This window comes from Paludifilum halophilum (assembly GCF_002245355.1).
Classification (GTDB): Bacteria; Bacillota; Bacilli; order Thermoactinomycetales; family DSM-45169; genus Paludifilum; species Paludifilum halophilum.
Genome location: NZ_NOWF01000012.1, coordinates 1 through 96,704, shown reverse-complemented (window position 1 = coordinate 96,704; position 96,704 = coordinate 1). Strand labels below are relative to the sequence as shown.

Below are 96,704 nucleotides of genomic sequence, written 5' to 3'. Positions count from 1 at the left end.
ACGGCAGTGAGGGCGTAGCCTTTCCCTTGACGGCCTACCCAGAGATGGCTACCATCCAAAATGGACGAAAGTGTGAGCATGAGTTAATATCATTCTCTATATGTCCAAAGTTCGGGGGTTAATCCGTGGTAACTGCTCGAGGTAGATTTTCTTTAGTCACTTCGTATCCGTTTCAATCCCTCATAGGTAGTTTGGTAACCCCAAAAAAGCCTACAACCAAGCCATTTCCTTCTATCCTTAAAGTACACGAAAATCCGTCTCTCCACAACTCTTTCTTCCCGCTTTTCCCCGTGGTATCAGGGAGTCCGACGAATACAAAAATGTCGTCGATCCCCGGGGGGTTTTCCCCTACCGGGCATCGACGACATGTTTCGGCTTGCGAAATGATCTTTATTTTATATAGGCGAACATATCATTTCCTTAAACCGACCGGAGCCTCGCCGATAACCGGACTCCGGTCAGTTTTAAATGGAGGCTTGTCTCTCGCAACGATCAGTTCTGAGAATGCGGAGGTCGTTTCACTACCGGGCCGGTTCATCTTAACCCTGTCTTTTATCAGCATCCCGGTGCCGAAGATGCGACCCTGCCGTTATTCAGGAGGTTTTCTGTCGGTTAGCGTCTTCCCGCAGTACATACTTCATGACCTTTCCCATGCTGTTTCTCGGAAGTTCGGAAACCAATTGCACTTCATGCAGGTTATAATCCGCAAGGCGGCTGCGCACATGAGAAAGAATCTCGTCTTCGCTGAGGGAAGCCCCCTCTTTCAATACGACGTAGGCTCGGGCCAGTTCTCCCCATACCGAGTGTTCCACCCCGACTACTGCGGATTCCTCGACTTCCTCCAATTGACCGATCACGTTTTCCACCTGGGCGGGAAAAACCTTTTCCCCACTGGTGATAATCATGTCCCGGAGCCGGTCGACTACATACAACAGGCCGTTCTCGTCCATCCAACCGACATCCTGCGTGTGATACCAACCGTTCCGGATCACCTTTTGCGTCTCTTCCTCTCGGTTCCAATATCCCGAAAACATCAGCGGCCCCCGACAAACCACTTCTCCGATTTCACCCGAGGGTAATCCCTCCCCGGTCGCCGGATCCACGATTTTCATCTCGGTCAAATACACCGCTTTGCCAGCGGAGCCGCATGTCTCGAGACCCATTTCCGGCATCCAGTAAGTGATCGCTCCGGTATACTCCGTGGCTCCGTACACCTGGACCACATCATAACCCAATTCGTTCATGCCCCGGATCAAATCCTCGGGAACCTGAGAACCTCCGCAGAGGATCATGCGCAGGGAAGGAATCTCTTTCGATTGGGATTTTGCCGCCGTGTACATGTAACTCAGCATGGAAGGGACGGACATCATCCCCGTAATCTTCTCCGCTTGCAGTAAATCCCAGATGTTCAAGGGGTGGAACTGACTATGGACCACCAGGGTGGATCCCCGAAGCAGAGAACCGATCATAAACATCATGCCGGAAATGTGAAACAACGGAGTGACAAACAGAAACCGGTCACGGTAACGCAAATCAAGAGTTGTCGTATTGGCGATGCTCCCCGCTAAAATGTTGGCATGGGTACATACCGCACCCTTCGGACGCCCGGTCGTTCCCGATGTATAAATGATGAGAGCCGGATCCTCTTCCCGGACATCCACTTCCGGTTCACCTTTGGGCTGATCTCGGATATACTCCTCAAAAGTAGCGGCATCCTCCCCGTCTCCGACCCGGAAATGACTGGGGACCAGATTTTCTTCCAGCAACGGGAGAACTTGATCAAAATCGCTGTCATAAAACAACACTTCAGGGGTGCTGTCTTCAAGTATGTAACGAATCTCTTCTTTCTTCATCCGCCAGTTCACGGCGACGGTAATGGCACCGATTTTCGCGGCCGCCAAATAAATAATAGGAAAAGGATGACTGTTTTTACAGATAACCGCCACGCGGTCCCCTTTTTTTACATGATTCTGGAGTAAAAAGTGGGCCACCTGATTAACCACCGTGTTGTACTCGGCATAATTCAGACGAACGGTGGGTGAAACAACCGCCTCCACGTCGGGGCTCAACCGGGCCCGATGACGCAACAGATCCCCGATCACATTCGACATACGACATACCTCCCTGAAGGAACTGTTACTCTTTCATTTAAAACCGAAAATTAACCATATTACCCCTTTTTTCATCCTTTCATTTTACAATACCATACCGGTATCTTTCAATTTTTCATCGGTGGATCATAAACCGGGTATGAAGATAAAACAAAATCTTTTCACTTATATCTCTTTTCTTCGATGTATCTTTCATGACGAGCTTGTAACGATCTATTTTAAAATATGATCGGTTCGAACAGGAATTTTGATTTCCTGAAGACCGGCGATGAGTGCATGACCCTGCATCCGGTGGGAAGGGTACTGTACAGAAGGAGGTGGATCATCATGGCTGATCGCCAAAGGGAATTTCGAACGGGTGAACGGGTCACCGAACCGGGTGAATATGTTTGTACAGCCGGTAACCGGAAGCGGTACGAAGGCGAGGAAACCTTCGATGCCTGCCCGGTATCCGGAGAGGAGACGACGTGGAGATTGGCCGATGATACCGAGACAGGCTGTTGCTGAATCTCCGATGAACAAAAGCCGAGATGGGTTGGAGTTAACCCGTCCCGGCTTTTTCCGTCCGAATCCCCGGCGACATGGATGGAATTTCGTCCATTGACCGTCTGTTGCCTCGCAGAAATGTTTCTGTTTTTCCGACCATCGATCTCCTGCCAAGGGTGCTTTCTCTTTCGACTCATCAATGGTACTGACTGCGGGTCGAACTCCGCATCAACTTTCTTCTTAAAAACCCCGTTTACGTCCGGTTTCGCTCACTCTGATCCACAACAGCCGCTCCGACCAAATCCCCTGTCACATTGCAGGAAGTGGCCACCATCCCCAGAAGGGCGTCCACCCCCGCTACCAGACCCACGATTTCAATCGGCAGTCCGGCCTGATTCAACACGATGGACAAGGCGACCAGACCGGCGGCGGGAACCCCGGCGGTTCCCACGGAAACCAATGTACCGGTCAAAACGACCCCCAACAAAGCCGATAAGCTCAGGTCCACTCCGACGATGTTGGCGGCAAAAACGACAGAAGCTCCCAACCGGATCGCCGCCCCGTCCATATTGGCCGTCGCTCCCAGCGGTAAACTAAAATGGGCCACCTCATCCCGGATCCCCGCTTTTTTGGAAGATTTCAGAGTCACCGGGAGCGTCCCCAAACTGCTAGAAGTGAAAAAGGCCGTTGTAGATGCTTCCCGGATGTTTTTAAAAAACGGGAGTACCGGGATTTTGAATAAGGATAAAATCAACAGATACACAAGGATCCACTGCACGCCTACACTGGCGTAAACCACTCCTACTAATTTCACCAAGGAGGCGAGGGAATCCAGACCTTGACTCCCGAAGGTGGAAGCGCTGATCGCAAAAATTCCGATGGGAGCGTACTGCAAAATCCCGTCCAGAATGCGAAAAGCCACTTCATTTCCGGCCTGAGCCAGATTCCTCAGCGACTCCCCCCCATTCCGGTGACGTTCCTCTCCGGCATGACGCATGGAAGTGACTGTCAAACCGACCACCAGCGCCAAAAATAGAACAGACAGAATATCCCCATTGACAAAGGCCGCCAAGCCGTTTTCCGGAACGATCTTTAACAAGGTGTCGATCACAGAGGGGGCTTCCGGCTGTTCCACCTCCGTTTCCGGCAATTCCAAGCCCAACCCGGGATTGACTAGCAACGCAAGGGATAAACCGATCAGGATCGCCGCTGAAGTGGTCACCAGGTAATAAAGAACCACTTTCCCTCCGATTCGCCCCATCTTTTGGGGATTCGCCTGATTCACCGCCAGAATCACGGTTAAAAAAATGATCGGAAGGACAATCATGTTTAATAGACGCAACAACAGATCTCCCAAGGGGGATAAAACCTCCGCCGAAGGTCCCAGTAACAATCCGGCAACCACGCCCAGCAAAAAGCCGACGCTGATCTTTATGATAAACGATTGATTACGGTAAAACGACCATAAAGCCTTCACGCTTCCCACCTCCTCTTTATTTTTACAAATTCCGATCGGATAAGTATATATTAAAGTTCACATCTTCTCTTTGCAAGGGGTCTTCATCCGGCAACTTGGTCCTGGGCATGGATCGTCAACCGGCCCAGACCGACCGTCAGAGGGAGGTAAGACTTGTCCGGTAGATCCAACTCGTATCCGGACCGATTCCAATCGGGCATAAAAAAAGCGCCCCATTGAATGAGGCGCTCGAGGGGTCTGATTCGAAGCATGGTGAGGGAATCCGTTCTTGATGGGGACCGATCAATCGGCCCATGAAAGCGATGCGTTAAGGCAGTTGCGTGGTTCCCATCAGATACCGATCACACTCGCGGGCCGCCTCGCGGCCTTCATGGATCGCCCAGACGATCAGACTTTGCCCTCGGCGTATATCGCCGGCGGCAAAAACCCCTTCCATATTGGTGGTGTATTGGCCGTATTCCGCTTTTACTTTGCGGTTCTCGTGTTCAAGGCCCGAGGAGTCAAGCAGAGCGTCTTCGGTTCCTTCAAAACCGATCGCGATTAAAACCAGCTGAGCGGGCCACACCCGTTCGGAACCCGGGATCTCGCGGAAGGAGTACCGGCCGTTTTCATGGAGCACCTTCTCCCCGTCGACCGTGTGCAACTCCTTTACGCGGCCCCGCTCATCTCCGACAATCTTTTTCGTCAGGATGGAATACTCCCGGGGATCCTTGCCAAACCGGGCCTTTGCTTCCTCATAGGCGTAATCCAGCGAAAAGACCCAGGGATACTCCGGCCAGGGGTTATCCTCCCGGCGCTCGTCCGGGAGTCGGGGGTGTCTGCCGAACTGGACCAAGCTCCGGCACCGCTGACGCAGGGCGGTGGCGATGCAGTCGGCTCCGGTGTCCCCGCCGCCGATGACGATCACATCCTTGTCTTCAGCCGTGATGGAAGCTTGATCCTCGGGATTCAGCAATTCCTTCGTGGACTGCGTCAGATAGTTCATCGCAAAATGAATCCCGTCCAGATTCCGTCCTTCAAGGGGGAGGTCCCGGTGTTTCTGCGCCCCCGCACAAAGGATGACAGCATCCGCTTCCTTCCGCAACTCTTCCATCGTCATATCGTTTCCGATTTCCGTATTCGTAACGAAGGTAATACCCTCCGCTTTCAACAGATTCACCCGACGGTCAACCAATTCCTTTTCCAGTTTCATATTGGGGATCCCGTACATGAGCAGACCGCCGATGCGATCATCCCGCTCATAAACGGTGACGGAATGGCCCGCCCGGTTCAACTGGTCGGCGGCGGCCAAACCCGCCGGTCCAGAACCGACGACCGCCACCTTCTTACCGGTACGCTTCTGCGGCGGCTGCGGAACAATCCATCCTTCCGCAAACCCGCGATCAATAATCTCCCGCTCGATGCTTTTGATTGCCACGGCGGGATCATGGATGGCCACGGTACAGGCCCCTTCACAGGGAGCGGGGCAGACCCTTCCGGTGAATTCGGGAAAGTTGTTGGTTTTGAGCAGGCGATCCAAGGCTTCTTTCCAGTGGCCCCGATACACCAGATCGTTCCATTCGGGAATAAGATTGTACAGTGGACATCCGGAATCCGTACCGTTGATCTGAATCCCTGTATGACAGAAGGGAGTGCCGCAATCCATGCAGCGGGCTCCCTGTTGTTTCAGTTTTTCTTCGGGAATCGGCTGTTGGTATTCTTTCCAATCCTGGAGGCGGGACAAAGGATCCCGCTCTTCCGCCGTTTCCCGTTCATATTCCATGAAACCCGTGGTTTTTCCCATCAGCCGCTCCCCTCCTTTTAAGTGAGTACGGGTGTCCGTTGATGTTGAGATGTTTTCTTGACGGGAGAGCGTTGCTCTTTCTTCCGTTCGAAAGCGGCCGCAACAGCTTCTTCACGATCCATACCGGATTGCACCAGCTGTTCGATCAACAGCAGCATCCGTTGATAATCCTTGGGAATCACTTTAACGAACTGCGCGACCGTTTTCTCCCAATGTTCCAGGACCTTCCGGGCATGCCGGCTCCCCGTATACCGGACATGGTTTTGGATGAGGCGTTTCACTTCCTCGATCTCCCGATCCTCGTCCAGTCTTTCCAACCGAACTTGTTCCCGGTTGCAGGATCCGGCGAATGCCTTCAGATCCTCCGCCAGCACGTAGGCGGTTCCTCCCGACATGCCGGCGGCGAAATTGGGACCCACTGGACCCAGGATGACGACACGCCCACCGGTCATATACTCGCATCCATGATCGCCTACGCCCTCGACGACCGCATCGACCCCGCTGTTACGGACGCAAAACCGTTCGCCGGCGATCCCGTGGATATACGCTTCTCCGGCTGTCGCTCCATAGAAAGCGACATTTCCGATCGCGATATTCTTTTCCGGAGCAAAAATCGATTGCTCCGGCGGATAAACGGCGATTTTCCCGCCGGAAAGTCCTTTTCCAACATAATCATTGGCATCCCCTTCCAGGGACAAGGTGACTCCCTTGGGAACAAAGGCGCCAAAGCTCTGTCCGGCAGACCCTTTGAAACGGAGGCGGATCGTATCCTCCGGTAATCCTTCCGCTCCGTAGCGCTTGGTGATCTCGCTTCCCAGAATCGTGCCCGCCACCCGATCCGTGTTGCGGATGGGAAGGGTCGCCTCCACCGGTCGTTTCTGTTCCAGAGCCGGTTGGCAAAGGGGCAACAGTCGGCGCCGATCCAGCGTTTCATTCAGCCGGTGATCCTGGGCGCGACGGTGGTACCGGCCCACCTCCAGCGGTACATCCGGCTGGTAAAGAAGAGACGAGAGATCCAACTCCTTAGCCTTCCAATGGGTTTGGGCCCGTTCGCTGACCGTCAGGACATCACTGCGTCCGATCATCTCTTCCAACCGGCGGAAGCCCAACTGAGCCATGATCTCCCGAACCTCCCGGGCGACAAACCGCATGTAATGGACGACGTGGTCGGGGTTGCCCCTAAACTTGTTGCGCAACTCGGGGTTTTGCGTGGCGACGCCGACCGGGCAGGTATCCAGGTGGCAGGCGCGCATCATGACACAACCCAATACCACCAGAGGCGCCGTGGAGAAGCCGAATTCCTCAGCGCCGAGGAGAGCCGCGACGACCACGTCCCGTCCGGTCATCATTTTCCCGTCGGTTTCCAATATGACGCGGTCCCGCAGGCGATTGAGCAGGAGGGTTTGATGTGTCTCCGCCACGCCCAGCTCCCAGGGCATCCCGGCGTGCTTAATGCTGGTCCGGGGGGAGGCGCCGGTTCCGCCTTCGTATCCACTGATCACAATCACATCAGCCAGCCCTTTGGCCACCCCGGCGGCAATGGTGCCCACCCCGGGTTTGGAAACCAGTTTGACGCTGATTTTGGCGTCGGGGTTGGCATTTTTCAAGTCGTGGATCAATTGGGCCAGATCTTCGATGGAATAAATATCATGGTGGGGAGGCGGGGAGATCAAGCCGACTCCCGGTGTGGACCCCCGCACTTCCGCGATCCAGGGATATACTTTGTTTCCGGGAAGCTGTCCGCCTTCACCGGGTTTCGCCCCCTGGGCCATCTTGATCTGAATCTCGTCGGCATGGTTCAGATAGTGGCTGGAAACCCCAAACCGACCCGATGCCACCTGCTTAATGGCGCTGCGGCGCAAATCACCGTTGGCGTCGGGGGTGAACCGGCTCGGATCTTCGCCGCCCTCCCCGCTGTTGCTTTTGCCCCCGAGGCGGTTCATGGCGATCGCCAGTGCTTCATGGGCCTCCTGGCTCAACGCTCCGTAGGACATGGCACCGGTTTTAAACCGGCGGACGATGGAATCGACGGATTCAACCTCGCTGAGAGGCACCGATGGACGATCCGTCTGGAAATCCAACAAACTCCGCAGAAAGGCGACCTGCTCCTCGTCCGCCATGTTCGAGTATTTTTTAAAGGTGTCGTAATCGCCTCGGCGGCAAGCTTGTTGAAGAGTGTGGATCGTGATCGGATGAAAGGCGTGATACTCCCCGTTGCGCCTCCACTGAAACTCGCTTCCGGGCTCCAGTGTGGATTCGAAGTATTCACCGGGATGATACGCCGCTTCGTGTCTCATCAGCGTCTCTTTAGCGATCACATCCAGCCCGATACCGCCGATTTGTGAAGTGGTCCGGGTGAAATAACGGTCGATTACCGCGGAATCGATCCCGATCGCCTCAAAAATCTGCGCCCCGCGATAACTTTGAACCGTGGAAATGCCCATCTTGGACATCACTTTGACGATCCCTTCCGTTGCGGTACGGATGTATTTTTCCACCGCTTCCTCCGCCGTGACACCCGGCAAAGCCTTCTCCCGAACCTCCTTCCGAAGGGTGGCGATCGCCAGATACGGATGGATCGCATCCGCCCCGTAACCCAGCAGCATCGCCAGCTGGTGCACATCCCGGGGTTCACCGGATTCCACAATGAGACTGACCCGGGTTCGGGTTCCCCGCCGGACCAAATGATGATGGAGTCCGCTGACTGCGAGCAGTGCAGGGATGGCCGCCCGGCGCGAATCGATACCCCGATCCGAAAGGATCAGCAGGGTCACCCCTTCGCCGATTGCCCGGTCGGCTGACGCAAACAGATCTTCAAGCGCTTTTTCAAGCCGGCCTTCCCCTTCGGATGGAAATAACAAGGAAAGCGTTTCGGATTTAAATTCGGGATAAGGGTTATGCCGAAGTTTCGCGCATTCCTCATCGGCAATCACCGGGGATGTCAAGCGGATTTTGCGACAGTTCTCCGGTCCCGGGTTCAAAAGATTCCCTTCCGCTCCCAAAGTGGTTTGAGTCGACGTCACACATGCTTCCCGAATCGCGTCAATCGGCGGATTGGTCACTTGAGCGAATGATTGTTTAAAATAGTTGTACAAAAGCTGCGGTCGATCAGACAGAACCGCCAGAGGCGTATCATTCCCCATCGAACCGATGGGGTCTTTACCCTCCGTCACCATCGGGACCAAATTTTTGGTCAGTTCTTCATAAGTGTAACCAAAGGCTTTTTGTAAACGGAGAAGGGTTTCTTCATCCCATTCAGAAGAAGTCGGTCCCTCCGGCAGTTTCTCCATCGCAATCATGTGATCGTCCAACCATTGGCGGTAGGGATGCTCGCGGGCGATCCGCTCCTTGATCTCCTCATCCGAAACGATCCGCTCCTCATCCAGGTCCGCGAGCAACATCCGACCGGGCTCCAATCGTCCCTTGTAGGCGATTTTTTCCTCCGGAACATCCACAACCCCGACTTCAGAGGAGAAAAGGAGCGTATCGTCGGTGGTTACATAGTAACGGGCCGGACGAAGACCGTTCCGGTCCAGGATGGCGCCGATCTGCCGACCGTCTGAAAAAGCGATCGCTGTCGGCCCGTCCCAGGGCTCCATCAGACAGCTGTGGTATTCGTAAAACGCTTTTTTCGGATCCGTCATCTGATCGTTTTGATCCCAAGGCTCGGGAACCATCATCATCGCCGCCTCGGGGAGCGAGCGGCCGCACAGGGCGAAAAATTCGAGACAATTGTCCAGGATGGCCGAGTCACTGCCCTCCAAATCGATCACCGGGAGTACTTTCTCCAGATCATCGCCGAAGGCGTCAGTTTCAAACATCCTCTCCCGGGCCAACATCCAATTGACATTGCCCCGAAGCGTATTGATTTCCCCGTTGTGCAGCAGATAGCGGTTGGGATGAGCCCGTTCCCAACTGGGAAAGGTGTTGGTGCTGAAGCGGTTGTGTACCAGGGATAAAGCGGAGGTAAAATCCGGATCATTCAAGTCCAAATAAAAATCATTCATCTGATCCGGGGTCAACATCCCTTTATATACAATCGTACGGCTGGACAGGCTGGCGATATAAACCTTTGCACCCGCCGTCTGTTCCATCCGTTTCCGGATCACATACAGTTTCCGTTCCAGCGCCACTGGATCGTCTTGTTGATCGCCGGCTCCGATAAAAACCTGACGGATCGACGGGCGGATCTCTTCGGCCATCTGTCCGAGCGTCGACGAATCGGTCGGAACGGTCCGCCAACCCAAGAATCGCTGTCCTTCCTCCCGGACGATTCTTTCCAGCTGTTCTTCATACTCCGCCCGTTCAACCGGATCCATCGGTAAAAAGAGCATGCCCACACCGTACTTGCCGGGGGCAGGCAACTCGATCCGATCCCGGCAGGTTTTTTGAAAGAACGAGTGCGGGATCTGAAGCATGATCCCGGCCCCGTCACCGGTTTTTTGATCCCGCTGTCCACCTCGGTGTTCCAATTGACAAAGAACCTTCAATCCTTGTTTCACGATCTCATGGGACGCTTTTCCTTTCAGATTGGCAATCAATCCGATACCGCAAGCGTCATGTTCATAACCAGGATCGTAAAGACCTTGCTTTTGCGGATATCCTGTGCCGGCCATGGTCTTCACTCCTTGTACCAGATTCTATCTCTCGGCTTGTAAACCGCTCTTGACTGATTTACAGTGCTGAAAAAAGCGAAAAAAATGACGGTTTCCGTTCCGTGTTTGGGTGCATACGCGCACCACTCTTATGATTGTATTTTATTTGCAACGAATCATATTAACAATATATAATTAAGATGAAAACCATCTCAAAATGAGATGGATGAGTGGTGGAGGGGTTCGGATGGAGTTTAGACAGATTCAATATTTTATCGAAGTCGCTCAACGTGAACATGTCACAGAAGCCGCCCACACTCTGCATGTGGCTCAGTCAGCGGTCAGCCGGCAAATCGCCAATCTGGAATCGGAATTGGGAGTTCAGCTGTTTATCCGTGAAGGTCGTAATGTGAGATTGACCCCGATGGGGAGAATCTTTTTGGAACACGCAGAAAAATCGGTCATGGAGATTGAAAAAGCCAAGCTGGAAATCGATGAATTTCTGGATCCGGAACGAGGAACCATCCGTCTCGGCTTCCCGAGCAGTTTGGCCACTCATATCCTGCCCACCGTGATTTCCGCCTTTCGCACCCGGTATCCGGATGTGGGATTTCAGTTGCGGCAAGGGTCCTTTCGACAACTGGTCCACTCCGTCGTCAAGGGGGAGGTGGAACTGGCGTTTATCGCTCCCGTCCCGACGGAAGAGAAAGACTTTGAAGGACATATTTTTTTCTCGGAAAAAATCGTCGCCCTTCTCCCCTCCAACCACACCCTCTCCGACCAACCCGCCCTGCGCTTGGATCAGTTACAGAATGATTCCTTCGTCCTTTTTCCCGACGGGTTCATCCTTCACCGGATTGTGGTGGATGCTTGTCATCAGATGGGATTTCAACCGGTCATCTCTTTTGAAGGGGAAGACATCGATGCTATTAAGGGATTGGTGGCTGCGGGATTGGGTGTGACCCTTCTCCCCGAGGTGACACTGATCGACAGCGTGCCGCGGGGAACCGTCAAAATCCCGGTCAGCGAACCGGAATTAACGCGAACGGTAGGTACCGTGATTCCGAATAACCGGGATCTTCCCCCCTCGGAAAAACTGTTTCACGATTTTCTGAAGGAATTCTTTGCTGCTCTGGACCGGTTCAGACAATAACCCCCTTCAAAACTTACCCCTTACAACAAACAGCGGGAGTGCTTCCACTCCCACTGTTTCCGACTCGATCCAACCCGGTTTTCCTTTCACCGGTCTCTGATTGTAATAATCGGTCAATTCCTCTCCGTTTCACCCTTCAGCAGAGGAGCCACCCGGTCGATTCGGTTGGTCCAGATCCCCCCGATAAAATCGGAGGGCAGACGCTTAAGATCCTCCGCCGTATCAAATCCACCTGAAAAACCATCGACATAACGGACGACGATCACGCGTGTTCCAGCCCGGTCCATTCGGTTGAGAAAACGATCGGGCCATCCCCAGATCCATGGAGCGATTTGGGCAGGTAAGTGCAACTGGGTCTGCTCACAGGCCTCCGGTACCGCCCCAGTCCATCCGATCGCGATATATGGAAGCAAACAACTCTTCATGGAAGCAAGGGACATGGTACGTAAGTCGGGAAGGTGCTCCTGTAAAGCCGCGATGGGTTTATCTCCCCCGTATACCGTGAGACGCTGGAGACGATCCGCCGGCAGAGAAGAAAGACGCTGGGCAAGCTTTACCCCTTCTTCCCGGTCCTCACTTTTAACATGGATGAGAAACGAACGGTGCGGAAAGGCCGACAACACTTCATCCAGCGATGGCATCCGACCGACGCCCGTTCCCCGGAAAGGAAACGTTTTTCCGCCGTCTGCCGTATAACCGTAACCGATGTCGAGTCCCTTCAGCTCTTCCATGGTATGATCCCGTATCATACCGCTACCATTCGTACGGCAATCGAGAGTCCGGTCATGAAAGACAGCAAACCGATCGTCTGCTGTCAATTGGACATCGAACTCGACCACATCGGCACCGGCCTCAAATGCCGCCCGCATCGAAGAAACTGTGTTTTCCAAGTAAGAATGCTCCGGTGGATGAATTCGTGCAGCCGTGCAGCTTTCGTTTTTTAAACCGGCGATGTCAAAGGTCTGGGCAAGCCCGCGATGGGCGAGGAGGAGAGGTTCGCCAGCACGCGGTTGAGCGAGGAGGGAACTGTTGTTGAGATAAACAAAGATCAGAAGCGCAAGAAGTATCCAGAAGATTTTCCGTTTCACCGTTTTCTGTATCCAACGTCGTACCCTATTCCGCTTTGCCATTGTACCCTCCATCGAGAATCGTATATACCAACCAAATATCAGGACTTACCGCTTTCTTCACTCCTCATGGATATGGAATAAAAACAGCCAATGAATAACAATTTATGAGCAACCAACCGATAAAGGAGAAAAACAATGACGGAAGAACCTCAAAAACAAGTGAATCGACTGATTGATGAAGCCATCCATTTGTTAAACGATCACACGGAAGTATCCCCGAACGCCCCCCTAGCTGTCGAACATTTACAGATTGCCAGGGATCAAGTGAATCAAAAATACAGAATTGAAAGCTGGGGTTGGTCGAATGACACATGATGCCCCCCGTCTCAACCAGAGATTCGGGGGGTTTCGCCCATCCATTTCTCAGATCGATTTTACCATGCCGCCGTCGACGATGATGGAACTGCCGGTAACATAGGAACTGGCATCGGAGACGAGAAAGGTAACCACTTTGGCGAACTCCTCCGGTTTCCCGTACCGCTTTAACGGAATCCCCTCCCGGGACTGTTGTTCAATCTGTTCACGAGAAACGCCTTGTTGATCCGCTTGTTTCCGGTCGAGCTCAGCCACCCGATCCGTGGCGATGCGCCCCGGCGCAACGGTGTTGATCAAAATGTGATAAGGGGCCAACTCTGCAGCCAACGTTTTGGTTAATCCGACAATGCCCAGGCGAAAAGCATTGGATAAAATCAAGCCGGGAATCGGTTCCTTGATGGACGAAGAGGCGATATTGACAATCCGTCCCCCCTTCCGCTTCATATCCGGCAACACTTCCCGAATGATCCGGATATAACTGAGCAAGTTTAATTCAAAAGCGTTTTGCCAGTCGGCATCGGTTAACTGTTCAAAAGTTCCCCCCGGCGGACCACCGGCATTGTTGATTAAGAGATCGATGGGTTTCCCGAAGGTTTCCCGCGTCACCTGAATGAGAGCTTGGATGTCTTTCGATTGTGTGATATCGGCACGATGATAGGAAACACGGCCCGTACCCAAAGGAGACAATTCTTCTTGAGCCGCACGCAGTCTCTCTTCATCACGGCTCGTCAACATGACATCCGCCCCTTCTTTCACCAGCTGAGCAGCAATGGCTTTTCCCAGCCCCTTGCTCGATGCAACCACAAGGGCGACTTTTCCATCCAAATGAAGTTCCACGGATCTATGCTCCTTTTTAAGAGGGGTTCGTGTCTATCTTACATCATACCCATCTCGGGAACATCATCAGGATCGTCCTCCAGCGCCCCGGGAAACCGCCTCTTCCTTTTCAAAAGGCCAGGCAGGCAAGTATTTGCGCAATTCCTTATCTTTTCGGTAGCCGAGTGCGTACTCCCCTTGCACCACTTGGTGGATTTCCCGAGTTCCTTCATAAATGACAGGAGCTTTGGCGTTTCTCATGTAACGTTCCACCGGAAACTCATGGGAATAGCCGTTTGCCCCGTGAATTTGGACGGCATCAACGGCGGCATTGAAGGCGGCGTCACAGGCGCACCATTTAGCGAGAGAGGTCTCCCGGGTGTTCCGGAATCCCCGGTTTTTCATCCACCCCACCCGGTAGACCAAAAGCCGGGAGGTCTCCAAACCCGCTACCATTTGGGCGATCATTTGCTGAACCAGCTGGTGTTTGCCGATGGGTTTTCCGAAGGTTTCCCGTTCGTTGGCATATTTCACACTGGCTTCAATGCAGGCGTCAATCAATCCGACCGCCCCGCCGGCAACGCTGAAACGTCCGTTATCCAGGGCGGACATGGCAATCTTGAATCCTTCTCCTTCTTCCCCGACGCGATTTTCTTTCGGAACCCGCACGTTGTCCAAGAAAACCTCCCCGGTATTACCGGCGCGAATCCCCAGTTTATGTTTGAAGCCGCGAGTGGAAACGCCGTCAAACGTCCGCTCCACGATGAAACAGGACAAGCCTTTGTGACCGTCCTCCGGAGAGGTTTTGGCGAAGACCAGGATGTGATCCGCCACATCACAAAGGGAGATCCACGTTTTGCCCCCGTTGAGGATATAATCGTCGCCATTCCGGATCGCCCGGGTTTGCATGGAAGTCACATCGGAACCGGCGTTGGGTTCCGTCAAGGCATAAGCACCCACCTTCCGTCCCTGTGCCTGCGGAACGAGATATTTTTCCTTCTGAAACTCATCCCCCCATTGCAAAAGCGTCATGCTGTTCAGGGCCGTATGAACGGAGACCGCCGTTCGAAAAGCCGTATCACCCCTTTCCAGTTCCGCACAGATGATGGCTAATGTGTTGTAGTCCATCCCCTGCCCGCCATACCTTTCGGGAATGCAGGATCCCATCAGACCCAGGTCCGCCATTTTCTCAATGATGCCGGTCTCGAAATGCTGTTCCGCATCCCATTTTTCAATATAGGGGTTGATTTCCCGGTCGACGAATTTGCGGACCATCTTTTGAACGGCCTGTTGATCTTCTGAAAGCAAAAAATCCATGATGCGGTTCCTCCTTTTGATCAGGATAGGGACCGATTTTGACGAAAAGGTAAAAGGGAGCCGGTACCGGATCGTCGGCTCCCCCTGAAACTTCTCCTGGACTCCGCTCTACCTCTGCTTCGCTCCCTCCCATTCCTTCTCTTGCAACTGGCGCCACAAAACCTTTCCGGTCGCCGTCATCGGCAGCCGATCCACAAATTCCACCCTGCGCGGATGTTTATAGGCGGCCATCCGACCCTTGGACCACTCCATGATCTCCTCTTCGCTCACATGCCCCCGATCCTTTTCATGCAGAACGACATAAGCCTTGACGGTTTCCCCCCTCCTCGGGTCGGGGGCACCGACCACGCAGGCGGATTGCACCTTTGGATGCTGATACAGGATGGACTCCACTTCCGTCGGCCACACTTTGTATCCGGAAGCGTTAATCATGCGCTTCGCTCGGTCGACGATGAAAAAATAACCGTCTTCATCATAGCGTCCGATGTCGCCCGTACGGAGAAACAGTTTTCCCTCCAGGGTGATGAACGCTTGTTCCGTTTCTTCGCGGCGATTCCAGTAACCTTTAAAGACTTGCGGTCCATGGACGACAATCTCTCCTTCTTCTCCAGCCCCCCGTTCTTCCAGGGTTTCGAGATCGACAATCCGCGCATCGACACCAAAAGAGGGAATGCCCAAACATTGCAGTTTTGGGGAATCCGGCGGATTGAAATGAGTCTGCGCCATCGTTTCCGACAATCCGTAACCCTCTACATACCGGACACCCGTCCGTTCTATCAGTTTCTCTCCGATCGCTCGGGGGACAGGGGCACCGCCCCCTCCTACATAGGTCAGAGAGCTGAGATCGTATTTCGTCACATCCGGCATCGCGAGAAAATCGACCAGCATTGTACTGATGTTGGTCCAGTGGGTGCATTGACACCGCTCGATCAGCTGCGCCGCCACCTCTCGCTTCCATCGGGTCATGACAACCATGGTGCTTCCGGAAAAGATGGGGATATGCATTCCGTGGACCATTCCGGTCACGTGAAAAAGCGGAAGCGTTGTCAGGTTGACACCGCTTGCTGTCATGTTGCCCCAAGCTGCACCCCCGACCGTGTTGGCCTGGACGGTCTTGGAAGTGTGAATGCAACCTTTCGGTCGACCGGTGGTGCCTGAAGTGTAGGGGAGTACCACAGGGGCATCCGGATCGAAAGAGACGGGATCCGGCGGCAGGTTCAAAGCCAGCGCCTCCCTCCAACGGGTCACGTGAGGATCAGCCAACGTTTTCGGGTTTTCCTTTACACTGTCCGGTAACTCCAAATCTGTCTGCCGATCCGTGTAATCGGCGTAGGCGGCAACCAACACATGTTCCAGGGATGTCTTCCGGTTAAAAGGGGCGATCCGGTCATACAGCTCCTGTCCGACAATAGCCAGTTTGGGTTCGCTGTCGTCGATGTAAAAACCGAGTTCGTCGGTCACCAGCATCGGATTGATCGGAACAACAACCGCGTTTACTCGTATGATCGCGTAATAAGCGATCATGAACTGGGGAGAGTTTTGCATGAAAAGCAACACGCGGTCGCCGGCGGTTACACCCCGCTCGTGTTGCATGAAACCGGCCAGGTGATCCACCGCCTCCAGAAACTCCCGATATCGAATGTCCGACCCGTAATAATACATAGCCGTCTTTTCAGGATACCGAAAAGCGGATACCTCCAGGTTGTGATACAGACCCGTATCCGGTACGACCAGCGATTTGGGCAGTCTGTTGGGCCAATGTCGGAAATGACGGGCAAACATGGAATCCCCTCCGCTTCTCCATAATGGTACTCGCCTTGCCCGGACTGTTCCTCAAACGAGAAACGTCAACTCTCCCACAGCGACATGCTCCTCTTTCCGGTTTTGCGCAATCACCTCAAACCAGTAAACCGTCTCAGCCCCTTTTTCCTCTTTTTCAGCCACGCTTGCACCGATCATGATAACGTCGTCGACAAACACCTTGCCGACAAAACGGGTATAAAAATCCCGCACCCAACCGTATTTCAGATACGGGGAAAATAATCGCGAGATTTTGGCCATGGTCAGCATTCCGTGAGCGATCACCCCCGGCAATCCTGCTTTTTCGGCCTCCGCGTCAATGGTGTGAATCGGGTTGAAGTCCCCCGATGCTCCGGCATATTGGATCAGCTCCAACCGGGTCACAGGCGGAAGGGTGATCGGTTCCAGCGCATCTCCGACTCTCCATTGAATCCCTGAGTCCACGGTCATGCGCTCAACTCCCTTCGGACCGCTTCTGTTACGATCAGGGTGGATTCGGCGGTAAACACGCGATCTCCTTTTTGATCCTCCCCGATCCGTTCAAAAGTGAGAAAGGTCAGCCGTCCACTCTTTCCCTCTTTTTCAAATACGTCTTTTAAAGTGAGATAACAAAAGATCTCCTCACCGATCCATAAAGGCCGTTCGTACTGAAAACGCTGACTTCCGTGTATCAGACCGCTTTTCGGCAGTTGAAGCCCCGGAATCGATCCATAGCGGAAAGTGATGGGAAAAGTGGGCGGGGCCATCCACCGTCCGTACCGAAGATGTTTGGCCCCTTCTTCACAGAGATAAAGCGGTTGAGGATCTCCGATCGCTTCAGCGAAGTTACGGACAGCTCCCTTTTCCACCCCGTTCCATTCACCGGGTGACCGGCTTCCGACCCAATGGTCCCAATTCACGTCGATTCACCCCCGAATCTTTGGTAATGTTCAATTACGCTTTGGGACCGCCTGCGACATAAAGGACTTGCCCGTTGACGAAAGAGGATTCGTCAGAAGCGAAAAACAGCGCGGCATTGGCGATGTCTTCCGGTTTTCCCGAGCGACCGACCGGAATCTGTTTTCGAGCCGCCTCGATGAAGTCTTCAAAATCCATCCCGACTCGGGCCGCCGTTTCCCGGGTCATATCGGTTTCGATAAATCCCGGAGCGACAGCATTGCAAGTGATTCCGAATTTGCCAAGTTCGATCGCCAAGGTTTTGGTAAAGCCCTGTAAACCGGCTTTGACAGCGGAATAGTTGGCTTGACCCCGGTTGCCGAGGGCCGATGTGGAAGACAGGTTAATGATCCTTCCATAATGTTGTTCTACCATATGTTTTTGAACGGCCCGACTGCACAAAAAACTTCCGGTCAAATGAACATGTAACACCCGATTCCAATCGTCGTCCGTCATTTTGAACAACAGATTGTCCCGGATGATACCTGCGTTGTTGACGAGAATGTCCAAACGTCCCCAGGATTGCAGGATCTCGTTGACGGTAGCCTCCACTTGATCCCGGTCGGTCACATCGGTGGTAACCGCTTTCACTTCCAAACCTTTCTCTTTCAATTCCCTCTCCGTTTCCTGCAGCCGTCCCCCGTTCACATCCGTCAGACACACTTTGGCCCCTTCCTGAGCAAAACGGCTGGCGATGCTTTTTCCGATGCCTCGTCCGGAACCGGTCACCCATGCGACTCTACCGTTTAATCGTCCCACTGATTTTCCCCCCAAAATGATGCATCGTCACTGGCCAGAAAAGCCGCCACATTAGCAACTTCCTCCGGTTTACCCGCCCTGCCTCTCATCCCGGGCCTGTTCGGAGGATCATGCGAAACATGATTCCCTTTACATACCAACTGGTTAGTATGTATTTACTATTCTATTTCAATTTATGTGTATATTCAAACCCTTTTGTTTCCCGGGTGGAATAAAGCGATCGTTGTGTTACAGGCGATCGAAACAACATCTTCCCTATCCATTTAAATTTTTTTCAATTCCTTATTTACTCCCGGCAACGGAGATGGTAGAATATACACAGCAAAAATGAAAATGATTATCATTATCATTTTCGGGATGAATTCAGTTTTGTCTTCGTCCCTGTGAAGGCCGGCCGCCAATGGGTTGGCGGACCGAATCAACCGAAAAGCTTCTTCCGGCTGCTCTGTCCTTCTACCTGGCGATGAAGGATCTTTATTTTCAATCGTTATTGATAACGATTATCATTATTGTTTTGTTTCACTGCCGGAGAAACGTTCCGCTCAATGGTGTATGGGAGGAAGAAGATCATGACCACTCAACCATCATCTGTTATGGACCACTTATTTCTCAATGAAACCGCAGATTCCCGCTCCTCTTATCGGCGGGCCTTGAATGCGGCACACAACGTCATATTGGACCAATTCGCCCGGTTGCCCGGTGCTTTCAGCGGAAGGGAAGCGAACTGGATCGCTTCCCGGATCGAACACCTCGACATCTGTCCGGAGGCGGGAACAGACATCGAGGCGGTGCTGGAACAAGCGGGGAAAACGGTGGTTCGCCATTCCGTGGCCGTCCATCACCCCGCTTGCGCCGCTCATCTCCATTGTCCGCCCCTCATCCCTTCCCTGGCGGCGGAAGCCCTCATCAGTTCGATGAACCAATCGATGGATTCCTGGGACCAAAGTCCAGCCGCCACCCTGCTGGAACAGCGGATGATTCGGTGGTTGTGCGGCCTGTTCCGTTACGGCGGGCAGGCGGACGGGGTTTTCACCAGCGGCGGAACCCAATCCAACTTCATGGCCCTTTTGCTCGCCCGGGACCATTTTTCGATGACCCGGCTGGATTGGAACGTGCAGAAAAACGGTCTGCCCCCGCAAGCGGACCGCCTGCGAATTCTTTGCTCCGAAGCCGCCCACTTCACCATCAGACAAGCGGCCGCCCTCTTAGGCCTGGGGCAGGAAGCCGTCGTCAGCGTGAAAACCGATGCCAACCACCGCATGTCCCTTAAAGATCTGGACCGGCAGTTGGCCGACATGGAGGGGCGGGGGCTGATCCCCTTCGCCCTCGTGGGCACCGCCGGCACAACGGATTTCGGCAGTATCGACCCTCTCCCCGAGCTGGCCGCACGGGCCGGACACCGGGGACTGTGGTTCCATGTGGACGCTGCGTACGGCGGCGCGCTTGCCTTGAGTGACCGATATAGCCACCGGCTGGCGGGCATGGATCATGCGGACTCGATCGCGGTCGATTTTCACAAGCTGTTTTACCAGCCGATCAGCTGCGGCGCCTTTTTGACCAAGGAATCGGCCCCATTCGACCGGATCAAACTGAATGCCGATTATCTCAACCCGGAAGAAGAGGAGTCCCAAGACACGCCCAACCTGGTGGACAAATCGATTCAGACCACGCGGCGCTTCGATGCCCTGAAGTTGTTTATCTCCTTGAGAACACTCGGCAGGAACGGATTCTCCCGAATGATCGAGAACACCTTGGAAACAGCTCGGGAGGCCGCTCGCCTGATGACGGAGGACCCCCGGTTGGAAGTCATCAACCCTTCCCCGGAACTAAATGCCGTCGTCTTCCGTTACCTCCCCCGATCCGCTGGAGAAGGGGTCAGCGACTCCGAGTGGCAGGATCAACTCAATCGAAGGATCCGTCACTCCCTCCTGTCGGAAGGGAAAGCGGTGATCGCCCAGACCAAGGTAGACGGAGCGACCTGCCTCAAACTGACCCTTTTGAATCCGCGCACCACACCGGAAGACATCCAGTCGATCCTGGAGGAAGTCAAACTGGCCGGATTCCGGCTGGAAAAAACGAAGGGAGAGTGTTTCGAACATGTCCCACTCTTTGGCACGGCAGGCCACCATGCAGAGTTTCTTTAATTGCTACCTGCGAGAAACCGGGAAATTTGAGGTCATCGATGACAACTCCGGCCGGAAAGATCTCTACCGGCCCGTCCTGAAGGATTCTCCTGTCGGAAAAGCGATCCGTTGTCCCCTGCCCAGGCATCGCTTGGAGATTCTCGCACCGCTTCGCTACCGGTCGGAAACCCAACGGCACCTGTTCGCTTTTCCCTTCCGCTACCGGAGTCTCTCCTCAGAGTCATGGCTGTTCCTCGACTACATCACCCTGGTGGCCCTCGTCGTCAAAGAACTGGCGATCGAGCGCGACATCGACGACATTCCCGAAGATCTGGTCGAACGGGTCATTCAAAGTTGCGGCCACATCCAGACTTACATACAGGCCCGAAAGGGAGACGAAAAGGCTCTGTACCACCCCGAGTTTCACTTTTTAGATGCGGAACAATCGCTCATCTTCGGTCATCTTCTCCATCCCACCCCGAAGAGCCGCCAGGGGTTGTCGGAGCGGGAACAGGCCGCCTATTCCCCCGAACTGAAGGGAGCCTGTCCTCTTTACTATTTCCGGGCCCATCCTTCCATCGTTCGGGAGGATTCCACATGGGATGCCACCGCCACCCGACTGGTCAAAGATGAGCTTCTGTCCGATCCGGAAATTTCCGGGGAGTTCAAAAAAACGTATTGCGGCGACGACGATGATTCCATTCTCCCTGTGCACCCCCAGCAGGCCGCTCACCTGCTCCGCCAGCCGCGGATCCGGGAATGGATCAACCGGGGGTTATTGGAGGATTTGGGGATCCAGGGGCGGGCATGGTACGCCACTTCTTCCCTGCGCACGCTGTATCATCCGGACGCCCGTTTCATGCTGAAAGGGTCGGTCAACATCAAAATCACCAACTCCCTCCGCCTCAACAAGCAAAAGGAAATGGAACGGGGGGTGGAGGTCTCGAGAATGATGAAAACCCGCATCGGTGAAGAGATGAAGCAAGCATTTCCCGACTTCCACATCATCGAGGATCCGGCGTACCTCACCCTGGAGGACCCTGAACGGGAAGAATCCGGTTTTGAAGTGGCCATCCGGGAGAATCCCTTCCGAGGGCGGGAAGGCGACTGCGTTACCTTGATCGCGGGGCTGTGTCAGGATCCCCTGCCCGGTGAACAGTCCCGTCTGGCCCGCTTGATCACGACCCTTGCGAAAAAAGAGGGGAGAACGACCCAGGAAGTCAGCCTGGACTGGTTTCACCGGTACCTCGATCGAAGCCTGGAACCCTTGATGTGGCTGTATCTCACCTATGGAGTCGCATTGGAAGCCCATCAGCAAAACAGCTTGGTGAAACTGAAGGAAGGCTACCCTCACCGGTTCTTCTACCGCGACAACCAAGGCTACTACTACTGTCAATCCACCTTTCCCCAACTGCAGAGGATTTTTCCCGGAATCGACGGAAAGGGAGAGACCCGGTGCGAAGACCATGTGGCAGACGAGCGCCTGCGTTACTATTTCTTCCTCAACCACCTCATGGGTCTGATCAACGGATTCGGCACGGCGGGATTGGCAGAGGAAGAATCCTTGCTGGAACAGCTGCGGCAGCGGCTGCAACGGCTTCTCCCGCACAACCGGGAACCTTCCCGGCTATTGGAAAGCCTCCTTAGCGACGAACAACTGCCCTGCAAAGCCAACCTGCTCACCCGACTCCACGACATGGATGAGCTGGTCGGTCCGATGGAAAGTCAATCGGTCTACGTCCGGGTGATCAACCCCATCGTGAAAGGAGTGAAGGAACGTGACCTCGAACACGCGGGAAACGGAACGCGCCGGTAAAACCTTCGGTCTGTATCACCCGACGATCCAAAAACGGATCTCCTTTCGACCAGTAGAATTCGAAGAGGATCTGGAACGGCTTCATCAGTGGCACCACGAACCCCATGTGATTCCGTTCTGGAAGCTGAACATCCCCTTGGATCGATACCGCAAGCACCTGAAATCATTTCTGGCCGATTCCCATCAGGACCTCCACATCGGCATGCTGGAGGGAATCCCGATGAGTTACTGGGAGACCTATTGGGCGAAAGACGATGTCCTGGGCAAACATTACGACTGGCATCCCGCAGACCAGGGCGTTCACCTGTTGATCGGTCCCCCCTCCTACCTGGGAAAAGGATACGCCCTGCCGCTGCTCCAGACGATCACTCGCTGGTTGTTCCGACACGACGCGACGCAAAAAGCCGTGGCGGAACCGGACATTCGAAATGAAAAAATGATCCATATCTTCGAGAAATGCGGATTCCGTTTCCAACACGAGATCGAGCTTCCGGACAAACGGGCGGCCCTGATGTTTTGTCACCGTGAACCTTTTATCGAGAACTGGACCGAAGGAGTGGGATCCATCGATGTTTGAGCAATCATCCTCCCGAAAGATTCTGGATCTCCTGGGCGTGGGGATCGGCCCCTTTAACCTGGGACTGGCCGCCATGCTGACGAAAACGCCTGAAGTGGAGGCCCTGTTCCTGGAACAGAAACCCCGCTTCGCCTGGCACCCGGGGCTGTTGATCGAAGGCACGACCCTCCAGGTTCCCTTTTTCGCGGACGTGGTGACCATGGCTGATCCCACCAGCCCCTACAGCTTTCTCAACTACCTGAAGGAACATAACCGCCTCTACCATTTCTACTTTCTGGAACGCTTCCATATCCCCCGTCGGGAATACAACCATTATTGCGAATGGGTCGCCAACCGGCTGGACAACTGCCGTTTCGGTCAAAAGGTGGTGGATGTCCAATGGGTGGCAGAAGATCCGGAAAGTCATTACCGAGTGGAAGCGATCGACCCGAACACGGGGGAGACGCAGGTATACCGCACCCGGCACCTGGCCCTGGGCGTGGGAAGCGTTCCCCATATCCACGAACGATTCAGCGGTCTTCCTCCAGAAGACGTATTCCATTCCGCCCGTTTCCTCGACCGCCTGGAACGCTGCCGCAAAGCCCGTTCCATCACGGTGATCGGTTCCGGGCAAAGTGCCGCCGAAGTGTTTTATACCTTGTTACAGGAACAGGAGGACCACGGGTACCAGTTGGATTGGTTCACCCGTTCCGCCGGCTTCTTCCCGATGGAATATTCCAAACTGGGATTGGAGCACTTCTCCCCGGACTACACCCGACACTTTCACTCCCTGCCCCAGGAAAAACGGGACGAAAAGTTGCGGAATCAAGACCTGTTGTATAAAGGAATCAGCGCCGGCACCATTGCCGATATCTATGACCTGATCTACGAGCGGACCGTCGGAGCCCGAGAACTCCCTGTCCGCCTTCTCTCCCATACCGAATTGCGGGAGATTCGCCCGACTACCAACGCAGAAGGGACTTCGACCTATCGCCTTCACTGCCTGCACCGGGATACGGGGGAAGCCTTCGACCATGAAAGCGACGTGGTCATCCTGGCCACCGGTTACCGGCACCCCATCCCTTCCTTCGTCACCGGTCTCCATTCCCTGATCCGCTGGGACGAAGCGGGAAGATACGTCGTCGGACCGGACTACCGGCTGGCCCTCACGCAGGAAGCAGGAAACGACATTTTCATTCAAAACGGCGAATTGCACACCCACGGCGTGGGAGCCCCTGATCTCGGATTGGGTGCCCACCGGAACTCCGTCATCATCAACACCCTGACCGGACGGGAGGTTTACCCCGTATCCGATCGCAACGTCTTCCAGCAATTTGGGGTAACCGAAACTCCGATCGCCCACAAAATTCCGGTGAAAGGATGAACCAAGATGAACGAACCGAAACCGATCAACGACATTCTCCACACCCGATCCTGGGAAACCGTCTCCCGTGACCTTCTCACCAAAATGATCTCGGAATTCATGTATGAAGACATCATCTCGCCCGACGTCATTCAGAGCGAAGGGAAAAAGAAAACATACTCCCTGGAATTAAAGGGCGGCATCCGATACACCTTCGAGGCGAAAAAGCGACTGTTCGACAGCTTCGACGTCCTCCCCGAATCGATTGAACGGGAGGAAGCCGGCCGAAAAATACCGGCCGCCAATCCGATTCAATTCCTTCTCGATCTGCAACCAACCATCGGCATGTCCGGGGAGACCACGGGTCACCTCATCCGCGAATACCACCACACCCTGCTCGCGGACGCCCACATCCTGGCGAAAAAGCAGAACCGGCAAAAAGAGGTCGTCGACCTGGATTACGCCGAGCTGGAAGGGGAAATGGAGGGGCATCCCTGGATTACCTACAACAAAGGACGGATCGGATTCGGCTACGAGGATTACCGTTCCTATGCACCGGAACAGCAACAACCGGTTCGCCTCGGATGGATCGCCGTCCATCGGGAGAAAACTGATTTTCACGCCGTTCGCTCCGTGGATTATGACTCCCTGATCCGGGGGGAGCTGGAAGAGGAGACCCTGGATCGTTTCCGCGGCCGATTGGAAGAGCAGGGGTTGAACCCCGATGACTACCGGTTCATCCCCGTCCACCGGTGGCAGTGGGACCGCTGCATTCTCCCTTTGTTCGCCGAAGACATTGCCAACAAAGACATCGTTTATCTGGAGGAAGGAAAGGACTCGTATCTCCCTCAGCAATCCATCCGCACCTTTGTCAACACGAGTCACAAGGAGAAGCACCACGTCAAATTGCCCATGAGCATCCTCAACACATTGGTATACCGGGGATTGCCCGGTGAACGGACCGTGCTGGCTCCCAAGATCACCGAGTACATCAAAGGGATTTGGGAAAAAGACGAGTTCCTCCGGGACGAATGCCGTGTCGTTCTGCCCGGAGAGATTGCCAGCCTCAACTACGATCATCCCTATTACACCCGCTTACCGGGCGCCCCCTATCAGTACCTGGAAATGTTGGGCTGCATTTGGAGGGAGAGTATTTACACCTATATGGAGGAAGGGGAACAACCGATCACCCTGGCGGCACTCCTTCACGTGGACGGAAACGGCAAATCCTTTATCTCCAAGTTGATCCAACGCTCCGGACTGAGTGTCGACGAATGGGTGAAGCGGCTGTCCGACGTCATTCTTCCTCCCTTGCTCCACTTCCTGTACCGTTACGGGGTGGTCTTCTCCCCCCACGGTCAGAACACCATCCTGGTGCTGAAGAACGATATTCCCCACCGGTTGGCTGTCAAGGACTTCGTCGACGACGTCAACGTCAGCGACCAACCCCTGCCGGAACTGCGGAACCTGTCCGAGGACCTCAAGCAAGTGCTGCGGAGCGAACCCCCTGAAGGTCTGTGCCAATTCATCTTCACCGGGTTGTTCATCTGCCATTTCCGCTACCTCTCAGGCCTGCTGGAAAAGGAAGAGGGATATTCCGAGATCGCTTTCTGGACCCAGGTCCGCAAAACCATTCTCCGGTATCAGGAAGAACATCCCGAACTGAGGGAACGGTTCGAACTCTTCGACCTGTTGCGCCCCCGGTTTACCAAGCTCTGCCTTAACCGGAACCGCATGCTGGATTACGGGTACGGTGACGACGACGACCGGCCCCACGCTTCCGAATACGGGAAAGTGACCAACGCCTTGGCGGAAGTCGCGGATTCAAAGGTCGCATCATCATAACGAAGGAACGCCCGTATGGAAATACGGGCGTCTCCATTACCCACCCCGGGAACGGATGAAATGCCGTCCAAAGGAGGAAATCCGATGCAGACAAATCCAGCGACGGAAGTGGATCCGGACGCGTCTTCCGAACTGTGGTCGCGGAATTTCATCCTCATCTGCCTGACCAATTTCCTTGTTTTTGTCAGTTTCCAGATCTTCGTACCTACGCTTCCCCTGTATGTCGACCGGTTAGGCGGAAGCGAAAGCGCGGTCGGAGTCATTGTTGGTGCCTTCACCCTGTCCGCCGTGGTCATCCGTCCCTGGTTGGGCCGAATGGTGGATACCCACGGCCGGCGGGGAATCTATCTGGTGGGACTGCTGTTTTTTTTCGCAACCACTCTAGCTTATTTCAGCATGACGACCGTATTCCTTCTCTTCATTCTGCGGGTGCTTCACGGTTTCTCCTGGGGAGCGGTCACTACGGCGGCAAGCACCATTGCCACCGATCTGATTCCCGATCGCAGACGGGGGGAAGGAATGGGCTACTACGGTCTTTTCACCAATCTGGCGGTCGCCTTCGGCCCCGCCTTGGGCCTCTGGGTGGTGGAACGATACTCCTTCCCCGTTCTCTTCGCCGGGGCGGCCGGTCTCGTGTTTGCCGCATGGGCCACTGCCGTAACCATCCAGTATCCGGCTCCCCGGAGGGTTCCCGCTGAAGAGGAATCACGCCGCGACCGGATGACGGCGGGAGTCCTTACCAAGGGAACGTTAGCCACTTCGGCTATGGGCCTGTGCGTCACATTCACCCTTGGCGGAATTGTCGCCTACCTCCCGTTATTCGCCCAGGAACGGGGAATTCCCCATGCCGGATGGTTTTTCACGGTGTTCGCCGTGACCATGGTCGCGATCCGCCCCTGGGCGGGAAAGCTTTTCGACCGTCAGGGACCGCGGCTGACGATCCCCTGTGGACTGATCAGTTTGACCCTTTCTCTGGCTCTCCTCTCCGTCACTGATTCGCTGTCCGCCCTGCTGACGGCTGCAGCCCTCTACGGTACGGGATTCGGGGCGGTACACCCTTCTCTCCAGGCGTGGACGATTCAACGTTCCCCTTCCAGCGCCAAAGGGAGAGCCAACGGCATTTTTTTCGCCTCCTTCGATCTCGGTCTCGGGATCGGATCGATTTTGTCGGGGTTGGTCGTGGAACAGGCCGGATTCCCCGCTATGTTCCTCACTGCCGCGACCTCCCTGGTTCCTGCTTATATTCTGTTTTTACGGATCAAGTGACCCTTACTAACCGTGTAGCGTTTGGGATCGGTCCCGTCGTCAACCCACTTAGAAGCCTTGTGATTGAGCACGTCCTTGGCGGGTCGGGGTGGGGGTCCACCCTCCCGAACAGGGGACTTTTTCACAACGCTTGTAGGCAGTCGATCTTTTCATCTCGAACAAAACAAGCCCCTTCCCGAACAGGAAGGGGTTACACCGCTTCCGATGCAAAAACCTTCGATCAATCCCGCACTTCCGCTTCAAACGGCTTTTCCCGGGCCTTGACCCACTCCAGCACGGTGAGCACCAGCATGGCATGGGACCAAGTGAGGGGGACAACCCAGGCAGGGTCGCCGGTGGATTTGTCAACCTGCTCCGGCAATAGATCCAGATCGGTCCGATGATTTGCTGCCCAGCGTAAGTATCGTTCCGCTCCGGCCCGATCACCGGCTTTTATCTTGTACAGGGCCAGCCACAATGTCGTCAGGATCCAGGGGTTTCCCCCGATATACGGATCCCCTTCATATCGCTGAATGCCTCCGACCGGACTTTGACCCAGGGCGGTTTCCACTGCTTGAGCGGTCTTTTTCACCCGTTCATCTTGGATGTCGAACATTCCGAAGGGGAGACTCACTCCCAGCAGGCTCACATCGATGACGGGATCCTCCCGCACATAATGGGTCGTGTAGCCTTTGTCATCCGTCTCGGTTTCCGTCTTAACTCCTCGGGCACAGGCCGTCTCATATGCCTCACGGGAGACCGCCAACTTAACGCCCCGGAAAAAAGACTCCCGATCGGCGTTCCAAAGCTGCTGGGCGGCGGCTTCCCGGATCCCTTCCGCCGCATGGAACCACCGTCTTGCTTCGGACATGCACCCCAACTCCCGAGCGGCACATGACGCTCCGGTCAGCCCGCCGAAGACGGCGGCAGCGGAATAGGTGTGCTCTCCACTCCGCTCTTCCCATAAATCCCGACTGGGGCGGGGGAGACCCGTCGCCGAATCGATGAATCCGACGAGAAACTCCGCTCCCTTGCGCAGGGTTGGCCACATCTCCTCCAGAAAAGGACGATCTTTCGTTTCGAGATAATGTTGCCACATCCCCCACAGGATGGAACCCGGTTCGTCGATCTGGAGTCCCCAATGAGGGGCGAGCCGCCCGTCCAGATAATGGCGTTGTTGCCAGCTGCCATCCGGACTTTGCGCCTTCACCGTCCAACGGTAAAACCGCCGAGCCCTGTCGTGGTAACCCGCCCGGTCAATCGCCGTGGTGATATAGGCGGCATCCCTTCCCCAACAATACGCATAACCGCCGCAACGGCTGAAATCCTCATCAAATTCGGGGGCGGCAATGAGACTGCCGTACTGTTCGTCGCTCATCAGTTTAAATACGATTAAGGAGCGGCGGTACAGGCAATCGATCGTCTCATCCCCTGTGCAAACCGGCTTCGCCTGAGCGAGATACTCTTTCCACCCGGCAAGGGTATTCGCACGCATCGTCTTCTCCCCTTTTTCCCGAGCCCGGGCGAGGCGGGTCAACGCGGCATGGTACCCGTCACCGAAAGCCAGATATACCGGTAACCGGACCGTTTCCCCGGGGTTCAGCTCTCCCAGATCCCGGTACAAGGCCCCGTCGGTGGTCATGGCGATCTCATTGCCATTCAGTATCCCTCCTTCCGCCGCTTCCCAGGCATCTCCCGCCTGAAACCCGTCCACCGGCCCATCGAAGCCTACAGCACAGGCGTATGGATTCCGAAAGTGGACCAGAGACTCTTCCTGACGGTCGAAGGCCACCGTATTGTACCGCCGGCTTTCCATCATGGCCAGAGAGGTATAAAGATACATTTGAACCGGAACCGGTTGTTCCGATTGATTGGTGACCCCGTAATCCCGGACGAAGATGTCCTCCCCGTCTACCGCAAAATCCTCCACTCTCACGGAAACCCCGATTTCCGCATGGTCCGCGACAGTTACCAGATGAGCGGAGTCCCCCACATATTCCTGGCGGTGAACCCAACCTTCCCCGTCAGTCCATAACACGCCCTTCGTCACTCCCGGGAGGCGGACACCCGCCGACATCCGGTCCATATGCTGCGGACCGTCCACCCGGGGCCACCAGAGTCGATACAGCCGGCTGTTCTTGCCGAAAGCAGCCAACATTTTTCCGTTTCCCGCCACTCCGTCGATTAAGAACGGTTTTTTCTCCATTCTCCATTCTCTCCTATCTCATGTTGATTGTTGGATTCAGTCGGTGTTCACGTGCAATCGGTTGCAGAAACGGCAACATTCTCCCCCGGTTCACTTTATGGCTCTCTCCGGCACCAATAAGGCTCCTTGCCCCGCGTCCAGGGTGCAGAAGACGTGTTTTTCCTCGACTGTGAACCGGCCTCCCGACAGCGGATCGAGCAGAACGGCTCCCTCTCCCCATGCAGTCCCCTCCAACCGGATCGACCGACGCCGATCTCCGTTATTGATCACCACCCCGACACTCTCTTCTTGGTATCGCCTCAAAAAAGCATAAATTCCTTTTTTCCCGTCCACCTTCCAGGTGCGGTAATCCCCCCGGCGCAAGGGGGCCAGTCGATGCCGGAGATCCAAAAGCTTCCGATGAAAATCGAAGAGTTCCCGATCCTGCTTTTCCTCCTCCCAAACCATCGGTCGGCGGCAGTCGGGGTCAGGTCCCCCCTCCATGCCGACTTCATCCCCGTAGTAGATCATCGGAATTCCCGGATAGGTCATCTGGAAGAGAACCGCCAGTTGGAACCGTTTTCGATCATGGTTGCACCGGGTGAGAAAACGTTCCGTGTCATGGGATCCGAGTAAGTTCCACATGGCAGAAGCCGCCTGTTCCGGAACTCCCATCCGAGCAGATGTCAGCCGGGCTTCAAATTCCTCCGCCGTCCACTCGCAGGTGGCGAAAAAGGAGATAACCGCCTCTCGAAAACGATAGTTCATCACAGAATCCCACTGATCGCCCCGCAACCACGGACCGGGATCGTGCCAGATCTCCCCCACGATCAGGGCATCCGGGTTGACACTACGGATCCGTTCGCGAAAAGCCCGCCAAAACGCCGCATCCACTTCATTGGCCACATCCAGCCGCCAACCGTCGATCCCCATCTCCCGGGTCCAATACTCCGCCACATTCAGAAAGTACTCCCGCACTTCCGGGAGATGGGTCATCAGCTTGGGCATATCGGGGATATGGTCTGCAAAAGTTTCGTAATGGGGTTGAGGGGACATCACCACGGGAAAGTCGCGAATCCGGAACCAGTTCTTATACGGAGAAGCCGCCCCTTTTTCCTGGACGTCCCGGAAGGCGAAAAAGCCGGAGCCGGAATGGTTGAACACTCCATCGAACAAAACGCGGATCCCGTAATGGTGTGCGGTTTCCACCATGGCTTTGCACGTCTTCCAGTCACCGAAACCAGGGTCGATTTGTTCATAATCGTCAATGTTGTACTTGTGATTGGAAGGAGAGCGGAAGATCGGGGTGAGATAAAGGGTGTTCACCCCCAACTCCGCCAACCAAGGTATCCGGTCGATGATGCCTTTCAAATCCCCTCCGTAAAAACTGTCAGATTTCGGGGGTGTGTTGCTTTTCCAGGGAAGCACCCCCTCCGGGTCCAGGCCGGCATCCCCGTTGGCGAACCGCTCGGGAAAAATCTGGTACACCGCCGCATCCCGGGCCCACTCCGGCACCCGGAGAACCGCTTCTTCATGAATGTAAGCATAATGAAACACCCCGGCGGCCCCCCGCTCCTGCGAAATTCCTTTCTCCCCGTACCACCAGGTGTTTTCCTCGGTATCCAGCCGGAAAACATACTGTACCCGTCGGGTAGGAGCTGGGATCACCCCTTCAAACCAATCGAACCATAAGTCCGAGGCGGTTTGAGTAAGAAGAACCTCTTCCTCTTCCTCCTCCGATCGGTACCGGTCCCCGTGGAAGACCCGGCAACCCGAAACCTCCCCTTTTTTTGTCCGGATCCGGACCCGAAGCTGATCCAACTCCAAGGGGTAAGCATATGGGGACTCCGGCCGGTGATGGATCGTTTCCAACAACATCTTCATCTCCCTTCGGGATTTTTTATCCTTTCGAGGCACCCGCGGAAAGACCGGATACAAAGTACCGTTGCAACATCAGGAAAAAGGCAGCGATGGGAAGAGCGATCAACACCGAGCCGGCGGCGAAACGGGTAAAGTTCTGCCCGAATTTCTCATTGATAAAGCCGAACAAGCCCACCGCCAACGTCTGTTGATCCGGGCTGGTCAGAACGATCTGGGGCAAGAGGAAATCCGCCATCGGCATAATGAAATTAAATAGGGCCACCACGGCAATAATCGGTTTGGCCAGGGGCAACATGATCCGGAAGAAGATCGTATGGTGCCCCGCACCGTCCAGTCGGGCCGCCTCGTCCAATCCACGGGGAAGAGTGTCGAAATAGCCTTTTACCAACCACGTGTTAAAAGGAATCTGGGTTCCGGCATAAATGAGGATCAAACCCAGGTGGGTGTCCAGTAAGTTCACCATATTGAGCAGAACGTAATAAGCTACCATGGCCATCGTCGGGGGAAACATCTGCAGAATGAGAAAGGTCATCAGCCCGTATTTCCGACCGACAAATTGGTAACGGGAAAAGGCATAGGCCGTACCGGCAGTGAGGAGGACGGAGACGGAAGCATTGATCAGCGAAATCTTGAGGGTATTCCAGTACCAGGTCAGGTATTGGCTGTCCGGGTCCGTCAATAGCCAACGGTAATGCTCCAGGGTAGTCTTGTCCGGAATCATCTGGCTGGAAAAAAGGCTGGTTCCCGGGTTGAGGGAAGAACCGATGATCCACAGTACCGGAAACACCGTAGCCGCTACCATCAACAGCAGAATAGCATAGGTTGCCACCAAACCCAGATGGGACTTCCACGTGTAGGTTCTCATTGGATCAAATCCTCTTCCTTAAAGGCTCGAGTTTTTCGGAACTGATACAGGGAAACCCCCATCACGAACAGCGACATGATGATCGTCACCGCCGCGGCGTAGTTAAACTTGTGAACTTCAAAGGTGAGTTTGTACACCCAGGAGATCAGGATGTCCGTCCCGCCTGCCGATTGCCCCGGAACAGCGGGTTTTCCCTGATTGAAGAGATAGATGACATTGATGTTGTTAAAATTGAAGGCGTATTGCGTGATCAGGACCGGTGCCGTCGCATATAGCACCAGAGGCAGGGTGATATTGCGGAATTTTTGCCAGGCGGTGGCCCCATCCACTTCCGCCGCCTGATACAAGTCGGAGGAGATGCTTTGCAACACCCCGGTACACAGCGCCATACTGAACGGAAAACCCAGCCAAAATTGGATCAGCAAGAGCGCGATCCGGGTCCAGAGGGGTTCGGTCATCCAAGGAATGCCGCTGAGCCCCAACATCCCCAGCATTTGATTGATCGGACCGAAATGACCGTCAAAGAGTCCGGAAAAAACCAGAATAGACACAAAGGATGGCACCGCCCAGGGCAGGATCAACACGGTCCGGAAAAACTTCTTGAACCGGACCCGTTTCTGGTTGATCAGTACGGCGAGGAAAAGACCCAGGGCAAATTGAACCGTCGTGCTGACCAGCGTCCAAACGATGGTCCAGGAAAATACGCTGACGAAAGAGTTTCTCCAAAGTTCGGACTGAAACATATTGATGAAATTGGAAAATCCGACCCAATCCACCAACCGCGCCGGCGGGGAATGGTAGAGATCATAGTTGGTAAAAGCGAGAGCCACCATGAACAGAATCGGGAAGATCACCGTAAAGACCAGTAATATCAACCCTGGCATCACCAGGAAATAAGGATACCCCCGGTCCGTCACCATCCGCCGAGTTTCCCCAATCGTAGGCGGTTTCTCCCCCCGTGCCCGGATCTTTCCAATCCGGTAGGCGTCCCGGATGTTGAGACCGTAAACCCCCAAACCGAAAACAATCAAGATCAGGGCGATAATCCCCTGAGCCAAAAGCATGATGGAGTGATCCAAAAAGGGTTCAGTTCCCAGGGTGACAATCCCCCACAGACCCATGTTGAGAAAATCGAAGAAGACCACCAGAAATGCGATTTCGATGATCAGGAAGGACAAGCCTTTCCACCACTGTCGGTTGTACATCTGCCCCAAACCCATCACCAGGGCTGACAAAAGCGCCGCCGTTCGGGGAACAGACCCGGAAGGTACCGGATGCGGATTGCGGTCGGTTACCGTTGGACGGGATGCCACTTTCGGTATACCTCCTTTTCCGTTCAAAGCAAAGGAAGGCGGGACGACAAAATTGCGGCCCCACCCCCCCTCGCCGAAGTTATTGTTTCTGGGTTTGGAGCTTCTCCTTAATCTGTTTTACTGCACCGTCCAAAGCCTCCTTGGGCGTCTGTTCCCCTTTGGCCACAAAGGAGACGGCGTCAGCCATCGGATCCCACACCTGGCTCATCTCCGGCACATTGGGCATCGGAACACCGCTGGCCGCTTGCTCGGCAAAACCGTTTACCTGTTCGTCGTCCTTGACGATGGGATGTTCCAGCAGATCCGTGCGGGAAGGAATCTCCCCGGTAGTTTTAAACCGGTCCTGCAACGCTTCCTTCCCAGTCAGAAACCGGACCAAGTCCGTCGCCCAGTATTCATTCCGGGTATAGGCGGAGACATAGAGTCCTTTCACCCCGATAAACGTCTTCGGATCCTTTCCGTTGATCGGGGGAATCGGGCTCACCCCGACATCGATCCCGGCGTCCTCGTAGTCCTTCACCGCCCAGGGACCGTTGAGGACGGCAGCCACTTTTCCTTCTTTAAACAGGCCATTCACGGTATCAGCTTTTAACCCCCGGGGGATGAGTTGATCCTTATACCAGGAACCGATCGTTTCCATGGCTTGAATGGAACCTTCATTATTCAAACCGATATCCTCAGTGTTCATTCGACCGCCTTCATCCTTGAATACATAACCGCCGAAGGCATGAAACACAAAGAAGTCGTGATAGAAATTCTCCCCTTCGTAGAGAAAACCGTATTTCTCTTTGGCGGGATCCGTATTCTCCTCGGCGAATCGGATCAGCTCTTCAAAGGTTTTCGGCGGTTCCTTCATCCTATCTTTGTTATAAATCAACGCGATGCTTTCTGTATTTCGGGGAAGACCGTACAGCTTTCCGTCATATTGCATCGCCCGGAGGGCGGACTTGTTGTATGCATGAATCCGATCCTCTTCGACGTCGATGGGCTGGATCAAACCTTTGATGGCCGCTTCCCCGATCCGGTCGTGGGGCCAGGTCACCACATCAGCTCCTTTGTTGTTGGGACCGTCCAATGTCAATTTCTCCTGCTGTTTCAAAATATCGACGCCGACTACTTTCACTTGGATCCCGGTTTTTTCTTCATATTTCTCAGCCATTCGCTCGGTGTGTTTCAGATGACGGGCCTCCTTATTCTCCCAGATCACCAGTTGCTCAGGCTTTTCTTCCTTTCCGGCTTCCTTTTTGTCCGGATCGGCGTCCCGCTGAGGTCCGCAACCGGCCAAGACTCCCACTGTGAGGAGGAATATCATTGCGATGGACCCCCATATTCTCCACTTCATGACCCATAACCCCCTTTTGAATGGATAATGCAACCGTTTGCACTAATAGCCATAAAAAAGACATCAAAGTGAAAACGTTTGCATCTATTTTATTCGTCATTCTTTTCTGTTTTCCTCCTCGATCACAGAAAAAAGTATGAGGTCGATTCAAACCGAACGATAAACATGAATGGCTGGGCTTCCCACTGAACCTGATCATGACAAAAACCCCCGCTGATCGGCGGGAGTTTCGTCTGATCACTTCTGGATCTTGTGCATGAATCAAGCCATCTCTCCGTAAGAAATGATCTAGTTTTACTTGAAAAAGAGACACCAACGCTATTATTTGGCTTGCCAACGACGAGATCGCCCAACTGCTGGAATCCCTGCTCGTCTTCTCCCCGCCGCTGTGTTTATGGAAATCGATGAAAAGTGAAGTACCGCCCACCATTATTTGAATATGGTAGCATACTGGCGAAGGAAAGAAGATCAGGAAAACGATAAGAAACAAGAAAAAAACCTTGCTTCTACCTTGAACGGGATCTTCTGGTGAACCTTGGTTCATCGACAAACCTGCACTGTCTATATATCGGGAATCACTTATCACTTAAAAAACAGGCAGGAACATACTTTCCTGTTCCAATCCATTCATAGCACTGCAATGGAGCGAGTGCACCATCTTGGCTTTGGACACCCTCTACTCCCACCATTTCCGATCCAGGGTCCGGTATTGGATAGCCTCGGCGACGTGGGGGGTGTCGATCGCTTCTTCCCCGGCCAGGTCGGCGATGGTCCGGGCCAGCTTCAGGATGCGGTCGTGGGCCCGGGCGGAAAGGCCGAGGGAGTCGAAGGATTGTTTCAGCAGATTCCGGGCTTCCTTTTTCAGCTGGCAGTGTTTTCGGATTAGGGACGGGGGCATGACGGAGTTATGGAGCAGTTTCTCGCCGCGGTAACGTTTTGACTGAATAGCGTGGGCACGGTGAACCCGTTCCCGGATGGTCTCGGAAGTCTCTTTGGGACGGGTTTCAGACAAGGTTTGATAATCCACTCGGGGGACTTCCACGTGGATGTCGATCCGGTCCAACAAAGGACCGGAAAGCTTGGAACGATAGCGCCGGATTTGGTGCGGGGTACACGTGCAGGCGCGATCCTCTTCGTAACCGAAGTATCCGCAGGGACACGGATTCATACTTCCGATGAGCATGAACTCCGACGGAAACGTGATCACCGCCCGGGCGCGGCTCAAGGTAACCTCCCGGTCTTCCAGCGGTTGACGCAGGACTTCCAGGGCCTTTTTGGAAAACTCCGGCATTTCGTCGAGAAAAAGGACCCCCCGGTGAGCCAGACTTACCTCTCCGGGTTTCGGGATCACCCCACCACCGATCAATCCCGGCTGGGAAATGGTATGGTGAGGGGAACGGAACGGCCGGTGAGAGACCAGTTTTCCCCGGTGCGACAGCTGACCGGCGGTACTGCAAATCTTGGTCACCTCCAGGGATTCCTGCATTGTCATTTCCGGAAGAATGGAGGGCAGTCGGCGGGCCAGCATCGTTTTTCCCGAACCCGGAGGTCCGATCAGGAGAAGGTTGTGCATCCCCGCCGCCGCCACTTCCATCGCCCGTTTGACATGGGCTTGTCCCTGGACATCGGCGAAGTCCTCCAACGCCTGTTCCACCTCGGGGATGGGGGATCCCTCCTCCTCAGCGGCGGAGGGCGGTTCCTCATCATTTAAAAGAGCTACCGCCTCCTGCAGAGTACAGACCGGAATCACTTGGATCCCTTCCACCAACCGGGCCTCTTCCGCATTCGCCGCAGGGAGAAACAACCGGCGGAACCCCGCCTCTTTACCCGCCATCGCCATAGACAACACTCCGTTTAAAGAGCGCAAGGTTCCGTCCAAAGCCAACTCTCCGAGAAACAGAATCCCCTCCGTCCGGTCGGGAGACACCTGTCCACTGGCGGCCAGAACGCCTACAGCGATAGCCAAATCAAAGCTGGATCCCTCTTTTTTCAAATCGGCCGGAGCTAAATTAGTCGTAATGCGCTGAAGGGGAAACTGAGAACCGCTGTTTTTCACGGCGGCCCGAACCCGTTCCCGGGATTCCCGAACGGCGGAATCCGGAAGACCTACCACATCGAACACCGGCAACCCATTGCTGATATCCACTTCCACTTCTACGATATATCCGTCGATCCCCAGCACAGAGCTGGAATACAGTTTGGCGTACATAAAAATCCTCCGAACCATACCAAGATTATCAATCAATAGCGGACACTTACATATGTTAGAACAATTGAAGGATCATTTCAAATAAAATGATGATAGAATCGAAGGGAAAGTCCAATTTTTCACATCGATACAACCAAGCTGCGTCCATCGATAACCAGGACCTGTCCGGCCATATGGAGCAAAGGGGAAAGACGTCCGGGATTAAGAAATTCACCCGTTTTCCGCAGTTCTTTAATTATGGGTTTTCCTCCGGACACCTCCGGGAAGTACATTCTGGAGGACGGGAGAATCTCTTTTTCTGGAACCGGGGATTTAGTATACTTGTTGTTAGTAGGTCCGTAAGGGGGAAGTTCGGATGTTCTCAAAACTGAAACGCTTTTTCGATTGGGAGGGGGCGCCAGTACGTTTCAAGGGCCATCAGGAATTATACAAAGAAATGGAACAGCTGAAACGGGAAAACGAGGAACTGGCCTTCCGACTGCAGCAACGATTGAAAAAGCCGACACCGGAGCAGAAAAGCCCCCATAAAATCCACATCGAATTCTTTCTGTACGATTCCAAAAACCAGGAGGAAACCGCCTACTCCGAAGCGGACATTCACCGTTATCCCATGATGGGCTTTACCATTCACTTTCTGGACGGGCAAGGGAGGGAATCCCAACCGGAGTGGTTGTCATTCCTCCTGACCGGACTGGAAAACACTTTTGAAGCGATGAAAGTATCCACCCACCGCGTCGAGCGTCAAGACCTATACAGCCAATTCATCGATCTGAAACTGTATCCGCAGGTGGAAGTAAGAAAATGCATTTATCTCGTTTTCCAGCAACTTTACCAGTGGCAACTCCACGGCAAGGACCAAGTCTCCTTCCGTGTCCATATCGGCGGCGATGACCTCTACCAAGAATTGCTGAACTCCCATTTAGAGGCGGTCTAACGCTACATATCATACAAAAGCCCTTTTATCCTTGTTGACGGGAAAAAGGGCTTTTGTATGATCCCATAACCGGGTTTAAAAATAGGCGTCGTATTTTAACCAAGCGACATGGATCTACTTTCAGTATTAAAAAGCGGCTTCCAAATGATCGATTTGGATCGGTCGATCCGACCGGGACAACAAAACCGAAACGACATCGATCCGAAAGGGTTGCCCTTGGAGACGGTGGGCTTGTAAATATTGAAGAGCCAACTTCCGTACCTGGCGCTGCTTCCTCGGATCGACGGACTGATACCCCAAACCGAAACGGGTTCCCCGGGTGCTCCGAACTTCCACAACGACGATTTGGCCGCGGTCCCGGGCGATAATATCCAGTTCACCCAGTCGAGTCCGCCAGTTGGTATCCCATATCTCCCACCCCTTGCGTACCAGGTGGCGACGGGCCCACTCCTCGCCGATTCTCCCCGTTCTCCTTCTCCCATCCACGGACTTCCCCGCCTTTCACCATAATCGTAACGGTTTCGCCGAACAGAGGATCATGAACCCGTGACGCCTTCCTTCCCGGGAATACGATCACCGACCGGGGAAAAACTGCGTCGGTGAAGCGGACATGGCCCCTGTTTTTCCAATGCTTCCAAGTGCTCCTGCGTTCCATAACCCATATGATGCTCAAACCCGTAACCGGGATACCGTTCAGCCGCTTGAATCATCCACTCATCACGAATCGTCTTGGCCAGTATGGAAGCGGCGGCGATGGAATGGCTGAGGGTGTCCCCTTTGACAATGGCGTGTTGGGGCAGGTCCACTCCCGGGAGTTTAACCGCATCCAAGAGAAGGAGATCCGGTGACGGGTCTAATTGAGCGACAGCCCTTCGCATCGCTTCATAGGTGGCCTGTAGAATATTGTGTTGATCGATGAAACGGGTGTCTACGATTCCCACCCCGGTCCCTAAAGCTCCTTCCTCGATGCGCCGCCGGAGCGTCAAGCGTTCCTCGGGGGTCAGTTGCTTGGAATCGTTGAGCCCTGAAGCGTCGAAATCTTCCGGGAAAATAACCGCCGCCGCTACTACCGGACCGGCCAACGGGCCTCTCCCGGCCTCGTCCAACCCGGCGACCCAGCGATATCCCTGTTCTCGATATGTACGTTCAAAATCCCACATTCGTTGAACCCGTTCCTCTTCTCTACGGATCCGTTCCCGTTTTTTCAAATAAGACCGGGCCAGTTTTTTGACACCGGCCCGGGAATCTTGAAGAAGCTCCTGTATCCATTCATCGGTGATCTCTGTCTCCGCGGACAGCCGTGCCTCAATCTCACGGATCGTTCCCTTCACCCTCATCAGGCTCCTCCTTCCTCCAGTCTCGGGGAAATTCCAGGGATATTCTCCCGAAGCGGCCGGACCGAAAATCCCGTAACACGACATCCGCCGCCTTCTCCAGATCCACTTCACCGCCGCGCCTCATGCAGCCTCTTCGGCGGCCCACTTCCTCCAGCAGGGAAAGTGGATCCCGATCCTCCGTCACCTGGAGGCGGTATCGCTCATTCAATCGTTCCTTATATCGGTCGGCCAAATACCCGAGCAAATACAGGGCCACCTCGTCCACCGGCAGAATATCCTCCCGGATCGCACCGCTGGCCGCCAGGCGCAGACCCACATCGGGGTCTTCAAATTTGGGCCACAAGATCCCCGGAGTATCCAACAACTCCATCCCGTTCCCCATTTTGATCCATTGCTGAGAACGGGTCACACCCGGTTTATCCCCGGTTTTGGCGGCGCCTCGACCGGCCAAGCGATTAATCAGGGCAGATTTACCGACATTGGGAACTCCCAGCACCATTGCCCGGATGCGTCGATGGCGGATTCCCTTTTCCCGAAGAGCGGCCAATCGATCCTTCATCAAATCCCGGCTGATGGACGGAATTCGCTTGACACCGGTCCCCGACAAGGTATCGATCGGAAGTACTTTTACATCGGCTGAACGAAACGATTCACTCCACTGCCGAGTCGCTTCCGGATCCGCCAGATCACTTTTCGTCAACAAGATCACTCGCGCCTTACCCCCGACCAACTCATCGATCAACGGATTGCGGCTGGATAAAGGCAGGCGGGCATCCAACAGCTCGAAAGCCAGATCCACCTGCTTCAATCGTTCTTCCACCTGGCGGCGGGCTTTGGCCATATGGCCGGGAAACCACTGTATCGCCATCACGTCTTCACCTGCTTTACCAAAGGAAGGAAAAATCATCCGGCGGCCAAAAAATAATATCCGCCCGACCGACGACCTTGTCCAGGGAGATCGGCCCGATTTCGCGGCTGTCGCTGCTGTTCATCCGATTGTCTCCCATAACGAACACATGGTTTTCGGGCACCTCCACCGGGCCGAAATCCGCCGTTCGATTTCCTTCATCTATGTATGATTCATCGATACTCTCGCCGTTGACGCGAACGATATTGTTCTGCGCCGACACGACATCGCCAGGCATCGCAATCACGCGTTTAATGTAATCCTTGTTTTTTGAAGCGTGAAAAACGATGACTTCACCGGGCTCCGGATCGCGAAAAAGGTAGATCATCTTATTGACGATCACCAAATCGCCGTTATGCAGGGTGGACAACATCGATGGGCCGGAGACGCTGAAAGGCGAAAAGACCATGTAACGGATAACCAAGGCTAATACAACAGCAATCGCAAGCGCCTGAATCCATTCCCACGCTTCATTGTCTCCCCGCTTCTTTCGTCCGTGCCTGGCGGAACGGGGGGTGAACTCACTCATGAAGCTCCTCCTGACTATCGCGATCACACCAACAAGAATACGAAGATTTCAGAACACGGAGAGGCAACAAGCCAATTATATCATAGGATTTACCGATAGGAGAGAGAAAAATCGGCGCATTCCTCTCCTTACCAACGGTAGGAGAATCCTGCGCCATTCTTTTCCATATGTTAATGGATTTCTTTGATTCGGGCTGCCTTACCGCGCAACTGACGGAGATAATACAGTTTGGCACGACGCACTTTACCGCGGCGCATCACCTCGATCTTGTCGATCCGGGGAGAATGCAGCGGGAAAGTACGTTCCACGCCGACACCGTAGGAAACTTTGCGAACCGTAAACGTTTCCGAGATCCCGCCTCCGCGGCGTTGGATCACCACGCCTTCAAAGACCTGAATCCGTTCACGCTGTCCCTCGACGACCTTTACGTGCACCCGCAGGGTGTCACCGGCGCGAAACCGGGGGACATCCTTTTTCATCTGCTGTTCGCCCAATTCACGTACTACCGGGTTCATCGGTTTCCCTCCTTCCCGATAAAATAATTTATTCGTCCATCACAATCATCGGGTTCTCAAACACAAAAAATATTTTATCACATGGCTTCAGTGAAGACAATCAGACCTCAGAAGGGCCATCGTCCCTGTTCAGCGTCCGAAGATGAGCCCGGTCCTCCTCCGTTAAGTCGGCGGAATCCAGAAGGTCGGGGCGCCGCTCCATCGTCCGTTTGAGCGCCTCTTGCCGGCGCCAACGTTCGATCTGGGCGTGATGTCCGGATAATAGAACATCCGGCACTTTCCACCCGCGAAAATCGGCAGGACGGGTGTATTGGGGATATTCCAAAAGGCCCGTGGAAAAGGAATCCGCCTCTGCCGACGCGTGGTTTCCCAAAACACCGGGAATCAACCGGATGACACTATCCATCACGACCATCGCCGGCAACTCGCCTCCGGTGAGCACGTAATCGCCAATGGAAATCTCTTCATCCACCAAGTGTTCCCGGATGCGTTCATCATACCCTTCATAATGACCGCACATCAAAATGAGGCGGGAGTGTCGGCTCAGCTCCTCCGCTTTTTTTTGCGTAAAGGGTCTGCCTTGAGGGCTCATCATCAGCACCGGCGGTCGGACGGATTCGTTTCTGGCGAGATCCTCCACCGCGCGGAACAAGGGTTCCGGTTTCAACACCATACCGCCTCCGCCCCCGTAGGGAGTATCATCAACCGTACGGTGCTTATCGGTGCTGTATTCCCGGAAATCAACCACCGAAGCACTCACCAAGCGGTTTTCGATCGCCCGCTTCATGATGCTGGAGGATAAAAAACCGTGAAACATTTCCGGGAACAATGTCAATACATCGAATCGCACATCAGCACCCCCTCGATCACTCCAGCCCCTCCATCCATTGGATCCGGACGCGTTTGGCGGAGACATCGACTTCCTTCACCACATCCTCGATAAAAGGAATGAGAAGCTCTCCGCCCTCCGGCTTTTCTACGACCCAGACGTCGTTGGCGCCGGGTTGCAAAATATCGGTGACGACCCCCAGTGTGCGACCGTCTGTCGTCACCGCCTCGCATCCCATGATCTCATAAAGATAAAAGGCATCCTCTTCCTCCGGTTCCACCCGGTCCGCCGGATCCACCACCAGTGTTCCGCCTTTATAAGGCTCCACCTGATCGATATCGGTCCATTCCTGAAACCGGACGAGGAGCCCTTTCTTATGAGGCCGGGCATCCTCCACCGTCAAGGAAAGCATTTCTTCATGATCGGGATGAGACAGGAACACTTGAGACTCCGGGGCAAAGCGGACCTCCGGAAAGTCGGTTCGGGGAATGACGCGGACCCCGCCCCGGATGCCGTGGGTACCGGCGATATGGCCGACGGTTAACCAATCCGGTTTACGCATAACCCGGCCTCCTTTTGCTTCGATCATGCTGTGGGAAGCCGTTATCCGGTCAGACGATTTCCACCAAAACGCGCTTTTGTTCCTTCACCGCGGCTGCGCCGACCACCGTTCGAAGCGCTTTGGCAATCCGCCCCTGCTTTCCGATCACCTTACCCATGTCTTCAGTGGCGACAGAGAGTTCAAACACGATCGCTTCTTCCTCCTGCCGCTCCCGCACACGAACCTGGTCGGGATGATCCACCAGGGCTTTGGCGATCACTTCAATCAAATCCTTCAACCGGACTCCCCCTTTACGCCTGAGAAGTCAGACAGGGAACTCACTTCTGGTTTTTGGCTTCGTGCACCTTTTTCATCAAGCCTTCATTGCGAAACAGGCTTTTCACCGTATCGGAAGGTTGCGCACCCGTCGCCAGCCACTTGAGCGCTTTTTCCTCATCGATATTCACCTGGGCCGGTTTTGTCAGCGGATTGTAAGTTCCGATCTCTTCGATGAACCGACCGTCCCGAGGAGAACGGGAATCCGCTACAACAACGCGGTAGAAGGGGGCTTTCTTAGCACCCATGCGCTTCAGACGAATCTTGACTGCCATACTCTTTCACCTCCTATACAGGATCAAATGGTTTACTGCATAAACGGGAACTTAAACCCGCCGCCGAATCCTTTTTTCTTCTTACCCTTGGACATCGAGGAGAATCGTTTCATCATCTTTTTCATATCGGAAAACTGCTTGATCAACCGGTTGACGTCCTGGACCGTGGTACCGCTGCCCGCGGCGATACGCTTGCGGCGGCTGGCGTTGATCACTTCCGGATGTTGCTTCTCCTCCCGGGTCATGGAACGGATGATCGCTTCCACCTTGGTCAACTGCTTCTCGTCGACTTGCAGGTTTTTCATCCCTTTCATCTGACCCATTCCCGGCATCATTCCGAGAAGTTCGTCCAGGGGACCCATATTGCGCACCTGGTCCATCTGTTCGAGGAAATCATCGAAGGTAAACTGCTGGGTGCGCATCTTCCGTTCCAGATCCTTTGCCTTCTCCTCGTCCACATTAGCTTCAGCCTTTTCGATCAGGGTGAGCACGTCACCCATACCCAGGATTCTGGAAGCCATCCGCTCCGGATGGAACGGCTCCAGAGCATCCACCTTTTCTCCCATTCCGGCGAATTTCACCGGACAATCCGTCACGGATTTGACAGAAAGGGCGGCACCGCCCCGGGTATCCCCGTCCAGCTTGGTCAGAACCACTCCGGTGAGAGCCATCTCTTGATGGAAGCTTTCCGCCACATTGACGGCATCCTGACCGGTCATGGCATCGACGACCAGTAAAATCTCGTCCGGTTCGACCTTTTCCCGGATGGCCTTTAATTCATCCATCATCGTCTCATCAACGTGGAGGCGGCCGGCGGTATCGATCAGGACCACATCATTTCCCTCTTCCTTCGCTTGGGCCACCCCGCGTTCAGCGATTTCAACCGGGTTCTCTTGATCTCCCAGTGAGAAAACCGGAAGTCCGATCTGATCGCCCAGGACCTCCAGCTGGCGGATGGCGGCGGGACGATAAACATCGCCGGCAACCAGCAGAGGGTGTTTATTCTGCTTTTTCAGGTGGTGAGCCAATTTCCCGGTGGTGGTCGTCTTACCCGCCCCCTGCAAACCCACCATCATGATCACGGAAGGTTTGGAGGAAAGGTCCAGCTTGCTCTGCTGTCCACCCATCAACTGGGTCAGTTCCTCGTTAACCACTTTGATTACTTGCTGGCCGGGAGTCAGGCTTTTCATCACTTCCTGTCCGACGGCCCGCTCGCTCACCCGGGCGACGAAGTCCTTCACCACTTTAAAATTGACGTCGGCTTCCAAAAGGGCCAAGCGAACTTCCCGCATCGCCGCTTTGACGTCGGATTCGCTCACTTTTCCCTTGCCCCGCAGTTTTGAGAGAGCCGATTGCAGCCGTTCGGACAATCCTTCAAATGCCATGGTGCCGCCTCCCCTATCCAGGATCTTCGGGCATCCGTCAATCCAGGTCCAAAAGTTCCTGCAGCAGGGATTCCACCGCTTTCCGATCCGATGAACCCTTCATCTCGGTACGGATCTGTTCCACGATTTCCCGCCTGCGGACATGCTTCGCAAACAGCCGGAGCTCCTGCTCCATACCCTCCATGATTTTCCGGGCCCGCTTGATCCCTTCGAAGACAGCCTGGCGAGAAATTCCAAAGTAGTCGGCGATCTCACCAAGGGACCAGTCTTCGTGGTAGTAGAGCTCCAACATGGTCCGCTGCCTCTCCGTCAGGAGCGGCCCGTAAAAATCGTAGAGCAGGTTGATCCGGGTCGTCTTCTCCAGCAATCGGAGCCACCTCGATCCGCATGTCAGGGAATTACCCTTTACAGGTGAATATCATACCGAAAACAAATACAGGTGTCAAGGATTTCGGTTTGACTCCAACAGCCTGCGCCTGACTCATTCCTCATTCGGCCCTATCACCCGGGGTTTGGAATCCCCATTTTCCCCGGTGGCCGCTCGCTTGGACAGGGCTTTCACCCAGTTTTCCGCCAGCAGGTGGCAGGCGGCCAAATCGGCGGCGGCCCTGCGGTCATTCTCTTGATGATGCAAAATATCATTGCACCGGGCGATCGTCCATTGAGGATACGGCCGATCCAACCGTTGGATGGCATCACCGGGCTCTACCATTCCTTCCTCGATCACGCGAAGGTACCACCCCGTCCGGCCTGTGTTCTGCATTTGCAGGGCCAAATCCTTCACCCGCCAGCGACGAGCAGGTTTCCAGCAGGGAAGGCGAGGTTGAGATACCTGGACCACCGCTTCACCGATACGGTAGACATCTCCGACGCAAACATCCTTCTCCGTCATTCCGGAAACGATGAAATTTTCCCCGAACGCCCCGCCGTCAAAATCGGAAAAACCCAACTCCCTCCGCCACAAAGGGTAATGAGCGTCGGCATAGACCAGGACCGCTTTTTCCGGACCGCCGTGATGTTTCAAGTCGGCTTGCCCATCGCCGTCTAGTCCCGTTTTCCCTAGCCGGACAGGGCCTTGAACAGGCTGTTTAAAAATACCGCTCCGCCAAGGGCGTTCCATCGGATGGACCGCATGTTCCACTCCGACGGAACGAGGCATTCCCACATGAATTTGCAGTAAAAAAGGGCTGCTCATTGAAAATCCTCCCTATCGATTCACTAAAGCCCATTATATACCATCAGGAACCACGTCGCTGTCTAATCCCCTGATCACGTAGAAAAAAGCCCGCCGAGTCAGGCAGGCTTTACGATCCTACAGAATCCTTTCCCTGTGATGGGCTTGGACATCGATAAGATATATTTCCGACTTTTTCACAAACCTTTTAGGCCTCTTCTTCCTTCTCGATCGCCTGGACAAAGAGGGCGTGGACGAATTGCTCCGCGTCGAAGGGTTGCAAGTCGTCCAGCTTCTCACCCAATCCGATCCATTTGACCGGGATGGACAATTCCCGGCGGATGGCAACAGCAATGCCCCCTTTGGCGGTTCCATCCATCTTGGTTAGGACGATTCCCGACAACCGGGTGGCTTCGTTGAACCATTTTGCCTGTTGCAGAGCATTTTGACCCGTCGTGGAGTCCAGCACGAGTAACGTTTCGTGGGGAGCCTCCGGTACTTCCCTCTGGATGACGCGGTATACCTTTTTCAACTCCTCCATCAGGTTGACCTTGCTGTGCAACCGGCCTGCCGTGTCACAGAGGAGGATATCCGCCCCCCGGGCTTTGGCGGCCTGAATTCCGTCGTAGATGACAGCGGCGGGATCGGAGCCCGCCTGATGCCGGATCACATCGACGCCGACCCGTTCCCCCCATACTTCCAATTGTTCAATCGCCCCGGCGCGGAACGTATCCCCTGCCGCCAGGATCACTCGTTTTCCTTCTTGTCGGTATTGGTGAGCCAGCTTCCCGATGGTGGTGGTTTTCCCCACCCCGTTTACTCCGACGAAGAGAATGATCGACAGGCCGTCTGCTTTCAGATTCATAGCCGTGTCCCTGTCGTCTCCCTGCAACATTTCCACCAGGATTTCCGACAGAAGGGGCTGCAGATCGGCAGGGTCTTTGACTTTGCGCTGCTTCACTTCGCTCCGCAGACGGTCGACGATCTCCATCGTCGTCTGAACGCCGACATCCGCGCCGATCAGTACATCCTCCAGCTCCTCAAACAGCTCCTCATCGATGCGATTGCGGCTAAAGACACTGTCCATCGCACCCACCAGAGAAGAGCTGGTCTTACTCAATCCGTCTTTAAACTTCTGTGTCACCGATTCCGTCGTTTTGGAAACACTCTCTTTCAGCCGTTTAAAAAAACTCATCCTTCAACCTCCTTAAGCCTTGGCCACCGCAACTTCCTGGCCATCCTCAAACTGATCCAGCTTGACAGAGACCAGCTTGGACACCCCGGCCTCCTCCATCGTGATCCCGTAAAGAACATCCGCCCCTTCCATCGTCCGTTTTCGGTGGGAAATAATGATAAACTGCGTCTTTTGCGAGAACTCCCGCAGGTATGTGGTGAAGCGGGTCAGATTGGCTTCATCCAAAGCGGCATCCACTTCATCCAAAACACAAAAGGGGACGGGCTTATACCTCAATACAGCAAAGAGAAGAGCAATCGCGGACAGAGCCCTTTCCCCTCCGGAGAGAAGACCCAGGTTTTGCGGTTTTTTCCCCGGCGGCTGAGCGATGATCTCAATCCCTGTCTGCAATAGATTATCCGGTTCGGACAGGCGTAAATCGGCCCGACCTCCTCCGAACATTTGAACAAAGACATCCAAAAACTCCGTCCGGATCGCATCAAAAGTCTCTGAAAAACGGCGGGACATCTCCGATTCGATATTATGAATGACCTCGAACAGCGACTCTTTGGCTTCAATCAGATCGTCCCGCTGTCCTTGCAGGAAGGAAAAACGCGTGCTCAAACGTTCGTATTCGTCAATGGCTCCCAGGTTAACCTCACCCAGGGCAGCGATTTTCCCCCGCAGGGATTTGACTTCCCGTTCCGCTTTCTTCGGATCTTCCGGCCGGGAATATCGATCCCTGGCCAGCTCATAGCTGATCTCGTACTCCTCTGCCAGCTTTTCGAGCAAGTGGTTTAATTCGACATCCAGCCGGTTGACTCGAACTTCCTGCTGGTGCATCTCTTCCTGCAATTTTTTCAACTGTTGCTGAACTTCTTGGGCTTTCTTTTCCTTCTCAACGCGATCGCTTTGAAGCGAATCCCGTTCCTCCTTGGCGGCTTTGAGCGATTCCTGCACCCGCTCCTTCCGGTGGCGGTACTCTTCCGCCTGGTCAGCCAAACGCTTGGCCTCCTCGTCATTGTCCGCGACTCCAGTCTGAAGCTGATCCAACTGTTCCTCAGCCTCTGCGAGCTGCCTGTCAACCCGTTGGCTTTCTTGTTCCAACCGTTCGCAGTCAGCGGCCAAATATTCCCGCTCCTGCTGGAGACGGGCGGCGCTGATCTTCCAATCCGTGATCTCCCGGTTCGCCTCATCTTTTTCCGACGCATGCTGCTGAACCCGTTCCTGGGAGGAATGAATCAAGCGTTCCAGCCGAGACTGTTCGGCATCCATCTCCTCCAGACTCTTCCGAGCTTGTTCAAAACTCCGTTCGAGGCGAGCCTCCTCTTGCTTCACTTTCTCCCATGCTTCCCGATTTTTCTTTTGTTGGTCTTCCAGCGTCCGCCTTTCCAGGTCCAGCTCCCGTTCATGTCCCTTGAGCTCCTGTTGGCGCAAGCGCAATGTTTCCCCCTCTTGGCGAATCTTTTCCAAATCGGTATCCAACCGGTTTTTCTCCGTTACGCACTTTTCATGGCGGTGTTGCACCTGTTCCCATTCTCTTTGCGATGACTCAATCTGCTGTTCCAATTCTTCCACCTGGCGGGAACGGCCCAACAAGTTCACCTTGGACTTTCGGCGACTCCCTCCGGACATGGACCCTCCGGGGTTGACAACATCCCCCTCCAGAGTGACGATCCGAAAGCGATAACCCATTCGCCGGGCGATTTCATTGGCGTTTTTCAGCGTCCGGGCCACAATCACATGTCCCAGAAGGCTCTGTAGAACACTGCGGTAGGCCGATTCGGTCTTCACCAAATCCGCGGCGATACCGACAAACCCGGGAGCCGACTCCAACAGCTCCTTCTCAGCGGAGGGGACAAAGCGACCCCGGATGACGTCCAGAGGCAGGAAAGTGGCCCGCCCGGCGTGCCGTTCCTTGAGGAATCGAATCCCTCGACGACCGACCGATTCATTTTCCACCACCAGGTGCTGCATCGCTCCGCCTAAAGCCGTTTCCACCGCCGCCTCGTACTCCTGAGGGACACGGATCAACTGGGCCACCGCTCCATGAATTCCTTTCAAGGTTCCCTGATCCCGGGCCTTTAACACTTCTTTTACTCCTTGAAAAAACCCGGTATGATCCGCTTCCATATCCTTCACAATCTCCCGTCGGGAACGGAGACCGTCCAGCTTCTGTTCCGCTTGGCGCAGAGATTGGTCCATCTGTTTCAATTGGTCTTCCAGTTCTTTCTTTTTATCCGCCCCTTCCCGATAAGAGACGGTACAACGGTCGAGATCCACTTCCACCTGCTGGATCTCCTCCTGTAAATCATCCCTGCGTTTCTTCAACTCCTCCTCTGTCCGCCGATCCTCTTCACTCTGAGACTCCAGCAACTCTCTCTGTTCCGCCTGGCGACCTTTTTGCTCTTCCAGATACTGCTTTTCACTGTGCAAACGAGTCTTTTCATGAAGCAATTCCGACAAGCGTGCTCTCAGCTCATCCAAGTCGCCGGTTCCGCTGTCTCCCACAGCGGCCAGTTTCGCCTCCGCTTCCTCAAGGCGAGCGGTAATCTTCTCCCATTCCTGTTCCTTTCGACTCAGGCGTTCCTTCTGCGCTTTCCATTCCTGTTCCAAACGGCCCTTCTCTGTTCGGAGCTGCTCCAGGCGGGCGAGTGTCTGCTTATGCGTCTCGCCGCGGTTCCGGGCCCTCTCCATCAGCACTTCTCGTTGCCCTTCCGCCTTTTCCAGCTCCTCACTTACTTGAAGAAGCTCGCCCTGCAGGGATTCCACCTGTTTTTCCTTTTGACTGAGCTGCCAGCGAAGTTCTTCCAACAAGACCTTCCAGCGCTTCCCTTCCTCCGACAGCTTCCCATCCCCATCCGTCAGCTGCTTTAATCGCTCACTGGCCTCCTTCCAATTTTGGTGCAGCGTTTCAATCTTATGTACATACAAACCGATCTCGGCTTCGGACAGAGCCTGTTTCAGCTCTTTGTATTTCTTGGCTTTTTCCGCCTGCTCCTCCAAAGGGGCAACCTGCTCCTCCAATTCACTGACCAGGTCCTCGATCCGGGCGAGATTTTGATCCGTCGACTCCAGCTTTCTCTCGGCTTCCCGCTTGCGGGATTTATATTTGACGATTCCCGCCGCCTCTTCAAAAATGGCCCGACGGTCTTCCGACTTGGTGCTCAGAATTTCGTCGATTCGTCCTTGTCCGATCATGGAGTAAGCTTCTTTCCCGATCCCGGTGTCCATGAATAATTCGGTAATATCCTTCAGACGACAAGACTGCTTATTGATGTAGTATTCACTGTCTCCTGAACGATACACCCTTCGGGTGACGGTTACATCGGAATAATCGAGGTTCAGCTTCTGATCCGTATTATCCAGGGTGATGGCTACTTCACAGTAACCCACCGGCTTCCTGGAATCACTGCCGGAAAATATGACATCCTGCATCGATGAACCCCGCAGAGATTTGGCACTCTGTTCCCCGAGCACCCAGCGAATGCCGTCAGTGACATTGCTCTTTCCGCTCCCGTTGGGTCCGACGACGGCTGTAACACCCGGGACAAACTCCAGCTCGGTCCGGTTGGCAAAAGATTTGAATCCGGTCATTTCCAATCGTTTCAGATACAAAACGCTCCCTCCCTTCATTATGGATCCTTTCTTTATGCCCCAACCAATTATTTTACCACGAGAATAGCACCGGTTCATGGCGAATCGGTGCCGGTGTCCCATTTTTTCTTTTCCGGAACGGTCCGTTCAGAAAACCCGCTTGCCAAGAGGAACTTCCCGATCCGCTTGGATGAGGGCGACCTCCCCCCGTCCATGGCAACCCCCAAAACGAGGACCTCCGATATAAAATCAGCGATCTGCCGAGGCGGAAAATTGGTTACTGCCAATACCCGCTTCCCCTCCAGGGATTCCCGATCGTAAAGCTGGGTGATCTGGGCACTGCTCTTTTTCACCCCGAGCTCACCGAAGTCGATCCACAGTTTATAGGCCGGTTTGCGCGCCTTGGGAAAAGCCTCCGCCCGCACCACTTTCCCGGTACGGATCTCGATTTTATCAAAGTCTTCAAAGGTGATGTCGGTCATCGGTTACACTCCTCTCAGTGTATCTTCAGTAAAAAGAGAAGCAGTCCTGGTGCCTTTTCCGAATCCCCCGGAGTGTTCATACAAAACCACCGGCCTGCTTTTCTATGCAACCGGTGGTCGGGGGATTATTTCTTCGACTGTTGGAGTTGCTGGAGTCCTTCAGCGGCGGCACGTTGTTCCGCCTCCTTCTTGGAGCGGCCGGTGCCTGTCCCCAGCTTGCGATCGGCCAGCCAAACTTCGGCGACAAACTGCCGGTCATGGGCCGGCCCTTGTACATCGACAATCTGGTAGTCCAATGCTCCCAGGTGATCCCGCTGGATCGCCTCCTGAAGCTGGCTTTTGGCATCCGTCGCCCATGTCAGCCACCGGTCGTCAACGCGTGGAAAGATAAAGGAACGGAGAAACGCCTTGACCCCTTCCACACCCTTTTCCAAGTAAAGGGCACCGATAAAGGCCTCAAACACATCCGCCAATAGAGCGGGGCGATTCCGGCCGCCGGTCATTTCCTCCCCTTTGCCCAACCGCACGTAATTTCCAAAGTCCAGCTCCCGGGCGAAAGCTGCCAGTGACGGCTCACATACGATCCGTGCCCGCATCCGGGTCAAGTCACCCTCCTTCAAATCGGGAAAACGGTCGTACAAGTATTCCGAGACCGTCAGTTCCAAAACCGCATCCCCCAGGAACTCCAGCCTTTCATTATCCAGCTGGGACTGATCCCCTTTGCGCTCATGGGCATAAGACGTATGGGTAAACGCCTGTTGGAACAAGGTTTCGTCCCGGAGATCCAGACCGATTTTCCGGCTTAATTCGGTCAGGTTCATCTCCTTCTCACCACCTGCTTAATCCGCGCCATCGTACTTCTTCAGCACGATCGTCGCATTATGGCCCCCGAAACCGAAGGAATTGGACAAAGCCGCCTGCACCGATGTCCGCCGCGCTTCGTTGGGGACGCAATCCAGATCACAATCGGGATCCGGATGTTCGTAATTGATCGTCGGCGGAAGGATCCCCTCTTTCAGTGCGAGGGCCGTGGCGATCGCTTCCACCCCGCCGGAGGCGCCCAACAGGTGCCCCATCATCGATTTGGTGGAACTGACGGCCAATCGGTAGGCATGTTCCCCAAAGGCGCTTTTGATCGCCATCGTCTCATATTTTTCATTCAGCGGGGTTGATGTTCCATGGGCATTAATATACCCGATTTGCTCGAGTTCCAAGCCGGAGTCCTCCACCGCCCGTTTCATCGCTCGGGCCGGACCTTCGCCGTCGGGAGAGGGGCTGGTCAAGTGATATGCATCGCCGCTCATGCCGTATCCAGCCACTTCGGCGATGATATTCGCTCCCCGAGCCTGAGCGTGTTCCAGCGTTTCTAGGATGAGAACACCGGCCCCTTCCCCCATGACAAACCCGTCACGCTCTTTATCAAAGGGACGGCTCGCTTTCTCCGGTTCGTCATTGCGGGTGGTCATCGCCTTATTGGCGCAGAAACCGGCGAAAGCCATCGGGGTAATCGTGGCTTCGGTTCCTCCGGCAATCATGGCATCGGCATCGCCCCGCCGGAGAATCTCGGTGGCATCCCCGATGGAGTGGGTCCCGGTCGCACAGGCGGAGATCGCCGCACTGTTGGGCCCCTTGGCTCCAGTGGAAATGGAAACCTGCCCCGCCGCCATATTGGCGATCATCATCGGGATGAAGAAGGGGCTGACCCGGTTGGGTCCCCGCTTCAGGTAAATCTTGTGCTGCTCTTCCCAGGTTTTAAGCCCTCCGATGCCGGAACCGATATACACGCCGACCCGGTCCGGATCTTCCCGTTCGATGTCCAGCCCCGCATCCTTCAGAGCCATCTGGGAAGCCACCACACCGAATTGGACAAAACGGTCCATCTTCCGCGCTTCTTTTCGTTCCATATAATCAAGCGGATTGAAGTCTTTCACTTCCGCCGCAATTCTCGTGGAAAAATCACTGGCGTCAAACTGAGTAACGGGACCGACCCCGGATTGACCCTGAATCAAATGGTTCCAGAATGTGGGTATATCATTGCCGATCGGTGAAAGGACCCCCATACCGGTGATCACTACCCGTTTCGCCACTTTCATTCACCGCCTTTTCTACCAACAAAATGGGAGGGTTGCGTCGTTTGGAAAAGAGGTAGAAAGTCCCGTCACAAAAACGGGACTTGGTCACCTCTCAGGAACGGGATTCGATATAATTCACGATATCCCCTACCGTGTTGATTTTTTCAGCCTGCTCATCGGAAATCTCCATGGAGAACTCGTCCTCCAATTCGAGGATGAGATCCATGACATCCAGAGAATCGGCACCCAAGTCATCCTTGACCGCCGCTTCCGGAGTCACCTCGGAGGCGTCCACCCCCAGACGATCCACGATAATGCGCTGTACTCGGTTCAACGTATCTGCCATTTCCTTCACCTCCCTCTCGTATTATACGAGATGTCTTTTAAAAAATCGAGTAATACCGTTGCGGCTCTGATGTAAAGCCGCCACTCAGGTTACCATGCCGCCGTCAACGTTCAAGGTTTGTCCCGTCATATAGGAGGCGTCATCGGAAGCCAAAAACTTGACCGCCGCCGCCACATCTTCCGGTGAACCCAGGCGGGCCAGAGGAATCTGTCCCTTCATCCCTTCCCGGGCTTCTTCTCCCAGTTCAGCAGTCATATCTGTCTCGATAAACCCGGGAGCGACGGCATTAACAGTGATTCCGCGACTGGCCAACTCTTTGGCTGTCGTCTTGGTCAGACCGATGACACCCGACTTGGCCGCAACATAATTGGCCTGACCCGGGTTGCCGACAACCCCGACCACGGAGCTGATATTGATGATTCGTCCGGAACGCTGCTTGATCATGGGACGGGTAACCGCCTTGGTACAGAGGAACACCCCTTTCAAGTTGGTGTTCACAACCCGGTCCCAGTCCTCCTCCTTCATCCGGAGGATCAAATTGTCCCGGGTGATCCCGGCGTTATTGACCAGGATATCGATGCGACCGAATTGCTGAATCACCTGTTTGACGGCGGTATCCACCTGTCCGGCGTCAGACACATCGGCCTGGACCGCCAGGGCTTGACGGCCGGACTCGCGGATCCGGGATACCGTCTCTTCGGCGGCTTGCCGGTTGCCGGCATAAACGACGGCAACATCGGCCCCCGCTTCCGCCAGGCTGAGACAAACCGCCCGGCCAATCCCCCGGGAACCGCCGGTAACCATAGCTATTTTACCGGTTAGCATCCGAATGCCTCCTTATAAACCCATCTTTTCCAAATATTTATGAAAGGAATCCACATCCTGCACGGAGACGGCAGTCACCCTCCGTTGAATCTTACGAACCAGCCCCGTCAGCACATTGCCGGAGCCGACTTCTACAAAGGTATCCACGCCTTGATCCAACATCCAACGGATACTGTCTTCCCACAGCACCGGGGAAGCGACCTGTTTCACCAGCGATCTCCGAATCACTTCCGCCTCCGTAACCGGACGGGCGGATGTGTTGGCAACCACCGGTATCGACGCATCCTTCAAGGCCGCTTCATCGAGTACCGCTTCCATCCGCCGGGCGGCCGGCTTCATCAAGCTGGAATGAAAAGGGCCGCTTACGGGCAGGGGACGCACTCGCCGAGCCCCCGCTTCTTTCGCCCGCTGTCCGGCGGTTTCCACCGCCGATCGCTCCCCGGATAGGACCAGCTGTCCCGGACAATTGTAATTGGCAGGCTGTACCACGCCTTCTTCGGCACGGACGGTTTCGCAGATTCGGTCCACAGACTCCCGGTCCAGGCCGATCACAGCAGACATCGCACCTTCTCCGGCGGGAACCGCTTCCTCCATCAACAGTCCCCGCTGCCGTACGGTACGGACAGCATCCTCGAAGGAGAGAGACCCCGCCGCAACCAAAGCCGAGTACTCGCCCAAACTGTGGCCGGCGACAACATCCGGCTGAACCCCCTTATCCCCAAACAAAGACAAAAGAGCGATACTGGTTGTCAAAAGGGCCGGTTGCGCGTTGACCGTCAGGCGGAGCTCTTCCTCAGGTCCCTCAAAGCAAAGCCGGGATAAAGAGGTTCCCAGGGCCTCGTCCGCCCGTTCAAAATATTCCCGGGCCGATGCATTATGATCGAAAGCCGCTTTTCCCATCCCGACCTTCTGGGAACCTTGTCCCGGGAACAAAAACGCTGTTTTACCCAACATCGTCCCTCCTATGTACAGCGGTATTCCAACCGCATCATTGCACGGAGTCGATCGTCCATTGCAATACCGTGGCTCCCCAAGTCATCCCTCCGCCGAACCCGACGAGGATCACGATATCTCCTTTTCGAATCCGGCCAGCCCGAACAGCCTCATCCAGGGCCACCGGAACAGAGGCGGAAGACATATTTCCGTATCGATCCAGATTGATGACGACTTTGTCCTGGGACAACCCCAGCCGTTTCACCGCGGTATCGATGATACGGACATTGGCCTGATGAGGAACCAGGTAATCGACGTCCTCCTTGCTCAACCCCGCCTTTTTCAGCGCTTCCTCCGCCGAAGAACCGAGGACTCGGACGGCGAATTTGAATACTTCCCGCCCATTCATGGCGATAGAATGGAGCCGGTTTTCCACGGTCTCCACCGTCGCCGGCATCCGGGATCCTCCCGCAGGCTGCTTCAGGAGATCACCCCCGGAACCGTCGCCGCCCAATTCAAAAGAGAGAAACCCGCTTCCCTCTTCCACCGGACCCAACACCGCCGCCCCGGCACCGTCGCCGAAGAGGACACAGGTGTTGCGATCCGTGAAATCCGTGATTTTGGACAGACAGTCCACACCGACCACCAGGGCATAGCGGTACACCCCGTTCTCAATGAATTGGGATGCGGTTGATACACCATAGATAAAACCGGTGCAAGCCGCAGACAAGTCAAAAGTTGCCGCCTGGCCCGCTCCCAGCCGGTCCTGAACCAGACAAGCCGTCGCGGGAAACGGCATATCCGGCGTTACAGTCGATACGATGATCACATCCAGCTGATCGGCGGTGATCCCCGCCGCCTTCAGTGCTTTTCGGCCGGCTTCCACCGCCAGATCGGAAGAGGCCTGATCCTCAGAAGCGATCCGGCGCTCCCGGATTCCTGTACGGGACACGATCCATTCATCGCTGGTATCCACCATTTTTTCTAAATCCGCATTGGTTAAAACTCGTTCGGGCAAATAGGCCCCTGTTCCGATGATGCCCACCGATCCCATCCGTCTTCAACCCCTCTCCACGCGTTTAAGTTGCTCCGAAATTTGAGATATGACACCCTGCTCCACGAACAGGCGCGCCTGCCGTACCGCGTTGTAGACGGCCCGGGCATCCGATGAGCCGTGGGCCTTGATCACCGGCCCCTTCAACCCCAGAAGGGGAGCTCCGCCGTGCTCCTTGTAGTCGATCTCCGCGGCAAAACGCTTCAAACCCGATTTTAACACGGCCGCCGCCAACTTATGAAAAGGCGTCCGGGTCAACTCCTGTTTGAGGCGATCGAAGATGGCCTTGGCCACCCCTTCTGTATTTTTCAACAGGATGTTCCCGCTGAAACCATCGCAAACCAAGACATCGCAGACACCGTATAAAGCATCCCGAGCCTCCACGTTTCCGACGAAATGGACGGGAAGTCCCTCAATCAATCCGAAGGCCTCTTTTGTCAACGCCGTCCCTTTCCCTTCCTCCGTTCCGATATTGAGCAAACCGACACGGGGGTTTTCATAACCCAGCACCTTCTCTGCGACAATACTGCCCATCAGGGCGTACTGTTCCAGATGTTCCGGACGCGCTTCCGGGTTCGCCCCCACATCCAACACCAGCATGCCTTTTCCAGTCATCGTGGGAAAAACAGGGGATAGAGCCGGACGATCGATTCCCTTTAACCGGCCGGTTCCGAAAAGTCCCGCCGCCATCAGCGCTCCTGTGTTTCCCGCACTGATAAAAGCGTCGGTCTGACACTCCCTGACCATCCGACAACCGACGACGATGGAGGAATTTTTCTTGCGACGTACCGCCTTGACTGGTTCTTCCCCGGCTTCAATCCATTCCGACACTCCCTGCAGGGTGAAATTGGGTAAAACCCGCTCCTTCAACAGGGGATTCATCGTCCCTTCCGGTCCTAACAGGACGATTTCCGTATCGGGCCACTCCCTCGCCGCCTGAAAGGCCCCTTCCGCGACGGCTTCGGGGGCATGATCGCCGCCCATGGCATCCAAAGCGATACGCATCACGAGTCCTCCTTCGAACGGTAAACATCAAAGACCCCTTGAAACACGATCTCTTCTTCAACAGTCGTTTGGACGTCCACTTGAGTGCGGTGGTGTGTCTCCTTGGTCACATACGCTTTCGCCACGCACCTTTCCCCCAAGCGAACCGGCCGTATAAAACGGATACTCGCCGTCGCCGTCAAAACCACCTCGGCATCGACGACGGCGACCGCCAGGGAATTGGCTTGTGCAAAGAGGTGGTGACCCCGAGCGATCCGGTTTCGGGCGAAAACGTGTTCCTCCCGGATTTCCAACAGAGAGATCCCGCTGTGATCCAGTTTCAGCTCAGTCACCTGACCGACCACCTCTTCCGGATAAAGGGAACGGACATGGTCGAAATTTTTTTCGGCCATGTATTTGATCCGCCCCCGCAACTCGGGAATCCCTAATTCCATCCGGTCCAGTCGGATCGTCTGGATACTGACGCCGTACCGGCGAGCCATTTCCTCGTCGGTCAGAAAAGGTTCAGCCTCCAGCGCCAATGTCAGCTTTTTTTGCCGTTCTTTTTTCGACAAGCGCACAGCGGAGCGGTCACCACCTTTAATACCACATTCTAATACCAAGTACTAATTCAGTATAGCCGATTCACCTGGTCCATGACAACCATCGAAGACAAAAAATAAGAACCAACAATATCCATTGTTGGTTCTCGGCTTACGATCCATTCTTCTCTTCATTAGTCACCCACAACTTCGGATCCTTTGTAATATCCGCACTCCTTGCAAATGCGGTGGGACAGTTTCATTTCGCCGCATTGCGGGCAACGCACCATCCCCGGAACCGTCAGTTTATAATGGGTCCGACGCTTGCGCTTGCGCGTTTTTGATGTCCGCCGAAAAGGTACTGCCATGCTTTCACCCCCTTGACAGGCTTGTCAACTTCCAATGATGCGGGCTTATTCTTCATCCCGCTTCAACAACTCTTCCAGTTTGGCCAACCGAGGGTCAATCCGCTCGGTTCGGCACTGACAGGTGTCCACATTGCGGTCCACTCCGCATTCCGGACACAAACCTCGGCAATCCTCCCGACACAGAGGAGCAAAGGGGAGCCTCAGGAGTAACGCCTCTCGTATATACGGGGTTAAATCAAGCGGTTGATCCGGAGGAGCAAAGTGAATCTCTTCATCCCTTTCTTCCTCGGAATCCGCTTGCGCCCGTTGCTCTTCATCACTGAACAATTCGTACCAATCCATCGTCAGCTTCTGCTCGAAGGAGGTTAAGCAGCGGGAACAGCGAAATTCAGCTGTGGTGGACTGCTTTCCCTGAACATGAAACAGATCCCGATCTTTCCAGGCGGTGACATGCACCTCCAGGGGTTCGATTCGAAGCAGTTCGGGGTGTTCCTTTTCCAGCCCTTTCAGCTCCACCGAGGCTTCCCGTTCGATCGGACCGGTATTTTGGTTTAACTCCCGCAACGAAATCAGCATATCGACTACTCCCTTATGAAAACAGAGTAATTATATGCTACCCGAAGCATCCCTGTCAATGCCCCCCGGTTATGACGCTCTTTTCTTCACCGCCCGCCCTTCCAGATAATCGATCGCTTCGCTCAGGGTACGAACCGGAACTACCTTCATATCCGTGCCGATCTTTTCGGCGGTGGCCAGTGCTCTCTTTTCATTGGTATCCTGGGGATCGACGTCGGCAGGGACGAAAAAGATATCCGCCCCTTCCGCTTCCGCCGCTCTCACCTTATGATGAACGCCTCCGATCTGGCCCACTTCCCCCGCGGGTGTGATCGTACCCGTTCCGGCCACCCGAAGACCTTGGGTGAGATCCCCTTCTTCCAACTGGTTCATGATTTCCAAAGTGAACATCAACCCTGCAGAGGGACCGCCGATCTTCTTAGCGTCGATACGGACCTCGGGGTCGGTTTTCACTTTCCGCAACGTGATCGGCTCAATTCCAACACCGGCTCGTTCTCCGCCCCCGGAAGGATCCAGGGAGGCCAATGTCACTTCCTCATTCAAGAGGTGATCCTTTCTCTTCACCCTCATTTCCACGGTATCTCCCGGCTTTTTATGACTCAAATAGGTGATCAGGTCCTCGGTTGTCCGAACCCGTTCCCCATCTACCCGCCAGATTAAATCCCCTTCCTGTAACACGTTTTGAGCGGGCATATTTTTCAGCAGACGGAGAACCTGAACCCCTAAAAACTTCTCCTGCACCGGACGCCCCATCTCTCGAAATGCGGCGATCACCGCATTTTGCTGGGACTGATCCATGATTTCCACCTGCCGGTGCTGATATTCTTCCGGATCTTCCCCTCTCCCCAACACTTCGCCTTTGGGGATCCGTTCAAAGGAGGGGCTCATTTGGGAAGCCAGATAGCCCAGCACATTCCCTTCTCTCATCGAAACCGTCGTCATCATAAAGGCCCCTTTTTCCCCGCTTTTCGCCTGGTCCACCTGAATCATCGGCCTCACTTCCAACGCCGAACCGGGTTGGACAATATAGTAGGGAACCGGGACAAAGAAAAGTACCGCAAAAACCATGAGGGCGACCAGGGTTACGATCACCCAAGGACGATACCGGTTATATAGAATCCGCATTCCCTTTGACACCTCCCCGGCTCTCAATCAAGTTGACGATTCGTTTTACCTGGAGTTGAGCCGCCTCTTCCCCCCGGCGAATGCAATCCTGAACCCGGGTGAAGGCCGTTGCACTGATATCCGCCAAGTCCGGATGAATGAGGATATCGGCGGCCAACAGCCTCTGATTCAGTAATTCCCTTTCCATGACACTTAAAGTCTGGGTAATGACATCAAAGATATTTTCCACCCGGACGGCGGGAGCGCGGGGGACGACATCAACAGCCACGATCAGATCGGCACCCATCTCTTCCAATACGGTGATGGGAATCCGATCGATCACACCCCCGTCGACCAGGGTCCGTCCCTCCCATTGAACCGGTTCGAAAATACCCGGGATGGATACGCTCGCCCTTACCGCCGTATCGATCGGCCCTGTCCGAAAGACGACACGCTCCCCTTTCACCAGATCCGTCGCCACCACCGCAGTCGGTACGCTCAACTCTTCCAGGTTTTTTCCCCGGGTCAACAGACGGACTAACTCCTTCACCTTTTCCCCTGTCATAAATCCGCGCCGGGGTACGGTTACATCCAACCAATGCTTGCGCTTGAGATGGGTCGCCAACTGCTCGATCATTTCCAAGTCCGAACCGCCGGCATAAAGGACGCCGACGAAGCTGCCGATACTGCTGCCCGCAATCAAGTCCACCGGGATTCCCGCTCGCTCCAGCACCTTGATGACCCCGATGTGAGCCATCCCGCGGGCTCCCCCGGAGCCTAAAGCCAACCCCACCTTCGGTCTGGCCACTTCTCTTCCCCCTCTCCGAGATCCGTCCCGCCCCATTCTCCGTTACAGGAACAAAGAGACAGGCGGTCTATTTTTTGTGCTTGCGGCGTAGACATGTTATCAAAACCACCCATGAAGAACGGGAGGATCTCGATGCGGCAAACAAACACAGTCCTCCACAGCCAGCTTCGCTCCGTCGGCTTCGGCATCGTCGCGTTGTTTCTCGTCTTATCCATGATTTTGTACCCGGAACAGGCCTTCAATTCTTCCCTGAAAGGGTTGAAAGTTTGGTGGGATGTCGTCTTTCCCGCTCTCCTGCCCTTTTTTATCGCCTCGGAAATCCTGATGGGTTTCGGCGTCGTTCACTTTCTCGGGGTCCTGCTCGAACCGTTGATGCGCCCTCTGTTTCGCGTTCCGGGGGCAGGCGGCTTCGTCATGGCGATGGGGTTGGCCTCCGGATATCCCATCGGGGCCAAGTTAACCGCCCGGCTGCGGGAACAAAAACTGATTTCTCGAACAGAGGGGGAACGCTTGGTTTCGTTTACGAATACCGCCGACCCTTTGTTCATGTTTGGAGCGGTCGCTGTCGGTTTCTTTCACGATGTCGGTCTGGGCGTGGCGATCGCGATCGCCCATTATGTATCCAGCTTTCTCTTGGGTCTTTTGATGCGGTTTCACGAACCGGCCGGCCCTGTAACCCCCCCGCCTGAAAAGGAAAGCGGCTTTTTCCTGTGGAGGGCGCTCAAAGCGATGCACAAAGCCCGTTTGGAAGACGGGCGCAGCCTGGGACAGCTGATGGGAGATGCCATCACCTCTTCGCTTAACAGCCTGATGCTGGTCGGGGGCTTTATCATCATGTTCTCTGTCATCATCGACGTATTGGGAGAAGTGGGGATTACCGGTCTTTTGGCGACCATGATCAGCGGACTGTTCCACTGGATCCAATTCCCTGCGGAACTGGCCTCCTCCGTTATTTCAGGTATGTTTGAAATTACGCTGGGAGCCCAAATCGCCTCCCAAGCCCCTCCCACGGTTGAGATGGCATACAAGATCGCCATTGTCGGTGCGATCACCGCTTGGAGCGGCTTCTCCGTTCACGCCCAAGTAGCCAGCCTGCTCAGTAAAACGGATATCCGGTATACGCCCTATTTTGTCGCCCGGGTCATCCACGGGTTTTTGGCGGGCTGGGTTACCCTGATTCTCTGGAAGCCGATATCCCAGTACATTCTCACCTCTGACGCCGCTGTACCCGCCTTTCTGCGTCAAATTCCGGATTCAGGGTGGATCGGATTCGCTGAACAGTTGCCCTGGATCGGCTGGAAGATGGCTGTGGTAGCGTTCATCCTGGCAGGAACCGGAATTCTGTTGCACACCTTCGCCGCCATCCGTATGAAACACTTTTCATAGATCCCATTCTGATGTTAGCATATTCCTTTTATACATCTTCTTACCCATCCATTAGATTGTTATAAAAATTGCCGGACTTCTTATCCCGATCAGCCCCTTGTCGAATCATTTCCATGAGACGATCGGGTAGTCAGCTTTGCCCATATTTTTCAACCAACGCCTCTTTTACAGGTTGCGGAACCAGGTTGCTGATCTCTCCGCCATGTTGGGCCACTTCTTTGACAATTCCCGAGCTGAGGAAAGAATATTGATTATTCGTCATCATATAGAGAGTCTCCACCTTCGGATCCAACTCCCTCATCATCGATGCAAACTTCAGCTCATATTCAAAATCGGAAATCGCCCGTAAACCGCGAATGATCACATCGGAATTCACCTTATGTACGTAGTCGACCAGTAGCCCGTCAAAGCTGTCCACTTCCACGTTCCCGATATCCAGGGTCACATGACGGATGAACCGCTTTCTTTCTTCGACTGTAAACAAAGGCGTTTTCCTGGCATTATGCAATACAGCCACCACCAGCCGGTCAAAGACCCGGGCCCCGCGGTGGATGATATCCAAATGTCCGTTGGTAATCGGGTCAAAACTCCCGGGATAGACGGCTACCCTCATCGGCCGCCACCTCCTCTTCCTGTTTTTCCCGCCGGCGGTACAGATCGATTTGTGTATCGCCATAGCGCATGACTCGGGTTCGGTATATCTGCCGGTACGATTCTTTCAGGGTGAATTGGGCCGCGTGTTCAGCGACAAGCACCCCGCCTTCCTCCAGGAGGTTTCCTTCGGCGATTTGGTGAACCACCCCGGGAAGGATCGGATCCCGATAAGGGGGATCCAAAAATATATACCGAAAGGAAACGTTTCGTCGAACCAGTGCCCGGATCGCCGCCTTGGCATCCCGCCGGTACACCTCTGCCCGCCCTTCCAGGCCGGCGGCGTTCAGATTGTTTCGAACCGTGTCCACGCTGGAACGGGATTGATCGATAAAAATCGCTTGCTCTGCCCCCCGGCTCAAGGCTTCCAAGCCCAAAGAACCCGAGCCGGCAAACAGATCGAGAACCCAGCCTCCATCCAGATAGGGACCGATGATCTGGAACAATGACTCCTTCACCCGATCCGTCGTCGGACGAATCTGGCCGGAAACCGTCTTCAACCGGGTCCCTTTTGCCGTACCTGCTATAATCCGCATAGATCCACCTTCTGTCATCGATTGAACATTTTTTATCCTACCACAAAGATGGAACACATGAAAATCGACAAAAAAAACAAGACCTTTATGTATATTTCCGAGGAAAAGGGTAAAGATAGAGAATGACGGCGTCGGGAGATGCTGTCAAAACCGCGGAGAAGACTTACGTTTCCCCATAAGCTCTTCCTCCGGTTTCTCCTCTCCCATTCAGTATTCGCGAACCGATCGCGGATACCATTGGCTCGCTCCTTGCGAGCCCTTTTTTTTTGCGTCTATAAACATCAAAAGAAAAAAGGTCCCGACATTCACGTGCCGGAAACCTTTTTTCATGCTGTTGAACCTTCCCACAGACGCTGATCTTACGATTTTCTTCTCCGACGTCTTTTAGCAGAAAACCTTTTACCCGCCCGTCGATTCTGATGGTTCCGGACATGAAGAGAAGGGACCACTTCCGTCTCATCCGTCCGAGGAGAGAGATCTTCCCAACCTTTTCGCCGAGGGTCGGAAGTATCGGGAAGCGAAGGGGGAGCCATCCAGGGATCCGGCAACCGCCCGCGCCATCCTTGCTCTGAATGGCCGCCGCCCTGCCGGGAGCGCTGTTGATCTCCCGAATACTCCGACTCCGGGCCCAAACCTTCTCCTGGAAATGGAATGTCCCAGCCCGGGATCGGTTCATCCAGCCACGGATCGGGATTCAGATATTTGACTTTCTCCCAATCTTCCGGCTTTGGCTTTCCCGAAGGTTTTTCCTCCAAGTTGGAACCCGGCCAACCCTGGGGAGGGTAAGCATCCTCTGTCCACTCGTTTTCCGCGGAAGGAATGCGGTCGGAAAAACTGCCGGGGGGATGGGAAGGAATGTCTGAGCGTTGTTCTCTTCTCTGCATGTCACGCCCCCCCTCCTCGGCTTTTCCCCGCAGCCAGCCCCTTCGGTTGGCCGACACGATACCGCCTTTGCTCGAACGGGAACGATAGGGGTGAAATCGGTTCTTCACAGGGTGTCCTCCCTTCTATCAAGGACTGCTTGGGATGCAGTAGTACAATTCCTATCCTATGTGGCAGCCCGTCTTTCTGCCTTTGATAACCGCCTATCGCCGTCCACCCATTTTTCGAATCCCCCGGACCCCGGAAAAGAGGATGCTTCATTAAGCAGGTCAGCATCCACGGTGGAAGCTACTCATCCGTTACAACACATCGGCGCAAGAGTCGTTCGAGTGGTAAAAGAGTTCCATTATCGAAAATCACAATGCTTCTAACGGACCATTTTTTTCAACATGACCGCTTCTCTAGGGGTAATAACCTGTTCCTTCACTAATAAATCCAACATGCGATTGGAGAGCTCTTTTTTTCGCGGGGACTGCTTCAACTTTTCCACTTCCGGCGGTGAAAACATACGTTCCGTGAGATGATTGAGATATTGAACCAGACTCAGGCTCCCCTCTTTTTTTCGAACCCGCTTCGCCTCCTCCACAGTTCTGACGATTCGCTCCACTGTCACCGCCTTTCGACCCAACGTGCGATTAATCGCCCGTGCGACTTCCTGATACAACAAGGTCTTGGAATTCACGGGTTCACCTCCTGTTCCTCTCCTATACTTATGCATCCCCGTCCGAAAAGAAACTCCGGGATTCATTTTTCGTTTCATTCGCGAAAAAACGGAATAGATTTTTATTAGATAAAATCCGGAAGTTACAGCCGCAAAAGTTATTTCTATGTATTTACAACATTGTACCTATTTGGTATATTAGGATTAGGCCAACTACTCACTTTTATAATAAACAAAAAATCAATATAAAAGCATTACTCACACCTCCACATACTATCATCCGGTCGATTATAAACCTCCTCCTCGCGACACGATGCGGAACACTTCAAAGTCCTTCGGTTGGCTGATGAAGTTCCTACGGCCGTCGGACAACGCTGGAAAGGAGGAACGGACGTGGAGAGGTGGATTCTGCTGTTCTCTGCGGTCGTAAGAATGGTCGAGACTTTGATGCAGCTCTCACAGCGCTACGGTCATCGGTATAAGAGAAAAACCCGTAAAAAAAATCCCTACTTTTAAAAAGCAGGGATCCATCGGTTTCCATCCGGACCTAGAGGCCTTTACGACCTCTAGGTCTTTCCAATCACAACCCCATTATATGTGAATGAAACAAAAATAAAACTTGTCTAATCGAAATCGGACGAATGCTCTCCAACCTCCTGCAAATGACTCCACAAGCCCTTGAAACGGGGATCTTCCCAAAATGAAGGGTCTTCCAACAGACGAGCGGCATCGCCGCGAGCCACTTCCAACACCCGGAAATCCTCTGCCAGATCAGCGATGCGAAACTCCGGCAACCCGCTCTGCTTGACTCCGAAAAATTCCCCGGGTCCTCGCAATTCCAGATCCCGGCGGGCGATTTCAAAACCGTCCGCCGTCTCCGTCATCACCCTCATCCGTTCGATTCCCGCTTCCGATTTGGGATCGGCCACCAACACACAGGTGGAAGCCTCCCGCCCCCGTCCGACGCGTCCCCGGAGCTGATGCAGCTGGGCCAGGCCAAACCGGTCGGCGTCATAGATCACCATCACAGTCGCATTGGGTACGTTCACACCGACTTCCACGACAGTCGTGGAGACCAGGACCTGGACCTCTCCTCGGGCAAAATGCCTCATTACTTCATCCTTCTCGGCCGGAGCCATCTTACCGTGAAGCAAACCGACGCGAAGGGGTGCTAACCGGACAGCGATCTCTTCAAAGACGGACTGAGCATTTTGTAAATCCATCTTCTCCGATTCTTCGATCAGAGGACAGATCACATAAGCCTGGCGACCGCGATTGCATTCCTTTTCGATAAACTGAACCACCCGGGGCCAGACATCCCGTTTCACCCAGTAAGTTTCTACCGGGCGCCTGCCTGCGGGAAGCTCGTCGATGGTGGAAACATCCATATCCCCGAAAGCGGTAATCGCCAGCGTTCGGGGAATTGGGGTAGCTGTCATGGACAAAGAGTCGGGGACCGGCCCCTTTTGGCGCAGGATCGAACGCTGTTTGACTCCGAAGCGGTGCTGTTCATCCGTAATCACCAATCCCAGATTCCGAAAAACCACCGTCTCCTGGATCAGGGCGTGGGTGCCGACGATGACATCCGCCAATCCCATCTGGATCTGTCCCAGCACCTCCCGGCGCTCCCGGGCGGTCATACTCCCGGTCAAGGCCATCACCTGAAGCCCCCGGGGCTCCAGGAGTTCTTTGAGGGAATGAATATGCTGTTCAGCCAGGATCTCTGTAGGGACCATCAGCGCCCCTTGGTATCCGCTCAAAACATTGGCATAAAGAGCGATCGCGGCAACGACGGTCTTACCGGAACCCACATCTCCCTGCAACAGCCGATTCATGCGATCCTCCGCTGCCAAATCGCCAAGGATTTCATCCACCACCCGGCGCTGAGCCTTCGTCAGAGAGAAGGGAAGCTCTCCGATAAAAGCCTCCACCTTCTCCTTATCAAACGAATGGGCGATGCCTTCAACCTGCTTCTTTTTCATCTGGCGCAGACGCATCAGTTTCAGTTCGTAGAGGAAGAGCTCCTCATACACCATTCGGCGGCGCGCTTCTCTGCCTTCTTCCCGGCCTCTGGGAAAGTGGAGCAAATACATCGCTTTCGCCCGTTCCATCAGCCGATATCGTTGCAGAAGCTCCGAGGGTAATATTTCTTCAATCTCCCGTCCGAACCGGACAAAGGTCCGGTAAATCGCGTTGCGCAGTCCGGATACGGTGAGAGATCCTGTTACCGAATAGACCGGCTCCAACCGCCCCGCATGTCTCTGCTGTTCCTCCTGGGTGATAAAAGTACGGTCCGCTGTCACCTGAAGCCGGTGGGCATCCCATTTTCCGAACACGATGATCGTGCGCCCGGACACCAGCTTTTTTTTCAGAAAAGCTTGGTTGAACCAGACGACAGAAATGTGAACCCCGTTCACATCCATCCGGGCGGTCAGGCGGGATTTTTTCCGGCCGTACCATCGCACGCTGACTGCCCCGTACAGTTTTCCCCGCAGGGTCACTTTCTCCTCGTGGGCCGCTTCAGCGACATCCTGGATCCGATAATCCTCATACCGATACGGAAAGTATTCCAGCAGATCAGCCACGGAATGAATACCCAACCGGGCCAGATCTTCGGCCCGTTTTTCCCCGATCCCTTCGCTATCCGTCACCGGTCGTCTTTGAAGCTCCATCTTACTTCTCGGATTTTCCGAAAATCCGACGTTCCTCGGCGCGGCCGGTCGGGGTAGCCGCCAATCCCCCCAGAGCAGTCTCCTTGAGACTGGTCGGCATATCCCGACCGATCCGGAACATAGCACCGATCACCTCATCCGTGGGGATGACGCTTTTTACCCCGGCCATGGCCATATCCGCCGCGACCATGGCGATGGATCCCCCCATCGCATTCCGCTTAACACAGGGAGCTTCCACCAATCCCGCCACCGGGTCACACACCAGACCCAGCATATTCTTCAGAGCAATGGCGACCGCTTCCGCCGACATGGAAGGCGTTCCCCCTGCCATCTCCACCACAGCCGCCGCCGACATCGCCGTCGCCGAACCCACTTCGGCCTGGCACCCTCCGGCGGCGCCAGAGATAAAAGCGTTATTGGCGACACAGTATCCAATGGCACCGCTGACGAAAAGAGCCCGCACCATCGTTTCCCGGTCGGAGCCCAACCGGTCCGCCGCCGTAAACACGCATCCGGGCAAAATTCCACAGGCCCCTGCTGTCGGTGTTGCCACGATGGTTCCCATAGCGGCGTTGATCTCCGAAACGGCCATCGACCGGGAGACTGCGTCCAGTACATCCGCGCCGGAAAGAAGAACATCGGCCTCCTTCATATATTTGCGGATCCTTTGAGCATCCCCTCCGGACAACCCGCTCTGGGAGGCCACCTCTTCGTTTAATCCCCGATGGATGGCTTCTTCCATCACATCGAGGTTTTCAGCCATCTGTCGCATGATTTCTTCCCGGGGTTTGTTGAAATCCTTCATCTCCTTGCGGATCATGACTTCGGAAATGGAAAGGTTTTCAGACTCGGCCACTTCTACCAGTTCGGCCACGGTTCGAAAGTTCATAACCACCGACTCCTTTGCCCGATGTTGATTGTGAAGGCGGATCTATTTAACACTTCCTGAGCGTTTTTCGCTTGCCAGTACTGTCCAGGGTCATTGTAACACAGAAAAACCGGCGACATCACAGCAGGCAGACGGAACCCGCCACAAAAATGCCGCCGGAACCGAAGGGTGTCAACCGTCGACCGGCGGCATCATTTGCTGTTGTTTGATCCCGGAACAGACACCTCCGCTACTGCAATACGGTGACACCGGTAATCTCCGAGAGCCGGGAAATCTCATTTTGGATCTCGTCCCCGACCGACTGGTCCGTTTCGATGATCATGAGAGCCATCGATCCCTTCTCCTTGCGGGAAACCTGCATATAACCCACGTTGATCCGGTTTTCGGCCAACACCTTGGCCACATTGGCAATCGCTCCATATCGATCGTGGTGCATAATCAATAAGGCGGGTGAACTGCCGGAAAGCCTCAGTTCAAAACCGTTCAGCTCCACAATCTCCATTTTCCCACCACCGATGGAAATCCCGGTCACTTCGGTAGAACCTGCTTCATCCTCCAGCAGGATTCGTGCTGTATTCGGATGGTCCGGGATTTCTTCCGATTCGAGAAAAACAACCTCTACGCCCTCCCGCCGGGCGATATCCAAGGACTGAACGATCCGCCGATCATGGGTATCGAAGTCTAAAACGCCTCCCACGATAGCGATATCCGTTCCGTGCCCCCGGTAAGTTTTAGCGAAGGAACCATAAAAAGTGACCGTCACTCGTGAGGGTTTTCGACCGAAAAGGGACCGCGCCGCCCGTCCGATCCGCGCCGCTCCCGCAGTGTGCGAACTGGAGGGGCCGATCATGACGGGACCGATGATATCAAAAACCGAACGATACTTCACATCCAATCCCCCTTCACAGACACTGCTCCTGGATTTCAAATCATTCCTGTACGGGAGCCAGCACCACCGCCACTGTTCCGGGACCGACATGGGACCCGATCACCGGACCGATCTCAGCGAACACGGTCTCTTCCAGAGAAGGAATGTTTTCCTGCAGGCGCTCCGCCCATTTCTCCGCTTCTTCCCGGTTGTCGGTATACAGGATCCCCGCCCGATAGGATCGGTCGGAGACGGTGTTTTGCTTTAATAATTCGATAATGCGGGTGTTGGCCTTATTCTTGCCCCTCACCTTGTCTATCGGGAAGATAACACCCTCCCTGTCGATGGAAAGGATCGGCTTAATATTGAGAAGAGAACCGACCATCGCGGAAGCTTTCCCGATCCGGCCGCCCTTTTGCAGATATTCCAAGGTATCGACCAAGAAGTAGACTTGTTCTTCCTCAATCATCCGATTGGCGACAGCGACGCATTCATCCAAAGAATGGCCCGCCTGGGCCGCTTTAGCCACTTCCACAACGATCATCCCGATGGCATAAGAAGCGGTTTTGGAGTCGATCACAGTCACCTTGAATTCATCTTCCACCATGGACTGGGCCAGCAGGGCGGACTGATAGGTGCCGCTGAAGGAAGAGGACAGGTGAATGGAGATGATATCGGTCTCCCCGTCCTTCGCCGCTTCCCGGTAAGCTTCAACGAAATCGACGGGGGAAGGCTGAGAGGTGGTCGGCATCTCCTCCGACTCCGCCAATTTCCGATAAAACTCCTGCGGTTCAATCGTAACCCCGTCCAGATAGGATTGACCTTCCAGGTGAACTTTCAGGGGTACGAGGGTAATCCCCAGCTTTTCGACAAGATCCTTCGGGATATCCGCTGTACTGTCCGTAATCACCTGTACCTTTGCCATGGAAACACCCCCGTCTATTCGACTGAGAATATGAAATAGTAAAGAGGCTGGCCACCGTAATGCACTTCACACTCGACCTCAGGATAGTTCCGTTTCAAAAAGTCCGTCAGCTCTTTCACTTGGGCGTCTGTGACGTCCCTCCCATAAAGAACAGTGGTGACATCAGCCCCGTCTTCCAGCATTTTAGCCAGCAATCCCCGGGATGTAGCCATCAGACTGCCTCCGACCGTCTGGATCTCTCCCTCCCGAATCCCCAGGAAGTCGCCCTCTTGAATCTGACCACCTTCATACTGGGAATCCCGGACCGCATAGGTGACTTCACCGGATTGAACGGAAGAGGCGCTTTCCATCATCCGCTCCCGGTTGGACTCGGGAGTCTCTTCCGGGTTAAAGGAGAGAAGGGCGGACAAACCTTGGGGAATCGTCCGGGTAGGCAGCACCGTCACCGGTACCTCCACCAGATCCACCACCTGTTCGGCTGTCATGATGATGTTTTTATTATTGGGCAAGACAATCACATGATCAGCCCCGATTCCATCGATGGCTTGTAAAATCTCCTCGGTGCTGGGGTTCATGGTTTGCCCGCCCTGGATCACCACATCCACCCCCAGGCTGCCGAAGATATCCGTAAGCCCGTCCCCGACAGCCACAGTGACGATCCCGTAAGGCTTTTTCTCCGCCGGCTCCTCCTTCGGATCGACCTCCGCCGGTGAAGGATCCGCCGGGGCGTTCTCCAGGATAGCGGAATGCTGCTCCCGCATGTTCTCGATCTTGATCCGGGTTAAAGAGCCGTATTTCTGAGCATAATTCAAGGTTTCCCCCGGATGCTCGGCGTGGATATGAACCTTTACCAGATCGTCATCGGCAACGACGAGAAGAGAGTCCCCGTATCGCCCGATTTCACTCCGGAACCGCTCCTCCTCGAAAGTCTTCCCGCCTCTTTCAGAGAGCTGAACGATAAACTCCGTGCAGTATCCGTGTTCAATCGCCGCAGGGTCGAAACGGGACTGAGCACTTCTCCGGTGGGCGATTTCACCCAGGGTCTCCAACTGTTGAGCAGGTTTTTTCGTTTCATTTTTCGGCGTGTAGGAAATTTCTTCACCGGTCAGGGCAGCCAGAAAACCTTCATAAATCAGGACCAGACCGTGTCCGCCCGCATCGACGACATCGGCCTTGGCCAAGACAGGAAGCAACTCCGGAGTCTTTTCCAAAGCAGTACGAGCTTCGGTCAAGACAGCTTCCATCACCACGGTGATATCTTCCGTCTGGCGGGAGCGCAAAACTCCTTTGTCTGCCGCTTCCCGGGAAACGGTCAGCACGGTCCCTTCCACCGGCTTGATCACTGCTTTGTAAGCCGTTTCCACTCCCCGTTTTAACGCTTCCGCGAAGGAACGGGCCGTCAGTGTTTCATGATCGGCGGCCGCCTTACCAAAACCGCGGAAAAGCTGAGACAGGATCACACCGGAATTCCCCCGTGCACCCATGAGTAAACCCTTGGAAAGCGCTTGCGCCAAAGTGCCGACATGGGAGGAAGAAGCCGCTTTCTTTTCCATCTCCCGTACACCGGAGGTTAGCGTCAGGTTCATATTGGTGCCCGTATCTCCGTCCGGAACCGGAAATACATTCAACGCATTGACTTCCTCTACATGGCTGTTCAGCTTCACGGCTCCCGCCCGGATCATCTGTGTAAAAACATTTGCGTCAATTTCCTGTAGCAACAGTGGTCCCCCTTACTCTTCGCTCACCAACCGAACACCTTGAACAAAAATGTTCACCCGACTGACGGTTAAACCGACCATTTGATCGAGAGTGTACTTCACTTTGGACTGTACATTGTGGGCCACCTCGGAAATCTTGGTTCCGTAGCCGACAATGATGTACATATCGATTTCCATTTCGTTGTTGTCGTTTTTTACCTCAATCCCCTTACTCCAGTTCTCGCGTCCCAGGAGTTCAGTGATTCCGTCTTTCAACTGGCTTTGGGAAGCCATCCCGACCAGTCCGTAGCAATCCATGGCCGCAACTCCGGCGACCGTCGCGATCACTTCGTTGGAAACTTCAATCTGTCCGTAATTCGTAGAAACATCCAGAGTCATCGCAATTCCTCCTCAGAAGAGGTTCCTTTTGGCAGTTACGGATATTGTACAACAAGGAAATACGGAAAAAAAGGAACCAAAACAATCATACTCGAGGGGCTTCATTCTTGCAAGGCGGAAACAGCTGTGCTAGAATGGATGGGTATTTTGTTCTCGAGTCATCCACTTTTATCTTGAGAACATGAACCGATCGGTATCATTCACTTTGAAAAATCGGGAGAATCATTCTCCCGTTAAGTCAGGAGGTTGAAGCCTTATGGCACGTCGTTGCTATATCACCGGTAAAGAAGGTCACACCGGAAACAAAGTGAGCCACTCCAACCGGAAAAACCGGCGCAAGTGGGGAGCCAACGTGCAAAAGGTGCGAATTCTGGTGGACGGTAAACCGAAACGCGTCTACGTCAGCACCAAAGCTCTGAAATCGGGGAAAGTGACCCGCGTCTGATCGGACGGCGGGTTTTTCAATCCTCGCTACAAGTACCAAAAACACCGATGATGTTTTTGGCTCAAAAACAAGCCAACCGGACACTGCCGGTTGGCTTTTTACTTTCCTCTGGGGGAGCTATCCTTTGAAATTCGAAAACCCGATCTCCAAATGTAGACCGGGTTTCATCTGTATACAGCGAATACCCCACCTGGTAACCCAGTTGGGAGAAGTGGCGGGTCGGCAAAGATCCTTGGCACTCGGGGGAGGACCCATCAAGTCCGGAACAAAAGCCCGGCGGATCGCCGTAAAATCACGAAAACCCTTTGAAGATTTTCCTATTTATCATGAATGAGTGATCCCCGAACATGGATTCTTTCCCATATCGGAAGGTCTCGATCCTTTTCATCACCCTACGCGGGAAAACCCACCGGGCGAACATCGGGGAAAGGAGAATCCAAAAACCGCCCCGCTATTTTTGCTTATTGAAAACACCTAATAAGACCTTAACCATCCCGCCGAGGAACTTTGGGAGTTTAATCGTGTAAAACTTCACCCCTACCCCTCCTTCACCCAGTTGGTCATCGAGGAACCCTTCGACCCTTCACTTATTTATATTCTATAAAGGTCTTTTCGTGCCTAGAACTTCGAATCCCAACTCCGAAAAACCCCGCCGACCGGACAGCCTTCTCTCTCCCCCATAACAGCCTCTGCGACGAAAGCGTTGTGAAAAACCAAAACTAATCCCGGCTCTCGATCACTACCAGCTTTCCCGACTTCAGGAATATCCGGCCGGTGTCATCGGTCAGCTCATTGCTGATGCCCAGGGGTCGGCTCCGCGTGAGGACTGCGTCAGTCAAGGGATAAAGAAATCCTCTCAAGGTGAGCCCCTCCACCCGATCCGTCAGCGCCAGCAAGGAGACATAACGGAACTCCCCCGATCGGATCGTCATCTGATCGCCTCCTCGGCAGAGGCGCACCCGGTTGCGACCATGGCGGAGGGTACATCGGACTCCGGCTTCCTCCACCCGCTCCAGCAAAAACAGATTGGCCAAGGCGTGGTCGAAACGGGAACCTCCCAGTCCGCCCAGGATAAGAATTTCCTCAGGAAAACGGCCCAGTGCCGTCTCCACGGCATACTGGGTATCCGTCATATCCTTCGCCTCCGGCAGCTTTTTCACGGGGATTTCCTCCCGTTTCAACCGATCAATCTCTACCGGATTCACCGTATCAAAGTCTCCCACCGCCAAAGACGGACGGATTCCCTCCTCTCTCAGAAACAGGAGGCCTCCATCCACTCCGATCACTTCATCCGAGGGAACGAGAAGATTCCAATCCTCGGGAGAAACTTCACCCCCGGCGACAATCACGATTCTCCTGCTCATCGCGAAGCCCGCACCAAATGAGGTGCTTTGGCGATCAGTACCGCCATAACAGCGATGGAGACAAATGTATCGGGAAGGATATAGGAGGCGTTATACAGGAAGGAATAAAGAACCGGAGACAACCCCTCCGGTGCATAGGCGGCAAACCAGATGACCCCGGAGATAAAATGGGCCGCCAGCCGGAACAGACCGGCCAGGGCAACAGCTGCGGATATGCGTAGGATGTTGACCCCGGCCTCCCCGGCCTTGCCGGTATCCCGGAGAGAAACGGCACCGGCCACACCCAAAGCGGCATAGGCGACGGGGTAATCCAGTACCACCTGGACCGGGTGGACGATAAAAGGTTCTAACAGATAATTAATCAGACCGACCAAAAAACCGCAGAACACCCCTGCTTTCCATCCTCGGCGAAAGGAAATGACCACGATGGGAACCATCGCCAAGCTGATGGATCCTCCGTAAAACCACCATGCTTTCAAAGGGGTCAAAGCACTCAGTACCCCGGCGACCGCTGCCATGACGGCGATCTCTATCAGTGTTTGTAAACGTTGACGCTGCATAAGCCTTTTCGCTCCTCTGGTCATGTATCAACGATCCCACGAAGAACCCGCCCGAACCGGACAACCAAGTATAGACCGATGGGACCCTGAAAATGAAGTTAACGGGAGGCGCGCCGGCCGGCCTCCGCTCCCTTCCGAATCGCCTGGATCGCTTCCCGGCGATCTTCCTTTCCGAACACCGCCGACCCCGCCACCAACACAGTCGCTCCCCAGGAAGCGGTTTGGGCGGCTGTTTCCGGGTTGATCCCCCCATCTACTTCGATTTCCAGATCCGGATTCCGGTTGTCGGCCCTTTCCCGCACCTCCCGGATTTTATCCAGTACTCCAGGGATAAACTCCTGTCCGCCGAACCCAGGATTGACCGTCATCAAGAGAACCAAGTCCAGATCCGGCAGAATCGGTTCCAGCACCGATGCCGGAGTGGCCGGATTGAGAACGACCCCGGCTCTCGCCCCCTGCTCTTTAATCAGGTGAACGGTACGGTGCAAGTGGGGACAAGCCTCCTGATGAACGGAAATCCAGTCGGCACCGCTTTTGGCGAAAGCCGGGATATAGCGGTCCGGCTCCTCAATCATCAGATGAACGTCCAGGGGCAACGTTGTATGCGGACGGATCGATTCCACGATCCGGGGGCCGATTGTAATATTGGGAACAAAGCGGCCATCCATCACATCGACATGAATCCAGTCGGCCCCTCCTCTCTCCGCCTCGACGACTTCCCGATCCAACCGGGAAAAGTCCGAGGACAAAATCGAGGGTGCAATTTTCACCATGGATCAGTACCTCCTTTGATCGCTGATTTCTTGCAAAAACTGAAGATAGTTCCTGTAGCGGGCGGCGTCGATCTCACCGTGCTCCACCGCCGTCCTCACTCGGCAGTCAGGCTCGTTTTGATGAAGACATCCCCGAAACCGGCACTCGGGCGCCCGGCTACGCATCTCCGGAAAACAGGCCGAAAGATCCGTCGGTTCCATCATCGGGAAGTTGAGCTGGTTAAAGCCCGGCGTGTCTGCGACTTGTCCCCCTTTCCCCAACTCCAGAATCTCCACATGGCGGGTGGTGTGACGTCCCCGTTTCAATTTTCGGCTCACTTCTCCCGTGGTCAACCGGAGGGACGGAAGAATCGCATTTAGAAGGGACGATTTCCCAACTCCGGACTGACCGGCGAAGACGGACAACTTCCCGGACAGTTCCCTCTGTAATTCCTCCACTCCCTCCCCGGTATGTACACTGGTGACAATGACGCGGTATCCCGCTCTGACGTAAGCGGTACGAATCCGATCGATCACGGATTCGTCATCAACCAGATCCCGTTTGGTCAAACTGATCAACGCGTCAAGCCCTTCGTGCTCAATATGAACCAGAAATCGGTCCAACAGCTCCTGTCGAAAATCCGGTTCCTTGAAAGAACAGACGACCACCGCTTGTTCCACATTGGCGATCGGCGGCCGGAGCAGCTCCGTTTCCCGGGGCCGGATCTCCGTCACAATCCCTTCTCCGGGAACCGTCGGTTCAAAACCGACCCAATCCCCGACCATCGGAGATTGTTTTTTCTTTTTAAACACGCCGCGGGCGCGGCACTGTACGTCCCCCTCATCGGTCCGCACATAGAAGAATCCGCTTACAGCGCGTATAATTCTGCCTTCGGGCATAGCGTCCCTCCTTGTTCCGTTCCCTTTGCCTGAAACGAAAAGGGAACGAGGCATTCACCTCGTTCTCATTATGTTCCATCCACAGGCGGGTAATCAATTGTTCGGTTTATTGGTTCGGCGGTGGAATCTTCTTTTTCCCTTCTGTAGGATTACTAATCCAGACCCGAACCGTCCCACCCTTTTCCACTTTTTCCCCGGGAGCCGGATCGGAGGCGAAAGCTTTGCCTGTTTTAGAACTGTGGGGCCAGTAGATGATTTCGATCTCGTAACCGGCTCCTTGGATGTTCGACTCCCATTCTCCTATATAATCCTTTACTTCCACCATTTCTTTTTGTTCTTGCTCATGCTCTCCAGCTTTCTCTGAACCAGTGCTGACCGTGAGATCAATACTTTCTCCTTCTCCCAGTTCCGCTCCTTCCTGCTCGCTCTGTTCGATCACGGTTCCTTTCTTTTCACTGCTGGGCTCTTCATTGACATCCCCGACGGAGATTCCTTTATCCTTAAGCACTTCTACTGCCTCAGCCCGGGACTTTCCGACCACATCAGGCACTTCCGCGGTATCCTGACCCATCCAGCCCATCACAGCATCAAAGGCGAAGACGGCCAGGGCGATAATCACAAAAAAGGTGAACAGACCGAAAAGAAGCTTCTGCCACCAAGGCATGTTGGCCTGAACATTTTCCAACCAGACGACGGTACGTCCCAGCATCGTCTGATCTTTGTCCGCAGGAACCTGGCGCAGACGTTCCAGGTTGGCCAAGGTCTGATCCCCCACTTTGGAGGGGCTCTTCTTCGACTCTTCCGTCGCGGCATGACCGAGACCTTTCATCGCTGGGATCGTCTTATCCAAGTCCCCGTCCCGATGGGTCCGCAGCGGAGGTTCTTCCATGCGGTCATAATGGAACACCGCATCCAGTTCGTGTTTCATAGCCCGTGCCGATTCGAAGCGCTGGTCCGGATCCTTTTCCAAAGCCTTCAGAATGATATGATGAATACTCTGCGGAACATCCGGGTTCAGCTTCTCCGGATCGATCACCGGCTCCTGCAAGTGTTTCATGGCGACACTGATGGCAGAGTCCCCGTCAAAGGGAAGCTCCCCCGTCACCATTTCGTACAAAACGACACCCAGGGAATAGATATCCGACTTTTCGCCGATCAGCCCGCCTCGGGCCTGTTCCGGGGAAAAATAATGGACGGAACCCATTACCGACCCCGCCTGGGTGATCGTGGATGAGCTTGTCGCCCGGGCGATTCCGAAGTCCGTCACTTTGGCCCGTCCGTTATAACCCAACAGGATATTGTGAGGCTTGATATCCCGGTGGACGATCTGGTTTTCATGGGCGTGGGCCAACGCATCACAGATCTGAGACGCAATGGATACGATCTCCTCCGATGTCAACGGACTGTATTGCTGAATATACTCCTTCAATGTCGGCCCTTCGATATATTCCATGACGATGTAGTGGGTGTGGTTTTCCTGACCTACATCGTAAACACTGACCACACTGGGATGGGACAGACTGGCGGCGGCTTGGGCTTCCCTGCTGAACCGGCGGACGAACTCCGAATCGTTGCTCAAGGACTCATTCAATACCTTGATCGCCACATAACGGTTTAAAAGAACGTCCCGCGCTTTATAAACGACCGCCATACCGCCGCCGCCGACACGGCTGATAACTTCATAGCGGTCGCCCAGCTTTCTCCCTTCCACTGACATCTCACCTCGCTCTCTCTGTCTGCATATTTAGATGTGATTCGATCCTGTATGCTTCACCAGAACGATAGAAATGTTATCCGTCCCCCCTGCGTCCAATGCCCGTTGGAGCAGTCGGTCCGCTTGTTCGTGGAGGTCGATGCCCGGTGTGGTCAGGATCGTTCCAATGACGTCCACTCCGACCATATTGTACAGCCCATCCGAGCAGAGGAGCAGAATGTCCCCTTCATACCAGGGAGTAACGACCAAGTCGGCCTCCACCTCTTCGTTGGTCCCGACGGCCCGTACGATCACATTTCGCTGAGGATGCACCTCGGCTTCTTCCTCAGTGATTTCCCCGTGTTTACGTAAGATGTTGACCAGGGAATGATCTTCCGTCAGTTGATACAGGCCGTTATCATGCAAGAGATAGGCCCGGCTGTCCCCGATATGGGCGAGAACAATCTCCTCACGGCCGAGCACGGCGCTGATCACCGTGGTTCCCATCCCTTTGTATCCCTTGTGTCGGGCGGCCATACGGTAAACATCGCGGTTAGCCGCAGTGACAGCATGCAACGACTGTTTCCGCCGTTCTTTGGTACCCATCGAGGGGGTGAGACCCTGAAGCTCTCTCTTGATCACTTGGACCGCCGATTGGCTGGCCACATCACCGGCTTGGTGGCCTCCCATCCCATCGGCGACAACAGCGATGGGAACCCCGTATTTCGATTGAAAGAGGCCCACGCTGTCTTCGTTGTAGTCACGCACCCGGCCTTTATGGGTATGCCAAGCTTGCTCCATTCCGGTTACCCCTTTCCCTTTTCACGTCAAACTTTCGCATTATGGGGAGGAGGAAACAGCGTTAGATAAGGGTCGTCGCATCCATGTGCCTGGAATGCGAGACGCCTGACATTTTTATCCCCGTTATGTTCCATTCATGATGTTCGTCGTTCAGCATCGAGATGCTTCGCCCGCAACTGACCGCAGGCGGCATCGATGTCGCTGCCGTGCTCCCGGCGGATCGTCGCCTTGACCTTGTAGGACTCAACGATGCGCTGAAAGTTGAAAATCCGGTTGCGCGGAGTCCGGATGTAATTCCGCTCGGGTACGTAGTTGACCGGAATCAGGTTGACCAATGCACCGCTCCCCTGAAGGAGCTGCCCCAGTTCGTGGGCATGCGACTGCTGGTCGTTTTTTCCGCCGATCAGAGCGTATTCGTAGGTGATCCGCCTGCCGGTCTTCTCGGTATAATAATGACAAGCCTCCAACAGATCAGAAAGGGGGTACCGGCGGCTGATCGGCATCAGTTTCCTCCTCAGCTCCTGATTGGGAGCATGGAGGGAAATGGCCAAAACCGCTTGGAGCCCTTCATCGGCAAAGCGATAGATCGCAGGAACGATGCCGCTGGTGGACACCGTGATATGGCGCTGACCAATCCAGAGACCGCGTTTGTCATTCATCACCCTCATGAACCGTACCGTCGCATCGTAATTTTCAAAGGGCTCTCCGATACCCATAATCACGACGGAGTCGACACGCTCTCCTTCCCTGTCCAGGTATTTTTGTGCGGCAACCACCTGGGCGACCACTTCACCTGCAGACAAGTTACGCTTTAATCCACCCAGAGTGGAGGCGCAAAACGTACAACCGATACGGCATCCCACCTGGGTGGTGACGCAGACGCTGTTCCCATAGTTGTGCCGCATGATCACCGTTTCGATGGCATGCCCGTCGTGAAGCTGGAACAGGAACTTCACCGTACCGTCGGCGGACTCCTGTGCCGTAATGGTTTCCAGGGCATGCAGATGAAAAGCGTCGGAGAGACGCTCCCTCAGACGGCGGGACAGGTTGGTCATCTCCTCAAAGGAGTTCACCCGCTTTTTATACAGCCAATCCATCAACTGATCGGCCCGAAACAGGGGTTCGCCCTCCTCTTTCATCCATTCTTTCCATTCGGTGTATGTTCGGTCGTACACAAAAGGTTTCATCTGATACTCCCACCAACTATAAAGTCAAATCATTCCTAAAAACTTTCCTTATTATATCAGTCTCAAGCCGGAAAGAAAAGGTGCGAAAACAGCAGAATTCCGAGGAATTTCACAGGGAACAGACCGATCGCCGCTCCCGACGAAAAAAACGCGTCGGAATCATTTTCCGCGCGTTTTTGCAAAGGGGAGAAAGCAGGATTTCTTTCCTTATTTATAGCGAAGGCCGGTCCGTAAAATATCCACATCGTAACTGACATGAATCTTCATCCGGGGAAACTCCTTGTCCCAATCGATCCGTTTCCACAGATCGGGATGATAGGCCCGGACATGATTGCCGAAGTTAAAGCCGTCGGCCTTCAACTCTTTTTGCACTTTTTTCACCAGGTGGCGGGCACGCCGCTGATAGGTTGCCTGAACCGCTTGAGTCACTCGATCCATTGTTTCCTGTTTACTTAAATCCAATTCATGACAAGTCTTTTCGATAATACCCCCTTTCACTTGAACAGTCACCCGGATTTCCGGACGATGATTCCTGCTGTAAATTCGGATCTTACGGGTTAATTCCTTGGGTTCAAAAACAAGTCTTCCTTCCCCCTCTGGACAAGGGGCTCCCAACGGCTCCCCCAACTCTTTGCTCCGAATCTGCAGGAAAGTGGTGGCTTCTCTGCGGGTTAAAACGCCGACCACCCGATCCTTGGCCATCACTCCCAAACCCGCCCACCGCACGGTTCTATTTTTGGGGTCGACATAATTGAGGACCGGGTTTTTACCCGGGTTAGCCAAGCCGGAAAAAACCGCCCCCAATCCCTCTTCCGCGAATCGGCCCAAACGAACCCCGGTTTCAATCATGTTGATATAATATTGCATTGGAATCTGTTCCATCTTCGGTTCCGACTCGATCGCATCCCTGGCCTTTCCTTTGACCACCAGCATCCACTGGCGGCGCCTGGCTTGAGGTTGGCGGCGTGAGGAATCCAACAACTCTTCAATCCCCTCTTTCGCCAACTCTTCCCCGACCAGAAACAGTCGGGTGTGGCCAAAAAACAGCTCTTGGTTGACTTTATCCTGAATCTGATCGATCGCCCGGCTGAGTGTCGATCCGCGTCCGGTGAAAGTCTGAACGGCTTGATGACCGCTTTCGCCTCCCTCACCGCCCCCGCCGCCGACGACTTTGAGCGGAATCGGAACCTGAATCGTCACTTCGTATCCTTCAGCGTGCCTGTCCACCCCGATCGCGATTACCGAAGTGCGCTCTTCCACCTCCCGGGCGTCCCAACATCCGGTGAGAAGAATCGCACACAGGAGCACCAGCCCCAGGCTACGAAGATGTCGGCGCATGGGACTTCCCTCCGTTTTTTCCATCCTTGTTCTTCGTGCCGGCGGTTCGGTTCCGCCCTCGATTTCCACGGATCCAGCCCAGAAGCCATAGGATCAGCAGAATCAAAAGGACACTCGCCATTTCAAACTTTCCAAGCCAGTCATTCAAGGTAAACACTTGATCCAAATTCCCCGGCCAGCTCGCCACAAGATAAAGGACGGGAACAGTGCCCCATGCCACCCATTTGCGCCAATGTTCGTCCAAGCGGAGAACGGAAACCACAAGATCCACCCAGGCGGCAAACAGGCTGACCATCGTTGTAAAGACCACCACCACCCAGATCGAAAGAATCGCGGATTCCAATCGTTCCAGGAACATCCCCGGAATCTCCGCGGCTTTGATCAAAGCCAATGTCGGCCATACCAAATCAGGAAGCTCATATCCCCCGAACACGAATAGGGACGAGATCATCACCGTCCAGTAGCTGAGAGTGACAAAGCCGATCGCGGTGGAATGGGACCGGATCGCTCGAAACGGCTGTTGATAGTAAGCCATATAGATGAACAGGACGCTAAATCCGGAATAGGAAAAAAAAGCGGTAAAAGCTCCTCTCATAATCTCCTTCCAACCCGTTTGAAACAAAGGCAGTATGTTCTCCCATTCCCCCCATTGGATCAGAGCCGCCAATAAAAGCGGGATCGGAAGATAGAGAATCGGGAGCAAAAACTCGTTAAAACGGGCGATCGTTTGAATCCGGTTACTGGCCACGACAGCAACCGTGGCAATCATTAGTAACATCGTTACTTCAATCGGCGTTCGGGGCAAGACGGCCGTAATGACATTTTCCCCAAAGGTGCGGCTGACAGAGCCAATACCAACGACCCAGTAAACCGAAATCAAAAGTAAAAAGGGGAGGCTCAACACCCTGCCCAGCCACGGAATGCGCTTGGACCCGAGAAGTCGGCATAACACCTCGACAAACGTCTGACGGGGGAATTTTTCCATCATCCGGGTCAGGAACCATACTTCGATCCATACGAGCCCCCCGCCGATCAGAATCACCCAAAGACTGTCGAAACCGACTTCTTCCGCAAGACCTCGCTGAAAACTGAGAATACCGACTCCGATCAGGGTATTGACAAGCAGAGCGTGGCTCTGGTATGTGGAAATCGGCTGGTCGTTTTGATCTCTTTTTTCGCTTGGGTTTCCATTCTGATCCCGTGTTCTCATGTCCCGTCCATTTCCTTTCTTTGACGCCGATCATCCCCCGGCCGGTAAATAACCGGCCGTTTTTTCATCCAGCGCCAGGGCATCCGCAAAACGGTATCCTTCAAATCCGACAGGTGCAAGGGTGTAAAGGGAGCCAGATAAGGAACGCCGAACGAGCGCAGTTTAATCAAATGCAACAACATTAACAACAGAGCCAATACCACCCCGAACAGACCGAGAGTAGCCGAAACGATCATGAACGGAAAGCGGAGAAGACGGATGGAAATCGCGGCACTGTAACTGGGGGTCGCATAGGAACTGATCGTGGTCAACCCGACGACAATCACCATGAGCGGACTAACCAAACCGGCTTCCACCGCCGCTTGACCCACCACCAATGCCCCCACAATCCCGATCGTCGGTCCGATCATCCCCGGCAATCGGACACTGGCCTCCCGCAAAATTTCCACACTGACTTCCATCACCAGGGCTTCCACAATGGAGGGGAAGGGCACGGTCGCCCTTCCGGCCGCCAAAGTGATGGCCAAATCCGATGGAATCATTTCCACGTGAAAGGAGATAAAGGCAATATACAAGGTAGGCAGGAGCAGGGCGATAAACAGACTGACCAGGCGAAGGACACGCAAAAAGGAAGCGATCGTGTACCGCTCGTAGTAATCCTCCGCGCTGTAATAGAACTGGGAAAAAATCGCCGGGATAATCAGAGCATGGGGGGTGCCATCCACGAGGATGGCCACTTTGCCCTCCAGCAGATGGCTGACGACGGTGTCCGGCCTTTCAGTGTTCTGAATCTGCGGAAAGGGAGACCAGGTGTTATCCTCGATCATCTCCTCGATATAACCGGTTTCCAAGACGCCGTCAATCTCGATCTGTTTCATCCGCTGTTTCGCCTCTTTGACCACGGCGTCATCCGCAACCCCCTCGATATACATTAGGGTGATATGGGTCTTGGTCCGCTTTCCCTTTTTAAAATCTTTCAAGCGCAGATCCGGATCCTTCAGGCGACGGCGGATCATTGATGTATTGACCCGCAGGGTTTCCGTCAGCCCTTCCCGGGGACCCCGCACCACATTTTCCGATCGGGGACTCTTAACTGCGCGTCTGGCCCACCCTTTCGTTCCAAGCGCCAACCCTTCGGAACACCCGTCCACAAAAAGGAGTGTATCCCCGGATAAAAGGGAATCCACCATTGTTTTCAGTTCCCGGGTTGTTTCCATTTCCCCGGTTTGCACAAGACTTTCACGGACGGTTTTCCATATATCGCTTTTACTTCGGATATTCTCCGCTTCGGTCATCAAAGGATGTAACACAAACTCGTCAACGATAGCCACCTCGACCATTCCATCCAGATAAACCACGGCCGCTCGACGATTCGGTGTATATTGGATCGTAAAGCGCCGTGACACCAGATCCGTCGCATCACCCAACAATTGGCTGATAAATTGAAGATTTTTTTCCAGCTCCGTATAGACACGCAGACCGCCTACTTTTTCATCCAGCTTCCGCTCCGAGCGGTCTTTTAAGTACTCCTTTTTTCTGCGTTCTCTCTTTCGGGTATAACTTTTACGCATGTGCCATCACCACATGCTTACAATTTCCGCATGGAAGGAAAATCATACAAAAACGGAAAAACCGATCCTCCGCGAAGGATCGGTTCATCGGCACTAGACAGGAATTTTTCGATAGAGTTCCATATAAAGCAAAGGGGACAGAACACTGGCAAAGGCGGTCAAATAATTTTTTTCATCGGAGGTGTAAGAACGGGTTTCATCCCCGGTGACGCTGAGAACTCCGATGACCCGATCACCCGACTTGATCGGGACACAAATCAGAGAATGGTATGTAGATTCCGCTTTGGGGTGAACCTTGAACCGGTTGCCGGGGGTGTGAATCTCTCCCGAGAAAAAAGCTTCTCCGGTATGAAACGTGTAACCGGCGGCGGAATCGGAAATGGGCAGGCGGAGCTTTCGCATCCCGTCGGGACTGTGAGCGGCCGCTTCATGCACTTTCAGCGTCCCGTCACCGGCATCGACAAAAATGCACACCTTGGGGTTGTTCGCTTTTTTGCCCGCCATGACAGCGACAACACAGGATAGGAGGTAATTATAAATGCGCCTTCTCTGATCTTCAAAGGCGGCGCGGGATTCCGGTTCGGTCATCACCCGGGATACTTCCGACGCCAACTTGTTCAGGGAAGTAATCACATAGGACTTTTGTTTACTGTCTTCATTCAGTTTTTCCAGGTCCTTTTCCAACACTTTCAATTGGGAATTGGACTGGACATTCAGACCGAAAAGGGAGACCGCATCCCCGTTTTTGGCCCGCCACAGAATAATCGCTGCCAGGATCGCTCCGAAGCCGACCAAGGAGTAGGCAAACCAAGGGTTGGCAATGATGATCTGCATCATGAAATCCGCATCCATGGGGTATCACCATCTCCGGAGGATTTTCTTGCACCGGAGGATCCACATTTCTGATCCTCTCAAAAAATTTCTAGGAGCGTCATGATGGATCTCGGTGGGGTACGGGCCAAAGCACTCTGTGTGCGAGAACCCCATTCCCCCTTAACCTTAAAAGGGGCTTTTTCACAACGCTGCTAGCGTATTCTCTTTTGGTCGTTTTGGCGGAATCATTCATTCCTGATCAGTCGGGTGATAAAAAATCCGTCGCTTCCAAAGTGGTGAGGGAGGATTTGAACGCCGTTTTTCCGGAGCCATCCTTTTTGTCGAACCGCTTCAGGCAGCCGATTCTCGAAGGAGGGGTCGATGGAAAAGTCGGGATGGGTACGTAAAAAATCGCGGATCTGCTCCTCGTTTTCCCGGGGTTCCATGGTACATGTACTATAAACCAGCACTCCGCCTGCCACGATCAACTCAGCGGCCGCTTCCAGCAATTCCTTCTGCAACCGAACCAGTTCATCGATCTCGCGAGGCTCTTTTCTCCACTTGATATCCGGCTTGCGGCGGATCACCCCTAATCCGGAACAGGGAGCATCCAGCAGTACAAAGTCAAAGCTCTTTCCCGACTTTTCGGGAAGTCTCCGGGCATCCTCCGCTTCCGCCTCAATCGAGGACAAACCCAAGCGCTCGGCATTTTCTTCGATCAGCCGCACTTTGTGGGGATGGAAATCATAGGCGAACAGATCGCCTTGATCCCTCATCTGTTCGGCGAGGTGCGTCGACTTGCCCCCCGGTGCCGCACAAAGATCGGCTCCCCGTTGACCGGGGCGGGGGGCTACCAGCTCGGATACGAGCATGGAGCTTTCGTCCTGGATCGTAAACCGACCCTCTCGGTACAGGGGGCTGGCTGCGGGATTGCCTCCTCCCCGAAAAACAATTCCCTGCTCTGATAACAACGACGGACGGATCTGGGCTTCGGGGTATTCCCCTTGTAAATCATCCATCAAGGCTTTCCGTCCGTTTTTCAAAGGTTGGGTTCGGAGGGAGATCTCCGGAGGGCGGTTGTCGGCCTCCAGGATCCGGCGGGCCTCTTCCTCCCCGTAGACGGCCTGAAACCGTCTCACCATCCATTTGGGATGGGAATAGGCAAGAGCCCATTCCCGGACGGTTTTGGGAGGATCCGGCAAACGCCATTCCTCCTTCCGGCGAAGATAGGAGCGGAGTACCCCGTTGACGAGGCCGGCCACCCCCTTGTGTCCCCGCTGTTTAGCGATGTCCACCGCTTCGTGAACGGCCGCCCGGGAAGGAATTTTGTCCAGGTATCTCATTTGGTAAACACTGAGACGGAGCAATTGGGCCACCCAAACGTCTAAGGTGGAAAGGTCCTGCTTCAGCAGGCTGTTCAGGATCCAGTCCAGGGTATTGCGCCGTTGAACCGTGCCGTAAACCAGCTCCGTGGCCAACCCCCGATCCCGGGCGCCCAGCCTGCTGCGATTGAGTGATTCATTCAAAAGCAGATTGCTGTAACCGTCCCGTTCCTCCCATTGGATCAAAATATCCAACGCCACATGACGGGCGTTCATCCGATTTTCCATTATCCATCCCCCAACCGGTCACCCGGAACCAAGTTTCGTCCCCGCACAAATTCCTCTGCGGACATCGCTTTTTTTCCCGCCGGCTGCAACTCGGTCACAGTCAATGCCCCGTCGGAGGCGGCTACGACCACTCCCTGGCTGTCGGCCTGCAAGACGGTACCGGGATCCGCATCCTTCGCGTCGATCTCGGAAACCTTCGCCCGCCAGATCTTCAAGGGCTTCTCTTTCCATGTGGTAAAAGCCACCGGCCAGGGAGACAGTCCCCGCACCTGGTTGTAAATGGCTTCCACGGGATGAGTCCAGTCAATTTTTTCATCTTCCCTTTTGATATTCGGGGCGTAGGTGGCTTGTTCGGGGTCCTGCGGGACCGGATTGATTCGCCCCTGTAACAGGTCCGGCAACATATTCACGAGAAGGTCCGCCCCCAAATGCGAGAGTTTGTCATGAAGAGTGCCCACATCGTCATCCTCTTCAATGGGGAGAGAACGCTGGGTCAAGATATCCCCGGCATCCAAAGCCTGAACCATATACATGATCGTCACTCCGGTCTCTTTTTCCCCGGCGATCAAGGCGTGATGAATCGGAGCGCCCCCCCGATACTTGGGTAACAGAGAGGCGTGTACATTGACGCAACCAAAGGGCGGCGCCTGCAACACCTCCGGAGGGAGAAGCTGACCATAAGCCGCAGTAACAATCAGATCCGGATGGGAATCGAGAACCTTAGCTACCGACGCCGGATCCCTCAGTTTCTCCGGTTGAAAGACCGTCAGGCCCAGTTCCAGAGCCGCTTTTTTGACCGGAGGGGAGGCCGGTTTTCGCTTACGGCCCCGAGGCCGGTCCGGTTGGGTGACGACACCGGTCACCTCGTACCCCTCCCGCACCAGCGCTTGTAAAGAGGGAACCGCAAAATCCGGAGTACCCATGAATAGAATTCTGGAAGCCATGGATTACTCCTCCTCTTCCTCTTTCGGTTCAAAGATGCGTTCGGCAATATCCGTAAACAGGACACCGTTTAAGTGATCCACCTCATGCTGAAGGACCCGGGCCAAATAATCTCTCGCCTCCAGTTCGAAGGGTTCCCCGTACCGATCCTGCGCCTTTAACCGGACTTTTGTCGAACGGCGGACACTCCCGAGAAGACCGGGGATACTGAGACAACCCTCCGGCGGATCCAATTCCTCCCCCTCAAATTCCGACAGCTCCGGATTGATGGCTTCAATGAGGCCGTTTCCGTCGTCGACGACGATGGCCCGTTTCAGGATGCCCACTTGAGGAGCGGCCAATCCGACTCCGGGAGCATCATACATGGTTTCCGCCATATCATCCAGCAGTTTGTGAAGCCGTTCATTAAACTTCGTTACGGTTTTTGACTTCTCTTTTAAAATCGGATCCGGAACGAGTACAATTTTTCGAATCGCCACAGAGTCGACCTCCTTTTTTTACTCCGGCTACAATCCCTCCCGATCGATGCTCACCCGGAGTTCCGGGTCACCCAACCCGGTTCGCAAATGGCGCAACGCTTCGATCAGGCCGTTCCATTCATCGATATGCAAATCGTGTTTGATCATCAATTGAATTCGAAAACGATCCTTGATGCGGGGAATCGGTGCAGGTACCGGACCCAAAAGCTCCGCCCCTTCAGGAAGAAAAGGTTTTAACCGCTCCGCCGCTTTCATCCCGGCCCGCATCACTGCCGCCCGGTCCGTATGACTGAATAACAGGGTGAACATCCCGCAGAAAGGCGGATACCGGTGAATTTTTCTCAGTTTGCATTCCCGGCGGTAAAAAGTCTCTGTGTCATAATCCGCCGCCATCCGGATGCTGTAGTGCTCCGGGGAATACGTCTGGATCACCACCCGGCCTGATTTTTCATGGCGTCCCGCCCTTCCGCTCACCTGGGTCAATAACTGGAACGTACGTTCCGCCGCCCGGAAATCCGGTAAGTGGAGAGTCGTATCCGCTGCGATCACGCCGACCAAGGTGACCCCGGGAAAATCCAAACCCTTGGCAATCATTTGCGTGCCCAGCAAAACATCCGCCTTTCCCGCTCCGAAAGCGGACAGCAACCGTTCATGGGCCCCTTTTTGATGGGTTGTGTCCACATCCATCCGGATGACCCGCAAACCCGGAAGACTTCGGGCCAATTCTTCCTCCACCCGCTGTGTCCCGGTCCCGAAATAGCGGATATGGGAGCTGCCACAGGACGGACAATGCTCCGGCATACCCTCGGTATAGCCGCAATAATGGCAACGCAGGGTACGGTTGCTTCGATGGTAGGTGAGTGAAATGTCGCAGTGGGGACATCCCACCGCCTCTCCGCATTCCCGGCACAGAACGAAGGTGGAAAACCCCCGCCGGTTCAGAAAAAGGACGGCCTGTTCCCCTCGGTCGGCACAATCCGCCAGCGCCTCCCGCAGTGGAAGGCTGAAGATGGAACGGTTCCCCTCTTTTAGTTCCTGTCTCATATCGACGACATCCACCCGGGGAAAAGGGCGACCGTGCACCCGGTTCATCAGAGTGACCCATTCATATCCTCCGGTACGGGCCCGGAAATAACTGTCTACCGCGGGTGTAGCCGATCCCATCACCAATACGGCTCCGTGATGGATACACCGCTGCCGGGCCACCTCTCGGGCATGATACTTGGGTTGTTCCTCCTGTTTATAGGAGCTTTCATGTTCTTCATCGATGATGATCAGACCCAAACGGGTGAATGGGGCAAAGATGGCGGATCGTGCCCCGACGGCCACTTGGACGCCGCCGGCGCGGATCTTGCGCCATTCGTCATATCGCTCTCCGCCGGAAAGACCAGAGTGCAACACGGCCACCCGGTCGCCGAACCGCCCTTTAAACCGCTCCACCATCTGCGGTGTGAGGGAGATTTCCGGAACAAGAACAATCGCTTGCTTTCCCGCTTTTAACGCTTCCATAATCGCCTGGAGATAAACCTCCGTCTTACCGCTCCCTGTAACGCCATGGAGCAGAACCGGATGATACCGGCCCGCTTGGAGAGGCGTGACGATCGATTGAAACGCTTGCTCCTGCTCCGGAGTCAACGGGAGAGGCGAGGCCGGCTGAAAGGTTTTGTCGGCGAAAGGGTCGCGGTATTCCTCCCGTTCCTCCCACTGGAGACATCCTTTTTCCACCAGCCGCTTCACCGTGGACCGCGCCGCTCCCAATCGGGATAACAGCGCGGGGAGCGGCACCTCTTCAGGTTCATGGATAAAATGGCGAAGCACTTCCTTTTGCCGTTTAGCCCGGGCGTCCAGCTTCTCCGCCTTTTGGGCCAGCTCCTCCCTTTCCAGAGCCGGGCGGATCCAAGTAATCCGCTTTCGGGTGACACGATCCCCGGCCCGCTCTTCGCTGATCAGGCGCCCTTCCAGGATCAGTCCTTTGATCAGAGAGCGGTTGACCCCCGGAAGTTGCAGGGCTTGTTCCAGGGACAGCTCTCCCTGTTTTCGCAACTGATTCACCAACCGGGTTTCCCCTTCCGAAAGGAGTCCCTCCTCCCGAAAGCCCGGATCCAAGCGGAGAATCCGGCGGTATTTCCCTTTTAACATCGCGGGAACCATCGCGTGCAGAGCCGTAATCACCGGACAAAGGTATACCTCGGCGATCCATCGAGCCAGTTCGACCAGTTCCGGCGTTAAGGGTGGGATGATATCCATCACCTCGGAAAGGGCTTTAAGCCTTTGAGCGGATGAGGATTCAGCAAATTCGATCACATAACCCATCCGTTTTCGCGTTCCGAAGGGCACCCTCACCCGACTGCCCACTTCCACCACCGGTCGCATCTCTTCCGGAACCCGATAATCAAAGGGCTTATCCGTTCCTTCAGCAGCAACATCCACATAGACCCGGGCGATTCGTTTACCGGTGTCCATGCAACCGCTCTCCGATCAGAGCAACCAGCCGACGGGCCACTTCCCGCTTGGAAGTTTGGGGAAGACTGAGCGCTTCCCCCTCTTTATCCCAGACGGTGACGATATTGGTATCCCCGTCAAAACCGGCTCCGGGGCGGGAAACATCGTTAGCCACAATCAGGTCCATATTTTTTCGGGAAAGCTTCTCCTGCGCATACTTGGCCACCCGATCCGTCTCAGCCGCAAACCCGACAAAAAACTGATGCTTTTTCCTTTTGCCGATAACTTCGGCGATATCCGTCGTCTTCTCCAGTTCTAACACCATATTCTCTTCGTTCTTCTTGATTTTGGACTCCGCCGGGTTTACCGGACGATAATCCGCCACAGCCGCGGTTTTAACGATGACATCCGCTTCATCCATCTCCCCGATTACCGTCTGGTACATCTGTTCCGCCGTTGTCACCTCCACCCGGCGCACGCCGGCAGGAGCGGAGAGTTCGGTGGGACCGCTGACCAGAAGAACATCCGCCCCTTTGGATGCGGCGGCCTCGGCGACGGCATATCCCATTTTACCCGAAGAACGGTTGCTTAAATACCGAACCGGGTCAATCGGTTCCCGGGTCGGACCGGCTGTTACCAAAAATCGCTTTCCGGAAAGGTCCGGTGTTTCCCGGAAAAATGCTTCCACGGCCGCCGCCAGGTTTTCCGGCTCCTCCATCCTTCCCTGTCCGACATAACCACAAGCCAACTGGCCGGAACCCGGTTCGATCAAACGGTACCCCGCCTGACGCAAACGATCCATGTTTTCCTGAACGACCGGGTTTTGATACATATGGACATTCATCGCCGGAGCCACCATCACCGGCGCCTGTGTTGCCAGAAGCGTGGTAGTCAGCATATCGTCTGCGAGCCCGTGGGCCATTTTGGCGATAATATTGGCGGTGGCGGGAGCGATCACAAACAAGTCGGCATGGTCGGCCAAATCGATATGGGAAACCACAGACGGATCCTTTTCGTCAAATGTATCAACGGCCACATGGTTGCGGGACAATGTCTGAAAAGTGAGCGGGGTGACAAATTGGGTGGCGGAACGGGTCATGATGACCCGGACATCCGCACCGCGCTGGGCCAATTGACTGACGAAACCCGCCACCTTAAAAGCAGCGATGCCTCCCGCCACCCCGACCACAACCCGTTTTCCCTCCATGGTGTTCCTCCTTCGCGATAAAAAATAACAACCCGGCCAGGTTGTTATTTCGTACCCCTGTTGGATTCCGGCGGCACCAATATATCTTGAGCGATTTCTTCCAGAGCGACGCCGACGTATTTATTGGAACGGGACTCCGTATTCGGAGCGGCTCCGTCCAGCAGTTGTCGGGCACGCTTCGCCGCCAAAATGACCAAGGTGTACTTGCTGTCCGCCTTGGCCATCAGATGGTCGATCGATGGATCAAGCATTTATAATCCCTCCAGCCAATCCGGTTGATTGTGAAACAACCGTTCTCTTTTGCAGTGTTCCGCAGTCAAGATGGAGCGTACGCGCCCGCAGGCAGATTCCACGCGGTCGTTCACCACGACATAGTCATAATGATAGACCTGCTCCAACTCGTCAACAGCGACGTTCATCCGGTCCTTCACCGTCTCCTCCGTCTCCGTCCCCCGTTCCAGGATTCGAGATCTCAGTTCGTCAAGGGAAGGAGGAAGGAGAAAGATGAACACGCCTTCCGGAAAACGCTCTTTCACCTGTTTGGCACCCTGTACCTCGATTTCCAGTAACACATCCCGGCCTTGATTCAATTGCTCCTCGACGAAACGGCGGGGAGTCCCGTAATAATTATCGACGTACCGGGCCCATTCCAATAACTCTCCCCGGTCGATCATGCCTTCAAACTCATCCCGGGTTTTAAAAAAGTAATTGACACCGTCCACTTCTCCTTGGCGGGGTTGGCGGGTGGTCGCCGAGACGGAATAGATCAGTTCGGTCTCGGACACCCGTTTTCTGAGTGCGGAACAAACCGTCCCCTTTCCCGCTCCGGAAGGACCGGACAAAACGATCAGTAAACCTTTTCCCTTCGAATCGATGCCCATAACGCTCCCTTTCTAGTCTTCCACATCATCCGATTGATCCTTGCTGGCCAAACGATGCGCCACGGTTTCCGGTTGTACAGCGGACAGAATGACATGATCGCTGTCCGTCATGATGACAGCACGGGTCCGCCTGCCATAGGTGGCGTCAATCAAGACCCCGCGATCTCTCGCTTCCTGAATGATCCGCTTAATCGGAGCCGAATCCGGGCTGACGATAGAAACGATTCGGTTTGCGGAAACAATATTGCCGAAACCGATGTTAATTAATTTGATACTCAAAGAGAGTACCCTCCTCGCTCCGCGTGTGTCTAGTTCCCCTTCAGGAAACTTTGATTTATTTGATCCCTTGCTGGGGGTGGTCGGGCTGGCAGGCCGTCTCCGATCTCTTGCAAAAAAACGCAAAGGATCTGCGCCGGCCTACCACCCTCCCAACTTGGTTACCCGATGGGGCACTAGCTGGCTGAGCCTCCATTTCAACCATTATAACCTGTTTACTCGATATTTTGCACTTGTTCTCTCATTTTTTCCAGTTCACTTTTACAATCGACCACTCGGTTGGTGATGGTGGCATCGTTCGCCTTGGATCCGATGGTGTTAACCTCCCGGTTCATTTCCTGAAGGAGAAAATCCAACCGTCGCCCTACGGGTTCATCTTGGTGAAGCGCTTCCCGCAGCTGGCCGATATGGCTGTCTATTCTTGTCAGCTCTTCCTGAATATCCGCCCGCTCGGCAAACAGCGCCGCCTCCGCCAACAGCCGATCCTCGTTTACTTCCGTTTGCTCGAGAAATTCTTCCAGGCGCTGACGCAACTTTTCCCGATGGGTCTCCGCGACGAGAGGCGCCCGTTCCCGAATCGCCTCCACGTATCCGCTCAGACTCTCCGCCCGTCGCGTAAGGTCTGCTGCCAAGGTTTCCCCTTCCCGCAAACGCATCTTTTTCAGGGAACAGCAAGCTTGCTCCAGTGCCCGAAGGAGGGGGTCGCGAATCTCTTCCGGATCCCACTTCGGATCCTCCACCTTGAGCACCTCCGGCAACCGCAACAGATCGCCAATGGAGATCGACCCCTCCAGCTGATACTCTTTTTTCAGCTGTTGAGCGGCCTGTACGATTGAACCGGCCACTTCACGGTCCACCACCGCTCGGCGCCGGGTATTCCCTCCTCCTTCCACCGTAATGAATACGTCCACTCGCCCCCGCCGAAAGTGGGAACGAACCGTTTTTTTCACCGACTCCTCCAAAGAGGTCCAACCGGAAGGCAACCGTACCATCACTTCCAGGTAGCGATGGTTGACAGACCGTATCTCCACAGCAAAGCGGACTCCGTCCATTGAACTTTCACCCTGGCCGTAGCCCGTCATGCTTTGAATTGTTTGCTTTTCCTTCATGTTCCCATTTTAATGGATTTAAGAGCCAGCTACAAGGGGATTCCCCAGGAAAGCGTCCTAAGGCTTCAGTTTTCACCGGTTTTCATTCTTTTTTCTCCAACTGTATGAAAGGGAAGTCCCGGTTGCTAAACTAGAAAGGAACATCCTTTCAGAAAGAAGATGCTACTGTGTCCAATCGTACAGGTCGGGTCGCCAAAGGGACATTGATCCTCAGTGGTGCGGCCCTTCTTACCAAAGGGTTGGGAACGCTGTTTTGGCTTCCCCTTCAAAACATCGCCGGAGACAGTGCGATGGGGATTTACCGGCAGACCTTTCCTCTGTATTCCATCTTACTTATGCTCGCTACGGCCGGTGTTCCCATCACCGTCTCCCGGTTTGTCTCCGAACGGCTGTCAGCGGAGAATCCAGCCGGAGCCCGCCGTGTCATGCAGGTTTCCTCTCTGATCTTATCCGTCAGCGGCGGGATCGGTTTTTTCATCCTTTACGGAGGATCGGAATGGATCGCCCGGGTCATTCTCGGTTACCCTCGTACACAAGCTTCGCTCCAGGTATTGGCCTTCGCCCTGTTGATTGTGCCGGTGATGGCAACCCTGCGGGGGTACTTCCAAGGGTACCAACGAATGGGACCTACGGCACTGTCCCAAGTGGTGGAACAATTGCTCCGTGTCCTGACCGTCGTCGGTGTCACTTACTGGATGGTTCATCTCGGTTTCGATACAGCCGCCATAGCCGCCGGCGCCACTTCGGGAGCGGTAACCGGGGCGGCCGGCGGATTTTTCATCATGATCGTTTTCCTCCGCAGAGACCGACAAGCCCATGTGCTCTCTTCATCGGAGCGACGCACTGCCGCGGAGCAGGAACCTTTTTTCGCCTTGTCCCGGGGAGTGATTCGCTTTGCTCTGCCGATCTCTTTGGGAAGCCTGGTCCTGCCCCTGATCAACCTGCTCGACTCGGTGACAGTCCCCCGTCTGCTGCATGCCGCCCTGGGTTATTCCAGGGACCACAGCATCGATCTGTTCGGGATTTATGGACGAGGTGCCCCTTTCGTCAATTTGATCGCCGCGTTTTCATCGGCGTTAACCCTGGCCCTCATCCCCTCCATCACCGCTCATGTTACAAAAGGAGAACACCGGGCGGTTCGGCGTAAAACGGCTCAGTCCTGGCTGCTGACCGCCATCGTCGGCCTTCCGTCCAGCATCGGGTTGGCGATTCTGTCCAAACCGCTCACGATTATGATGTATCACAATGAGTCCGCACAGGTTGTAAATACCAGTTCCCTAGTGATCACCGAATTGGCGATCTCCACCGTTTTCAGCACTTTAGCCGTTACTAGTTCCGGGATCCTACAAGGCCTCGGACATAACAAACGACCGGTAAGAAATTTAAGCATCGGTGCCGCAGTGAAGGTAGGAGCCAATCTCCTGTTCATTCCGCAGATGGGGATTACCGGTTCCGCCTTGGCGATGGTGGCGGCTTATCTCGTGGTCTGTCTACTCAACCTCGCCTCCGTCTCCCGTTACACTGGGGTCGAGATCCAGTATCGAAAACTTTTTCTCAAACCCGCCCTCTGTACAGGGATCATGGCGGCGGTACTCCTTACCGCTTTATACGGGGTCAACCTCTACGCTCCTTTGGGTCCGGATGACCGCTGGTTATCCGCCGGCGTCAGCTTGGTCATGATCTTGTTCGGAATATGTATCTATTCCGTCTCGCTCCTGCTGACGCGCACGATCGGTGAGTCGGAGCTGCTTCTTCTTCCGCGCGGGGACAAAATTTGTTACTGGTTGAACCGGTTCAAGATCATCCGGTCCTCCGATTCCGCGGCCTCGTGACACTTCATTCGCTGTCGGGGAACCCTCTTGTTATTCCCTTTGTCCCGCCCGGCGCAACACCCAGGATTCCAGGCGGTCCCTGTACCATATCCCCAGTCCCGACAAAACGACGATGATTCCCCCGGCTACAATCCATACTCCAATGGAATGTTCCATCACATGATTGGTTACCAGGACGGTCATCGCCATACTCGGGAAGCGGCCGACGATCACCAGCGGTAGAAACCTTCGGAAAGAAAGCGCCGACATCCCCGCCAGGGCACAAACGGCATCATCCGGCAAAAAAGGCAGCAGAAAGATAACAAACAGCCAAATCCCCTTTCCGTCAAGCACCCCGATATACCGCGTAAACATTTTTTTACCGATTATTTTCGCGATGAGAGGGCGTCCCCATTTGCGCCCCATATAAAAGACAATCACCGAACCGATGACGGCTCCAACCAGGCTCAACCCTAGACCGGCCACGGTTCCGAAGAGAATCGCACCCGCCACGACCGTAATCCCTCCGGGGATCGGAGAAATCACGACTTGTACAACCTGGATCAAAAAGAAAGCCACAGGGGCCCAAGGTCCGAATCCTTGAATGAATTGTTGCATGTTTTCCCTCGAAGAAAAAATGACCCGAACTTGTTCCCACAACCCAGTCCCACCCACCATTACGGCCAGATACGCCAATAC

91 protein-coding genes are annotated in these 96,704 nt (G+C 54.5%); 14 read left to right on the top strand and 77 right to left on the bottom strand.

Annotation, left to right across the window (positions count from 1 at the left end; all coding sequences use genetic code 11):
• Positions 1-593 precede the first annotated feature (593 nt).
• Positions 594-2,111, bottom strand: a complete 1,518-nt coding sequence (locus tag CHM34_RS16485) for a class I adenylate-forming enzyme family protein (protein ID WP_094265708.1) — start codon at positions 2,109-2,111, stop codon at positions 594-596.
• A 327-nt stretch (positions 2,112-2,438) separates the two neighbouring features.
• Here CHM34_RS16485 and CHM34_RS16480 point away from each other — a divergent pair, with 327 nt between their 5' ends.
• A complete protein-coding gene (locus CHM34_RS16480) occupies positions 2,439-2,618 on the top strand; it encodes a hypothetical protein (RefSeq protein WP_094265707.1) in 180 nt (59 codons plus the stop codon).
• Between the two features lie 232 nt (positions 2,619-2,850).
• Here the strand turns inward: CHM34_RS16480 and CHM34_RS16475 are convergent, their stop codons facing one another.
• The 4 genes from CHM34_RS16475 to gltB all read right to left on the bottom strand — a co-directional run bounded on the left by CHM34_RS16475 (position 2,851) and on the right by gltB (position 10,473).
• Entirely contained in the window at positions 2,851-4,074 is a 1,224-nt protein-coding gene (locus tag CHM34_RS16475) for a dicarboxylate/amino acid:cation symporter (RefSeq protein ID WP_094265706.1), read from the bottom strand.
• A gap of 83 nt (positions 4,075-4,157) precedes the next feature.
• Positions 4,158-4,325 (bottom strand): hypothetical protein, encoded by a 168-nt coding sequence (locus CHM34_RS19410; protein ID WP_169713789.1) that lies wholly within the window; start codon positions 4,323-4,325, stop codon positions 4,158-4,160.
• Between the two features lie 56 nt (positions 4,326-4,381).
• Positions 4,382-5,857 carry a glutamate synthase subunit beta gene (locus CHM34_RS16470; protein WP_094265705.1) on the bottom strand — a complete coding sequence of 492 codons (1,476 nt, stop codon included), beginning with the start codon at positions 5,855-5,857 and terminating at the stop codon, positions 4,382-4,384.
• Positions 5,858-5,874: 17 nt separating this feature from the next.
• Positions 5,875-10,473: a glutamate synthase large subunit gene (gltB, locus tag CHM34_RS16465; protein WP_094265704.1), complete on the bottom strand. Its 4,599-nt coding sequence runs from the start codon at positions 10,471-10,473 to the stop codon at positions 5,875-5,877.
• 226 nt (positions 10,474-10,699) lie between these two features.
• On the opposite strand from gltB, the gene gltC reads away from it, so the two are divergent.
• Complete coding sequence (gltC, locus tag CHM34_RS16460; protein WP_094265703.1) at positions 10,700-11,605, top strand: glutamate biosynthesis transcriptional regulator GltC; 906 nt, start codon at positions 10,700-10,702, stop codon at positions 11,603-11,605.
• 113 nt (positions 11,606-11,718) lie between these two features.
• Here gltC and CHM34_RS16455 read toward each other — a convergent pair whose 3' ends face one another.
• Complete coding sequence (locus CHM34_RS16455) at positions 11,719-12,735, bottom strand: glycerophosphodiester phosphodiesterase family protein (RefSeq protein WP_094265702.1); 1,017 nt, start codon at positions 12,733-12,735, stop codon at positions 11,719-11,721.
• Positions 12,736-12,870: 135 nt separating this feature from the next.
• On the opposite strand from CHM34_RS16455, the gene CHM34_RS16450 reads away from it, so the two are divergent.
• Entirely contained in the window at positions 12,871-13,050 is a 180-nt protein-coding gene (locus CHM34_RS16450) for a hypothetical protein (protein WP_094265701.1), read from the top strand.
• Between the two features lie 48 nt (positions 13,051-13,098).
• On the opposite strand, the gene CHM34_RS16445 is transcribed toward CHM34_RS16450, so the two are convergent.
• The 6 genes from CHM34_RS16445 to fabG (CHM34_RS16420) all read right to left on the bottom strand — a co-directional run bounded on the left by CHM34_RS16445 (position 13,099) and on the right by fabG (CHM34_RS16420) (position 18,678).
• Positions 13,099-13,887 (bottom strand): SDR family oxidoreductase, encoded by a 789-nt coding sequence (locus CHM34_RS16445; RefSeq protein ID WP_094265700.1) that lies wholly within the window; start codon positions 13,885-13,887, stop codon positions 13,099-13,101.
• A 66-nt stretch (positions 13,888-13,953) separates the two neighbouring features.
• The gene (locus CHM34_RS16440) at positions 13,954-15,183 is read right to left on the bottom strand and encodes an acyl-CoA dehydrogenase family protein (protein ID WP_094265699.1); all 1,230 of its coding nucleotides are present in this window, start codon (positions 15,181-15,183) and stop codon (positions 13,954-13,956) included.
• A 108-nt stretch (positions 15,184-15,291) separates the two neighbouring features.
• On the bottom strand, positions 15,292-16,965 hold the full coding sequence (locus tag CHM34_RS16435) for a long-chain fatty acid--CoA ligase (RefSeq protein ID WP_094265698.1): 1,674 nt from the start codon (positions 16,963-16,965) through the stop codon (positions 15,292-15,294).
• 51 nt (positions 16,966-17,016) lie between these two features.
• Complete coding sequence (locus CHM34_RS16430) at positions 17,017-17,433, bottom strand: MaoC/PaaZ C-terminal domain-containing protein (protein WP_094265697.1); 417 nt, start codon at positions 17,431-17,433, stop codon at positions 17,017-17,019.
• A complete protein-coding gene (locus tag CHM34_RS16425) occupies positions 17,430-17,882 on the bottom strand; it encodes a MaoC family dehydratase N-terminal domain-containing protein (protein ID WP_094265696.1) in 453 nt (150 codons plus the stop codon). Before CHM34_RS16425 ends, CHM34_RS16430 begins: the two co-directional genes overlap by 4 nt.
• A 34-nt stretch (positions 17,883-17,916) precedes the next feature.
• Positions 17,917-18,678 (bottom strand): 3-oxoacyl-ACP reductase FabG, encoded by a 762-nt coding sequence (fabG, locus tag CHM34_RS16420; RefSeq protein WP_094265695.1) that lies wholly within the window; start codon positions 18,676-18,678, stop codon positions 17,917-17,919.
• Positions 18,679-19,247: 569 nt separating this feature from the next.
• On the opposite strand from fabG (CHM34_RS16420), the gene CHM34_RS16415 reads away from it, so the two are divergent.
• The 6 genes from CHM34_RS16415 to CHM34_RS16390 all read left to right on the top strand — a co-directional run bounded on the left by CHM34_RS16415 (position 19,248) and on the right by CHM34_RS16390 (position 27,647).
• A complete protein-coding gene (locus CHM34_RS16415; protein ID WP_094265694.1) occupies positions 19,248-20,822 on the top strand; it encodes a pyridoxal phosphate-dependent decarboxylase family protein in 1,575 nt (524 codons plus the stop codon).
• Positions 20,776-22,617 (top strand): IucA/IucC family protein, encoded by a 1,842-nt coding sequence (locus tag CHM34_RS16410; RefSeq protein WP_094265693.1) that lies wholly within the window; start codon positions 20,776-20,778, stop codon positions 22,615-22,617. Before CHM34_RS16415 ends, CHM34_RS16410 begins: the two co-directional genes overlap by 47 nt.
• 25 nt (positions 22,618-22,642) lie before the next feature.
• Positions 22,643-23,194: a GNAT family N-acetyltransferase gene (locus CHM34_RS16405; protein ID WP_206093831.1), complete on the top strand. Its 552-nt coding sequence runs from the start codon at positions 22,643-22,645 to the stop codon at positions 23,192-23,194.
• A complete protein-coding gene (locus CHM34_RS16400) occupies positions 23,187-24,557 on the top strand; it encodes a lysine N(6)-hydroxylase/L-ornithine N(5)-oxygenase family protein (RefSeq protein WP_206093827.1) in 1,371 nt (456 codons plus the stop codon). The genes CHM34_RS16405 and CHM34_RS16400 overlap by 8 nt, the downstream gene beginning before the upstream one ends.
• 6 nt (positions 24,558-24,563) lie before the next feature.
• Positions 24,564-26,381, top strand: coding sequence for an IucA/IucC family protein (locus tag CHM34_RS16395; protein ID WP_141201745.1), 1,818 nt, complete (start codon positions 24,564-24,566; stop codon positions 26,379-26,381).
• 84 nt (positions 26,382-26,465) lie between these two features.
• Entirely contained in the window at positions 26,466-27,647 is a 1,182-nt protein-coding gene (locus CHM34_RS16390; RefSeq protein ID WP_169713788.1) for an MFS transporter, read from the top strand.
• Between the two features lie 220 nt (positions 27,648-27,867).
• Here the strand turns inward: CHM34_RS16390 and CHM34_RS16385 are convergent, their stop codons facing one another.
• The 6 genes from CHM34_RS16385 to CHM34_RS16360 form a co-directional block, all read right to left on the bottom strand.
• Positions 27,868-29,832: a glycoside hydrolase family 15 protein gene (locus CHM34_RS16385; protein ID WP_094265690.1), complete on the bottom strand. Its 1,965-nt coding sequence runs from the start codon at positions 29,830-29,832 to the stop codon at positions 27,868-27,870.
• A 90-nt stretch (positions 29,833-29,922) separates the two neighbouring features.
• A complete protein-coding gene (locus CHM34_RS16380; RefSeq protein WP_094265689.1) occupies positions 29,923-31,689 on the bottom strand; it encodes a glycoside hydrolase family 13 protein in 1,767 nt (588 codons plus the stop codon).
• Between the two features lie 22 nt (positions 31,690-31,711).
• Entirely contained in the window at positions 31,712-32,557 is an 846-nt protein-coding gene (locus CHM34_RS16375; RefSeq protein ID WP_094265688.1) for a sugar ABC transporter permease, read from the bottom strand.
• Positions 32,554-33,777, bottom strand: coding sequence for a sugar ABC transporter permease (locus CHM34_RS16370; protein ID WP_094265713.1), 1,224 nt, complete (start codon positions 33,775-33,777; stop codon positions 32,554-32,556). The genes CHM34_RS16375 and CHM34_RS16370 overlap by 4 nt, the downstream gene beginning before the upstream one ends.
• A gap of 172 nt (positions 33,778-33,949) precedes the next feature.
• Positions 33,950-35,212, bottom strand: coding sequence for an extracellular solute-binding protein (locus CHM34_RS16365; protein ID WP_094265687.1), 1,263 nt, complete (start codon positions 35,210-35,212; stop codon positions 33,950-33,952).
• Between the two features lie 676 nt (positions 35,213-35,888).
• Entirely contained in the window at positions 35,889-37,421 is a 1,533-nt protein-coding gene (locus CHM34_RS16360) for a YifB family Mg chelatase-like AAA ATPase (RefSeq protein WP_094265686.1), read from the bottom strand.
• Between the two features lie 355 nt (positions 37,422-37,776).
• Between CHM34_RS16360 and CHM34_RS16355 the strand changes: the two genes are divergently transcribed.
• On the top strand, positions 37,777-38,355 hold the full coding sequence (locus CHM34_RS16355) for a hypothetical protein (RefSeq protein WP_094265685.1): 579 nt from the start codon (positions 37,777-37,779) through the stop codon (positions 38,353-38,355).
• Positions 38,356-38,481: 126 nt separating this feature from the next.
• Here the strand turns inward: CHM34_RS16355 and CHM34_RS16350 are convergent, their stop codons facing one another.
• The 27 genes from CHM34_RS16350 to CHM34_RS16220 all read right to left on the bottom strand — a co-directional run bounded on the left by CHM34_RS16350 (position 38,482) and on the right by CHM34_RS16220 (position 61,084).
• Positions 38,482-38,841, bottom strand: coding sequence for a YraN family protein (locus CHM34_RS16350; protein ID WP_094265684.1), 360 nt, complete (start codon positions 38,839-38,841; stop codon positions 38,482-38,484).
• Between the two features lie 50 nt (positions 38,842-38,891).
• Entirely contained in the window at positions 38,892-39,692 is an 801-nt protein-coding gene (gene rnhB, locus CHM34_RS16345; RefSeq protein ID WP_094265683.1) for a ribonuclease HII, read from the bottom strand.
• Positions 39,667-40,560, bottom strand: coding sequence for a ribosome biogenesis GTPase YlqF (gene ylqF, locus CHM34_RS16340; protein WP_094265712.1), 894 nt, complete (start codon positions 40,558-40,560; stop codon positions 39,667-39,669). Before ylqF ends, rnhB begins: the two co-directional genes overlap by 26 nt.
• Positions 40,561-40,576: 16 nt before the next feature.
• Positions 40,577-41,128, bottom strand: a complete 552-nt coding sequence (gene lepB / locus CHM34_RS16335; RefSeq protein WP_094265682.1) for a signal peptidase I — start codon at positions 41,126-41,128, stop codon at positions 40,577-40,579.
• Between the two features lie 170 nt (positions 41,129-41,298).
• A complete protein-coding gene (gene rplS, locus CHM34_RS16330) occupies positions 41,299-41,643 on the bottom strand; it encodes a 50S ribosomal protein L19 (protein ID WP_094265681.1) in 345 nt (114 codons plus the stop codon).
• Positions 41,644-41,743: 100 nt separating this feature from the next.
• On the bottom strand, positions 41,744-42,493 hold the full coding sequence (gene trmD, locus CHM34_RS16325; protein ID WP_094265680.1) for a tRNA (guanosine(37)-N1)-methyltransferase TrmD: 750 nt from the start codon (positions 42,491-42,493) through the stop codon (positions 41,744-41,746).
• Positions 42,494-42,509: 16 nt separating this feature from the next.
• Positions 42,510-43,034, bottom strand: coding sequence for a ribosome maturation factor RimM (rimM, locus tag CHM34_RS16320; protein WP_094265679.1), 525 nt, complete (start codon positions 43,032-43,034; stop codon positions 42,510-42,512).
• Positions 43,035-43,083: 49 nt separating this feature from the next.
• A complete protein-coding gene (locus CHM34_RS16315) occupies positions 43,084-43,311 on the bottom strand; it encodes a KH domain-containing protein (RefSeq protein ID WP_094265678.1) in 228 nt (75 codons plus the stop codon).
• Between the two features lie 40 nt (positions 43,312-43,351).
• Entirely contained in the window at positions 43,352-43,624 is a 273-nt protein-coding gene (gene rpsP / locus CHM34_RS16310; RefSeq protein ID WP_094265677.1) for a 30S ribosomal protein S16, read from the bottom strand.
• 32 nt (positions 43,625-43,656) lie between these two features.
• Positions 43,657-45,009 carry a signal recognition particle protein gene (gene ffh, locus CHM34_RS16305; protein WP_094265676.1) on the bottom strand — a complete coding sequence of 451 codons (1,353 nt, stop codon included), beginning with the start codon at positions 45,007-45,009 and terminating at the stop codon, positions 43,657-43,659.
• 37 nt (positions 45,010-45,046) lie between these two features.
• Positions 45,047-45,376 (bottom strand): YlxM family DNA-binding protein, encoded by a 330-nt coding sequence (gene ylxM / locus CHM34_RS16300; RefSeq protein ID WP_094265675.1) that lies wholly within the window; start codon positions 45,374-45,376, stop codon positions 45,047-45,049.
• Positions 45,377-45,490: 114 nt separating this feature from the next.
• Positions 45,491-46,204, bottom strand: a complete 714-nt coding sequence (locus CHM34_RS16295; RefSeq protein WP_094265674.1) for an MOSC domain-containing protein — start codon at positions 46,202-46,204, stop codon at positions 45,491-45,493.
• 187 nt (positions 46,205-46,391) lie between these two features.
• Complete coding sequence (gene ftsY, locus CHM34_RS16290; protein ID WP_094265673.1) at positions 46,392-47,378, bottom strand: signal recognition particle-docking protein FtsY; 987 nt, start codon at positions 47,376-47,378, stop codon at positions 46,392-46,394.
• A 12-nt stretch (positions 47,379-47,390) separates the two neighbouring features.
• On the bottom strand, positions 47,391-50,975 hold the full coding sequence (smc, locus tag CHM34_RS16285; protein WP_094265711.1) for a chromosome segregation protein SMC: 3,585 nt from the start codon (positions 50,973-50,975) through the stop codon (positions 47,391-47,393).
• 74 nt (positions 50,976-51,049) lie between these two features.
• Positions 51,050-51,436 (bottom strand): tRNA-binding protein, encoded by a 387-nt coding sequence (locus tag CHM34_RS16280; protein ID WP_206093826.1) that lies wholly within the window; start codon positions 51,434-51,436, stop codon positions 51,050-51,052.
• 125 nt (positions 51,437-51,561) lie between these two features.
• On the bottom strand, positions 51,562-52,257 hold the full coding sequence (gene rnc / locus CHM34_RS16275) for a ribonuclease III (protein WP_094265672.1): 696 nt from the start codon (positions 52,255-52,257) through the stop codon (positions 51,562-51,564).
• A gap of 18 nt (positions 52,258-52,275) precedes the next feature.
• On the bottom strand, positions 52,276-53,523 hold the full coding sequence (fabF, locus tag CHM34_RS16270) for a beta-ketoacyl-ACP synthase II (protein WP_094265710.1): 1,248 nt from the start codon (positions 53,521-53,523) through the stop codon (positions 52,276-52,278).
• Positions 53,524-53,620: 97 nt separating this feature from the next.
• Positions 53,621-53,854 carry an acyl carrier protein gene (locus CHM34_RS16265; protein ID WP_094265671.1) on the bottom strand — a complete coding sequence of 78 codons (234 nt, stop codon included), beginning with the start codon at positions 53,852-53,854 and terminating at the stop codon, positions 53,621-53,623.
• Between the two features lie 84 nt (positions 53,855-53,938).
• Positions 53,939-54,679 carry a 3-oxoacyl-[acyl-carrier-protein] reductase gene (fabG, locus tag CHM34_RS16260; protein WP_094265670.1) on the bottom strand — a complete coding sequence of 247 codons (741 nt, stop codon included), beginning with the start codon at positions 54,677-54,679 and terminating at the stop codon, positions 53,939-53,941.
• A 12-nt stretch (positions 54,680-54,691) separates the two neighbouring features.
• A complete protein-coding gene (gene fabD, locus CHM34_RS16255) occupies positions 54,692-55,630 on the bottom strand; it encodes an ACP S-malonyltransferase (RefSeq protein ID WP_094265669.1) in 939 nt (312 codons plus the stop codon).
• Positions 55,631-55,667: 37 nt separating this feature from the next.
• Entirely contained in the window at positions 55,668-56,666 is a 999-nt protein-coding gene (locus CHM34_RS16250) for a beta-ketoacyl-ACP synthase III (RefSeq protein WP_094265668.1), read from the bottom strand.
• A gap of 6 nt (positions 56,667-56,672) precedes the next feature.
• On the bottom strand, positions 56,673-57,671 hold the full coding sequence (gene plsX, locus CHM34_RS16245; protein ID WP_094265667.1) for a phosphate acyltransferase PlsX: 999 nt from the start codon (positions 57,669-57,671) through the stop codon (positions 56,673-56,675).
• Positions 57,671-58,231, bottom strand: coding sequence for a transcription factor FapR (gene fapR / locus CHM34_RS16240; RefSeq protein ID WP_094265666.1), 561 nt, complete (start codon positions 58,229-58,231; stop codon positions 57,671-57,673). The genes plsX and fapR overlap by 1 nt, the downstream gene beginning before the upstream one ends.
• A gap of 155 nt (positions 58,232-58,386) precedes the next feature.
• Positions 58,387-58,560 carry a 50S ribosomal protein L32 gene (gene rpmF, locus CHM34_RS16235; RefSeq protein WP_094265665.1) on the bottom strand — a complete coding sequence of 58 codons (174 nt, stop codon included), beginning with the start codon at positions 58,558-58,560 and terminating at the stop codon, positions 58,387-58,389.
• 45 nt (positions 58,561-58,605) lie between these two features.
• The gene (locus tag CHM34_RS16230; RefSeq protein ID WP_094265664.1) at positions 58,606-59,136 is read right to left on the bottom strand and encodes a YceD family protein; all 531 of its coding nucleotides are present in this window, start codon (positions 59,134-59,136) and stop codon (positions 58,606-58,608) included.
• 69 nt (positions 59,137-59,205) lie between these two features.
• Positions 59,206-60,261, bottom strand: a complete 1,056-nt coding sequence (locus CHM34_RS16225) for a SepM family pheromone-processing serine protease (protein ID WP_094265663.1) — start codon at positions 60,259-60,261, stop codon at positions 59,206-59,208.
• The gene (locus CHM34_RS16220) at positions 60,245-61,084 is read right to left on the bottom strand and encodes a patatin-like phospholipase family protein (protein ID WP_094265662.1); all 840 of its coding nucleotides are present in this window, start codon (positions 61,082-61,084) and stop codon (positions 60,245-60,247) included. Before CHM34_RS16220 ends, CHM34_RS16225 begins: the two co-directional genes overlap by 17 nt.
• A gap of 96 nt (positions 61,085-61,180) precedes the next feature.
• Between CHM34_RS16220 and spoVV the strand changes: the two genes are divergently transcribed.
• A complete protein-coding gene (spoVV, locus tag CHM34_RS16215; protein ID WP_094265661.1) occupies positions 61,181-62,434 on the top strand; it encodes a dipicolinic acid transporter SpoVV in 1,254 nt (417 codons plus the stop codon).
• Between the two features lie 130 nt (positions 62,435-62,564).
• Here spoVV and coaD read toward each other — a convergent pair whose 3' ends face one another.
• From coaD to CHM34_RS16195, 4 genes are all read right to left on the bottom strand, one after another.
• On the bottom strand, positions 62,565-63,047 hold the full coding sequence (gene coaD, locus CHM34_RS16210) for a pantetheine-phosphate adenylyltransferase (protein ID WP_094265660.1): 483 nt from the start codon (positions 63,045-63,047) through the stop codon (positions 62,565-62,567).
• Positions 63,016-63,621, bottom strand: coding sequence for a 16S rRNA (guanine(966)-N(2))-methyltransferase RsmD (gene rsmD, locus CHM34_RS16205; protein ID WP_094265659.1), 606 nt, complete (start codon positions 63,619-63,621; stop codon positions 63,016-63,018). Before rsmD ends, coaD begins: the two co-directional genes overlap by 32 nt.
• Positions 63,622-63,980: 359 nt before the next feature.
• Positions 63,981-64,613 carry a hypothetical protein gene (locus CHM34_RS16200; protein ID WP_094265658.1) on the bottom strand — a complete coding sequence of 211 codons (633 nt, stop codon included), beginning with the start codon at positions 64,611-64,613 and terminating at the stop codon, positions 63,981-63,983.
• A gap of 257 nt (positions 64,614-64,870) precedes the next feature.
• Positions 64,871-65,185, bottom strand: a complete 315-nt coding sequence (locus CHM34_RS16195) for a hypothetical protein (protein ID WP_094265657.1) — start codon at positions 65,183-65,185, stop codon at positions 64,871-64,873.
• Between the two features lie 372 nt (positions 65,186-65,557).
• Here CHM34_RS16195 and CHM34_RS20005 point away from each other — a divergent pair, with 372 nt between their 5' ends.
• Positions 65,558-65,680 (top strand): hypothetical protein, encoded by a 123-nt coding sequence (locus CHM34_RS20005; RefSeq protein WP_276207716.1) that lies wholly within the window; start codon positions 65,558-65,560, stop codon positions 65,678-65,680.
• 107 nt (positions 65,681-65,787) lie between these two features.
• Here CHM34_RS20005 and recG read toward each other — a convergent pair whose 3' ends face one another.
• From recG to CHM34_RS16165, 6 genes are all read right to left on the bottom strand, one after another.
• A complete protein-coding gene (recG, locus tag CHM34_RS16190) occupies positions 65,788-67,836 on the bottom strand; it encodes an ATP-dependent DNA helicase RecG (protein ID WP_094265656.1) in 2,049 nt (682 codons plus the stop codon).
• A gap of 1 nt (position 67,837) precedes the next feature.
• On the bottom strand, positions 67,838-68,725 hold the full coding sequence (gene sdaAA / locus CHM34_RS16185; protein WP_094265655.1) for an L-serine ammonia-lyase, iron-sulfur-dependent, subunit alpha: 888 nt from the start codon (positions 68,723-68,725) through the stop codon (positions 67,838-67,840).
• Positions 68,726-68,954: 229 nt separating this feature from the next.
• The gene (gene sdaAB / locus CHM34_RS16180; protein ID WP_094265654.1) at positions 68,955-69,614 is read right to left on the bottom strand and encodes an L-serine ammonia-lyase, iron-sulfur-dependent subunit beta; all 660 of its coding nucleotides are present in this window, start codon (positions 69,612-69,614) and stop codon (positions 68,955-68,957) included.
• 40 nt (positions 69,615-69,654) lie between these two features.
• A complete protein-coding gene (locus CHM34_RS16175; RefSeq protein WP_094265653.1) occupies positions 69,655-70,518 on the bottom strand; it encodes a DegV family protein in 864 nt (287 codons plus the stop codon).
• A gap of 14 nt (positions 70,519-70,532) precedes the next feature.
• Positions 70,533-72,239 (bottom strand): DAK2 domain-containing protein, encoded by a 1,707-nt coding sequence (locus CHM34_RS16170; protein ID WP_206093829.1) that lies wholly within the window; start codon positions 72,237-72,239, stop codon positions 70,533-70,535.
• A 9-nt stretch (positions 72,240-72,248) separates the two neighbouring features.
• Complete coding sequence (locus tag CHM34_RS16165; protein WP_094265652.1) at positions 72,249-72,614, bottom strand: Asp23/Gls24 family envelope stress response protein; 366 nt, start codon at positions 72,612-72,614, stop codon at positions 72,249-72,251.
• A gap of 256 nt (positions 72,615-72,870) precedes the next feature.
• Here CHM34_RS16165 and rpmB point away from each other — a divergent pair, with 256 nt between their 5' ends.
• A complete protein-coding gene (gene rpmB / locus CHM34_RS16160; RefSeq protein ID WP_094265651.1) occupies positions 72,871-73,059 on the top strand; it encodes a 50S ribosomal protein L28 in 189 nt (62 codons plus the stop codon).
• 451 nt (positions 73,060-73,510) lie between these two features.
• On the opposite strand, the gene spoVM is transcribed toward rpmB, so the two are convergent.
• The 21 genes from spoVM to CHM34_RS16050 all read right to left on the bottom strand — a co-directional run bounded on the left by spoVM (position 73,511) and on the right by CHM34_RS16050 (position 94,167).
• Positions 73,511-73,594 (bottom strand): stage V sporulation protein SpoVM, encoded by an 84-nt coding sequence (spoVM, locus tag CHM34_RS20240; protein ID WP_141201746.1) that lies wholly within the window; start codon positions 73,592-73,594, stop codon positions 73,511-73,513.
• Between the two features lie 184 nt (positions 73,595-73,778).
• Complete coding sequence (locus CHM34_RS16145; RefSeq protein WP_094265648.1) at positions 73,779-74,423, bottom strand: thiamine diphosphokinase; 645 nt, start codon at positions 74,421-74,423, stop codon at positions 73,779-73,781.
• Positions 74,420-74,983, bottom strand: a complete 564-nt coding sequence (thiT, locus tag CHM34_RS16140) for an energy-coupled thiamine transporter ThiT (protein ID WP_169713787.1) — start codon at positions 74,981-74,983, stop codon at positions 74,420-74,422. The genes CHM34_RS16145 and thiT overlap by 4 nt, the downstream gene beginning before the upstream one ends.
• A gap of 98 nt (positions 74,984-75,081) precedes the next feature.
• Positions 75,082-75,756, bottom strand: coding sequence for a ribulose-phosphate 3-epimerase (rpe, locus tag CHM34_RS16135; RefSeq protein ID WP_094265646.1), 675 nt, complete (start codon positions 75,754-75,756; stop codon positions 75,082-75,084).
• Positions 75,757-75,759: 3 nt separating this feature from the next.
• A complete protein-coding gene (gene rsgA / locus CHM34_RS16130) occupies positions 75,760-76,635 on the bottom strand; it encodes a ribosome small subunit-dependent GTPase A (protein ID WP_094265645.1) in 876 nt (291 codons plus the stop codon).
• A gap of 106 nt (positions 76,636-76,741) precedes the next feature.
• A complete protein-coding gene (pknB, locus tag CHM34_RS16125; protein WP_169713786.1) occupies positions 76,742-78,346 on the bottom strand; it encodes a Stk1 family PASTA domain-containing Ser/Thr kinase in 1,605 nt (534 codons plus the stop codon).
• A gap of 33 nt (positions 78,347-78,379) precedes the next feature.
• Positions 78,380-79,129, bottom strand: a complete 750-nt coding sequence (locus tag CHM34_RS16120) for a Stp1/IreP family PP2C-type Ser/Thr phosphatase (RefSeq protein ID WP_094265643.1) — start codon at positions 79,127-79,129, stop codon at positions 78,380-78,382.
• Between the two features lie 134 nt (positions 79,130-79,263).
• The gene (gene rlmN / locus CHM34_RS16115; protein WP_094265642.1) at positions 79,264-80,316 is read right to left on the bottom strand and encodes a dual-specificity RNA methyltransferase RlmN; all 1,053 of its coding nucleotides are present in this window, start codon (positions 80,314-80,316) and stop codon (positions 79,264-79,266) included.
• A 207-nt stretch (positions 80,317-80,523) separates the two neighbouring features.
• The gene (locus CHM34_RS16110) at positions 80,524-81,654 is read right to left on the bottom strand and encodes a Ger(x)C family spore germination protein (RefSeq protein ID WP_169713785.1); all 1,131 of its coding nucleotides are present in this window, start codon (positions 81,652-81,654) and stop codon (positions 80,524-80,526) included.
• Complete coding sequence (locus CHM34_RS16105; RefSeq protein WP_094265640.1) at positions 81,635-82,864, bottom strand: GerAB/ArcD/ProY family transporter; 1,230 nt, start codon at positions 82,862-82,864, stop codon at positions 81,635-81,637. The genes CHM34_RS16110 and CHM34_RS16105 overlap by 20 nt, the downstream gene beginning before the upstream one ends.
• A complete protein-coding gene (locus CHM34_RS16100) occupies positions 82,861-84,435 on the bottom strand; it encodes a spore germination protein (RefSeq protein WP_094265639.1) in 1,575 nt (524 codons plus the stop codon). Before CHM34_RS16100 ends, CHM34_RS16105 begins: the two co-directional genes overlap by 4 nt.
• Before the next feature lie 93 nt (positions 84,436-84,528).
• Complete coding sequence (locus tag CHM34_RS16095) at positions 84,529-85,272, bottom strand: GAF domain-containing protein (RefSeq protein ID WP_169713784.1); 744 nt, start codon at positions 85,270-85,272, stop codon at positions 84,529-84,531.
• Between the two features lie 221 nt (positions 85,273-85,493).
• Positions 85,494-86,858, bottom strand: coding sequence for a 16S rRNA (cytosine(967)-C(5))-methyltransferase RsmB (gene rsmB, locus CHM34_RS16090; protein ID WP_094265637.1), 1,365 nt, complete (start codon positions 86,856-86,858; stop codon positions 85,494-85,496).
• Entirely contained in the window at positions 86,858-87,802 is a 945-nt protein-coding gene (gene fmt / locus CHM34_RS16085) for a methionyl-tRNA formyltransferase (RefSeq protein ID WP_094265636.1), read from the bottom strand. Before fmt ends, rsmB begins: the two co-directional genes overlap by 1 nt.
• Positions 87,803-87,805: 3 nt before the next feature.
• Entirely contained in the window at positions 87,806-88,279 is a 474-nt protein-coding gene (gene def / locus CHM34_RS16080) for a peptide deformylase (protein WP_094265635.1), read from the bottom strand.
• 27 nt (positions 88,280-88,306) lie between these two features.
• Complete coding sequence (priA, locus tag CHM34_RS16075) at positions 88,307-90,742, bottom strand: primosomal protein N' (RefSeq protein ID WP_094265634.1); 2,436 nt, start codon at positions 90,740-90,742, stop codon at positions 88,307-88,309.
• Positions 90,729-91,928 (bottom strand): bifunctional phosphopantothenoylcysteine decarboxylase/phosphopantothenate--cysteine ligase CoaBC, encoded by a 1,200-nt coding sequence (gene coaBC, locus CHM34_RS16070; RefSeq protein WP_094265633.1) that lies wholly within the window; start codon positions 91,926-91,928, stop codon positions 90,729-90,731. The genes priA and coaBC overlap by 14 nt, the downstream gene beginning before the upstream one ends.
• Before the next feature lie 44 nt (positions 91,929-91,972).
• Positions 91,973-92,179 carry a DNA-directed RNA polymerase subunit omega gene (gene rpoZ / locus CHM34_RS16065; protein ID WP_094265632.1) on the bottom strand — a complete coding sequence of 69 codons (207 nt, stop codon included), beginning with the start codon at positions 92,177-92,179 and terminating at the stop codon, positions 91,973-91,975.
• Entirely contained in the window at positions 92,180-92,809 is a 630-nt protein-coding gene (gene gmk / locus CHM34_RS16060; RefSeq protein ID WP_094265631.1) for a guanylate kinase, read from the bottom strand.
• 12 nt (positions 92,810-92,821) lie between these two features.
• Positions 92,822-93,088, bottom strand: coding sequence for an extracellular matrix/biofilm regulator RemA (remA, locus tag CHM34_RS16055; protein ID WP_094265630.1), 267 nt, complete (start codon positions 93,086-93,088; stop codon positions 92,822-92,824).
• Between the two features lie 212 nt (positions 93,089-93,300).
• Positions 93,301-94,167 (bottom strand): YicC/YloC family endoribonuclease, encoded by an 867-nt coding sequence (locus CHM34_RS16050; RefSeq protein WP_276207717.1) that lies wholly within the window; start codon positions 94,165-94,167, stop codon positions 93,301-93,303.
• Positions 94,168-94,361: 194 nt separating this feature from the next.
• Here CHM34_RS16050 and CHM34_RS16045 point away from each other — a divergent pair, with 194 nt between their 5' ends.
• Positions 94,362-96,026: a putative polysaccharide biosynthesis protein gene (locus CHM34_RS16045; protein ID WP_094265628.1), complete on the top strand. Its 1,665-nt coding sequence runs from the start codon at positions 94,362-94,364 to the stop codon at positions 96,024-96,026.
• A 30-nt stretch (positions 96,027-96,056) separates the two neighbouring features.
• On the opposite strand, the gene CHM34_RS16040 is transcribed toward CHM34_RS16045, so the two are convergent.
• A partial coding sequence (locus CHM34_RS16040; protein WP_094265627.1) for a TVP38/TMEM64 family protein occupies positions 96,057-96,704 on the bottom strand: 648 nt, incomplete at its 5' end.

Coding starts and splice junctions, on each gene's coding strand:
- CHM34_RS16485 (WP_094265708.1), bottom strand. CDS start 2,111: ATGTCGAATGTGATCGGGGATCTGTTGCGTCATCGGGCCCGGTTGAGC.
- CHM34_RS16480 (WP_094265707.1), top strand. CDS start 2,439: ATGGCTGATCGCCAAAGGGAATTTCGAACGGGTGAACGGGTCACCGAA.
- CHM34_RS19410 (WP_169713789.1), bottom strand. CDS start 4,325: ATGCTTCGAATCAGACCCCTCGAGCGCCTCATTCAATGGGGCGCTTTT.
- CHM34_RS16470 (WP_094265705.1), bottom strand. CDS start 5,857: ATGGGAAAAACCACGGGTTTCATGGAATATGAACGGGAAACGGCGGAA.
- gltB (WP_094265704.1), bottom strand. CDS start 10,473: ATGGCCGGCACAGGATATCCGCAAAAGCAAGGTCTTTACGATCCTGGT.
- gltC (WP_094265703.1), top strand. CDS start 10,700: ATGGAGTTTAGACAGATTCAATATTTTATCGAAGTCGCTCAACGTGAA.
- CHM34_RS16455 (WP_094265702.1), bottom strand. CDS start 12,735: ATGGCAAAGCGGAATAGGGTACGACGTTGGATACAGAAAACGGTGAAA.
- CHM34_RS16450 (WP_094265701.1), top strand. CDS start 12,871: ATGACGGAAGAACCTCAAAAACAAGTGAATCGACTGATTGATGAAGCC.
- CHM34_RS16440 (WP_094265699.1), bottom strand. CDS start 15,183: ATGGATTTTTTGCTTTCAGAAGATCAACAGGCCGTTCAAAAGATGGTC.
- CHM34_RS16435 (WP_094265698.1), bottom strand. CDS start 16,965: ATGTTTGCCCGTCATTTCCGACATTGGCCCAACAGACTGCCCAAATCG.
- CHM34_RS16430 (WP_094265697.1), bottom strand. CDS start 17,433: ATGACCGTGGACTCAGGGATTCAATGGAGAGTCGGAGATGCGCTGGAA.
- CHM34_RS16415 (WP_094265694.1), top strand. CDS start 19,248: ATGACCACTCAACCATCATCTGTTATGGACCACTTATTTCTCAATGAA.
- CHM34_RS16410 (WP_094265693.1), top strand. CDS start 20,776: ATGTCCCACTCTTTGGCACGGCAGGCCACCATGCAGAGTTTCTTTAAT.
- CHM34_RS16400 (WP_206093827.1), top strand. CDS start 23,187: ATGTTTGAGCAATCATCCTCCCGAAAGATTCTGGATCTCCTGGGCGTG.
- CHM34_RS16395 (WP_141201745.1), top strand. CDS start 24,564: ATGAACGAACCGAAACCGATCAACGACATTCTCCACACCCGATCCTGG.
- CHM34_RS16390 (WP_169713788.1), top strand. CDS start 26,466: ATGCAGACAAATCCAGCGACGGAAGTGGATCCGGACGCGTCTTCCGAA.
- CHM34_RS16385 (WP_094265690.1), bottom strand. CDS start 29,832: ATGGAGAAAAAACCGTTCTTAATCGACGGAGTGGCGGGAAACGGAAAA.
- CHM34_RS16380 (WP_094265689.1), bottom strand. CDS start 31,689: ATGTTGTTGGAAACGATCCATCACCGGCCGGAGTCCCCATATGCTTAC.
- CHM34_RS16375 (WP_094265688.1), bottom strand. CDS start 32,557: ATGAGAACCTACACGTGGAAGTCCCATCTGGGTTTGGTGGCAACCTAT.
- CHM34_RS16370 (WP_094265713.1), bottom strand. CDS start 33,777: ATGGGTTTGGGGCAGATGTACAACCGACAGTGGTGGAAAGGCTTGTCC.
- CHM34_RS16365 (WP_094265687.1), bottom strand. CDS start 35,212: ATGAAGTGGAGAATATGGGGGTCCATCGCAATGATATTCCTCCTCACA.
- CHM34_RS16360 (WP_094265686.1), bottom strand. CDS start 37,421: ATGTACGCCAAACTGTATTCCAGCTCTGTGCTGGGGATCGACGGATAT.
- CHM34_RS16355 (WP_094265685.1), top strand. CDS start 37,777: ATGTTCTCAAAACTGAAACGCTTTTTCGATTGGGAGGGGGCGCCAGTA.
- rnhB (WP_094265683.1), bottom strand. CDS start 39,692: ATGAGGGTGAAGGGAACGATCCGTGAGATTGAGGCACGGCTGTCCGCG.
- ylqF (WP_094265712.1), bottom strand. CDS start 40,560: ATGGCGATACAGTGGTTTCCCGGCCATATGGCCAAAGCCCGCCGCCAG.
- lepB (WP_094265682.1), bottom strand. CDS start 41,128: ATGAGTGAGTTCACCCCCCGTTCCGCCAGGCACGGACGAAAGAAGCGG.
- rplS (WP_094265681.1), bottom strand. CDS start 41,643: ATGAACCCGGTAGTACGTGAATTGGGCGAACAGCAGATGAAAAAGGAT.
- rimM (WP_094265679.1), bottom strand. CDS start 43,034: ATGCGTAAACCGGATTGGTTAACCGTCGGCCATATCGCCGGTACCCAC.
- rpsP (WP_094265677.1), bottom strand. CDS start 43,624: ATGGCAGTCAAGATTCGTCTGAAGCGCATGGGTGCTAAGAAAGCCCCC.
- ffh (WP_094265676.1), bottom strand. CDS start 45,009: ATGGCATTTGAAGGATTGTCCGAACGGCTGCAATCGGCTCTCTCAAAA.
- CHM34_RS16295 (WP_094265674.1), bottom strand. CDS start 46,204: ATGAGCAGCCCTTTTTTACTGCAAATTCATGTGGGAATGCCTCGTTCC.
- ftsY (WP_094265673.1), bottom strand. CDS start 47,378: ATGAGTTTTTTTAAACGGCTGAAAGAGAGTGTTTCCAAAACGACGGAA.
- CHM34_RS16280 (WP_206093826.1), bottom strand. CDS start 51,436: ATGACCGACATCACCTTTGAAGACTTTGATAAAATCGAGATCCGTACC.
- rnc (WP_094265672.1), bottom strand. CDS start 52,257: ATGAACCTGACCGAATTAAGCCGGAAAATCGGTCTGGATCTCCGGGAC.
- CHM34_RS16265 (WP_094265671.1), bottom strand. CDS start 53,854: ATGGCAGATACGTTGAACCGAGTACAGCGCATTATCGTGGATCGTCTG.
- fabG (WP_094265670.1), bottom strand. CDS start 54,679: ATGCTAACCGGTAAAATAGCTATGGTTACCGGCGGTTCCCGGGGGATT.
- CHM34_RS16250 (WP_094265668.1), bottom strand. CDS start 56,666: ATGGGATCGGTGGGCATCATCGGAACAGGGGCCTATTTGCCCGAACGA.
- plsX (WP_094265667.1), bottom strand. CDS start 57,671: ATGCGTATCGCTTTGGATGCCATGGGCGGCGATCATGCCCCCGAAGCC.
- rpmF (WP_094265665.1), bottom strand. CDS start 58,560: ATGGCAGTACCTTTTCGGCGGACATCAAAAACGCGCAAGCGCAAGCGT.
- CHM34_RS16230 (WP_094265664.1), bottom strand. CDS start 59,136: ATGCTGATTTCGTTGCGGGAGTTAAACCAAAATACCGGTCCGATCGAA.
- CHM34_RS16225 (WP_094265663.1), bottom strand. CDS start 60,261: ATGCGGATTCTATATAACCGGTATCGTCCTTGGGTGATCGTAACCCTG.
- CHM34_RS16220 (WP_094265662.1), bottom strand. CDS start 61,084: ATGGGGCGGGACGGATCTCGGAGAGGGGGAAGAGAAGTGGCCAGACCG.
- spoVV (WP_094265661.1), top strand. CDS start 61,181: ATGCGGCAAACAAACACAGTCCTCCACAGCCAGCTTCGCTCCGTCGGC.
- coaD (WP_094265660.1), bottom strand. CDS start 63,047: ATGAGGGTAGCCGTCTATCCCGGGAGTTTTGACCCGATTACCAACGGA.
- rsmD (WP_094265659.1), bottom strand. CDS start 63,621: ATGCGGATTATAGCAGGTACGGCAAAAGGGACCCGGTTGAAGACGGTT.
- recG (WP_094265656.1), bottom strand. CDS start 67,836: ATGGAGCTTCAAAGACGACCGGTGACGGATAGCGAAGGGATCGGGGAA.
- sdaAA (WP_094265655.1), bottom strand. CDS start 68,725: ATGAACTTTCGAACCGTGGCCGAACTGGTAGAAGTGGCCGAGTCTGAA.
- CHM34_RS16175 (WP_094265653.1), bottom strand. CDS start 70,518: ATGGCAAAGGTACAGGTGATTACGGACAGTACAGCGGATATCCCGAAG.
- CHM34_RS16165 (WP_094265652.1), bottom strand. CDS start 72,614: ATGACTCTGGATGTTTCTACGAATTACGGACAGATTGAAGTTTCCAAC.
- rpmB (WP_094265651.1), top strand. CDS start 72,871: ATGGCACGTCGTTGCTATATCACCGGTAAAGAAGGTCACACCGGAAAC.
- CHM34_RS16145 (WP_094265648.1), bottom strand. CDS start 74,423: ATGAGCAGGAGAATCGTGATTGTCGCCGGGGGTGAAGTTTCTCCCGAG.
- thiT (WP_169713787.1), bottom strand. CDS start 74,983: ATGCAGCGTCAACGTTTACAAACACTGATAGAGATCGCCGTCATGGCA.
- rpe (WP_094265646.1), bottom strand. CDS start 75,756: ATGGTGAAAATTGCACCCTCGATTTTGTCCTCGGACTTTTCCCGGTTG.
- rsgA (WP_094265645.1), bottom strand. CDS start 76,635: ATGCCCGAAGGCAGAATTATACGCGCTGTAAGCGGATTCTTCTATGTG.
- CHM34_RS16120 (WP_094265643.1), bottom strand. CDS start 79,129: ATGGAGCAAGCTTGGCATACCCATAAAGGCCGGGTGCGTGACTACAAC.
- rlmN (WP_094265642.1), bottom strand. CDS start 80,316: ATGAAACCTTTTGTGTACGACCGAACATACACCGAATGGAAAGAATGG.
- CHM34_RS16110 (WP_169713785.1), bottom strand. CDS start 81,654: ATGCGCCGACATCTTCGTAGCCTGGGGCTGGTGCTCCTGTGTGCGATT.
- CHM34_RS16105 (WP_094265640.1), bottom strand. CDS start 82,864: ATGAGAACACGGGATCAGAATGGAAACCCAAGCGAAAAAAGAGATCAA.
- CHM34_RS16100 (WP_094265639.1), bottom strand. CDS start 84,435: ATGCGTAAAAGTTATACCCGAAAGAGAGAACGCAGAAAAAAGGAGTAC.
- CHM34_RS16095 (WP_169713784.1), bottom strand. CDS start 85,272: ATGATGCAGATCATCATTGCCAACCCTTGGTTTGCCTACTCCTTGGTC.
- rsmB (WP_094265637.1), bottom strand. CDS start 86,858: ATGGAAAATCGGATGAACGCCCGTCATGTGGCGTTGGATATTTTGATC.
- fmt (WP_094265636.1), bottom strand. CDS start 87,802: ATGGCTTCCAGAATTCTATTCATGGGTACTCCGGATTTTGCGGTTCCC.
- priA (WP_094265634.1), bottom strand. CDS start 90,742: ATGGACACCGGTAAACGAATCGCCCGGGTCTATGTGGATGTTGCTGCT.
- coaBC (WP_094265633.1), bottom strand. CDS start 91,928: ATGGAGGGAAAACGGGTTGTGGTCGGGGTGGCGGGAGGCATCGCTGCT.
- rpoZ (WP_094265632.1), bottom strand. CDS start 92,179: ATGCTTGATCCATCGATCGACCATCTGATGGCCAAGGCGGACAGCAAG.
- gmk (WP_094265631.1), bottom strand. CDS start 92,809: ATGGGCATCGATTCGAAGGGAAAAGGTTTACTGATCGTTTTGTCCGGT.
- CHM34_RS16050 (WP_276207717.1), bottom strand. CDS start 94,167: ATGACGGGCTACGGCCAGGGTGAAAGTTCAATGGACGGAGTCCGCTTT.